At 70.8% G+C, this 115,343-nt stretch carries 94 protein-coding genes and 3 pseudogenes (2 of these 97 cut by a window edge); 52 read left to right on the forward strand and 45 right to left on the reverse strand.

The window, feature by feature from the left end:
• The 3 genes from AC1P0E_RS08600 to AC1P0E_RS08610 all read right to left on the reverse strand — a co-directional run.
• Positions 1–482, reverse strand: partial view of a sensor histidine kinase gene (locus AC1P0E_RS08600; RefSeq protein WP_482741561.1) — the 5' end (the start) only. The gene continues 775 nt to the left of window position 1, outside the view; 482 of the gene's 1,257 nt are visible here — the first part of the coding sequence; the start codon lies at positions 480–482; the stop codon falls past the left edge of the window.
• Positions 483–710: 228 nt separating this feature from the next.
• A complete protein-coding gene (gene pspAA, locus AC1P0E_RS08605) occupies positions 711–1,016 on the reverse strand; it encodes a PspA-associated protein PspAA (RefSeq protein WP_482741562.1) in 306 nt (101 codons plus the stop codon).
• A 31-nt stretch (positions 1,017–1,047) separates the two neighbouring features.
• Positions 1,048–1,836 (reverse strand): PspA/IM30 family protein, encoded by a 789-nt coding sequence (locus AC1P0E_RS08610; protein ID WP_482741563.1) that lies wholly within the window; start codon positions 1,834–1,836, stop codon positions 1,048–1,050.
• Positions 1,837–2,086: 250 nt separating this feature from the next.
• Between AC1P0E_RS08610 and AC1P0E_RS08615 the strand changes: the two genes are divergently transcribed.
• The 3 genes from AC1P0E_RS08615 (at position 2,087) to AC1P0E_RS08625 (ending at position 4,687) form a co-directional block, all read left to right on the forward strand.
• Complete coding sequence (locus AC1P0E_RS08615; protein WP_482741564.1) at positions 2,087–2,686, forward strand: DUF3043 domain-containing protein; 600 nt, start codon at positions 2,087–2,089, stop codon at positions 2,684–2,686.
• Positions 2,687–2,757: 71 nt separating this feature from the next.
• Complete coding sequence (locus AC1P0E_RS08620; protein WP_482741565.1) at positions 2,758–3,507, forward strand: class I SAM-dependent methyltransferase; 750 nt, start codon at positions 2,758–2,760, stop codon at positions 3,505–3,507.
• Positions 3,508–3,595: 88 nt separating this feature from the next.
• A complete protein-coding gene (locus AC1P0E_RS08625) occupies positions 3,596–4,687 on the forward strand; it encodes a S1C family serine protease (protein ID WP_482741566.1) in 1,092 nt (363 codons plus the stop codon).
• An 85-nt stretch (positions 4,688–4,772) separates the two neighbouring features.
• On the opposite strand, the gene AC1P0E_RS08630 is transcribed toward AC1P0E_RS08625, so the two are convergent.
• Positions 4,773–4,982 carry a hypothetical protein gene (locus AC1P0E_RS08630; protein WP_482741567.1) on the reverse strand — a complete coding sequence of 70 codons (210 nt, stop codon included), beginning with the start codon at positions 4,980–4,982 and terminating at the stop codon, positions 4,773–4,775.
• 99 nt (positions 4,983–5,081) lie between these two features.
• On the opposite strand from AC1P0E_RS08630, the gene AC1P0E_RS08635 reads away from it, so the two are divergent.
• From AC1P0E_RS08635 to AC1P0E_RS08650, 4 genes are all read left to right on the forward strand, one after another.
• Complete coding sequence (locus AC1P0E_RS08635) at positions 5,082–6,281, forward strand: bifunctional adenosylcobinamide kinase/adenosylcobinamide-phosphate guanylyltransferase (protein WP_482741568.1); 1,200 nt, start codon at positions 5,082–5,084, stop codon at positions 6,279–6,281.
• A gap of 187 nt (positions 6,282–6,468) precedes the next feature.
• Positions 6,469–7,566 (forward strand): nicotinate-nucleotide--dimethylbenzimidazole phosphoribosyltransferase, encoded by a 1,098-nt coding sequence (cobT, locus tag AC1P0E_RS08640; RefSeq protein WP_482741569.1) that lies wholly within the window; start codon positions 6,469–6,471, stop codon positions 7,564–7,566.
• Positions 7,567–7,641: 75 nt separating this feature from the next.
• On the forward strand, positions 7,642–9,429 hold the full coding sequence (locus AC1P0E_RS08645; RefSeq protein ID WP_482741570.1) for a phosphatidylglycerol lysyltransferase domain-containing protein: 1,788 nt from the start codon (positions 7,642–7,644) through the stop codon (positions 9,427–9,429).
• Positions 9,426–10,115, forward strand: a complete 690-nt coding sequence (locus AC1P0E_RS08650) for a hypothetical protein (RefSeq protein WP_482741571.1) — start codon at positions 9,426–9,428, stop codon at positions 10,113–10,115. The genes AC1P0E_RS08645 and AC1P0E_RS08650 overlap by 4 nt, the downstream gene beginning before the upstream one ends.
• Here the strand turns inward: AC1P0E_RS08650 and AC1P0E_RS08655 are convergent.
• Positions 10,055–10,819, reverse strand: a complete 765-nt coding sequence (locus AC1P0E_RS08655; protein ID WP_482741572.1) for a hypothetical protein — start codon at positions 10,817–10,819, stop codon at positions 10,055–10,057. The two genes, AC1P0E_RS08650 and AC1P0E_RS08655, sit on opposite strands and share 61 nt — an antisense overlap.
• Before the next feature lie 77 nt (positions 10,820–10,896).
• Between AC1P0E_RS08655 and AC1P0E_RS08660 the strand changes: the two genes are divergently transcribed.
• The gene (locus tag AC1P0E_RS08660; RefSeq protein WP_482741573.1) at positions 10,897–11,679 is read left to right on the forward strand and encodes an adenosylcobinamide-GDP ribazoletransferase; all 783 of its coding nucleotides are present in this window, start codon (positions 10,897–10,899) and stop codon (positions 11,677–11,679) included.
• A 90-nt stretch (positions 11,680–11,769) separates the two neighbouring features.
• Positions 11,770–14,400 (forward strand): type 1 periplasmic-binding domain-containing protein, encoded by a 2,631-nt coding sequence (locus tag AC1P0E_RS08665; protein WP_482741574.1) that lies wholly within the window; start codon positions 11,770–11,772, stop codon positions 14,398–14,400.
• 6 nt (positions 14,401–14,406) lie between these two features.
• Here the strand turns inward: AC1P0E_RS08665 and AC1P0E_RS08670 are convergent, their stop codons facing one another.
• From AC1P0E_RS08670 to AC1P0E_RS08690, 5 genes are all read right to left on the reverse strand, one after another.
• Entirely contained in the window at positions 14,407–15,204 is a 798-nt protein-coding gene (locus AC1P0E_RS08670) for an endo alpha-1,4 polygalactosaminidase (RefSeq protein WP_482741575.1), read from the reverse strand.
• Positions 15,201–15,836 carry a spherulation-specific family 4 protein gene (locus AC1P0E_RS08675; protein ID WP_482741576.1) on the reverse strand — a complete coding sequence of 212 codons (636 nt, stop codon included), beginning with the start codon at positions 15,834–15,836 and terminating at the stop codon, positions 15,201–15,203. The genes AC1P0E_RS08670 and AC1P0E_RS08675 overlap by 4 nt, the downstream gene beginning before the upstream one ends.
• A gap of 10 nt (positions 15,837–15,846) precedes the next feature.
• The gene (locus AC1P0E_RS08680) at positions 15,847–17,478 is read right to left on the reverse strand and encodes a hypothetical protein (protein ID WP_482741577.1); all 1,632 of its coding nucleotides are present in this window, start codon (positions 17,476–17,478) and stop codon (positions 15,847–15,849) included.
• Complete coding sequence (gene pelF, locus AC1P0E_RS08685) at positions 17,478–19,016, reverse strand: GT4 family glycosyltransferase PelF (RefSeq protein WP_482741578.1); 1,539 nt, start codon at positions 19,014–19,016, stop codon at positions 17,478–17,480. Before pelF ends, AC1P0E_RS08680 begins: the two co-directional genes overlap by 1 nt.
• Before the next feature lie 81 nt (positions 19,017–19,097).
• Positions 19,098–21,122: a hypothetical protein gene (locus AC1P0E_RS08690; RefSeq protein ID WP_482741579.1), complete on the reverse strand. Its 2,025-nt coding sequence runs from the start codon at positions 21,120–21,122 to the stop codon at positions 19,098–19,100.
• 343 nt (positions 21,123–21,465) lie between these two features.
• Here AC1P0E_RS08690 and AC1P0E_RS08695 point away from each other — a divergent pair, with 343 nt between their 5' ends.
• The 8 genes from AC1P0E_RS08695 to AC1P0E_RS08730 all read left to right on the forward strand — a co-directional run bounded on the left by AC1P0E_RS08695 (position 21,466) and on the right by AC1P0E_RS08730 (position 35,177).
• On the forward strand, positions 21,466–23,028 hold the full coding sequence (locus AC1P0E_RS08695) for a leucyl aminopeptidase (protein WP_482741580.1): 1,563 nt from the start codon (positions 21,466–21,468) through the stop codon (positions 23,026–23,028).
• Positions 23,029–23,363: 335 nt separating this feature from the next.
• Entirely contained in the window at positions 23,364–24,752 is a 1,389-nt protein-coding gene (gene lpdA, locus AC1P0E_RS08700) for a dihydrolipoyl dehydrogenase (RefSeq protein WP_482741581.1), read from the forward strand.
• A gap of 53 nt (positions 24,753–24,805) precedes the next feature.
• Positions 24,806–26,641: a 2-oxoglutarate dehydrogenase, E2 component, dihydrolipoamide succinyltransferase gene (sucB, locus tag AC1P0E_RS08705; protein ID WP_482741582.1), complete on the forward strand. Its 1,836-nt coding sequence runs from the start codon at positions 24,806–24,808 to the stop codon at positions 26,639–26,641.
• Between the two features lie 180 nt (positions 26,642–26,821).
• Positions 26,822–27,202 (forward strand): effector-associated constant component EACC1, encoded by a 381-nt coding sequence (locus AC1P0E_RS08710; protein WP_482741583.1) that lies wholly within the window; start codon positions 26,822–26,824, stop codon positions 27,200–27,202.
• The gene (locus tag AC1P0E_RS08715) at positions 27,199–30,348 is read left to right on the forward strand and encodes a caspase, EACC1-associated type (protein ID WP_482741584.1); all 3,150 of its coding nucleotides are present in this window, start codon (positions 27,199–27,201) and stop codon (positions 30,346–30,348) included. Before AC1P0E_RS08710 ends, AC1P0E_RS08715 begins: the two co-directional genes overlap by 4 nt.
• Positions 30,349–30,421: 73 nt before the next feature.
• Positions 30,422–31,045 carry a GntR family transcriptional regulator gene (locus AC1P0E_RS08720; RefSeq protein WP_482745695.1) on the forward strand — a complete coding sequence of 208 codons (624 nt, stop codon included), beginning with the start codon at positions 30,422–30,424 and terminating at the stop codon, positions 31,043–31,045.
• 300 nt (positions 31,046–31,345) lie between these two features.
• A complete protein-coding gene (gene aceE / locus AC1P0E_RS08725; protein WP_482741585.1) occupies positions 31,346–34,015 on the forward strand; it encodes a pyruvate dehydrogenase (acetyl-transferring), homodimeric type in 2,670 nt (889 codons plus the stop codon).
• Positions 34,016–34,208: 193 nt separating this feature from the next.
• Positions 34,209–35,177, forward strand: coding sequence for a helix-turn-helix transcriptional regulator (locus tag AC1P0E_RS08730; protein WP_482741586.1), 969 nt, complete (start codon positions 34,209–34,211; stop codon positions 35,175–35,177).
• A 24-nt stretch (positions 35,178–35,201) separates the two neighbouring features.
• On the opposite strand, the gene AC1P0E_RS08735 is transcribed toward AC1P0E_RS08730, so the two are convergent.
• A complete protein-coding gene (locus tag AC1P0E_RS08735; protein ID WP_482741587.1) occupies positions 35,202–36,128 on the reverse strand; it encodes an SDR family oxidoreductase in 927 nt (308 codons plus the stop codon).
• Positions 36,129–36,309: 181 nt separating this feature from the next.
• On the opposite strand from AC1P0E_RS08735, the gene AC1P0E_RS08740 reads away from it, so the two are divergent.
• A complete protein-coding gene (locus AC1P0E_RS08740; protein WP_482741588.1) occupies positions 36,310–36,828 on the forward strand; it encodes a DUF4240 domain-containing protein in 519 nt (172 codons plus the stop codon).
• Positions 36,829–36,837: 9 nt separating this feature from the next.
• On the opposite strand, the gene AC1P0E_RS08745 is transcribed toward AC1P0E_RS08740, so the two are convergent.
• Together AC1P0E_RS08745 and AC1P0E_RS08750 are read right to left on the reverse strand one after the other, a co-directional pair.
• On the reverse strand, positions 36,838–37,998 hold the full coding sequence (locus tag AC1P0E_RS08745) for a PP2C family protein-serine/threonine phosphatase (RefSeq protein WP_482741589.1): 1,161 nt from the start codon (positions 37,996–37,998) through the stop codon (positions 36,838–36,840).
• A 144-nt stretch (positions 37,999–38,142) separates the two neighbouring features.
• Entirely contained in the window at positions 38,143–38,667 is a 525-nt protein-coding gene (locus AC1P0E_RS08750; RefSeq protein WP_482741590.1) for a GNAT family N-acetyltransferase, read from the reverse strand.
• A 48-nt stretch (positions 38,668–38,715) separates the two neighbouring features.
• Between AC1P0E_RS08750 and AC1P0E_RS08755 the strand changes: the two genes are divergently transcribed.
• Both AC1P0E_RS08755 and AC1P0E_RS08760 read left to right on the forward strand, forming a co-directional pair.
• Complete coding sequence (locus tag AC1P0E_RS08755) at positions 38,716–39,618, forward strand: TIGR01777 family oxidoreductase (protein ID WP_482741591.1); 903 nt, start codon at positions 38,716–38,718, stop codon at positions 39,616–39,618.
• Positions 39,619–39,838: 220 nt separating this feature from the next.
• Positions 39,839–41,143 carry an NAD(P)/FAD-dependent oxidoreductase gene (locus AC1P0E_RS08760; RefSeq protein ID WP_482741592.1) on the forward strand — a complete coding sequence of 435 codons (1,305 nt, stop codon included), beginning with the start codon at positions 39,839–39,841 and terminating at the stop codon, positions 41,141–41,143.
• 41 nt (positions 41,144–41,184) lie between these two features.
• Here the strand turns inward: AC1P0E_RS08760 and AC1P0E_RS08765 are convergent, their stop codons facing one another.
• Positions 41,185–42,642 carry an NsdA family TPR-like regulatory protein gene (locus AC1P0E_RS08765; protein ID WP_482741593.1) on the reverse strand — a complete coding sequence of 486 codons (1,458 nt, stop codon included), beginning with the start codon at positions 42,640–42,642 and terminating at the stop codon, positions 41,185–41,187.
• A gap of 244 nt (positions 42,643–42,886) precedes the next feature.
• Here AC1P0E_RS08765 and lipB point away from each other — a divergent pair, with 244 nt between their 5' ends.
• From lipB to AC1P0E_RS08785, 4 genes are all read left to right on the forward strand, one after another.
• Positions 42,887–43,684 (forward strand): lipoyl(octanoyl) transferase LipB, encoded by a 798-nt coding sequence (lipB, locus tag AC1P0E_RS08770; protein ID WP_482741594.1) that lies wholly within the window; start codon positions 42,887–42,889, stop codon positions 43,682–43,684.
• 122 nt (positions 43,685–43,806) lie between these two features.
• On the forward strand, positions 43,807–44,772 hold the full coding sequence (gene lipA / locus AC1P0E_RS08775; protein WP_482741595.1) for a lipoyl synthase: 966 nt from the start codon (positions 43,807–43,809) through the stop codon (positions 44,770–44,772).
• Positions 44,773–45,030: 258 nt separating this feature from the next.
• A complete protein-coding gene (locus AC1P0E_RS08780; RefSeq protein ID WP_482741596.1) occupies positions 45,031–45,243 on the forward strand; it encodes an SCO2195 family GlnR-regulated protein in 213 nt (70 codons plus the stop codon).
• Between the two features lie 10 nt (positions 45,244–45,253).
• Positions 45,254–45,955: a DUF4191 domain-containing protein gene (locus tag AC1P0E_RS08785; RefSeq protein WP_482741597.1), complete on the forward strand. Its 702-nt coding sequence runs from the start codon at positions 45,254–45,256 to the stop codon at positions 45,953–45,955.
• Positions 45,956–46,074: 119 nt separating this feature from the next.
• Here AC1P0E_RS08785 and AC1P0E_RS08790 read toward each other — a convergent pair whose 3' ends face one another.
• On the reverse strand, positions 46,075–46,542 hold the full coding sequence (locus AC1P0E_RS08790) for an RDD family protein (protein WP_482741598.1): 468 nt from the start codon (positions 46,540–46,542) through the stop codon (positions 46,075–46,077).
• 207 nt (positions 46,543–46,749) lie between these two features.
• On the opposite strand from AC1P0E_RS08790, the gene glnA reads away from it, so the two are divergent.
• A complete protein-coding gene (gene glnA, locus AC1P0E_RS08795) occupies positions 46,750–48,159 on the forward strand; it encodes a type I glutamate--ammonia ligase (RefSeq protein ID WP_482741599.1) in 1,410 nt (469 codons plus the stop codon).
• Between the two features lie 108 nt (positions 48,160–48,267).
• Here glnA and AC1P0E_RS08800 read toward each other — a convergent pair.
• From AC1P0E_RS08800 to AC1P0E_RS08820, 5 genes and pseudogenes are all read right to left on the reverse strand, one after another.
• Positions 48,268–48,384, reverse strand: a pseudogene (locus tag AC1P0E_RS08800) (phosphotransferase); the annotation flags it as partial.
• Positions 48,385–48,623: 239 nt separating this feature from the next.
• A complete protein-coding gene (locus AC1P0E_RS08805) occupies positions 48,624–50,390 on the reverse strand; it encodes a choline/carnitine O-acyltransferase (RefSeq protein ID WP_482741600.1) in 1,767 nt (588 codons plus the stop codon).
• A 62-nt stretch (positions 50,391–50,452) separates the two neighbouring features.
• Positions 50,453–51,310 (reverse strand): class I SAM-dependent methyltransferase, encoded by an 858-nt coding sequence (locus AC1P0E_RS08810; RefSeq protein WP_482741601.1) that lies wholly within the window; start codon positions 51,308–51,310, stop codon positions 50,453–50,455.
• Between the two features lie 61 nt (positions 51,311–51,371).
• Positions 51,372–52,244 (reverse strand): HalD/BesD family halogenase, encoded by an 873-nt coding sequence (locus AC1P0E_RS08815; protein WP_482741602.1) that lies wholly within the window; start codon positions 52,242–52,244, stop codon positions 51,372–51,374.
• A 192-nt stretch (positions 52,245–52,436) separates the two neighbouring features.
• The gene (locus AC1P0E_RS08820) at positions 52,437–52,709 is read right to left on the reverse strand and encodes a hypothetical protein (protein ID WP_482741603.1); all 273 of its coding nucleotides are present in this window, start codon (positions 52,707–52,709) and stop codon (positions 52,437–52,439) included.
• 114 nt (positions 52,710–52,823) lie between these two features.
• Here AC1P0E_RS08820 and AC1P0E_RS08825 point away from each other — a divergent pair, with 114 nt between their 5' ends.
• Positions 52,824–53,183 (forward strand): arsenate reductase family protein, encoded by a 360-nt coding sequence (locus tag AC1P0E_RS08825; RefSeq protein WP_482741604.1) that lies wholly within the window; start codon positions 52,824–52,826, stop codon positions 53,181–53,183.
• Positions 53,184–53,219: 36 nt separating this feature from the next.
• Here the strand turns inward: AC1P0E_RS08825 and AC1P0E_RS08830 are convergent, their stop codons facing one another.
• Positions 53,220–53,711 carry a carboxymuconolactone decarboxylase family protein gene (locus AC1P0E_RS08830; protein ID WP_482741605.1) on the reverse strand — a complete coding sequence of 164 codons (492 nt, stop codon included), beginning with the start codon at positions 53,709–53,711 and terminating at the stop codon, positions 53,220–53,222.
• A gap of 47 nt (positions 53,712–53,758) precedes the next feature.
• Between AC1P0E_RS08830 and pdxR the strand changes: the two genes are divergently transcribed.
• Positions 53,759–55,189, forward strand: coding sequence for a MocR-like pyridoxine biosynthesis transcription factor PdxR (pdxR, locus tag AC1P0E_RS08835; RefSeq protein WP_482741606.1), 1,431 nt, complete (start codon positions 53,759–53,761; stop codon positions 55,187–55,189).
• A 111-nt stretch (positions 55,190–55,300) separates the two neighbouring features.
• Positions 55,301–55,954, forward strand: a complete 654-nt coding sequence (locus AC1P0E_RS08840) for a hypothetical protein (RefSeq protein WP_482741607.1) — start codon at positions 55,301–55,303, stop codon at positions 55,952–55,954.
• Between the two features lie 292 nt (positions 55,955–56,246).
• On the opposite strand, the gene AC1P0E_RS08845 is transcribed toward AC1P0E_RS08840, so the two are convergent.
• Positions 56,247–57,149, reverse strand: a complete 903-nt coding sequence (locus AC1P0E_RS08845) for a Gfo/Idh/MocA family protein (RefSeq protein ID WP_482745696.1) — start codon at positions 57,147–57,149, stop codon at positions 56,247–56,249.
• Between the two features lie 185 nt (positions 57,150–57,334).
• Between AC1P0E_RS08845 and glnII the strand changes: the two genes are divergently transcribed.
• The gene (gene glnII / locus AC1P0E_RS08850; RefSeq protein WP_482741608.1) at positions 57,335–58,366 is read left to right on the forward strand and encodes a glutamine synthetase; all 1,032 of its coding nucleotides are present in this window, start codon (positions 57,335–57,337) and stop codon (positions 58,364–58,366) included.
• A gap of 320 nt (positions 58,367–58,686) precedes the next feature.
• Positions 58,687–59,256 (forward strand): winged helix-turn-helix domain-containing protein, encoded by a 570-nt coding sequence (locus AC1P0E_RS08855; RefSeq protein WP_482741609.1) that lies wholly within the window; start codon positions 58,687–58,689, stop codon positions 59,254–59,256.
• Positions 59,257–59,319: 63 nt separating this feature from the next.
• Here the strand turns inward: AC1P0E_RS08855 and AC1P0E_RS08860 are convergent, their stop codons facing one another.
• Both AC1P0E_RS08860 and AC1P0E_RS08865 read right to left on the reverse strand, forming a co-directional pair.
• Positions 59,320–60,771: a PepSY-associated TM helix domain-containing protein gene (locus AC1P0E_RS08860; protein WP_482741610.1), complete on the reverse strand. Its 1,452-nt coding sequence runs from the start codon at positions 60,769–60,771 to the stop codon at positions 59,320–59,322.
• A 114-nt stretch (positions 60,772–60,885) separates the two neighbouring features.
• Entirely contained in the window at positions 60,886–61,467 is a 582-nt protein-coding gene (locus tag AC1P0E_RS08865; RefSeq protein ID WP_482741611.1) for a hypothetical protein, read from the reverse strand.
• A gap of 261 nt (positions 61,468–61,728) precedes the next feature.
• Between AC1P0E_RS08865 and AC1P0E_RS08870 the strand changes: the two genes are divergently transcribed.
• On the forward strand, positions 61,729–62,994 hold the full coding sequence (locus AC1P0E_RS08870) for a sensor histidine kinase (RefSeq protein WP_482741612.1): 1,266 nt from the start codon (positions 61,729–61,731) through the stop codon (positions 62,992–62,994).
• The gene (locus AC1P0E_RS08875) at positions 62,979–63,638 is read left to right on the forward strand and encodes a response regulator transcription factor (RefSeq protein WP_482741613.1); all 660 of its coding nucleotides are present in this window, start codon (positions 62,979–62,981) and stop codon (positions 63,636–63,638) included. Before AC1P0E_RS08870 ends, AC1P0E_RS08875 begins: the two co-directional genes overlap by 16 nt.
• A gap of 270 nt (positions 63,639–63,908) precedes the next feature.
• Here the strand turns inward: AC1P0E_RS08875 and AC1P0E_RS08880 are convergent, their stop codons facing one another.
• Positions 63,909–64,790, reverse strand: a complete 882-nt coding sequence (locus AC1P0E_RS08880; RefSeq protein ID WP_482741614.1) for a helix-turn-helix transcriptional regulator — start codon at positions 64,788–64,790, stop codon at positions 63,909–63,911.
• A gap of 162 nt (positions 64,791–64,952) precedes the next feature.
• Here AC1P0E_RS08880 and AC1P0E_RS08885 point away from each other — a divergent pair, with 162 nt between their 5' ends.
• The 4 genes from AC1P0E_RS08885 to AC1P0E_RS08900 all read left to right on the forward strand — a co-directional run bounded on the left by AC1P0E_RS08885 (position 64,953) and on the right by AC1P0E_RS08900 (position 68,332).
• Positions 64,953–65,507, forward strand: a complete 555-nt coding sequence (locus tag AC1P0E_RS08885; protein ID WP_482741615.1) for a hypothetical protein — start codon at positions 64,953–64,955, stop codon at positions 65,505–65,507.
• 32 nt (positions 65,508–65,539) lie between these two features.
• Positions 65,540–66,040 carry a hypothetical protein gene (locus AC1P0E_RS08890; RefSeq protein WP_482741616.1) on the forward strand — a complete coding sequence of 167 codons (501 nt, stop codon included), beginning with the start codon at positions 65,540–65,542 and terminating at the stop codon, positions 66,038–66,040.
• 167 nt (positions 66,041–66,207) lie between these two features.
• Entirely contained in the window at positions 66,208–66,546 is a 339-nt protein-coding gene (locus AC1P0E_RS08895; protein WP_482741617.1) for a glyoxalase superfamily protein, read from the forward strand.
• A 190-nt stretch (positions 66,547–66,736) separates the two neighbouring features.
• Positions 66,737–68,332 (forward strand): DUF1996 domain-containing protein, encoded by a 1,596-nt coding sequence (locus tag AC1P0E_RS08900; protein ID WP_482745697.1) that lies wholly within the window; start codon positions 66,737–66,739, stop codon positions 68,330–68,332.
• 52 nt (positions 68,333–68,384) lie between these two features.
• Here AC1P0E_RS08900 and AC1P0E_RS08905 read toward each other — a convergent pair whose 3' ends face one another.
• Positions 68,385–68,840: a hypothetical protein gene (locus tag AC1P0E_RS08905; protein WP_482741618.1), complete on the reverse strand. Its 456-nt coding sequence runs from the start codon at positions 68,838–68,840 to the stop codon at positions 68,385–68,387.
• 185 nt (positions 68,841–69,025) lie between these two features.
• On the opposite strand from AC1P0E_RS08905, the gene AC1P0E_RS08910 reads away from it, so the two are divergent.
• From AC1P0E_RS08910 to AC1P0E_RS08930, 5 genes are all read left to right on the forward strand, one after another.
• Positions 69,026–72,133: an alpha-N-acetylglucosaminidase gene (locus AC1P0E_RS08910; RefSeq protein ID WP_482741619.1), complete on the forward strand. Its 3,108-nt coding sequence runs from the start codon at positions 69,026–69,028 to the stop codon at positions 72,131–72,133.
• Between the two features lie 356 nt (positions 72,134–72,489).
• On the forward strand, positions 72,490–74,439 hold the full coding sequence (locus AC1P0E_RS08915) for a hypothetical protein (RefSeq protein WP_482741620.1): 1,950 nt from the start codon (positions 72,490–72,492) through the stop codon (positions 74,437–74,439).
• A gap of 327 nt (positions 74,440–74,766) precedes the next feature.
• The gene (locus AC1P0E_RS08920) at positions 74,767–75,681 is read left to right on the forward strand and encodes a metal-dependent hydrolase (RefSeq protein ID WP_482741621.1); all 915 of its coding nucleotides are present in this window, start codon (positions 74,767–74,769) and stop codon (positions 75,679–75,681) included.
• Between the two features lies 1 nt (position 75,682).
• Positions 75,683–76,759, forward strand: coding sequence for a PDR/VanB family oxidoreductase (locus tag AC1P0E_RS08925; protein ID WP_482741622.1), 1,077 nt, complete (start codon positions 75,683–75,685; stop codon positions 76,757–76,759).
• Between the two features lie 27 nt (positions 76,760–76,786).
• Complete coding sequence (locus AC1P0E_RS08930; protein WP_482741623.1) at positions 76,787–77,518, forward strand: TetR/AcrR family transcriptional regulator; 732 nt, start codon at positions 76,787–76,789, stop codon at positions 77,516–77,518.
• Here the strand turns inward: AC1P0E_RS08930 and AC1P0E_RS08935 are convergent.
• Positions 77,497–78,183: a DUF4230 domain-containing protein gene (locus AC1P0E_RS08935; protein WP_482741624.1), complete on the reverse strand. Its 687-nt coding sequence runs from the start codon at positions 78,181–78,183 to the stop codon at positions 77,497–77,499. The genes AC1P0E_RS08930 and AC1P0E_RS08935 overlap by 22 nt on opposite strands.
• A gap of 188 nt (positions 78,184–78,371) precedes the next feature.
• On the opposite strand from AC1P0E_RS08935, the gene AC1P0E_RS08940 reads away from it, so the two are divergent.
• Complete coding sequence (locus tag AC1P0E_RS08940) at positions 78,372–78,884, forward strand: hypothetical protein (RefSeq protein WP_482741625.1); 513 nt, start codon at positions 78,372–78,374, stop codon at positions 78,882–78,884.
• A 48-nt stretch (positions 78,885–78,932) separates the two neighbouring features.
• Here the strand turns inward: AC1P0E_RS08940 and AC1P0E_RS08945 are convergent, their stop codons facing one another.
• Both AC1P0E_RS08945 and AC1P0E_RS08950 read right to left on the reverse strand, forming a co-directional pair.
• Positions 78,933–79,208 (reverse strand): DUF7848 domain-containing protein, encoded by a 276-nt coding sequence (locus AC1P0E_RS08945; RefSeq protein WP_482741626.1) that lies wholly within the window; start codon positions 79,206–79,208, stop codon positions 78,933–78,935.
• Positions 79,205–79,681: a hypothetical protein gene (locus AC1P0E_RS08950; protein ID WP_482741627.1), complete on the reverse strand. Its 477-nt coding sequence runs from the start codon at positions 79,679–79,681 to the stop codon at positions 79,205–79,207. The genes AC1P0E_RS08945 and AC1P0E_RS08950 overlap by 4 nt, the downstream gene beginning before the upstream one ends.
• 194 nt (positions 79,682–79,875) lie before the next feature.
• Here AC1P0E_RS08950 and AC1P0E_RS08955 point away from each other — a divergent pair, with 194 nt between their 5' ends.
• Complete coding sequence (locus AC1P0E_RS08955; RefSeq protein WP_482741628.1) at positions 79,876–81,156, forward strand: NsdA family TPR-like regulatory protein; 1,281 nt, start codon at positions 79,876–79,878, stop codon at positions 81,154–81,156.
• Here AC1P0E_RS08955 and AC1P0E_RS08960 read toward each other — a convergent pair.
• The 10 genes and pseudogenes from AC1P0E_RS08960 to AC1P0E_RS09005 form a co-directional block, all read right to left on the reverse strand.
• Complete coding sequence (locus AC1P0E_RS08960; RefSeq protein WP_482741629.1) at positions 81,137–81,799, reverse strand: HAD family hydrolase; 663 nt, start codon at positions 81,797–81,799, stop codon at positions 81,137–81,139. The genes AC1P0E_RS08955 and AC1P0E_RS08960 overlap by 20 nt on opposite strands.
• 97 nt (positions 81,800–81,896) lie before the next feature.
• Complete coding sequence (locus tag AC1P0E_RS08965) at positions 81,897–82,292, reverse strand: DUF6188 family protein (protein WP_482741630.1); 396 nt, start codon at positions 82,290–82,292, stop codon at positions 81,897–81,899.
• A 15-nt stretch (positions 82,293–82,307) separates the two neighbouring features.
• Positions 82,308–83,413, reverse strand: a pseudogene (locus AC1P0E_RS08970) (IS30 family transposase).
• Between the two features lie 91 nt (positions 83,414–83,504).
• Positions 83,505–88,829, reverse strand: coding sequence for a pullulanase-type alpha-1,6-glucosidase (gene pulA / locus AC1P0E_RS08975; protein WP_482741631.1), 5,325 nt, complete (start codon positions 88,827–88,829; stop codon positions 83,505–83,507).
• A 303-nt stretch (positions 88,830–89,132) separates the two neighbouring features.
• Positions 89,133–90,521, reverse strand: a pseudogene (locus AC1P0E_RS08980) (alpha-amylase); the annotation flags it as partial.
• A 423-nt stretch (positions 90,522–90,944) separates the two neighbouring features.
• Positions 90,945–91,982, reverse strand: a complete 1,038-nt coding sequence (locus tag AC1P0E_RS08985) for a LacI family DNA-binding transcriptional regulator (RefSeq protein ID WP_482741632.1) — start codon at positions 91,980–91,982, stop codon at positions 90,945–90,947.
• A complete protein-coding gene (locus AC1P0E_RS08990; protein ID WP_482741633.1) occupies positions 91,967–93,655 on the reverse strand; it encodes a glycoside hydrolase family 13 protein in 1,689 nt (562 codons plus the stop codon). Before AC1P0E_RS08990 ends, AC1P0E_RS08985 begins: the two co-directional genes overlap by 16 nt.
• An 84-nt stretch (positions 93,656–93,739) precedes the next feature.
• Positions 93,740–94,618 (reverse strand): sugar ABC transporter permease, encoded by an 879-nt coding sequence (locus tag AC1P0E_RS08995; protein ID WP_482741634.1) that lies wholly within the window; start codon positions 94,616–94,618, stop codon positions 93,740–93,742.
• The gene (locus AC1P0E_RS09000; protein ID WP_482741635.1) at positions 94,615–95,625 is read right to left on the reverse strand and encodes a carbohydrate ABC transporter permease; all 1,011 of its coding nucleotides are present in this window, start codon (positions 95,623–95,625) and stop codon (positions 94,615–94,617) included. The genes AC1P0E_RS08995 and AC1P0E_RS09000 overlap by 4 nt, the downstream gene beginning before the upstream one ends.
• 19 nt (positions 95,626–95,644) lie before the next feature.
• Positions 95,645–96,919, reverse strand: coding sequence for an extracellular solute-binding protein (locus tag AC1P0E_RS09005; RefSeq protein WP_482741636.1), 1,275 nt, complete (start codon positions 96,917–96,919; stop codon positions 95,645–95,647).
• Positions 96,920–97,238: 319 nt separating this feature from the next.
• On the opposite strand from AC1P0E_RS09005, the gene AC1P0E_RS09010 reads away from it, so the two are divergent.
• From AC1P0E_RS09010 to AC1P0E_RS09020, 3 genes are all read left to right on the forward strand, one after another.
• On the forward strand, positions 97,239–98,864 hold the full coding sequence (locus AC1P0E_RS09010; protein WP_482741637.1) for a glycoside hydrolase family 13 protein: 1,626 nt from the start codon (positions 97,239–97,241) through the stop codon (positions 98,862–98,864).
• 25 nt (positions 98,865–98,889) lie between these two features.
• The gene (locus AC1P0E_RS09015; protein WP_482741638.1) at positions 98,890–99,909 is read left to right on the forward strand and encodes a LacI family DNA-binding transcriptional regulator; all 1,020 of its coding nucleotides are present in this window, start codon (positions 98,890–98,892) and stop codon (positions 99,907–99,909) included.
• A gap of 75 nt (positions 99,910–99,984) precedes the next feature.
• The gene (locus tag AC1P0E_RS09020) at positions 99,985–100,881 is read left to right on the forward strand and encodes a phosphatase PAP2 family protein (protein WP_482741639.1); all 897 of its coding nucleotides are present in this window, start codon (positions 99,985–99,987) and stop codon (positions 100,879–100,881) included.
• 82 nt (positions 100,882–100,963) lie between these two features.
• Here the strand turns inward: AC1P0E_RS09020 and AC1P0E_RS09025 are convergent, their stop codons facing one another.
• Both AC1P0E_RS09025 and AC1P0E_RS09030 read right to left on the reverse strand, forming a co-directional pair.
• Positions 100,964–102,541, reverse strand: a complete 1,578-nt coding sequence (locus tag AC1P0E_RS09025; protein ID WP_482741640.1) for an amidohydrolase — start codon at positions 102,539–102,541, stop codon at positions 100,964–100,966.
• 54 nt (positions 102,542–102,595) lie between these two features.
• Positions 102,596–104,059 (reverse strand): APC family permease, encoded by a 1,464-nt coding sequence (locus tag AC1P0E_RS09030; RefSeq protein WP_482741641.1) that lies wholly within the window; start codon positions 104,057–104,059, stop codon positions 102,596–102,598.
• Positions 104,060–104,204: 145 nt separating this feature from the next.
• On the opposite strand from AC1P0E_RS09030, the gene AC1P0E_RS09035 reads away from it, so the two are divergent.
• Positions 104,205–104,819, forward strand: coding sequence for a TetR/AcrR family transcriptional regulator (locus AC1P0E_RS09035; RefSeq protein ID WP_482741642.1), 615 nt, complete (start codon positions 104,205–104,207; stop codon positions 104,817–104,819).
• 216 nt (positions 104,820–105,035) lie between these two features.
• Here AC1P0E_RS09035 and AC1P0E_RS09040 read toward each other — a convergent pair whose 3' ends face one another.
• A complete protein-coding gene (locus AC1P0E_RS09040; protein ID WP_482741643.1) occupies positions 105,036–108,041 on the reverse strand; it encodes a bifunctional [glutamine synthetase] adenylyltransferase/[glutamine synthetase]-adenylyl-L-tyrosine phosphorylase in 3,006 nt (1,001 codons plus the stop codon).
• A 288-nt stretch (positions 108,042–108,329) separates the two neighbouring features.
• Here AC1P0E_RS09040 and AC1P0E_RS09045 point away from each other — a divergent pair, with 288 nt between their 5' ends.
• Both AC1P0E_RS09045 and AC1P0E_RS09050 read left to right on the forward strand, forming a co-directional pair.
• Positions 108,330–110,534, forward strand: coding sequence for a PIG-L family deacetylase (locus AC1P0E_RS09045; protein WP_482741644.1), 2,205 nt, complete (start codon positions 108,330–108,332; stop codon positions 110,532–110,534).
• Between the two features lie 80 nt (positions 110,535–110,614).
• Complete coding sequence (locus tag AC1P0E_RS09050) at positions 110,615–111,130, forward strand: pyridoxamine 5'-phosphate oxidase family protein (protein ID WP_482741645.1); 516 nt, start codon at positions 110,615–110,617, stop codon at positions 111,128–111,130.
• Between the two features lie 31 nt (positions 111,131–111,161).
• On the opposite strand, the gene AC1P0E_RS09055 is transcribed toward AC1P0E_RS09050, so the two are convergent.
• From AC1P0E_RS09055 to AC1P0E_RS09065, 3 genes are all read right to left on the reverse strand, one after another.
• Positions 111,162–111,611: an SRPBCC family protein gene (locus tag AC1P0E_RS09055; protein WP_482741646.1), complete on the reverse strand. Its 450-nt coding sequence runs from the start codon at positions 111,609–111,611 to the stop codon at positions 111,162–111,164.
• Between the two features lie 76 nt (positions 111,612–111,687).
• Positions 111,688–112,422, reverse strand: a complete 735-nt coding sequence (locus AC1P0E_RS09060; protein ID WP_482741647.1) for an SAM-dependent methyltransferase — start codon at positions 112,420–112,422, stop codon at positions 111,688–111,690.
• Positions 112,423–112,528: 106 nt separating this feature from the next.
• Positions 112,529–113,890: a glutamine synthetase family protein gene (locus AC1P0E_RS09065; protein WP_069929022.1), complete on the reverse strand. Its 1,362-nt coding sequence runs from the start codon at positions 113,888–113,890 to the stop codon at positions 112,529–112,531.
• Positions 113,891–114,186: 296 nt separating this feature from the next.
• On the opposite strand from AC1P0E_RS09065, the gene AC1P0E_RS09070 reads away from it, so the two are divergent.
• The 3 genes from AC1P0E_RS09070 to AC1P0E_RS09080 all read left to right on the forward strand — a co-directional run.
• The gene (locus AC1P0E_RS09070) at positions 114,187–114,513 is read left to right on the forward strand and encodes a MerR family transcriptional regulator (protein ID WP_482741648.1); all 327 of its coding nucleotides are present in this window, start codon (positions 114,187–114,189) and stop codon (positions 114,511–114,513) included.
• 273 nt (positions 114,514–114,786) lie between these two features.
• Positions 114,787–114,990, forward strand: coding sequence for a cold-shock protein (locus AC1P0E_RS09075; RefSeq protein WP_069775160.1), 204 nt, complete (start codon positions 114,787–114,789; stop codon positions 114,988–114,990).
• Positions 114,991–115,320: 330 nt separating this feature from the next.
• Positions 115,321–115,343, forward strand: partial view of a DEAD/DEAH box helicase gene (locus AC1P0E_RS09080; RefSeq protein ID WP_482741649.1) — the 5' end (the start) only. It continues 1,513 nt past the right edge of the window; only the first 23 of its 1,536 coding nucleotides appear in the window; the start codon lies at positions 115,321–115,323; its stop codon lies off the right edge, out of view.

Consider the following 115,343-nt stretch of genomic DNA (forward strand, 5'->3'; position numbering starts at 1 on the left):
GCCCCGATGCCGGTCCAGGCGAAGATCCCGAGGTTCTCCTGGGAGTACCAGGGGCCGCTGCCGAAGCACATCGCGGCGGCGGTCAGGCCGGTCATCGTCAGCAGGCCGACGCGCCAGGTGGTGGGGCGGTCGGTGCGGGAGGCGACCGTGTAGAGCGCGACGACGGCGCTCATGGCGACGGGGGACGGCGGGTCGCCCGCGACGAGCTCGACGATGGTGACCACACCGGTGAAGGCGAGTACGGCCATGGCCTTGCGGCGGCGGAAGACCAGGGCGGCGGAGGCGAGCACCATCAGGACGAGGCTGAGCGTGCCCGGGGTCCGGGTGCCGAAGGTGGGGCCGTTGGGGCCGCCGTGCGGGTCGGCGAAGGAGCCGATCACCATCGTCACCAGGACGGCCAGGGCGATCGCGGCGTCCAGGGCGAGGGGGTGTGCGGTGAGCCAGCACCGGGAGCGGGTGAATCCCGTACCGAGGGCAGTCATAGCCCGTAACGGTACGGCGTACGGGCGCGACACGGCGCCGGTACGGGGCGGGCGCGGGCCGGTGCGGGGCGAGCCGGGCGCCTGTGCGGGAGCGGCGCGGGCCGGTGCGGGAGCGGGGGCGCGGGTGCGGCCGCTGAGCGGGGCCTTCCCCGACCCGCCCCTTCCCGAACCCGGGCTCCGCCCCGGACCCCGGTCCTCAAACGCCGGACGGGCTGGAAGTGACGGGGGTCAGTCGGGAGGGCGCATCGTTCCGGGGTCTGCCGGGATCAAGCCGTCGTCGGACAGCATCTCGCGGACCTCGTCCAGCGTCGCGTCCTCGGCCGGGAGGATCAGCTCGGACGGTTCGAGGGACTCGTCCGCCAGCGGCTCCCCGAGGCGGCGTACCGCTTCGAGGAGCGCACCGAGCGTGCGCCGGAAGCCGGATTCGTCGCCGCTCTCCATTTCGGCGAGCAGTTCGTCGTCCAGCTTGTTGAGTTCGGCGAAGTGGCTGTCGGCCACCTTCACCTGGCCCTCCCCCATGATCCGTACGATCACGACGTGCTCCTTCGCCCAGTGAGCGGCCGGCCTACTGCTTGTCGAACTTGGAAGGCTGGGTCTGCGACTGCGACTGCTGCTCGCCGTCCCGCGAGCCGCCTTCGAGCGCCTGCTGCTGCGCCGACGGGCCGCCCGCCAGCTCGGCCTTCATGCGCTGCAGTTCCAGCTCTACATCTGTACCACCGGAGATGCGGTCCAGCTCGGCGGCGATGTCGTCCTTCGCCGTCCCGGACTGGTCGTCCAGGGCGCCGGAGGCCAGCAGCTCGTCGATCGCGCCCGCCCGCGCCTGCAGCTGCGCGGTCTTGTCCTCGGCCCGCTGGATCGCCAGGCCGACGTCGCCCATCTCCTCGGAGATGCCCGAGAAGGCCTCGCCGATCCGGGTCTGCGCCTGCGCGGCGGTGTACGTGGCCTTGATGGTCTCCTTCTTCGTACGGAAGGCGTCGACCTTGGCCTGGAGGCGCTGCGCGGCCAGCGTCAGCTTCTCCTCCTCGCCCTGGAGCGTCTGGTGCTGCGTCTCCAGGTCGGTGACCTGCTGCTGCAACGCGGCACGACGGGACAGCGCCTCGCGGGCGAGGTCCTCCCGGCCGAGCGCGAGCGCCTTGCGGCCCTGGTCCTCCAGCTTGGAGGACTGCCCCTGCAGCTGGTTCAGCTGCAGTTCGAGCCGCTTGCGCGACGTCGCCACGTCGGCGACACCGCGGCGTACCTTCTGAAGCAGCTCCAGCTGTTTCTGGTACGAGTAATCGAGGGTCTCGCGCGGATCCTCGGCCCGGTCAAGGGCCTTGTTTGCCTTCGCGCGGAAGATCATCCCCATACGCTTCATGACACCGCTCATGGGCTTCGCGCGCCCCCTTCTGACGGACTACGGAACCAGCTCCAGCACTTGAACCCACACTACGGGCCCTGCATCTATTACCGCACTGTTCGCGGGCCGATGCGCTCCTCCTCCAGGACGACTGACGTCCGCCGGGCTCCAGCCCAGGGAGTAGGTGACGGTCAGGGAAACCGACCGTTGCGGGATCGTTCCCCTCCGGACTGGGGTCCATGCGCCGTACCCCGTACCCTTGGGCTTTGTGTTCCGTAGCCGTTCCTCCAAGGAAGAGAAGGCCCCCACCGACAAGGTGCAGGTGGACCTCTCCAAAGCGTCCCGTGATCCGCAGGCCCCGAAGGGCCGCCCCACCCCGAAGCGCGCTGTCGCACAGTCGCAGCGCCGCAACGGGGCGGCGGCTCCGTCGAACCGCAAGGAGGCGATGAAGCGTCAGCGCGAGGCCCGCCGTGCGGACCTGGCAAGGCAGCGGCAGGCACTGGCGAGCGGAGACGAGCGCTATCTGCCGGCCCGCGACAAGGGCCCCGTCCGCCGCTTCGTGCGCGACTTCGTCGACTCCCGCTTCTGCGTGGCCGAGTTCTTCCTGCCGCTCGCGGTGGTGATCCTCGTCCTGAGCATGATCCGCATCAGCAACATCCAGAACATCGCGCTGCTGCTGTGGCTCGGCGTGATCGTGATGATCGTCATCGACTCGATCGGCCTGGTCATCCGGCTCAAGAAGCAGCTGAACGAGCGCTTCCCGAACGAGCCGAAGCGCGGCGCCGTCGCCTACGGCCTGATGCGTACGCTCCAGATGCGCCGTCTGCGCCTGCCGAAGCCCCAGGTCAAGCGCGGGGAACGGCCCTGAGCGCGGATGATCCGACGGGTATCTCCCGGTTCGACGGTGCGGCGGCCGACTGGCTGAAGGGCGTCGGCACCTTGCGCGACACCGTTCGCCAGGAACTGGTCGCGCGCCAGCTCGACGAGCAGATATCGGCCCGCTTCCCGGTGGGCCGGCGGCTCGCCGTGCTCGACGTCGGCATGGGCCAGGGCACCCAGGCCCTGCGCCTGGCCCGGGCCGGTCACAAGGTGACCGGCCTGGAGTCCGACCCCGACATGCTGGTCGCGGCACGCGACGCGCTCGCCGGTGAGCCCGAGGGCATCCGCGAGCGGGTGCGCCTGGTCGAGGGCGACGGCCTGGACACCGGGGTGCACTTCCTGCCCGGCAGCTTCGACGTGGTCCTGTGCCACGGCGTGCTGATGTACGTCGAGGAGCCCGACGCCATGGTGGCGGGCCTCGCCCGGATGCTGGCACCCGGCGGACTGCTGTCCCTGCTCGTACGGAACGCCGACGCGCTCGCGATGCGGCCCGGGCTCGGCGGGAACTGGGCCGGGGCGCTCGCCGCGTTCGACTCGGACTCGTACACCAGCCGGCTCGGTCTGCGGGTGCGCGCCGACCGTCTCTGCGCCCTGACCTCGACCCTCGCCGGGATCGCCGCGCCCCTGCACGCGTGGTACGGCGTGCGGGTGTTCACCGACAACGTCGAGGACGAGGACGAGGCCAACGACGCGTCGCGGCTTCCGGCGGAGGAGCTGGAGCGGATCCTCACCCTGGAGGACCGGGCGGGTCGGACCGACCCCTACCGGCAGGTCGCGGCCCTGCTGCACCTGTGCGGCGTGCGGGGCTGAACAGCCCACGCCACACGTCTTTCCCATCCGCTCCACCGATGGACCTTCTCCACGGGCACTGGAATTCCCCGAAAGGGACACTCCAGGCATGGATGGATCACGTTCACGTGACCACGGCCGTGCGCGCCGTCGGCTTCCGCTGCCCATGACCGCCGCGGCCTGCGCGGTCGTGCTGGCCTGTCTGAGCGGGTGCTCCGGCTCCGGAGCGGTGTCCGCGTCGCCCAGGGCCACCGCGGAGGCGGGTGCGCCGGTGGCGCGGCAGGACCTGGAGAGCGAGTACCAGCAGGTGATCCGGGACGTGCTGCCCTCGGTGGTCCAGATCGACGCGTCCGACAGCCTGGGCTCGGGCGTCGTCTACGACGACGACGGCCATGTCGTCACCAACGCCCACGTGGTCGGCAGCGAGCGCGACTTCAAGGTCACGGCGGCCACGGGCGGCGCCACGCTCGCCGGGCGGCTCGTCGCCGCCTACCTGGAGCAGGACCTCGCCGTCATCAAGCTGGACAGCGTCCCCGACGGCCTGAGGCCCGCGAGGTTCGCGGACTCCTCGCGGGTCGAGGTGGGGCAGATCGTCCTGGCCATGGGCAGCCCGCTGGGCCTTTCCAGCAGCGTCACGCAGGGCATCGTCTCGGCGGTCGGCAGGACCGTGAGCGAGGGACGTTCGGGCGGCGGTACGGGCGCGACCATCGCGAACATGGTGCAGACCTCGGCGGCGATCAACCCGGGCAACAGCGGCGGGGCGCTGGTCAACCTCGACAGCGAGGTCATCGGCATCCCGACCCTGGCGGCCACCGACCCGGAGATGGGCGGCGGCGCGGCGCCGGGAATCGGGTTCGCGATCCCGGCCTCGATGGTCAGGACGATCGCCAACCAGATCGTGCGGGACGGCCGGGTCACGGACTCCGGGCGGGCGGCGCTCGACATCACGGCCCGCACGGTCGTGGGCGACGACTTCGAACCGTCCGGCGTCGCCGTCGTCTCGGCCGAGGAGGACGGCGCGGCGGCGCGGTCCGGTGTGCGGGCCGGGGACGTCATCACGGAGCTCGACGGCGCCTCGATCACCACGATCACCTCACTGGCGGAGGCGCTGGCCTCGCACAAGCCGGGCGACAAGGTGCGGGTGACCTACCTGCGGGGCGGCGACAGGCACACGGCGGAGGTCACGCTCGGCGAGATCTAGGTTCCTTGGGCCTACTGCTGTCCTCGGCCGCCGGACGGATTCGACGCGGAGCCCGTCCGGCGGCCGAGGACACATGTTCAGACCGTCAGGCCTCTTCCGCGTGCAGGCTCATCGGGCCGTAGATCTTCGTGCCGTCGTCGGAGAGCACCACCTGGTCGGCGCCGCCCTCGACCAGGTCCTTCCAGACCTCGCCGATCCACGACTCCGCGTCGCCCTGCGTGGTGAACTCCTCCGGCACCACCGCCGGCTGGACCTCCGTACCGTCGGCCTTCTCGAACCGCCACGTCCACGCCATGTTCGCCTCCCGGGTCCCACCCGTGCTTTTGTCCAGCACAGCCTGCCCCGCAGCGTAGCCGGGCGCGCATCACCGGCGGGGACGCGGGAGGATCTCCTCGTGGAACTGACTCTCCTCGGCACCGGGGCCCCGGCCGGCCTGCCCCGCCCCGACTGCCCCTGCGCCTCGTGCGCCACCGCCCGCGGCCCTCTCGCCCGGGCGGCGACCGCGCTGCTCGTGGACGGCGCGCTGCTGCTCGATCTGACGCCGGGGGCGGCGCCGGCCGCCGCCCGCGCCGGGCACTCGCTCACCGCCGTACGGCAGGTGCTGCTGACGCATCCGCACGACGGGCCGCCGATGGAACTGCCGGCCGGACTGCCGGCGGCCGGGCGGGTGCCGGACGGGCGGGAGCTGACGCTGATCAGCGGGCACCGGGTGCGGGCCGTGCCGATGGACTCGCCCGGCACGGGGTACGAGGTGATCTCCCCGGAGGGCGAGCGGCTGCTGTATCTGCCGCCGGGCAGCGCGCCCGCCGGGGAGAGCGTCAACGGCCACACGTACGACATGGTCGTCGCCGACATCACGGGCCGGCCGGACACGCTGGCACGGCTGCGGGCGGCGGGAGCGGTCGGTGCGACCACGGACGTCATCGCCGTACACCTCGATCACGACGTGCCGCAGGGGCCCGAACTGGAGCGGCGGCTGGCGGCGGCGGGCGCGCGGGCGGTGCCGGACGGGACGACGGTGATCGTCGGCGAGTACCACGCGGTGCCGGACGTGCCGCGCAGGACGCTGGTGCTGGGCGGGGCGCGGTCGGGCAAGTCGGTGGAGGCCGAGCGACGGCTGGAGACGTTTCCGGAGGTGGTGTACGTCGCCACGAGCGGCACCCGGGACGACGACGCGGAGTGGGCGCAGCGGGTGGGCCTGCACCGGGAGCGCAGGCCGGGCGCGTGGCGTACGGAGGAAACGTGCGAGCTGGCTCCGCTGCTGGCCCAGGACGGGCCGCCGGTGCTGATCGACTGCCTGGCGCTGTGGCTGACCGACGCGATGGACCGGGTCGGGGCGTGGGACGACGCGAAGTGGGCGTCGGACGGGCGGCGGGCGCTGGGGGAACGGACGGCGGAGCTGATCGCGGCGGTGCGGGCGACGCGGCGGACGGTGGTGGCGGTGAGCAACGAGGTCGGCTCGGGGGTGGTACCGGCCACGGCGAGCGGGCGCCGGTTCCGGGACGAGCTGGGGCGGCTGAACGCGGCGTTCGCGGGCGAGTGCGAGCAGGTGCTGATGGTGGTGGCGGGGCAGGTGATGGTGCTGCGGGGCTGAGCGGGAGCCGCCCGCCCTTCCCGCTGTGGCACTTTGCGCCTCCACCGCATGGGGGCAGGCCTCAGCCCCCGGACGCCCTCCGGCCGTGGTCCTCAAACGCCGGACGGGCTGGACGGTAGGGGAACAGCCCCGCAGGGAGCCCCACCGCTGACTGGGCGTCAGTCGCCGTGCCGGTACTGTTCGGCGAATGAGCTCGCTTAACCTCGACGACTTCTCCGACCTGATCGAACGCCCCGACGGCGGCGTCCGGCGCGACGCCGAAGAACGCCGGGAGCGGCTGATCGTGCCGCCCGGCGCCCTCGGCCGGCTCGACGAGCTGGGTGAGTGGCTGTCGGCCGCGCAGGCGTCCGTACGGGTCAAGCCCATCGAGCGGCCCCGCGTGGTCCTCTTCGCCGGTGATCACGGCGTGGCCGAGCTGGGCGTCTCCGCACGGCCCGCCGGTGGCGCCCACCGGCTTGTGCGTTCCGTGCTGGACGGCGAGAGCCCCGTCGCCGTGCTCGCCCGCCGTGCCGGCGCGACCGTACGGATCGTCGACGCGGGGCTCGACTGCGACCCGGAGCTGCTCCCCGAGGACGTCGTACGCCATCGCGTGCGCCGCGGCTGCGGGCGCATCGACGTCGAAGACGCGCTCACGCTCGACGAGGCCGAGCAGGCCGTGCGGCTCGGCATGGCGGTCGCGGACGAAGAGGCCGACTCCGGGACCGACCTCGTCGTACTCGGCGATCTGAGCGTCGGCGGTACTACCGCCGCCGCCACCCTCATCGCCGCCCTGTGCGGCACGGACGCCTCCGTCGTCACCGGCCGCGGCGGGGCCCACATCGACGACCTGGCGTGGATGCACAAGTGCGCCGCCATCCGCGACGCCCTGCGGCGGGCCCGGCCGGTCCTCGGCGACCAGCTGGAGCTGCTGGCGACCGTCGGCGGCGCCGACCTCGCCGCGATGACCGGATTCCTCCTCCAGTGCGCTGTCCGGCGTACGCCGGTGATCCTCGACGGCGTGGTGTCCGCCGCCTGCGCCCTGGTGGGCCAGCGCGCCGCTTTCCGGGCGCCCGACTGGTGGCTCGCGGGCCAGGTGAGCGGCGAGCCGGGGCAGGCGAAGGCGCTGGACCGGATGGCACTCAACCCTCTGCTCGATCACGGCGTCACTGTCGGGGAAGGAACGGGGGCATTGCTCGCGCTTCCCCTCGTACAGGCTGCCGCCGCACTCGCGGCGGACCTGCCCGAGCGGACGTCGGACGAGGGCGAGAAGGCGGCCGACGCGGCCGTCGGCAGCGCGACGGACTGACCGCGTGTGCGGCCGGCGACCACCGGCCGCGGACGCGCACTCCCCGCGCCGCGATGCCCCATATGATCGCTTTTCATGGGAGAAGTCCGCTTGGCCACCGAAGGAACGAACCGAACGAGCCCGACGAACAGGCGCAGCACCCCCCGCGCGCGCCGCAGCGCGGCGTTCGCCGTCTGGTATCTGCGCCTCGTCACGTTCGTCAACTTCCTGAGCGCCGTCTGGGTTTCGCTCGGCCAGGACCTGCGTCGCCACAACACCGACGACTACTTCACGCCCTACCTGCTGACCGCGGGCTTCGCATCCGGCGCCTTCACGCTCTTCCTGGCGATCACCATGCGCCGCCGCAAACGCGCCGCCTGGATCCTCAACTTCGTACTGGGCGGGCTCTTCCTGCTCCTCTTCGCCCTCGCGATGCTCTTCCCCGACGTCCGCCAGTACTGGCAGAACTGGGTCTCCCTGATCCTGACCGCCGCCTTCGTCCTGGCCCTGCTGCTCGGCCGGCGCGAGTTCTACGCCAAGGGTGACCGCTCGAATCCCGCGCTGGCCGCCGTCGTCGCCCTCGGCGGGCTGCTCGTCACCTCGCTGATCGCCGCGCTCCTCGTCACGGTCAGCAACACCGCGCCCGACGACGACCGGTCCTCGTTCCTGGACCGCTGGCGTCACGGCGTGATGCGGCTGGTGTCACTGGCCCCCGAGGACGCCCGCTTCCAGGGCATCACCACGCCCGGCTGGGTCAACGTCACCATCAACGTCATGAGCACGCTGCTGCTCCTCGGTGTGCTGTACGCCGCCTTCCGCTCCCGCAGGACCGTCGACCCGATCACCGAGGAGGACGAGACCGGACTCCGCGCCCTCCTCGAGAAGTTCGGCGAGCGCGACTCCCTCGGTTACTTCGCGCTGCGCCGCGAGAAGAGCGCCGTCTGGTCCCCCACCGGCAAGGCCGCCGTCACCTACCGCGTCGTCGGCGGCGTATCGCTCGCGTCCGGAGACCCGATCGGCGACCCGGAGGCCTGGCCGGGCGCGATCGAGCCGTGGCTGGCACAAGCGCGCGAGCACGGCTGGATTCCCGCTGTGATGGGCGCGAGCGAGGAAGGCGGCACGGTCTACGCCCGGCACGGCCTCGACGCGCTGGAACTGGGCGACGAGGCGATCGTCGAGATCGACGAGTTCACGCTGGAGGGGCGCGCGATGCGGACCGTGCGCCAGGCCTACAACCGGGTGAAGCGGGCCGGCTATACGGTCCGTATCCGCCGCCACGAGGACATCCCAGACGGCGAGATGGCGGAGCTGCTGCGCAAGGCGGACGACTGGCGCGACGGGGAGACCGAGCGCGGCTTCTCGATGGCGCTCGGACGCCTCGGTGACCCGGCGGACGGGCGGTGCGTCATGCTCGAATGCACGGACGGGGAGGGGGAGCTCAGGGCCGTACTGAGCTTCGTGCCGTGGGGGCCGCACGGCCTGTCGCTGGATCTGATGCGGCGGGACCGCGACTCCGAGAACGGCCTGATGGAGTTCATGGTCATCGAGCTGCTCCAGTCCGCCAAGGAGATCGGGATCACGCAGGTCTCACTGAACTTCGCGATGTTCAGGTCGGTCTTCGAACGTGGCTCGAAGCTCGGCGCGGGGCCGGTACTGAGGATGTGGCGTTCACTGCTCAGCTTCTTCTCGCGCTGGTGGCAGATCGAGTCGCTGTACCGCGCCAACGCCAAGTACCGGCCGATCTGGGAGCCCCGGTTCATGTTGTTCGAGAAGAGCTCCGACCTGCTGCGCATCGGCCTCGCGTCGGCCCGCGCCGAGGGCTTCCTCGAAGCGCCCGGCCTGCCCGGGTGGATGCACCGCAAGCACCTGGAGACGAGACGGTGACGGCCCTGCGGCGCTTCGCGCGCCGCGAGTGGGGTCCGCTGTACGCCGACGTACGGACCGCACTCGTCACCCGGAAGTGGCGGGCCGTCCCGCTGACGCTCGGGGCGGTCTGCCTCACGGCGCTCCTCCACGCCGTACAGAACCAGTCCTGGGGCTACGGCCCCGTCCACGACCTCGGCTTCGTGCGCGCCGACGACCCGCTGTGGCTCGCGCTGCTGCGCACGCCGCTGTCGCTGTTCGTGCCCGCGCTCGACCTGCCGGTGTGGGGCGCGCTCGCGCAGGTCCTGATCGTCTTCGGCATCGCCGAGATCTGTCTCGGGCGGCCGCGCACGCTGGTCGTCGCGTACGTCGCGACGCTCGCCGGGACGCTCTACGCGCGGGCCGGCATCGCGCTCGGCCCCGGCAGCCCGCTCGGGCTGCCCGCCTCCGACGCGCAGGTCGTCGACACCGGGCCCTCGGCGGCGGTCGTCGGCCTCGCCGTCTATGTGTGCCGGCGGTACGGGGCGTACTGGACGGGGGGCCTGGTGATCGTCGCGATGGTCGTCGAGGTGTGCGTCAAGAACAACCTCGCGGGCAAGGAGCACCTGGCGGCGATCGCCGCGGTGCTGGTGCTCTGCGTGCTCGCTCACTTCTCGTCGCGCGACGGCGCCAGTTCGGGCGTGGGCGTCCCGCCGATCAGGTCCTGAATCCGTCGGTTGAGCCCCGACCAGCGGCGGTCGTGGTGCCAGATGCGCAGCGCTGCCCGGGCGCGGGTCTTCGGGCGCCGGCGGTAGAGGTGCCTGGCCCACGGGGAGCCGGGCTTGGCCAGCCGGATCGCGCCGACGAGCGCGACGACGGGTACGACCGTGCCGAAGAGCGCGGTGAGAAGTTTCCCCTTGCTGACCGCCACCAGCGCCAGGAAGAAGTTGAGGAACACGTTCAGGATGAGTGCGGCGCGGCTCTGCCGCTCCTCCGGCGACAGCTGGTCGACTCCGAACGGGACGGATCCGATGAGGACCAGTACCACCAGGGTGGCGGTCACGACCACGATCTCCACGCTCTGGCGGCCCTGTTCGCTCCAGTAGACGTCGTCGAGATGCAGGACCAGTGCGAACTCGTCGAGGACCAGCCCCGCACCGGTTCCGAAGATCACCGCGCACAGCGCCGAACTGACGCTGTGCGCGCCGGTGGCCACCGCCCCGAAACCGCCGATCGTCATCAGGATCACGCCGGGGACCACGTGGTGAATGTGCAGACCGCCGGGTGAGATGTTCCTGAAGGGGCCGCGGCCCGCCCGGATCAGCCTTGTGATGGTGCGGGTGATGGCGAACGTGAAGATGAAGGAGAGCAGGGCCAGGAGCAGGGGGAGCTTTCCCGGCTCGAGGATGTTGCGATACCACCAGTGACCCATGCCACTCGGTCCCCTCTGTATGCTTTTGGGCGTTGTGCGCAACTTACCGGCCGCCGTCGGCGACTAGCGTGCGCGCCGTGACCTCTCTCCTCAGCGACGGCATACGTTTCGCCTTCGGCACGCTCACCGTGCTTCCCGTACGCGTGACCCGGTGGGACCGCGAGGCGGCGCGCGCCGGGATGCTCTGCGCTCCCCTCGCCGGGCTCGCGGTGGGCCTGTGCGCGGCAGCCGCCGGCGGCGTACTCCTGCTGCTCGGCTCGGGGCCGCTGCTCGCCGCCGTGGCGAGCGCGGCCGTGCCCGCCGCCCTCACCCGGGGCCTGCACCTGGACGGTCTCGCCGACACGGCGGACGGCCTGGGCAGCGGCAAACCGGCCGAAGAGGCGCTGCGCATCATGAAGCAGTCGGACATCGGCCCGTTCGGCGTCATCACACTGCTGTTCGTGCTGCTCACCCAGGTCGCCGCTCTCCATGAGCTGTACGCCGCCGGGTGGGCGCACGGTGCGGCCGGCGCCGCCGTCTCGGCCGTCGCCGCCCGCCTCGCCCTGACCCTCGCTTCCCGTACGGGCGTCCCCCCGGCCCGTCCCGAGGGGCTCGGCGCTGCGGTCGCGGGCACGGTGCCGATACGGATCGCGGTGGCTGTCACGGTCCTGGCGGCCGGCGCCGGCGCGGGCGTGGCGGGTGCGCTTTTCGGTCCGTACGCCGCCCTGCGTTACGCCGCTTCGGTACTGGCCGCACTCGCCGCCGCGCAGGTGCTGCTGCGCCACTGTGTGCGCCGCTTCGGCGGTGTCACGGGCGACGTCTTCGGCGGGCTGGCGGAGACCGCGGCGACGGCCGCGCTGGTGGTACTGGTGCTCGGGTGACGGAATAACGGCACTGTGAGTCAAAGTAGTTGACTGCCCGTCACCGCAAGGTGCACGCTCTTCCCCCACGGCTGTCGGGGGAGACAGAAGATGCCGGAGTTTCCTGGCTGGGACCACAGCAGCGAATTCACTGAGGCCTACCGCAAGGCGGTGCGCTGCCGGTCACGGCTGTCGAAACGCGGCCCCAAGCATCCGCCCGTCGTGCTGCGCACCGGCGTGGAGGAGGCGCAGCAAGCCCTGGGCGCCCTGGAGCTGGGCCTCCAGCGCTCGTCGAGGGCGCGGGGCACGGTGCCGTGCACGCCGTACGCCCATGTCGACTGGCGCGGCGGCTCCAGGACCGAGCTGATCGCGAGAATCGCCGAGGAACTGAAGAAGAACGCTCCCGACGAGGCGGGCAGACTGCGGCTGCCCGCGTACGACCTGCTCCAGCACGTAGCCGGCAACGGGGCGGGAACCGACGCGCAGCTGGCGGACCGGGTGTTCGCCAGGCACCGGGGCCGGGTGACCGCCGTACTGCCGGCCAGGGACACCACGGGCCCGACGATCAATGCGGGGTTCATGACCGTCCCGCTCCGCTCCGTCTGGTCGGTGGCGGAACGGGTCTACCTGAAGCTCTGGGAGCGCCGCTGGGAATGGCGTCTCGCGCGGCGCAGGCGCTACCGCCTGCTGTGGCCGGAGAACTACCGCGGCAAGCGTACGTACGCCGCGGCGCTCGACGAGTTCAACCGGACATGGGAGGCGGCAGCCCGGGACGGCAGCGGCCCCGGAGACACCGATCGGTGGGACGGGCTGCTCCTCGCGGCCCTGATGACCGACCTGTACGGCCACGCGCGCCAGGGCCTGTTCCACCCGGGCCGCAGGCGCCGCCGCCCGCGCCACGCGCTGCTGCTCAACGGCACGCGGCCCGGGGCAGGCGGCGGCGACGGAGGCAGCGCGGCCGTCGCCGGCTTCGTCGAGCTGTACGGCGCCCTGCAGCGGCCGAGTCCCAACGCCGCCACGGTGGTGATCGCCGCGCTGCCGGACACGGACGACGCGGCGGCGGGCGGCGGCACCCTGGAGGAGGCGGCGCGCCGGCTCGACCCCGCCAAGGGTGCGATCCCGACGCCCTACGAGGTACGGCTCACGCGCCCGGAGCCGGGCAGCCGCAGCGTCACCGTGCTGCCCGTCTGGACGCCGTGGGTGCGGCTGCGGCCCGGCGGGGAGCTGGCCCTCGAAGCGGGGGCGCTCGCCGTCGCCCTATGGCTCACCGGGCAGTTCGGGTTCCTGCCCAGCCCCATACGCGACTCCTACACGCAGTGCCTCACCGGGTCGGACTATGTACGGCAGTCCAGGGCGGAGCGGCCCGCGCTTCCCGCCCAGTACGCCGGCGCGCTCGAAATGATCGCCGAGCAGAACAAGATCGCCGAAACCGAGGGGAAGCCGGAGCGGACCGTGACCATCGCCCACGTCCGGGCCTCCATGGCGCCGAACGAGGCCGAGCGGCGGTCCGGCGGGGCCATCCCCGAGCTGCGCGGGCTGGCCCTGGCCCAGCAGTCGCTGCACCGGCTGGCGCCCGCGAACGACAACGGGATCTGGGTGCGGATCAAGACGTACGACGCCGGAGTGCAGTTCAAGAACGCCCGCGAGGTGGCGGCCGAGATCGTCCGCGAGGCGCAAAAGGACCAGCACCTCATCGGCGTCACGGGATTCACCGAGAGCCGTAAGGAAACGGTCGCCGCACTGCGTGTCCTCAATTCGGCCCGTATTCCCATTGTGAGCTCCACGGCCACGGCGAAAGCCATGGAGGTCGGGCGTTATTACCACGGCGCCGCGCCGAACAACAGGCGGGAAGCGCGGGTCGTGGCGGAGTTCGTGAAGAGGGCCAACACGGTGCGTACGGGAGAGGATTCCTGCGCGCCCGCCGAGAGCGTCGCCGTGGTGACCGATCCGACCGATGTGTACAGCGACGAACTGGGCAAGGAGTTCGCCAAGGACTTCCGCTCGGCCGGCAGCCGTATCGGCTACATCCCCGGCGGAAACAGCGGAGTCGTCGTACCGACCGAGTCCGACCTCGACATGAAGTTCAGCATGTCCGAGGTGGCCGAGGCCGTGTGCAGCAGGGTCGCGGGAAAGAAGAAGACACTGGTCTACTGGACCTCGCGGGTAAGGGAATTCGACAATTTCCTGGAGACGTACCAGAGCCTGAGCAAGTGCGCCAACAAGGACCTCACCGTGATGGGCGGAAACGAACTCACCAATGCCGCGCTCTCCGGCGGATTCGTCGGGAAGTCGTGGCTGCACCTCTATCACACGGCTCATATGCTGCCCGCCGGTCATCCGGACCGCAGCGCGACGGCCAAGGCGTTCAACGACGCGTACACGGAGAAATTCACCGGGTCCGATCTGTGGCTGAACGACGGGCACGCCGCGCTCGCCCACGACGCGGTGCAGGTGCTCGCCCAGGCCACGAGTCAGGCGAACGCGGCGGGTGTGGAACTGACGCGGCCCAACGTCCAGCAGATCGTCAACAGCGGTTCGTTCGACCTGGAGGGGGCCAGCGGCCGGCTGCGGTTCGCGGCGGGCTCGCTCCAGCGGCCGCTCAACAAGCTGCTGACCGTCCTGCATCACGGGAAGGACGGCTCGGCGCCGGTGCTGATGTGCGGGGACTCCGGGAAGAACATCGACGCCGGGAAGGAGTGGCAGCAGGGCGGTACGTCGTACGACTGCCCACAGGACGAGTAGGCGCGGTCACTCGCAGGGTTCGCGCCACACCCCCAGCTCGTACTTCTTCAGCATCGAGCTGAGCCGCAGCTTGCGCGCCTCGGGGCAGAAGCGGCTCGTCGCAAGCTCGTACTCCACATGGAAGACCGCCTTGCCGGCCTCGATGAACGGCGTGAGCTTCGCGCACTCGTCGAACTCCGCGCACTGCTCGTTGACCGCGAAGTCGAAGTCCCCCACGAGCTCCGGGATCTGGTCGAGGTCGTTCTTGAGGCCGACGGCCAGACCCCGGTCGTGGGCGAGGCGGGCGATCAGGCGGTTGTAGCGGAGCTGGTGGGCGGCGGTGAGCGGGAAGCCGGTGCGGTTGCGGTAGCCGTCCATGTTGTCGGGCTCGACCGCGTCGAAGCCCTTGTCGCGGCACATGTCCATGCGGTGGGCCATCAGGGGCTCCAGGACGTCGGTACGGCGGATGTCGAGCCAGCGCTCGCCCTTCCAGCCGTTGCCCCGGCCCAGTACGGATTTCGGGAACTCGCCTGCGTCCGGCCTGAAGTCCTCCCACGCGCCGGTCGAGAGGTAGCAGATGACCTTGCGGCCGCGGCGGTGCAGGCCGGCGACGGCGGAGGCGGGATGGTCGAAGCCGTCGATGTCGTACACCGGTACGTCGACGGCCGGGTCGAGCCTGCCGCTGAGCTGCCACTGCCAGGCGAGGCCGGGCTCCGGCTGCCAGCGGGCGCTCGGCTCGGGATCGTCCGGTGCGGGAGGGCCGCCCGTGCAGCCCGCGAGCAGCAGCAGCGGAAGCAGCAGGAGGAGTGCGCTCTTATGCTTCACCGGGCCGGCTCCAGGTCGTGCGGCAAGGTCCCCCACGGGTGCGGTGCTTCGCCCGGTACGGCGCAACCGACGGCGGCGGTGAACGCGGCGGCGGGCGGCGCGGCGTACACGAGATGGCAGAAACGGCAGTGGGCGTACGCCGCTGTCCAGGGCGGGGCGTCCGGGGCGCCGCGGTAGGTGTCCCAGGTGCCCTCGAACGTGACGAGGACGTCGGCCAGCTCGATGTAGCCGGGGTCGGGGTGGACGCCGTGGTTGAGCACGAGCGTGGCCGCGCCCGCCGTGCGCGCGGAGACGGCGAGACGCCGGTAGTGGGGCAGCGCGTCCGGTCCTGCCGCCACCTGGTCCAGGAACGCCCCGTCCGCGCCGTACCAGTCGCGGTGGCGCAGCAGGTCCCGCACCACCGCGGCGTGCGGGCGCTGCGCGTAGTCCGTGTCGGCGTAACCGAGGACGCGTACGCCCGCCGCGCGCAGGCGCGACGAAACGGCGGCGAAGGCGGGGTCGGGCGCGGCGCCCGGGCCGCTGTCGGGGTTGAGGACGACGCCGTACAGCCGGGGGGCCGCCCGGATGACGGCCTCCCAGGCGTCCGGGCGTTCGGCGGGGTGCTCGTAGAAGGGCACGAGCAGGTTCTTCACGTGTGCATCCTCAATGACGGTGGGCCGTCGCGCGACCGAGCAGTACGCAGACGAGGGCGGCCAGCGTGGCGGACGCGAGGCAGGGGACGGCGAGCGCGGCGGTGCCGGCGACGGCCGGGCCCGCGAAGAGGGCCGCCGTCTGGAGGAGCGCGGCCACCGCGCAGACGGTCGCCGCGACGGCCACCGCGCCGAACGCCTGGAGCAGCAGCCCCGTCCACAGCATGACACCGGTGAGCAGCAGGCCGGTCGCCCGGCTCGCGTCGGGTACGGGCGCGCCGAGCCACAGCAGGGTCGTCGCGGCAAGAAGGGCGAGCAGTACGGCGAGGTACGCGCCGAGGCACTGGGCGAGGGTGACGGTGGCGGCACGCCGGAATGCCTGGGGGGTGGTGCTGCCCCGCAGCCCGGCGTCGCACCGGCGGCGGAACCGGTACAGGAGCCACTCGGCGGGCCCCATGCTGAGCGTGAGGGCGACGGCGCCGGGGGCCGCGACGACGCCGGAGGCGGCTGAGGCGAGCGCGTTCTGGAGCACGGCGTGCAGCACGAGCACACCGGTCGCGAGCCCGAAGACCCCGTACGGCACGGATCGCAGCAGGGACGGCCCGCACGGCACGCCTGACGGTTCGCCACCTGCCCGGCCGGGGGCCCGGGATCCCGAGCCGGGCGCGGCGCGGACGGCTTCTTTCCCCGGCCCGCCCCTTCCCGCGGTGACACTTCGCGGCTCCGCCGCGTGGGGGCTCCGCCCCGGTCCCCGCACTCCGAACGCCCGAGGGGCCGAAGTGGCCCGGGGGTTCGAACAGAAAGTCCCGGCCCGCAGCACCTCGCGGGTCGCCAGCGTCAGGACCGCCGGCCCCGACGCGAGCAGCAGCGCCGCCCGTGCCGGGGAGGGGACCTCGTGCGCCAGCGTCAGCAGCGCGCCCAGTGCCATCGGGGCCAGGGCGTACAGCAGCAGGCGTTCGCGGGCCAGGACCAGCAGTGCCGTCGCCGCGCCCTGGTACAGCGCCTGGGCCGCGGCGAACGCCACCGCCCCGCCCTCCCCCGGCCCCGCGACGGTGAACGCGACCGCCGTGCCCAGCAGGGCGCCCGCCGGGGCCCCGACGAGCAGGGCGCGGGCCGCCGACGGGCGGTCGCCGAGGCCGAGCCAGGCGTACGCGCGGTGGGCCAGCGCCTGGTTCCACGCCCAGCCGGTGAGCGTGCCCGCGAGCAGGACCTCCGTCCCTGGGGGCAGGCCGCGCCCGTCCCCAGCGGCGCCTGCCAGGAACGGCGCCCCCAGGACGTAGGCGAGTCCCGGCAGCGCGAACACCAGGCCGCGCAGCAGGCATCCGGCGAGACCGATGCGCCAGGGGCCGCCGGACGCGGGCGGCGCCTCCGGTTCCGGGTAGGCCCGGGGCACGCGCGCGAACAGGTCCTCGGCCAGGGCGAAGGAGTTGTCGCGGCCGTACGTCAGCCGGATGTGGTCGTCCGTCATGCCGTCGGATTCGAGGATCGCGGCGATCTCGTCGGGGTGTACGGCCGCCGATATCAACTCCCCGAGCCGGTCCGCCAGTTCGTGCAGCGGGTCCGCCGCCCAGCTCGGCCGCTGCCTCGGTATGCGCGGCAGCGTGTCGCGCCGTGCCGTCGCGTCCGTCCACAGCGGGCCGCTCATCACGCCGCGCCGTGCGTCGACAGGTCACTCCACCAGGGGTCCCTGAGTTCCGTCGTCCAGTCGGCAGGAGGAACAGCGGCCGTCAGGAAGGCCGGCTCCGGTTCGCCGCCCAGTTCCCCGTAGATCTCACGGAAGCCTTCGACCGAGCGGCGCAGCGTGAAGAGGTCGATCACCCGCTGCCGTGCGAGCCGGCCCAGTTCGGTCCGCCGGGCGTCGTCCGCCATCAGCGCCAGCACCGCCCGCGCCATCGCCCCGGGTTCGCGCGGCGGCACCACGACCCCCGTGTCGCCGACGGCTTCCCGTACGCCGCCCACGTCCGTCGACACCGTCGTCCGGCCGCACGACATCGCTTCGAGGATGCTGAAGGGGAAGCCTTCGCTGATGCTGGAGAGCATCACGATGTGCCCCGCCCCATAGGCGCGCGCCACATCCGATATGCGCCCTTCGTAGGTGATGCCGTCGGTGACGCCGAGCTCGGCCGCCAGCTTCTCCAGCTTCGTGCGGTACTCCTCGCCGCCGTCCGGCACGCCGCCGAAGAGCCGCAGCCGCAGCTCCGGCAACTGGGCGCGGGCGAGCGCGTAGGCCCGTACCAGCGTCTCCAGGTCCTTGATCGGGTCGATGCGGCCCGCCCAGGTGAGGGTGGGGGTCGCCGGTTCGGGGCCCGCGTGCGGGAAGAGGTGCGGGTCGACGCCGTTGTAGACGGTGCGGATGCGCTCGGCCGGGGCGCCGCCCCGCTCCTCCCAGCGGCGGTTGTACTGGTTGCAGGGCGTGATCAGGTCGGCCTCCCGGTAGCCGAGCGAGTTGAGCTCGCGGTAGAAGCCGAGCAGCAGTGCCTTGACCGGCCAGCGCTGGGCGGCCGTGCGGTAGCCGAGGTAGCGCTCGCGCAGGTAGATGCCGTGTTCGGTGAGGAGGAAGGGCGCGCCGTCGAAGTGCTTGGCGGTGAGCGCGGGGAGGGTGGCGAGCCCGCTGCTGACGGCGTGCGCGATGCTGTCGGCGGGTATGCGGGCGGCCAGCGGCCGCAGCAGGTGTTCCAGCAGGTCGGTGGCGGTGAGCGCGTCGTGGAGCGTCGGTCCGGCGGGGGCCGTCGCCAGGTGCCGCATGGTCCAGACCCTGGTCAGGGTCCGCAGGGCCGCCTCCGAGCGCAGGGCGGGGGTCAGCCGCCCCGCGCGGGAGAGCGTTGCCAGCTCGTACAGCTCATGGCCGAAGTCGCAGCCGGCCTCCGGGTCGAGTACGGCGAGCAGGAAGCGTTCGTACGAGGCGAGAAAGCGGCGGCGTTCGCGGCCGAAGAGGGGGCGCGGGCCACGTCGTACACCTCGTAACGCCGCGTCCCCTCCCCACAGTGGGACCGTCGTGTGCCGGTAGACGTTGCCCGGCAGCTCCCAGGTGACGGGCTCGCGGTCGCCGCCGGTGAGCGAGACGACGTGGAAGTCGACGTCGGGCATGCCCCGGACGAGCTGGTCGCACCAGGTGCTGACGCCCCCCTGGACGTGCGGATAGGTGCCTTCGGTGAGCATGCTGACGTGGAGCCCGCGGCTCATGTTCGTGTCCCCCCAGGACGAGTGCGGTGCCAGGTTCGCTGCTGGTCGGGCAGGCCTGGCGGGTCGGGCGGGCCGGGCCCGTCAGGCCGGAAGCCGCAGCGTGACCGCTCGCTGGAGCGATTCGGGCGCTGTCCAGGCCGAGCGCTGCCCCGCGTAGGACGTGCCGAACACGCTGGTGCCCAGGAGCAGTTGCTTGCGGGTACCCTCCGGCGCGGTGACCGGCGCCACGACCCCCGACGGCGCCTTGACGGTGACGGTCGTACCGATGCGGTACGCGGTGACCTTGCCTTCCGCGAGCGCATTGTCCCACGCGGCGCGGCGGGCGAGCTCGGAACCGACCTCGCGGTGGCGCGGGTTGACGACCGGAGTGTTGTCCGCGAAGAGGGAGCGGTAGTCGCCGAGGACCTTGTCCAGGACGGGGTAGAGGATCCGCTCCTCCGCCATGTTGGACTGGTGGACGTAGTGCGGGCGCGGGTCGTTGGCGACGACATGGCCGAGCGCGGTGCGTGCCTCCTGCGGCGCGATGTACGCCGCGTAGCCGGTGGCCGGGTCGAGCGGGGCGTCGAGGCAGGTGGAGCCGGGGTTGGTCTCGCAGACGCCGCTGCCCCCGTCGCCCTTGCTGCTGTAGATCCAGTTGTACTCGTCGGTCATCTCGGCGGCGGTGCCGACGTTGTAGTACACGTTCATCGGGTGGCGCGGCACGGTGAGCGCGCCGCCGACGGGCCGCTGGCGCGGCTCGCGCGAGTTGTCGCTCGCGATCCACTTCACACCGTTGTCGGCGAGCGCGCCCGCCAGGTTGGGGTTGTCCACCGGCTGCTGCGGGAGTGCCTTCAGACCCGAGTGCTCACCGGTGACGAGTTCGGTCCTGTCGACGGTGATGCCCTTGGCCACGGCCCAGTCGCGGTTTTTCTTGATCTGGGCGGCGATCTCGGCGCGGCTCATCCACAGCGTGTTGCCCGCCGGGTCCTTGGCGCACTGCCACGGCACGGTCGAGGTGTCCTGGACGCAGCCGAGGTAGGGGTGCGTGTAGGTGTGGTTCACCCAGCGGTACTTCGCCCGGTCGGCCAGCAGCTGCGCGGCGAGCGGGTCGCTGCCGCCGTTCTCGGTCTTCCACGCCTCGCCGGAGCCCGCGTTGTAGACCATGTCGAGGGTGAAGCCGGCGCTCTGCTGCCACTGCGCGGCGTACTGCGCGTCCGACGCGGTCATCCGGATCGGGGTGGTGCCCTCGCCCTCGCCGTCCCCGCAGTCGAAGTCGCCGGGGGTGCAGTTGAGCTCGGTGTCCCAGCGGCTGTCGGGCGCGAAGACGTCGTCGACGTGCACGGAGAAGTAGTTGCGGCTCTGCCCGAGGTGGACGCCCTGGGTGAGCCATTCGACGATGCCCCGGGCGAGCAGCCGGAACTGCCGCTGGTGCTGGTTGTAGGCGAAGGTGACGACGAGTTCGCGGCGTCCGTCGTGGGCGTACTCGCCGACGAGGCTGGCCCGCCCGCCGCCGGCGCCCTCTCCGCCGACCGGCATGTCGAGGTAGCTGGTGTAGCCCTCGCGGGGCCGGCCCGCGTACCCGTAGCTCTCGTCGACGGACGGCGAGTTGTCCTCGAACTCGACGGCGCCGTCCAGGTAGCCGAAGGGACCCGCCTTCCCGGCCGGGGTCACGGCCGCGTCCACGCCGTCGAGCGGTCCGGCGTACCCGCCCTCGTTCGTGTAGTCGAGCCCGACGCCGGGATGCGCCCAGCTGTACGCGTCGACCTGCCGGACGCCGAAGGTCTTCTCGTACGCGGCCAGGGCGTCCGCCTCCGCGGAGCCGGCGCCGAACGGGTCGGCGCTGGGCAGGACGACCCCCTGGTACTTGGCGCGGGGCCGCCCGTCCACGGTGTCGGCGAGGAAGGCGGCGTTGATCACCGGACGGCCCGGCTGGTCGAGCCGCACCACGGTGTACGGGACACCGGTGCCGCGCAGCTCGGACTCGACCGCGTCCACGGCGTTGCCGCCGTCGTCGACGACCAGCACCCTCAGGTCGATACGCGGCGCGGTGGCCGCCCCCGCCCCCGTCGGCGGCACCGCCACCGCCAGCAGACCGGCCGCCAGCACAGCCGCACCGGTTCGGCCCATACGCATCCTGTACGCCACGGCGCATCTCCCCCTAGTCGATCACCTCGCGGAGTATTCGCGGATGATCTGTGGAAATCATGCAAAGCAAGGTCATGGTCACTTGCCGGATTGCCACGAGTGTGACGCAGGCCTCATCCTGCGCACGGTAAACGCGAAAAGGACACCTCTGATGAGTGAACTGCTCGCTGCTGTGATCGAACGGGGCAACCGCGCGTAGGCTCGTTCCCGGCGCTCATCCGGACCGGGCCCCCGGGCCGCTGGGCCACCGGGATACTGTCGCGCCGGGCGCGGCCGGCCCCACCCCATCGGCCGAAGAACTCAACGGAAGCGAGATTTCACCACCGTGACTGCTCTCACTCTCAGCACTTCCGGCGCGGCGGCGCTGCGCGCCGACGCCATCGTCGTCGGCGTGGCGAAGGGCGCCGGGTCCAAGTCCGGGGACCTGGTCGTCGCACCGGGCGCCGAGGCCGTGGACAAGGCGTTCGACGGAAAGCTCGCCACCGTCCTGCAGACCCTCGGCGCCACGGGCGGCGAGGGCGAGGTGACCAAGCTGCCCGCGCCGTCGGGCCTCAAGTCCCCCGTCGTACTGGCTGTCGGCCTGGGCGCGGCCCTGGCCAAGGACGACGCTTACAGCGCCGAGACGCTGCGCCGCGCGGCCGGTACCGCCGCCCGCGCGCTGAGCGGCTTCAAGAAGGCCGGCTTCGCACTGCCCGTCGAGGCCGTCGAGGACGCCGCCGCCATCGCCGAGGGCGCACTGCTCGGCGCGTACGCCTTCACCGCGTACCAGGGCGGCGAGAAGGACGGCAAGGGCGAGAAGGCAGCGAAGTCCGGGGGCAACGGCGCGAAGCAGCCGCTCGCCGAGATCGCGGTGCTCGGCGGGAAGCCGCGCGACAAGGCGTTCAAGGCCGCCGTGGAGCGCGCCCTCGCGCTGACCGAGGAGATCAACCGCGCCCGCGACCTGGTGAACACCCCGCCGAACGACCTGTACCCCGAGTCCTTCGCCGCCGTGGCCGCCGCCGCCGGCAAGGAGCACGGCATCAAGGTACAGGTGCTCGACGAGAAGTCGCTCGCCAAGGGCGGCTACGGGGGCATCCTCGGCGTCGGCCAGGGCTCGGAGCACGGTCCGCGCCTGGTGAAGCTCGGCTACACGCACCCCAAGGCGGAGAAGACCCTCGCCTTCGTCGGCAAGGGCATCACGTACGACTCGGGCGGCATCTCGCTGAAGCCGGCCGGCCACAACGAGACGATGAAGTGCGACATGGCCGGTGCCGCCGCCGTGTTCGCCGCCGTCATCACGGCCGCCCGCCTGGGCCTGAAGGTCAACGTCACCGGCTGGCTGGCGCTCGCCGAGAACATGCCGTCCGGCGGCGCCGTCCGCCCGGGCGACGTACTGCGCATGTACAGCGGCAAGACCGTCGAGGTGCTCAACACCGACGCCGAGGGCCGGCTCGTTCTGGGCGACGCCCTGACGCGCGCCTCGGAGGAGCGTCCGGACGCGATCGTCGACGTGGCGACGCTGACCGGCGCGATGGTGCTGGCGCTCGGCAACCGCACCTTCGGCATCATGGGCAACGACGAGTCGTTCCGTACCGCCATCCACGAGATCGCGGAGGAGGCCGGCGAGCAGTCCTGGCCGATGCCGATGCCGGTCGAGCTGCGCAAGGGCATGGAGTCCTCCACCGCCGACATCGCCAACATGGGCGAGCGGATGGGCGGCGGTCTGGTCGCCGGTCTGTTCCTCCAGGAGTTCGTCGGCGAGGACATCGCCTGGGCGCACCTGGACATCGCGGGTCCGGCCTTCAACGACGGCGGTCCGTTCGGCTACACCCCCAAGGGCGGCACCGGTTCCGCCGTCCGCACCCTGGTGGCGCTGGCCGAGCACACCGCCGCGGGCGACCTCGGCTGATCCGCGCGATTTCGTCGTAGGTACGGTCGTACGGTCCCGGGCACGCGTCCGGGACCGTACGCACGCGGGGAGGCACGTCGGAACGCACGTCGGAATACCCGCGCCCGATTCCGCCTTCAACGAAATCCGTACATCCGTACGCCCCAGTAACCCGTGACGAGCGCTCCCACGACCGTCTCGGACCCCGGCCCCGCGTCCCGCCGTCCGTCAACAAGTGCGAAGATGGGTTCTCGGCAGGACAGGGCCCCCACCACAGGGCCGAATAAAAGCGGCCGAACACCAGCCGCCGCCCGGTCGAAGACCGGCGACCGGCGCACATGCATGGAGGACGTGACGTGGCGAACGACGCCAGCACCGTTTTCGACCTAGTGATCCTCGGCGGTGGCAGCGGCGGTTACGCCGCGGCTCTGCGCGGAGCGCAGCTGGGCCTGGACGTCGCCCTGATCGAGAAGAACAAGCTCGGCGGCACCTGCCTGCACAACGGCTGCATCCCGACGAAGGCTCTGCTGCACGCGGGCGAGATCGCCGACCAGGCGCGCGAGTCCGAGCAGTTCGGCATCAAGGCCACCTTCGACGGTGTCGACATGGCGGGCGTCCACAAGTACAAGGACGACGTCATCGCCGGCCTGTACAAGGGCCTGCAGGGCCTGGTCGCCTCGCGCAAGGTGACGTACATCGAGGGCGAGGGCAAGCTCTCCTCCCCGACCTCCGTCGACGTCAACGGCCAGCGCGTCCAGGGCCGCCACGTCCTGCTGGCGACCGGCTCCGTGCCGAAGTCGCTGCCGGGCCTGGAGATCGACGGCAACCGCATCATCTCTTCCGACCACGCGCTGACGCTGGACCGCGTGCCGAAGTCCGCGATCGTGCTGGGCGGCGGCGTCATCGGCGTCGAGTTCGCCTCCGCGTGGAAGTCCTTCGGCACCGACGTCACCATCGTCGAGGGCCTCAAGCACCTCGTGCCGGTCGAGGACGAGAACAGCTCGAAGCTGCTGGAGCGCGCGTTCCGCAAGCGCGGCATCAGCTTCTCGCTCGGCGCCTTCTTCGAGAAGGCCGAGTACACCGCCGACGGCGTCAAGGTCACCCTCGCCAACGGCAAGGAGTTCGAGGCCGAGCTGCTGCTCGTCGCGATCGGCCGCGGCCCGGTCTCGCAGGGCCTCGGTTACGAGGAGCAGGGCGTCGCGATGGACCGCGGCTACGTCCTCGTCGACGAGTACATGCAGACCAACGTGCCCACCATCTCCGCCGTCGGTGACCTCGTCCCGACGCTCCAGCTCGCGCACGTCGGCTTCGCCGAGGGCATGCTGGTCGCGGAGCGTCTGGCCGGCCTGAAGACCGTGCCGGTCGACTACGACGGTGTGCCGCGCGTGACGTACTGCCACCCCGAGGTCGCTTCCGTCGGCATCACCGAGGCCAAGGCCAAGGAGATCTACGGCGCGGACAAGGTCGTCGCTCTCAAGTACAACCTCGCGGGCAACGGCAAGAGCAAGATCCTCAAGACCGCGGGCGAGATCAAGCTCGTCCAGGTCAAGGACGGTGCCGTGGTCGGCGTCCACATGGTCGGTGACCGTATGGGCGAGCAGGTCGGCGAGGCTCAGCTGATCTACAACTGGGAGGCGCTGCCGGCCGAGGTCGCGCAGCTCATCCACGCCCACCCGACGCAGAACGAGGCGATGGGCGAAGCCCACCTGGCCCTGGCCGGCAAGCCTCTTCACTCCCACGACTGACCCAGTCCGGGCGCGACGACCACTTCCGCAATTCGTAAGGAGCAACAGAAACCATGCCGGTTTCCGTAACCCTTCCGGCGCTCGGCGAGAGCGTCACCGAGGGCACCGTCACCCGTTGGCTCAAGGCCGAGGGCGAGCGCGTCGAGGCTGACGAGCCGCTGCTCGAGGTCTCGACCGACAAGGTCGACACAGAGATCCCGGCCCCCGCCGCCGGCATCCTCGCGTCCATCAAGGTCGCCGAGGACGAGACGGTGGAGGTCGGCGCAGAGCTGGCCGTCATCGACGACGGCACGGGTTCGCCCGCTGCCGAGCCCGCCCCGGCTGCCGCCGAGGCCCCTGCGGCGGAGGCCCCGGCCCCCGCCGCCGAGACTCCGGCCCCCGCTGCCGAGGCTCCGGCCCCTGCCCAGCCGCAGCCCGAGGCCGCCCCGGCCCCGGCTCCGGCCGAAGAGGCTCCTGCCGCCGCTCCGGCCGGTGGCGCCTCCGGTACTGACGTCGTACTGCCCGCACTGGGCGAGTCGGTCACCGAGGGCACCGTCACCCGTTGGCTGAAGGAGGTCGGCGAGGAGGTAGCGGAGGACGAGCCGCTGCTCGAGGTCTCGACCGACAAGGTCGACACCGAGATCCCCTCCCCGGCCGCGGGCACGCTGCTGGAGATCCTGGTCGGCGAGGACGAGACCGCCGAGGTCGGCGCGAAGCTCGCCGTCATCGGTGACAAGGGCGCGGCCCCGGCCGCCGCCCCGGCCCAGGAGGCCCCGGCCCCCGCCGCCGCCCCGGCTCCCGAGCCGGCTGCCGCCCCGGCACCGGCCGCTGCTCCGGCTCCCGCTGCTGCTCCGGCTCCCGCCGAGGCCGCTGTCGAGGCTCCGGCTCCGGTCCAGGCCGCCCCGGCCGCTGCCGCCCCGGCTCCGGCCGCTCCGGCCGCAGCCGCCCCCGCCGCGCCTTCCACGGGCGACGCGGACGGTGCGTACGTGACCCCGCTGGTCCGTAAGCTCGCCGCCGAGAACAGCGTCGACCTGGGCTCGGTCAAGGGCACCGGCGTCGGTGGCCGTATCCGCAAGCAGGACGTCGTAGCCGCCGCGGAGGCCGCCAAGGCCGCCGCCGCTGCCCCGGCTCCGGCCGCCGTCGCCCCGGCCGCCGCTTCGAAGGCTCCGTCCCTCGAGGTGTCCCCGCTGCGCGGTCAGACGGTCAAGATGACGCGCATGCGCAAGGTCATCGGCGACAACATGATGAAGGCCCTGCACACGCAGGCCCAGCTGACCTCGGTCGTCGAGGTCGACATCACGAAGCTGATGAAGCTGCGCAACAAGGCGAAGGACGCGTTCGCCGCCCGCGAGGGCGTCAAGCTGTCCCCGATGCCGTTCTTCGTCAAGGCCGCGGCCCAGGCGCTGAAGGCCTACCCGGTCGTCAACGCCCGGATCAACGAGGACGAGGGCACGATCACCTACTTCGACACCGAGAACATCGGTATCGCGGTGGACGCCGAAAAGGGTCTGATGACCCCGGTCATCAAGGGCGCGGGCGACCTCAACCTCGCCGGTATCTCCAAGAAGACCGCCGAGCTGGCCGGCAAGGCCCGCTCCGGCAAGATCAGCCCGGACGAGATGTCCGGCGCGACCTTCACCATCAGCAACACCGGTTCGCGCGGTGCGCTGTTCGACACGGTCATCGTGCCGCCGAACCAGGTCGCCATCCTGGGCATCGGTGCCACCGTCAAGCGCCCGGTGGTCATCAACCACCCGGACCTGGGCGAGACCATCGCGATCCGTGACATGACCTACCTGGCTCTCTCCTACGACCACCGCCTGGTGGACGGCGCCGACGCGGCCCGTTACCTGACGGCCGTCAAGGCGATCCTGGAGGCCGGCGAGTTCGAGGTCGAGCTCGGCCTGTAAGAGGCGTTCCAGCAGTAAAGAACAGGTTGGCGCCCCCGTCCGGATCACTCCGGGCGGGGGCGCCAACCTATATCCGGGTGCACATCGCGAAAAGCTGGCGAATCAGGACACCGGCGGTGCACAGTGATGGGCACGTCAAGCTCAGGTGCCCGGGAAGCGGGTGGCAGGGGGTTCCCGCACGTGGAGGTACAGATCCAAGTCGAGGGCGACGATCTCGCCCTCGTACAACTCCATTCCTGGCTGCGCCGCCATCCCGACACCCGCCGCATCCCGCTCACCGTGACGGCAAAGGCCCCGGGCGACGGCACCATGAGCGCCTTCGACGTAGTCAGCGCCCTGTTGGGAAGCAGTGTCGAGATCGCCGCCCTGGCGGTGGCAATTGCCGCCTGGCGCGACTCGCGCCGTGCGCTGGTGAACGGGCGCACGGTCCAGGTCACCCGCGGTGGCACCACCGTCAGCATCAGTCACTCCTCCGCCGATGAGATCGAACAAATCCTGCGCTCGCTGGCCCGCGAACCGGGCGACGAGTCCCCCGAGGACGGTTCGAGGGCCCCCGAGTGAGGAAGCCTCCGGCCGCAGCCACGTCCCGGGCCGTACTGATCGGCGTACACACATTCCGCGAGCTCGGGCCGCTGAACGCCGTCAGGAACAATGTCCCCACGCTCAGGCAGCTGCTGACCGAACCTGGTATCGGCGGCCTGCCACCCGAGCACTGTCTCGGTCTGTTGCAGCCCGAAAGCCCGGTGGAACTGCTCGACTGTCTGCACCGCGCGGCCGCGGAAGCCACGGACACCTTGATCGTGTACTACTCCGGCCACGGCCTCGTGGACGCCTGCGACGAGAGTCAGTTCTACCTGGCGCTTCCGGACTCGTCGAGCACCGGGCAGTGGTACAGAACGCTTCGCTATACGGATGTCCGTGAGGCCCTGCAGAACTCGCCCGCGGCCCACAAAGTGGTCATCCTCGACTGCTGCTACAGCGCCCGGGCCCTGGCCGGTGGGATGGGCGCGCAATCCGCGGTTCCCGTACACGCACTCGCCGCTCTGGCCGATATCGAGAACACGTGTGTCCTCACTGCGGCCGCCGAGAACGTTGCGGCACTCTGCCCACCCGGCGCGGAGTACAGCGTCTTCACCGGAGAACTCATCGCTCTGCTGCGAAACGGTCTCACTGGTCCGCTTCCGGGAGCCGAGGACGACCCACCGGGAGAGCACCGCGCCCTGCTCGACCTGGGCCTCGTCTACCGCGTACTGCGAGCCTCGCTCGCCGACAAGCACGGACCCCTGCCTCAACTCGGCACCCGCAATCTCGGCAGCGATGTCGTGCTCGCCCGCAACAGGGCGTACACCGGGCCCTCCCCGGAGCGAGTGGAAGAGGTATACGCCGTGCCGGACACTCTCGTATCGCCGGACGATGTCTTCGTCGGCCGCGAGGACGAACTGGCGGAACTCACCGAAGCTGCCCGGCAGGTCTCGCAGGGCGGCGGGGCGGCGGTCCGCATAGTGCACGGCATGGGCGGGCTGGGCAAGACAGCGCTGCTCCGCCAGGCCGCGTCGAGGGTTGCGGCCGACTTTCCGGATGCGCGGTTCGAGATCGACCTCGAAGGCTTCACCCCCGGCCGGTCTCCGCGCAACCCGGATCACATCATCACCGAGCACCTCCAACGCGTCGGCTACCGGCCGGCCGACATCCCCGGGACCCCCGCGGCCCGCCAGGAGGAGTGGCGTGCCTGGCTGTCCGGCCGCCGCGTGGTGCTGCTGCTGGACAACGCCCACGACGCCCGACAGATCCGGCCGCTTCTCCCGGGCGCCGGGTCCCGCTCGCTGGCGCTGGTGTCCAGTCGGAGCCGGTTCGACGGTGTCGAGGCGCACCGGAGCTCCCTCGTGGGCAAGCTGCCTCGCCCCGACTCGGTAGACCTGCTGCTCAAGGTCGGTAACAGCGCCGGTGCGGGAGGGACCGACGACGAGCTCGATGAGATCGCCGCGCGCTGCTGTGATATCCCGGTCGCGCTACGCGCGGTGGGCGCTCTGCTGCGGGACACACCCGCTTCGACCGTATTGGCCGGCATGTGCCCGGGAGATCCGCTACGGCATGTGCCGGATGGCTACGAAGCTGTGGAGCTGGCGTTCAGCACGTCCTACAACCATCTGCCGGAGGAGCTGAGGACCCTGCTCTGGTACTGCGCCTGGCATCCCGGCCCGGATTTCGGCCGGGACTCGATAGCCGCGATGGCTGACCGTCAGGGTGCCGGGATCGGCCTGTCTCTGCTGGTACGGCGCAGTCTCCTGCTCGCTGAGGCCGATCGCCTCGCCTTCCACGACCTCTTCCTCCAGCACGCTCTGGATGCGGCGGCGCCACGCGCGGCGGAACTGCGCGACGAAGCGCGCCGACGACTGTACGGCTTCGTACTCGGCCGACTGTCCGCCGCTCTGGTCACGGTCTACGGGCCGGGTCCGGACGGTCCGAAGGCAGCGGGAACAATGGAGTTCCTCGGCCCCGAGGCTGCCCGGGAGTGGCTTGTTTCGCGTTCAGCGGAACTGGAATCTGTTGCTGCGGAGGCGCTCGACGACCAGTGGGAGGGAGCCGTACGGCTGGCGGGCGAGACCGCGCGATGGCTGCGCTTCGACGACCGGGTTGAGCAGGCACGCGCCCTGTCCGAGTCCATGCACGCGGCTGCGGACATCGGCGGCGACACCGCGGGCCGAATCTCCGCGCTCAACTGCACCGCCGAGACCCATCGGTTGCAGAGCGACCACCAGCAAGCGCACACCTTCCACCAGCAGGCGCTCCGGCTCGCCCGCGCCACCGGCAACCAGGTGGGCGAGACCAGTGCGCTCAACGGCATCGGCTACACACACCAGGCGCAGGACGCCTACACCCAGGCGCGGACCTTTCACGAACAGGCCCTGGAACTCGCACGCGCCACCGGCGACCGTGTCGGCGAGACCGACGCCCTCTACGGCATCGGCTACAGACATCAGATGCTGGACGAGTATGCCCAGGCCAGGACCTTCCACGAGCAGGTACTCGAACTCGCCCGCGCCACTGGCAGCCGCCGCGACCAGACCAATGTGCTCAACTCTCTCGGCGACATCCTCCGCATGCAGGGCGACCACGAACCGGCCAGGGCCTTCCACCAGCAGGCACTCGAACTCGCCCGCCGTACAGGCAGCCGCCGCGACCAGACGTACGCCCTCAACGGCATCGGCTACACCCACCGCATGCAGGGCAACCACGAACAAGCCCGCACCACCCACCAACAAGCACTCGACATCGCCCGCGCCACCGGCCACCACATCGGCCAGGCCAACGCCCTCAACGGCATAGCCCACACCCACCGCATGCAGGACAACCACGAACAAGCCCGCACCACCCACCAACAAGCACTCGACATCGCCCGCGCCACCGACAACTTCATCAGCCAGGCCAACGCCCTCAACGGCATAGCCCACACCCACCGCATGCAGGACAACCACGAACAAGCCCGCACCACCCACCAACAAGCACTCGACATCGCCCGCGGCATCGGCGACCACATCGGCCAGACCAACGCCCTGACTGGCATCGCCCATACTCACGCCGCCCAGCACGACTACGTCCGGGCCCGGGACCACTACCGCAGGGCCGAGCAACTCTTCGAGGCCATCGGCCTCACCGAATCGGCCGAGCGCTGCCGTGAGTGGTATCACGGCCTCGGCGGCGAGTAGGCGGTCCATGGCGGCCGACATAATGGGCACCGTCCCAGCCATGTCAGGCACATCTCCGTCCGAGGAGCGCTTCATGACCCCGCCCGTCGTCCACTCGCTGCGCGAGCAGATCCGCGAGCACATCGTGGAGGGGATCGTCAGCGGGCGCTGGAAGCCGGGCGAGCGGATCGTGGAGCGCCGGATCGCGACGGAGCTTGAGGTCAGCCAGACCCCGGTGCGGGAGGCGTTGCGTGAGCTGGAGTCCCTGCGCCTGATCGAGTCGGCCCCCAACAAGGGCGTACGGGTACGGAACCTCACGGCGGCCGACCTGGAGGAGAGCTACCCCGTACGGGCCGGCCTGGAGCAGATCGCGGCCGAGCTGGCGGCGTCCGCCCTGGCGGACGACTGCTCGGCCCTGGAGCCCCATGTAGCGGCCCTGTACGAGGCGGACCGCACGGCGGACGGCACGGCGCAGGTCCGCCACACGGTGGCCTTCCACCGCGAGCTGGTGCGCGCCGCGAACAACAGCGTCCTGCTCCACACGTGGGAGGGCCTGGGCATCGAGGTGTTCACGGCCCTGTCCATCCGCTGGCTGGGCACGGTCCAGAAGTCGTACGCGGAGGAACACGAGGCACTGGTGCAAGCCTTCCGCCGCCGCGATCCGGCGATCGGCACCCTGGTCAAGGCACACGTCCTGGGCTGCGCGCCCCGCGCGTAAGGCGTACCGCTGCGCGGAGCCTGCGAGTCTGCGGAGCCCGAGTGCACCCCCGGCCACTACAGCCCGTCCGGCGTTTGAGGACCGGGGTCGCCCGAAATGCCGGAAACGCCTCGGCACCGCGTGCCCTATTTCGCGGCACGGAATGCCAATTTCGTTGTACGGAGAAGTTTTTCGGCTCCAGGCTTTGATCGATCATCGATCAGGGACTTACAGTCGACGACGGGTCCACCGACCCCCGCCCTGTCCTGCCAGGCAAGGCCCCCCTTTCTCCACCCCCCTCCTGTCCGGAAGGCGGCCATCATGACCGACCCCGTAGGCATTTCTCCGAGCGAGCTCGACCAGCTCCCGGACCGTGACACCGAGGAGACCGCCGAGTGGGCGGCCTCCCTCGACGCCGTCACCAAGGCCGCAGGCCCCCAGCGGGCGGCCTACCTGATGCGCCGCACGCTCCAGCACGCCGAAGGCGCCGGCATCGCGCTGCCGAAGCTGCTGGAGACGGACTACGTCAACACCATCCCGACTTCCGCCGAGCCCGCCTTCGACGGCGACGAGGCGATGGAATCCCGCATCACCGCCTGGAACCGCTGGAACGCCGCCGCCATGGTCACCCGCGGCTCCCGCTTCGGCGTCGGCGGCCACATAGCCACCTTCGCGTCCGCCGCGTGGCTGTACGAGACCGGCTTCAACCACTTCTTCCGCGGCAAGGAGGGCGACGGTTCCGGCGACCAGCTCTACATCCAGGGCCACGCCTCCCCCGGCATCTACGCCCGCGCCTTCCTCGACGGCCGCCTGAACGAGGGCCAGCTCGACCGCTTCCGCCAGGAGGCCGGCGGCGACGGACTGCCGTCGTACCCGCACCCGCGGCGCCTGCCCTGGCTCTGGGAGTTCCCGACCGTGTCGATGGGCCTCGGCCCGCTCTCCGCGATCTACCAGGCGCGCTTCAACCGCTACCTCACCAACCGCAACATCAAGGACACGTCCAACTCTCACGTCTGGGCGTTCCTCGGTGACGGCGAGATGGACGAGCCCGAGGCCACCGCGGCCCTCGCGCTCGCCGCCCGTGAGCAGCTCGACAACCTGACCTTCGTCATCAACTGCAACCTGCAGCGCCTCGACGGTCCGGTCCGCGCCAACTTCCGCGTCGTACAGGAGCTGGAGGCCCAGTTCCGCGGCGCCGGCTGGAACGTCGTCAAGTCCATGTGGGGCACCGCCTGGGACGAGCTGTTCCAGCTCGACACCAAGGGCGCGCTGCTGCGCCGCCTGCGCGACGTACCCGACGCCCAGTTCCAGACGTACGCGACCCGCGACGTCGCCTACATCCGCGAGCACTTCTTCGGCTCCGAGCCCGCCCTCGCCGAGCTCGGCAAACTGCTCACCGACGCGAAGATCGCCGAGTGTTTCTACACCTCGCGCGGCGGCCACGAGGCCCGCAAGGTCTACGCGGCGTACAAGGCGGCCGTCGAGTTCAAGGGCGCGCCGACCGTGATCCTCGCGCAGACGGTGAAGGGCTACACACTCGGCCCGACCTTCGAGTCGCGCAACGCCAACCACCAGATGAAGAAGCTCACCGGCAAGGAGTTCCGCGCGATGCGGGACCTGCTGGAGCTGCCGATTCCGGACGCCAAGCTGGACGAGGGGCTGGTCCCCTACGGCCACCCCGGCGCCGACTCCCCCGAGGTCCGCTACCTCCAGGAGCGCCGCGCCGCGCTCGGCGGCCCCGCCCCGGCCCGTCGCGTCCACGCCGTAGCGCTTCCCCAGCCCGAAGACCGCGCCTACAAGGCGCTGCTCAAGGGCTCGGGCAGCCAGGAGATGGCCACCACCATGGCCTTCGTACGCCTGGCGAAGGAGCTGATGCGGGACAAGGAGACCGGCAAGCGCTGGGTCCCGATCGTCCCGGACGAGGCGCGCACCTTCGGCATGGAGTCGCTGTTCCCGTCGGCCGGCATCTACTCGCCGCTGGGCCAGACGTACGAGCCGGTCGACCGCGACCAGCTCATGTACTACAAGGAAGCCAAGGACGGCCAGATCCTCAACGAGGGGATCACCGAGGCCGGCGCCATGGCCGACTTCATCGCCGCCTCGACGTCGTACGCGACGCACGGCGAGCCGATGATCCCGTTCTACATCTTCTATTCGATGTTCGGCTGGCAGCGCACCGCCGACCAGATGTGGCAGCTCGGCGACCAGCTCGGCCGCGGCTTCATCGTGGGCGCCACGGCCGGCCGTACGACCCTGACGGGTGAGGGCCTCCAGCACGCGGACGGCCACTCCCACCTGATCGCGTCCACGAACCCGGCGTCGCTCAACTACGACCCGGCGTTCGGGTACGAGGTGGCCGTCATCGTCAAGGACGGTCTGCGCAGGATGTACGGCCCCGAGGCCGAGAACGTCTTCTACTACCTGACCGTCTACAACGAGCCGAAGCCGCAGCCCGCGATGCCGGAGGGTGTCGAGGAAGGCATCGTCAAGGGCCTCTACCGCTTCAAGGAGGCGGCAGCACCGACGGCCGATTCCCCTCGCGCCCAGCTCCTCGCGTCCGGCACCGCGATCCACTGGGCCCTGGAGGCGCAGGAACTCCTCGCCGCCGACTGGGGCGTGGCGGCCGACGTCTGGTCCGCCACGTCGTGGGGCGAGCTGCGCCGTGACGCGCTGGAGTGCGACGAGGCGCTGCTGCGCGGCGAGGTGCGCACGCCGTACGTCACGCAGGCGCTGGAGGGCACGCCCGGCCCGGTCCTCGCGGTGAGCGACTGGATGCGTCAGGTCCCCGACCAGATCAGCCAGTGGGTCGAGCAGGACTACTCCTCGCTCGGTACGGACGGCTTCGGCCTCTCGGACACCCGGGAGGCGGCGCGCCGCCACTTCGGCGTGGACGCGCAGTCCGTGGTCGTGGCGACCCTGGCCCAGCTCGCCCGCCGCGGCGAGGTACCGGCGTCGGCGGTGAAGGAAGCGCGCGAGCGCTACGGCTTCTGAGTGGTCGTGCCTGCTGGAGGGGTTCCTTTGGGCACCTCCAGCAGGCACATCCATCCCCTCCGGCGTTTGAGGAGCGGGGTCCGGGGCGGAACCCCGGTTGTGGGAAGGGGCGGGTAGGGGAAAGCCCCGCGCAGCGGCCCACCGGCCGGCACCCGCTCCCGCACCCGCCCCACCACCCGGCACAATGGCCGGCATGCGCGCAGCCCGCCTGATCAAGATGGTGCTACTCCTCCAGTCCCGCCCCTCCATGACCGCAGCCGAACTGGCCCGCGAACTGGAGGTCTCCGAGCGCACCATCACGCGCGACGCACAGGCACTGTCAGAGGCCGGCGTTCCGGTGTACGCCGACCGGGGCCGGACCGGCGGTTACCGCCTCATCGGCGGCTACCGCACCCGCCTGACCGGCCTCGCCCGCAGCGAGGCCGAAGCGCTCTTCCTCTCCGGACTCCCGGGCGCCCTGCGCGAGATGGGGCTCGACGACGCCGCGTCGGCCGCCCGGCTCAAAGTGTCGGCCGCGCTGCTCCCGTCCCTCCGGGACGCTTCCGACACGGCCGCGCAACGGTTCCACCTCGACGCGCCCGGCTGGTACCAGGAGCCCAAGACGCCCGAGCTGCTGCCGACGATCGCCGAGGCGGTGTGGGACGACCGCATGCTCACAGGCCGCTACCGGCGCGGCCACGACCGTGAGGTCGAACGCGAACTGGCGCCGTACGGACTCGTACTCAAAGCAGGCGTCTGGTACCTGTGCGCCCGCTCGGGCACGGACTTCCGGGTGTACCGGATCGACCGCTTCGCCGCGGTGGTCGTCTCGGAGGAACGTTTCGTGCGGGACGAGAGCTTCGTACTGCCGGAGTTCTGGGAGGAGCGGGCAGCGGATTTCGCGCGCTCGATCCTGCGTTCCGAGGTGGTGGTGCGGCTGTCGCAGGACGGTGCGCGGCGGCTGCCGTACGCCGTGGACCGCGCGGCGGCGACCGAGGCGCTGGCCGTGGCCGGGCCGCCGGACGAGCTGGGCCGTACCACGGTGACCCTGCCGGTCGAGTCGTACGACGTCGCCTTCAGTCAGCTCTTCTCCATCGGACCGGAGCTGGAGGTTCTCGGGCCCCCCGACCTCCGCGAACGCTTCGCGGAGGCGGCGGCCCGTACGGCACGGCTCTACGACTAGGAGGGGGCGACTAGGAGGGGGCGCTCACCGGTAGTCGCTCACCGGGGCGTCCTTGCCGCCCTCCACGACCTCCGTCATGTACGGCCAGGCGTCCGGCCGGCTGCCGTCGGCGTCCGTGAAGCCGTACTCCTTCGCGAGCTGCCCGCTGGACAGCGACTGCCTGTTCCAGCGCGCCCGCTCCGGGTCGGCGGCGATGGCCGCGACCGCCCGCCCGACGTACACCGGCGATTCGGCGACCTCGAAGCCGGGGACCTCGGCGATCGCGTCGCGCCAGTTCTCCTCGGTGACCCCGAAGGCGTCCAGCATCTCCTCCGAGCGGAGGAACCCCGGGGTGACCGCGACCGCCGTACAGCCGACGTCCGCCAGATCGTGACCGAGGTTGAACGCCATCCGGATCGGCGCGTTCTTGGCCAGGTCGAAGTAGAAGTTCTCGCGGAAGTGGGTCCGGTTGTACTCGTTTGTCCCGTCGGTCATTTCCACCACCAGGCCACCCCGGTTCCGCACCAGCAGGGGCAGCACGATGCTGAGGGTGATGGCGTGGGTCTTCGCGCCGAGTTCCAGCATCCGCAGTCCGCGCGCGAGTTCGATGTCCCACATCTTCTTGCCGAATTCGAGCAGGTGGTCGCCGCCCCAGAGACTGTTGACCAGGATGTCCAGCCGCCCGTGGTCGCGGTCGATCCGCTCGACGAGCGCCTTGACCCGGTCCACTTCGAGGTGATCGGTCGGTACGGCGATGGCTTCGCCACCCGCGTCGGTGATGAGTTCCGCCGTCTGCTCGATGGTCTCCCCGGGCCGTCCGACCTCGCTGGCGTGCTCGCGGGTGGTGCGCCCCGTCACGTACACGGTCGCTCCGGCCGCCCCCAGTTGCACGGCGATCGCCCGCCCCGCGCCCCTGGTCGCTCCGGCCACGAGCGCGATCCTGCCTTTGAGTGGTGCGTGCCGCTCGCTCATACCTGCTCCTCGCGTGTAGCTGGTCCGTGCCGTACGGATCAACACTGGCAGCCAAAGCCGACACCTTCTGTCGTGATTACCGCGCCACGCCGCACGCCCGGACGCAGCCCGGTAACGACACAGCCGCATCCGGGGTACTCCGCGTGCGTGCGCCCGCGGCAAGGCCGATGCTTGTCCCGTGATGGACGAGACGGAATTCTGGGAGATCATCGACCACACCCGCGAGGCCGCCGAGGGCGACCCCGAGGATCATGCCGACCTGCTGGTCGACGCATTGCTGCAACTCGACCCCGACTCCGTGCTCGACTTCGCCCGACACTTCGAGGTCCGCTACAACCGCGCGTACCGCTGGGACCTGTGGGGCGCGGCGGCCGTGCTGCTCGCCGGTGCGAGCGACGACGCGTTCGACTACTTCCGCTGTTGGCTGATCGGCCAGGGCCGGGAGGTCTTCGAGGGAGCGCTGCACGACCCGGACAATCTGGCCGACCTCCTCGACGAGTTCGACGAGGAGGTCGACGGCGACGGCGAGGAGCTGGGGTACGCGGCGGACGAGGCGTACGAGCAGCTCACCGGCGCGGTCGCACCGGACCTGGGGGTCCCGGCGCAGGCGCCGGAGCCGGAGGGCTCGACGTTCGACTTCGAGGACGACGAGGCCCTGGCCGACCGCTTCCCCCGGTTGTGGCAGCGGTTCGGCAAGTGAGCCGCGCCCTCACGGGACGAAGTCACGGGCGGGCGCGGCCGCCGGCTCCCGGCCGCTGTCCACTCCGGGCCCGAGCGCGAGCAGCGCCACGTCGTCGTGCACGTTCTCGGCCTTGCCCGCGAAGCGCACGAGATCCGCGCGTACGGCCTCGTTGAGGGCCATCAGGTCCTCCTCCGGGACGGAAGCGGCCAGCTCGGGCAGCCGCCGTACGAGCGGATAGAAAGTGCCCTCGGCGTCCCGCGCCTCCGTCACCCCGTCCGTGTGGGCCAGGACGCGGTCGCCGGGCTCCAGCGGTACGGAGGCCACCGCGACCGGCACCGTCTGGGCCAGCCCGAGCCCCAGTGGCGGCGCGGGATCCACCGCGATCTCGCTCGCCGTCCCGCCCCGCAGCAGCAGTGGCGGCGGGTGGCCGCAGCTGACCACCCGTACAACGGCTTCCCCGGTGGGGAACTCCAGCACCACCGCGGTGGCGAAGAGTTCCGCGTGCTCCACGGCGACGGAGTCGACCACCAGCCGCCGGTCCAGCCGTGCCGTGACCCGTGCCAGGTCCCCTTCGTCCAGTACGGCTTCGCGGAAGGCACCCAGCAGCGCGGCGACCGTCGCGACGGCCTCCAGTCCGTGCCCCTGTACGTCGGCCACCAGGGCCCGTACGCCGTGGGGGCCCTCACGTACGTCGTACAGGTCCCCGCCCACCAGCAGCCCGCGCTCCGCGGACCGGTACAGCCCCGCGCACCGCACCCGGCCCACGGTGGCGGGCAGCGGCGGCAGTACGGCGAGCTGTGCGGCCTCCGCCACCGTGCGGACCGTCACCAGCTGCTGGTCGCGGCGGGTGCGCACCAGCGCGATGACCACGCTGAGCGCGACGACGACCAGTACCGCGAGCAGGTCGGGCGCGTCGACGTCCCAGGTCCGGCGGCCGTACGGCAGGGCCAGCGCCAGGAGGGTCAGGCCGCCGAGCACCGCGACGCTCACCGGGCGGTAGACGAGGGCCGAGACCGGCGTCACGGCGACGACGAAGAAGCCGAGCTCGATGGTCTCGGGGGTGACGATCTGGGCGAAGGTGAGGAACGCGAGGATCACCACGGGCAGGGCCCTGAGCCAGCGCGGCTGCGGAGTTCCGCGCAGCCAGCCGGGGGCCTCTTCGGCGCCCCTGGCCCGCGCCGAACTCATCGGACGAAGGGCCCGCGGCTCATCGCGCGGGTCGCTGGCGTCGGCGGCGTACGGAGGTTCTTCATACCCCTCCCACTATGGCCCAGGGAGTTACCGCCCGCCCGTCAGCTCGCGTCGTCAGGCCCGCCCGTCAGCGCTCGTCCGTCAGTGCTCGTCCGTCAGCGCTCGCCCCATGAGCACATCGTCGACGTACTCGCCGTGGAGGTGGAACTCGCCCGGCAGTACGCCCTCGACGACGAACCCCTCGGACTCGTACAGCGCACGCGCGGGCGCGTTGTGGCCGAGCACCCGCAGCGTCATCCGCACCGCCCCCTGCCGCCGCGCCGCCTCGAAGGACGCGCGCAGCAGGGCGCGCCCGATCCCGCGCCCACGTGCCCGGTCCGAAACGGCGAGGCCCTGGATCTGCCGTACGTGCGCGTTGGCGGCGAGCGGGGTGGGCGGGACCAGCCGGATGTATCCGACGATCGCGCCGTCCTGCTCGGCCACCAGGATGTCCTCGGGCCGGTGTCCTTCGTCGAAGAACGGGCCGTACGGCGGCTGCGGCCTCTCCTGCACGGCGTGCACCGGCGACCAGGTCTCCCGGTCGAGCTCGGCCAGCTCCTTCTCGTCGGCCGTCGTGGCGGGACGTACGGCGGGACGTATGACGCGGGCGAGTGTGGGCTCCGACATGGCTGCCACTGTGCCATCCGGTGCCGGGGCACCGTAATGCGGGGCAGGATGGGCCGCATGCGGATTGCGGTCACCGGCTCGACCGGTCTCATCGGTACGGCGCTCGTGCGCTCACTGCGCGCGGACGGACACGAGGTGTCCCGCCTGGTGCGGCGCGCGGCGAGCAGCCGGGAGGAGGTGACGTGGGACCCCAAGCGGCAGTACGTCGATACCCAGGCGCTCGCCGGGTGTGAGGCGGTCGTCCACCTCGCGGGGGCGGGCGTCGGCGATCACCGCTGGACACAGACGTACAAGAGGGAGATCCGCGAAAGCAGGGTCCTGGGAACGGCCGCGATCGCCGAAGCCGTCGCTTCCCTGGACGTGCCGCCGAAGGTTCTCGTGTGCGGTTCGGCGATCGGGTTCTACGGCGACACCGGGGAACGCGCGGTGGACGAGGCAGCGCCGCCCGGCGACGGTTTCCTGCCGTCCGTGTGTGTGGAGTGGGAGGAGGCCGCCGCTCCGGCACAGGATGCGGGAGTACGGACGGTGTTCGCCCGGACGGGGCTTGTGGTGGCACGCGAGGGCGGGGCCTGGGGGCGGCTGTTCCCGCTCTTCAAGGCGGGGCTCGGCGGGCGGCTCGGCTCGGGCCGCCAGTACATGAGCTACATCGCGATGCACGACCAGATCGCGGCGCTGCGCCACCTGATCGACACCGAGTCGCTCTCGGGTCCGGTGAACCTCACTGCGCCGCAGCCGGTCACCAACCGGGCGCTCACCGAGGCGATGGGGCGGGTGCTGAGGCGGCCCACGCTCTTCACGGTCCCCGCGCCGGCGCTCCGGCTCGCGCTCGGCGAGTTGTCCACGGACGTGCTGGGCAGCCAGCGGGTGCTGCCGCGGCAGTTGGAGGAGTCGGGCTTCTCGTTCGCGTTCCCGGGGATCGACGACACTCTGCGGGCGGCGCTTCGCTGCTGATTGCGCTGCCGACCGGTGCCACACAGCACCGATTGACCGATTCCGATCGCTTTCTGTCCGTCGTACGACCATTGTGCTCCGGTTGTGCTCCGATGCTCCGGTCGATGCGCGACTGTGCCCACCCACATCCGCTTCTACGCTTCAACCCGAACTCGGGCATTCCGTGAACCTGTTGAGGGCATGAGACCCCCACAGTCGCGCCGACCTCGGGGAGGGGCACGTGCTCACCACCGCACACCACGCGGACGTCGTCATAGTGGGGGCCGGGGTCGCCGGTCTCTCCGCAGCCCATCAGCTGACCAGCGCCGGAGTAACAGTCGGCGTCCTGGAGGCAGCCCCTTACGTCGGTGGAAGGATGGCCACCGAAGAGGTCGACGGATTCCGGCTCGACCGCATCGGCCAAGTCCTCAGCACGGCGTATCCGGAACTGCTCCGTACACCGGGCCTCGAAGGGATCGCGCTGCGCACCTTCTCGCCCGGTGTCCTCGTGCACAGCGAAGGCCGGCACTACCGCGCGGGAGAAGCCGGGAGCGCGCGCGGCGCGCTCAGCGCCGCACGCGCCCTGGCCGGCGCTCCCCGCCCGCCCTTCGGGGGCGCGCTCGACCAGGCGCGGCTCGGGGCGGCGCTCGGGCGGTTCGCGGCCACACCGGTGCACCGGCTGATGGCCCGCCCCGAACGGTCCGCCGCCGAAGCCCTGTCCGGGCGCGGACTGCCGTCCCGTACGGTCAACGGTTTTCTGCGTCCACTGCTCTCGGCGCTGCTCAGCGACCCGGAGCTCACCACCTCCAGCCGGTGCGCCGATCTCGCGCTGCGCGGCTTCGCCCGGGGCAGGCTGTGCGTTCCCGAGGGCGGGGCCTCCGCGCTGCCCGAGCTGCTGGCGGCCACGCTGCCGCCAGGGACGGTGCGTACGGGAGTACGGGTGACGGCCGCTTCCACCAGCTCGGTCACCACCGAGGAACACGGCGAGTTCGGCTGTCGCTCCCTCCTGCTGGCCACCGGCGCCCGGGCCGCCGCCACCTTGCTGCCGGGGCTGCGGGTGCCGCCCTTCCACCCGGTGACGGTTCTTCACCATGCCGTGCCCGCTTCCCCGCTGGCGGACCCCGCCCTCCTGCTGGACGCGGACCGGAGCGGCCCCGTCTCCCACACCGCCGTACTCAGCGAGGTCGACCCGTCGCGCGCGCCGCGCGGCCGGTCGCTGATCTCCTCCACGGTCCTGGGCACGCCCCCGCCGGACACCGACCGCGCGGTACGCGCCCACCTGGCCAGGCTCTACGGCGTCTCCACGGACGACTGGGAACTCCTCGCGGTCCATCACGACCGGGAGGCGGTCCCGGCCATGCCGGCGCCGCACGATCTGCGGCGTCCGGTGCGGTTGCTCGCGGGCCTGTACGTGTGCGGGGACCACCGCGGGACGAGCACGGTGCAGGGCGCGCTCCACTCGGGCCGCCGGGCGGCGCACGAGATCCTCATGGACTTCGGCATCCAGCCGGGCTACGCGGCGGGCGCGCTGCGCGAGGCGGCCTGACGGACCCCTGCGGGGGGCTTCCCCCGCTCCCCGCCGCGCCGTCACCCCATCGCCGCAACCCGCTCCCGGTAGTTCCGCACCGCCGCCGCGTCCCGGTACGGCTCCAGCCGCTTCTCGAACTCCCGTACATACTCCAGCGCCCGCGCCGACCGCATCTCCGAAGCCTGCTGCGCGGCCTCCGCCCCCAGCGCGCACGCCTGGTCCAGCTCCCCCAGCCCGAGCCGCGCGGTCGCCAGTACCACCCGGCAGAACAGCCGGCTCCGCGCATAGCCGGGCGCCCGCAGCTGCAGCGAGCGTTCCGCGTGCTGCGCGGCCGCGCGGTACTGCTGAAGGTCCCGGTGGCAGTGCCCGAACTCGTCCGCCAGCTGCGCCTCGTCGAAGAAGCGCGCCCAGTACGGCAGCTCGTCCCCCGGCCGCGCCGACTCCATCGCCCGTTCCGCCCGTACCAGCGAGGCCGTGCACGCCCTGACCTCACCCAGCACCCCGTGCCCACGCGCCTCGACCGAATGCAGCAGCGCCTGCACGACGGCCGGCGCCGCGCTCCCGACGCCCTGCTGCGCGACCCGCGCGAGCTGCACCGCCTCCCGGCCGTGCCCCAGGTGGACGGCCTGCCGGCTCATGGTGGCCAGCACGTACGAGCCGTAGGGCCGGTCGCCCGCCGCCTGCGCGAGGCGCAGGGCCTGGACGAAGTACCGCTGGGCCAGGCCGTGCGCCGCGATGTCGTACGACGTCCAGCCCGCCAGCCGGGTCAGATCGGCGGCGGCCGCGAAGAGCCGCCGCCCCGTCGCCTCCCCGTACGTACCGCGCAGCATCGGCTCCGTCTCGTGTTCCAGATAGCGCACCAGCGCCTGCCGGGCGTGGCCGCCGCCGTACGCGTCGTCCAGCGTCCGGAACAGCTCGCCGACCGAGCGCAGCGCCGCGATGTCGCCCGTCGAGACGCGCTGCCCCGGACCTCGGTCGGTCTGCCGCTGGCGGGGCACGGAGGGAGCGCGGCCCTGGACGGGCACTCGTGCGCCGTTCACCGGGTTCACCGGCGGCGGATCGCCACGCGCGACCCGGTCGTCGGCGCGCCCGATCAGCCAGTCGCGGCTCGGAACGACGAGGCCTGCCGGGGTGAACGCGATCTTGCGCAGCTCGGCGTGGCTGCCGGAGTCCTTGCGCCACAGCCCGCTGACGATGTCGACGGCCTCTTCGGGGGTGGCCGCGAATTCCAGTCCCGCGTAGACGGGCGCGCAGGCGTCGAGTCCCAGGTCCTGGGCGGTCAGCCGCCGGCCGAGGCGCCGGGTGAAGACCTCGGCGATCAGCGCGGGCGTGGTGCCGCGCGGCTGCTGGCCGCGCAGCCACCGGGTCACCGACGTCTTGTCGTACCGCAGATCCAGGCCGTGTTCCAGACCGAGCTGGTCCACCCGTCGGGCAAGGCCCGCGTTGGAGAATCCCGCTTCCGCGATGAGCGCGGCGAGCTGGCGGTTGGGCGTGCGCTGCGGGGGTCGTTCCGTCATCAGCTGTGCGGTCTCCTGCCTTCTGGGCGCCCGGGCAGCAGCCCTCATGGAACGGCGCGAATTTAGCGGCACCCGCCGTCCGTCCCGGTCCCTTCGGCCCGCATTCATCCGATCGTGTGAGGATTTATGGGGTCGCTGACGAACATGGGCGAAAACAACCTGCCCGGTGACCCCGCCCGTCGCGGTCGTACAGTGGCTGAGGCGCGCGAAACGTGCCGGGTGTTGGTTCTAGGGAGGCGTTGCCGTGAGTGAGCTGCGGTTTGTCCGACTGGGGTTCGGTGAGCAAGCGGTCGAATACCAGGAGGCGTGGCAGAAGCAGCGCGAGGTGCACGCGGCGCGGTTCGCGGACGAGGTCCCGGACACCTGCCTGCTTCTCGAGCACCCGCCGGTCTACACGGCCGGACGGCGTACGCAGGACAGTGAGCGCCCGCTGGACGGCACCCCCGTCGTGGACGTGGACCGCGGCGGCAAGATCACCTGGCACGGCCCCGGCCAGCTCGTCGGCTACCCGATCATGAAGCTGCCGCGCCCGGTCGACGTGGTGGCGCACGTACGCCGCCTCGAGGACGCCCTGATCCGTACGTGCGCCGACTTCGGCGTGGAGACGAGCCGGGTCGAGGGCCGAAGCGGCGTGTGGGTTCTGGGCGACCCGGTGGAGCAGCGGCCGTCGGTCGGCGGGCTCTCCCTGGACTTCGACCCGCGACTCCAGGACGAGGAGTTCGACCCGAGGCTGAACGGCCCGGAATACGCCCCGTCGAACGCCGGCCAGCGCCGCGAGGACCGCAAGCTCGCCGCCATCGGCATCCGCGTCGCCAAGGGCGTCACGATGCACGGCTTCGCGCTGAACGTGAACCCGGACAACACCTGGTTCGACCGGATCGTGCCGTGCGGCATCCGCGACGCGGGCGTCGCCTCGCTCGCGGGCGAGCTGGGCCGCGATGTCACCATCGACGAGGTGCTGCCGGTCGTGGAGAAGCACTTGCGGGACGTACTGGAGAACGCGGACCCGGCCCCTCGCCCCGTCGAGACGGCCACCGTGTAGCCCCTCGTCCGGCGCCCGGGGAATGCGGACCGCTGGCCATGGGTTGGCGAGACGTAATCGCCATACAAATATCGGGCGTACCCTGGTGGGCGCCGAAGAATCGAAGTCGTAGGGAGCCGGACGTGTCCGCAGTCGCACCCGACGGACGCAAGATGCTGCGCCTGGAGGTCCGGAACAGCCAGACGCCCATCGAGCGCAAGCCCGAGTGGATCAAGACCCGGGCGAAGATGGGCCCCGAGTACACCAAGATGCAGGCGCTCGTGAAGAGCGAAGGACTGCACACGGTGTGCCAGGAGGCCGGCTGTCCGAACATCTACGAATGCTGGGAGGACCGCGAGGCCACCTTCCTCATCGGCGGCGACCAGTGCACCCGGCGCTGTGACTTCTGCCAGATCGACACCGGCAAGCCCGCCGCGCTCGACCTGGACGAGCCGCGCCGCGTGGGTGAGTCCGTCGTCACGATGGACCTGAACTACGCCACCATCACGGGCGTCGCGCGCGACGACCTGGAGGACGGCGGCGCCTGGCTGTACGCGGAGACCGTGCGCCAGATCCACGCGATGACCGCGGAGCGCGAGGCCGGCCGTACCAAGGTCGAGCTCCTCATCCCCGACTTCAACGCGGTCCCCGAGCAGCTGGCCGAGGTCTTCTCGTCCCGCCCGGAGGTGCTCGCGCACAACGTCGAGACGGTGCCGCGCATCTTCAAGCGCATCCGCCCCGGCTTCCGCTACGAGCGTTCGCTGGAAGTGATCACGCGCGCCCGCGAGGCCGGGCTTGTCACCAAGTCGAACCTCATCCTCGGCATGGGCGAGGAGCGCGAAGAGGTCACCCAGGCGCTCCAGGACCTGTACGACGCGGGTTGCGAGCTCATCACGATCACGCAGTACCTGCGCCCCTCGCCGCGTCACCACCCGGTCGAGCGCTGGGTGAAGCCGCACGAGTTCGTGGAGCTTCAGAAGGAGGCCGAGGAGATCGGCTACTCCGGTGTGATGTCCGGGCCGCTGGTCCGTTCGTCGTACCGCGCGGGCCGGCTGTTCGGCCAGGCGATGGAGCGGCGCGAGAAAGTGGCGGCCGCCCAGGCCGTGTGAATCCCGGCACAAGTGATTACTGGCCAGTAATGGCCGAGACGGCGCGGCCCGTACCGTCCCCGCAGGTGGGGGGACCGTACGGGCCGCGCCGTTGTTTCAGCCGTACGTGTCAAGGGTTCATGGGTGTTTGACCGCCCGGTCATGCGCTGGTAACACCAATCAGTGACCCTAGGTTTACGCACAGCTGCAATCGCCGCACTCGCCGCTCCCGCGCACCCGCCCGTTCCCGAGTCACCGCTCCGAGGGGGGACCCACACCATGCAGGCCGCGACACCCGTCCGCGCTACCGCCATCCCGTCCGTCACCGACGCTCTGCGCGCCGTCGAGTCCCTGCTCATGGGCGGCGGACAGCGCACCGCGCGCCGCAACGCCTGGACGTCGGTGCTCGAAGACCGGCGCAGGGCCAAGGACAGGGTCGAGGCTCAGCACGTACTGGAGGCCGTGGCGGGCCGGACTTCCCAGGCAACGTAAACTTCACAGCATGGCGAGGAAGGAACGCGCAGACAACGCGGACACTGCGAACCCCGGGCGACTCAAGCAGATTGCCCTGACCTACAAGATGACCCGGCGGGCCGACTCGAAGATCGGTCTCGTTCTCGCGGGCGTGGGCATCGTCACCTTCGGTGTCTTCCTCGCGATCGGCTTCTTGATCGATCACCCGGTCTATCTGGGCATTCTGGGCTTCCTGCTGGCCTTCCTCGCGATGGCGATCGTCTTCGGACGCCGCGCCGAGCGAGCGGCTTTCGGACAGATGGAGGGACAGCCGGGCGCTGCGGCCTCCGTCCTGCAGAACGTCGGCCGCGGCTGGTCGACGACTCCGGCGGTGGCGATGAACCGCAACCAGGACGTCGTGCACCGGGCGGTCGGCAAGGCCGGCATCGTCCTGGTGGCCGAGGGCAACCCGAACCGGCTGAAGACCCTGCTGGCAGCCGAGAAGAGGAAGATGGCGCGGATCGTGGTCGACGTACCCGTCCACGACATCATGATCGGCAACGACGAGGGTCAGGTGCCGCTGAAGAAGCTGCGCACCACGATGCTCAAGCTGCCGCGCGTCCTCACGGGCCCCCAGGTGACGACCACCAACGACCGCCTGCGCGCGATGGGCGACCTGATGTCGAACATGCCGCTACCGAAGGGTCCGATGCCCAAGGGCGGCCGGATGCCGCGCGGAAAGATGCGCTGACTTTCCTCTCCCGTACGACATACGAATACGACTTACGAATACGACATACGCCGAAGGGCGGTCCGGAACCGAGAGGTTCCGGACCGCCCTTTCTTTCTGGTCTTTCCGTCGCTTCTCGTTCAGATCCTGACCTGGACGGCGCGGGCGAGGCGGTCGTGCAGGCCGCGGCCGTCGCGGTCCCAGACCAGGGCCGGGATGGCGAGGCACAGCAGGACGCTGCGGACGAGGACGCGGAAGAGGCCGAGGCGGCCGCCGTTCTCCGCGACCACGCGCAGGCCGAAGAGGCGCTTGCCGGGGGTGGAGCCGACCGTTCCGACGGTGAGCACGCTCAGGACGAGCAGGACGCCCAGCGCCCAGTTGCCCGCCGCCTGGCCGTTACCACCCGTGAGCAGCCCGTATGCGATGAGCATGCACAGGGTCCAGTCGACGAAGAGGGCGCCGAAACGCCGGCCGAGCGGGGCGATGGCCCCCGGCCCCTGCTCCGGGAGTCCGAGCCGCTCGCCCCGGTACTCGGTGACGGCACCCATCTCCTTGGCGGCTTCGCCCGGCCCGGAGAGCCACGATCCGATTGCTTGCCTGTTGTCCACCCGTACAAGGTACTGCGACCGCTTTCGTACCCTGGAGGTCGGGCCCTTCTCAGCGGGTCCGGAGCCGGTCCGGTTAACTTGCGCGAAACAAATGGGTCATGCTTGAGAAATCCGGTCTGCCTATGGTCGGGTCCAGCGTGTGCCACCGCACTGGCCGCACGGAGAGCTGCAACCCCATCCCCACCGGGTGGGAGTAGGAGGAGTTGGATGTTCCAGAACGCCGACGACGCGAAGAAGTTCATCGCCGACGAAGACGTCAAGTTCGTCGACGTCCGGTTCTGCGACCTGCCCGGAGTGATGCAGCACTTCACGATCCCGGCCGCGGCGTTCGACCCGAACGAGGAGCTGGCCTTCGACGGATCGTCGATCCGCGGCTTCCAGGCCATCCACGAGTCCGACATGGCGCTCCGCGCGGACCTGTCGACCGCCCGTGTGGACGCGTTCCGCAAGGACAAGACGGTCAACATCAACTTCTTCATCCACGACCCGATCACGGGCGAGCAGTACAGCCGTGACCCGCGGAACGTGGCGAAGAAGGCCGAGGCGTACCTGACGTCCACCGGCATCGCCGACACGGCGTACTTCGGCCCCGAGGCCGAGTTCTACGTGTTCGACAACGTGCGCTTCCAGACCTCCGCGAACGAGTCCTTCTACCACATCGACTCCGAGGCCGGCGCCTGGAACACCGGTGCGGTCGAGAACAACCGCGGCTACAAGGTCCGCTACAAGGGTGGCTACTTCCCCACTCCGCCGGTCGACCACTTCGCCGACCTGCGTGCCGAGATCTCCATGGAGCTGGACCGCAACGGCCTCCAGGTCGAGCGCCAGCACCACGAGGTCGGCACGGCCGGCCAGGCCGAGATCAACTACAAGTTCAACACGCTGCTCGCCGCGGCCGACGACCTGATGCTCTTCAAGTACGTCGTGAAGAACGTCGCGTGGCGCAACGGCAAGACCGCGACCTTCATGCCGAAGCCGATCTTCGGTGACAACGGCTCGGGCATGCACGTCCACCAGTCCCTGTGGTCCGGCGGCAACCCGCTGTTCTACGACGAGCAGGGTTACGCGGGCCTCTCGGACATGGCGCGCTACTACATCGGCGGCATCCTGAAGCACGCCCCCTCCCTCCTCGCCTTCACGAACCCGACGGTGAACTCGTACCACCGCCTGGTGCCCGGCTTCGAGGCCCCGGTCAACATGGTCTACTCGCAGCGCAACCGCTCGGCTGCCATGCGTATCCCGATCACGGGCTCGAACCCGAAGGCCAAGCGCGTCGAGTTCCGCGCCCCGGACCCGTCCTCGAACCCGTACCTCGCGTTCTCGGCGCTCCTGATGGCGGGCCTGGACGGCGTGAAGAACAAGATCGAGCCGGCCGAGCCGATCGACAAGGACCTGTACGAGCTGGCTCCCGAGGAGCACGCGAACGTCCAGCAGGTCCCGACCTCGCTCCCGGCCGTCCTCGACGCCCTCGAGGCGGACCACGACTACCTGCTGGCCGGCGGTGTCTTCACCCCCGACCTGATCGAGACGTGGATCGACTACAAGCGCGTGCACGAGATCGCCCCGATCCAGCTCCGCCCGCACCCGCACGAGTTCGAGCTCTACTTCGACCTCTAGGACTGCCGCGGGCAGAGCGGCTTTCCGCTCGCCTGAGCCGTCCGTGGGCCGTCGGCCGTGCCTTCCCTCACCGGAAGGCACGGCCGACGGCCATTTTCGTGCCGGGCCTCAGGACTCTCCCAGCACCGTCCGGATCACGTGCCGGGCGTTGTGCGCCCTTGCCGGGTTCGTCCTCCGGTAGTACGGCAGCGCGATCAGCGCCTGCGAGAGCGTCCGGCCCCGGCCGACGGATACCCCTCGGCCGGCTGCCCGGCGCCGGGCACTTCGGGGACGGCCGTGGGCAGCCGGGGCGCGAGCCGGGGCGCGAGGCGGGGCAGCCAGTCCTGCTCCAGCGATACGTCGCCGGCTCCGCCCCGGGGTGCCGGCCGGGATGCATCTGCCCTGTGCTCATGGGGCGCCATCCGATCGCCGGACGCTCTGGTGGGGTGGAGCGTTGGATGCTGTCGAGCGCAGCGCGGAGCGACTCAGACCGACCGCCTCTCGGACGCGAGCAGTTCGCGCAGTTCGGTGACGGCGCGGCGGAGTTCGGTGGCGAAGGTGTGCATTTGGGGGGCCACCGGGCGTGGGGTGCTCAGGTAGAGGTTGAAGCGGTGGGGCAGCAGGACGTAGGCGACGCCGATGCAGCGGGGGCTCGTGGAGCCGAAGCCGAAGTACTGGATGTTGGCCGAGGGGGCCGAGCTGGTGCTGAGGTAGTCGTCGCGCATCTTCAGCCAGCCCGGGGTGCGGTAGAGGGCCGGTTGTTCGGTTACGCCCAGGGCCGGGCCTCGGCGGCGCTGGATCAGTTCCAGTTCCCACAGGTGCTGCTCGGGGGCCTGGCCGGCCTGGCATTCCTTCGCGCGTGCGACGTGCTGCGCGGCCGCGGCGCGGAACGCGGTGCGTCTCGTTCCGGCGTCCGCCGACGGGTCGTTCATCGCTGTTACGAAGGTCTGCATCTCGCGGGTGACCACGCGCATCGCCTCGGTGCGGCCGTGCCGGTACTGCCGGGTGGCGATCGACTCGTACGTGGCGCCCAGGTGGCCCTTCGCGCGCTGGTGGGCCAGTTGGTAGGCGACCTGGACGAACGCGTCGGGTGAGACGCGCAGCGCCTTGGCCGTGTCGGCGCCGAAGTCCTCGAAGGAGACGGTGCTGGTGGCGGTGTTCTTCCCGTACGCCGTGAAGGCCTCGGCGGCGGAGCGTACCTGGGCGCGGAGGGTGTCGTTCAGGTCGAACGTGATGGGGGCGGGGGCGGGCGGGCCCTGGGTGCGGGCCCCGGACCGGCGGGAGTGCTCGTCGGCGGGGGTGCTCAGGAGGGCGTCGGTGAAGCTGAGGATGGTGGTGCCGTCCAGCTCGCAGTGCTCGACGTTGATGCCCGCGCGGCCGTCGGCGAAGACGATGAAGGTCAGGGCCTTGTCGAACCAGCGGTTGCCCCGGTCGCCGTAGAGCAGCTCGTCGCAGGCCTCTTGCGTCGACTCCGGTGCGAAGTCTTCGAGGGAGAGGCAGAACAGGGCGGTCTCGACGGTGTTCAGCGCCTCCGCGTTGCGGGGGTGGCGGGCGAGCAGCGACTGCCGGGCGGCCGCCCACTCCGCTCGGGCCATGGTGGTGAGGTGGCCGACCGCCGTGTCGGGGGCGGGCGGTTCGGCGCCCGCCTTCATGACGGCGCGCAGGCCCGAGCGCAGGTCGTCCAGGCTGTGCGGCACACCGTCCTCGCCGATTACGTCGAGCCGGAACATGCCGCCCCGGTGGAACACCACGATGTGCCGGGCGTCGGACGGGCCGGGCGACGCCTCGGAATAGGGGCTGCGGACGGTGTCCTGTTCCGCCCCGGGGATGCGTGTGGCGGAGAACAGGTATTTGTTCTGCACCATCGACTGGGGCCGATCGCGCTGCGTTACCGGCGGGATCATTTCCTGGTCCAGTCGGCTCTTGAAGTTGAGGGCACCCGCGATGAGTCCGGCCGCCCGCTCCGTCTGCTCCTCGTCCGAGTCCTGGAAGAGGAAGAAGAAGTTGGCGTTGAGGGCGATCCGGTCCCGGCGGCCCAGATAGCGGTACGGCCAGAAGGTGTCGAGCCAGCTGTGTACGCCGTCGGTGGCGTCGTACTCCTCCAGAGCCCTGTGCAGAACCCGGCCGGGGCCGTCGGGGCGGAGGAAGGCGGCCACCTCCGCCTCGGTCGCCGCCCGCTCCTCGGTGGTCAGCAGAGGCCCGCACCAGGCGAGGAACCTCTCGCAGCTCGCCTCCACTGCGGGGAGTGGCACGCGGGGCAGGCTGTACTCCTGGGAGAAGGTCGCCGGGGTTACTGCCGTTTCCTGGCTGGTGTTCAAATCCGCTCTCGATTCGGGTTGTGGGGGCCTGTCGGGTCCTCGTCGGCGGGCCGGGAGAGGTAGAGCTGTGCGTACAGCCAGCCTTCCGCCTCCAGACCCCGGGCATCCACGCCGACGGCCGACATCTTGTCGAGTACGAGCGCCTGTTCCTGCGGGGAGGCGAAGCGCCGCTGTTTGAACAGCTCCGCTGCTCGGACGGTCCGGTAGCCCAGCCCCGCCAGCGCGCGCTCGACGGGGTCGAACGGGAACATCCGCAGCACGAAGTGCACCATCCAGGGCCGGCGGTCGCCCTGCGCCCGGACGACGCGGGTGAGGGTCCGCTCGGTTACGTAGCCGAGGCAGCCGGTCGAGATCACCAGGTCCGTACCGGCGAGCTGGGCGTGCTGGCGTGGCGTGGGGTCGCGCTCCTCCAGGTCCGCGTTCACCGCGTCGTCGAGGAATCCGGCGTCGAGGGCGTAGGACAGCGCGCTGGAGGAGGCGTCCAGGCCGACGAAGCGGATGCCGCGTGCGGGGTGGCGCGAGCGGGACAGTTCGCGGTCGTTCGCCAGCAGGTCCTCGCGGCTCGCGGCTCCGGTGCCGGCTCCGGTGCCGGCGTAGCGTTCGTACAGCTCGTCCATGGTCGCGTCGTACTTCAGCAGGGCGGCGTTGATTCCGTACGAGCAGCCGATGTCCAGCACGCTCGGGACCTCGACCTGCCGGGCCTCCCGGTACTCCTTGATGAGCTTCGCGAAGTAGGGCTTGGCCAGTTGTGGAACGCAGTAACCGAGGGGGCGCAGCACGCTGAAGTAGGTGCGCGGATCGGGCTGCGTGTAGATGTGGTCGAGCGAGACTTTTCCGGTCGCGTCGAAACGCACAGGGCTTACTCCTCCGTGGATCGGCAGACGTGCGGAGAGTGGCGCGTGGTACGCGGAGTCGCTAGTCCAGTAGTCGGTCGCCCCGGACGGCCCGGCCTTCGGACGCCAGGTGTTCGGGCAGTACCCGGCCGAAGAGCTGGCGGGTGCGGGCCACGCTTCCGATGACGCCGGGGCGCTCGCTGTAGGCGAATATCGCGGAGTGGCGGGCGGCTTCGCCGCGTACGGGGCTCACGCGGTGCAACGAGTAGCGGCCCTTGAACAGCTGCAGGTCGCCCGGCCGCAGGGGGAGGCTCCGGGTCAGGCGCTCGCCACGGCCGTCCAGTACGTCCCGGACGTCGTCGAAGCTCTCGTCGTGTGCGGATCTGATGTTCGGGCAGTACTCGAAGTCCCCGCCGGACCGGGGCTCCTGGGTGAGCATGCTGACCGTGAACTCGTTGGTGTCGAAGTGCCAGGGGTGCTCCATGCCGGGCGCCACGACGTTGAGAACCAGACCGGAGAGCGGGTCCGCCAGCTCGTGGAGCTTCGGCAGGCCGAAGCATCGCGCGACGAACTGCTGGAACGCCGTGTCGGAGTAGAGCCGGCTGATCAGGGCATTCGCGGGGATGCGGTCCCGCGCGACGAACGCGTTGCCCCGCTGGAAGGTCCTGCGGCCGGGGTGGTCCTGCGGCAGGTCCGCCGAGTCCACCGCGATGTTGTAGACGTTGACCGTTTCGACGTCTGAGTACGCGCGGGGGGCGATGGCAGCGCACTCCTGGCACAGAACGTCGCGGAGCGACGGGCGGACGAAGTCGGGCAGCACGGTGCAGCCAATAGCCGACAGTTCGCGCCGGGCACGGGAGACCACTTCCTGCCCCTCCGCGCTGTCGGGCCGGGACAGGGGATATCGGGCTGTGTCGACCACCTGGTCAAGGGTTGTGGCTTCCAGAATGCTCATTCGATCCCTCTCCACATGCGGGCAGACCGTGCTGGCGGAGCAACTCTACTGATCAGTAGCGGAGTTGAAGGGCTCTGTGATCCGTCACACTGCGCCCACGCGGCACACGCGAGCCGGTACCAGGGTCGGAGCGCCGGTGAGGGGCGGGCCGTCGGTCGTATGTACCGAAGGCCCGCCCCCACCGGCCCCGGTCTAGCGGCCGTAGCGGATCAGGGTGCGCACCATCCGGCAGGTCGTGTCCGACGGCGGGTGAATGCCGATGCGCTCCGCGGTGCTGCGTATCTTGCGGTTGGGCGCCTGCGCCGGGTGGTACACACCCGTGTCGAGCAGTGCGATGGTCAGGCGCATGGCCTTGAGGCGACGGTTGTGCGTCTCGTACCACGCGCGCGGCCGGCCGGCCGGCAGTGGGGTCTTCGACAGGGGCTGCGGTGCGATCGAGAACAGTGCGGCTGCGGCCATGGGCATCCTCCTGAGGCGGGTCGGGAACCCTCTCTGACTACCTCGATTTTACTGCCCACCACTGACAATCGGCCCTGGCCAGGCGGTGTTTGACAGGAGCCTGGAGGTACCGTTGTGGTCATGGAGATCTGGATCAATCCCGCGTGTTCGAAGTGCCGCAGCGCGCTGCATCTGCTGGACGAGGAAGGTGCCGATTACACCGTGCGCCGCTACCTCGAGGACGTACCGACCGAGGACGAGATCCGTGCGGTGCTGGAGCGGCTCGGGCTCGAGCCGTGGGACATCACGCGCACGCAGGAGGCGGCGGCAAAGGAGCTGGGGCTCAAGGACTGGGCGCGGGACGCCGGTTCGCGGGACCGGTGGATCGCTGCGCTGTCCGAGCACCCGAAGCTGATCCAGCGGCCGATCATCACGGCGCAGGACGGTACGGCCGTGGTGGCACGTACGGACGAGGCGGTGCGGGACGCCATGGCGCGCTGAGGGTCATGGCGTGCTGAGGGTCATGGCGCTTCCTGGTCAGGACGTTCGTTCGTCCTCGCCTGCCGTCTTCGCGGTGGCCAGAGCAATGCGGTTCCACGTGTTGATCGTGAAGATCAGGGCCAGGAGCTGAGCCAGTTCCTGGTCCTCGAAGTGGGCCGACGCCCGTGCGTACACGTCGTCCGGAAGACCGCCGTCCGCGATCAGTGTGACCGCGTCCGTGAGGGCCAGCGCCGCCTGCTCCTTCTCGGTGAAGAAGTGCTTGGCCTCCTTCCACACCGCGACCATGTGCAGCCGCTCCTCGCTCTCGCCCGCCTTGCGCGCGTCGGAGGTGTGCATGTGCAGGCAGTACGCGCAGTGGTTGAGGTGCGAGGAACGGATCTGGACCAGTTCCACCAGCGTCGGGTCGAGTCCCTCGCGGGCGGCGGCGTCGAGGCCGATCACGGCCCGGAACGCCTTGGGGGCGGACTTGGCGAAGTTGAGGCGGGGAGAGGTGGTGGCGGGCGTCTGCTTGATCTCTGTCGTCGTCATGTGTACGACTCTATTGGCGCAGGCGACCGGAGCAGAGGTGCATTCGAATGGCAGAATCCTGGGTCAATTCCGCGGAGGGGCTCGGCAGCGATCTGCATCTGGAGCTGGAGACCGCCGGTCCCGGCAGCCGGCGCGCCGTGCTCATGCGGGCGCTGCGTGAGGCGATTCGCGGCGGGCGGCTCGCCCCGGGGACGCGGTTGCCCCCGTACCGTTCGCTCGCCGCCGACCTCGGGCTCGCCCGCAACACGGTCGCCGACGCGTACGCCGAACTGGTCGCCGAGGGCTGGCTGACGGCCAGGCAGGGGTCCGGGACCCGCGTCGCACAGCGCGCGGTGCCGGCCGCGCCCGCCCGGCGGGCCCGCACGCCCGCGCGGGCCTCCCTTCCGACGTACGACCTGGTCCAGGGCAGACCGGACCCCTCCGCCTTCCCGCGCAGCGCCTGGCTCGCCTCGGCCCGCCGGGCGCTGACCGCCGCGCCCAACGACGCTTTCGGGGCCGGTGATCCGCGGGGCAGGGCGGAGCTGCGGCAGGCACTGGCGGAGTATCTGGCGCGGGTGCGCGGGGTACGGGCGGACGCCGGGCGGATCGTGCTGTGCTCGGGGGCCGCGCACGCGCTGCGGCTGCTGGCCCGGGTGGTGGGCGGGCCGTGGGCGGTGGAGGCGTACGGGCTGCCGTTCCATCGGGCGCTGCTGGCGGACGAAGGCGTACGTACCGTGCCGGTGGGGGTCGACGCGGACGGGGCGCGGGTGGGTGAGCTGGACGGGCCCGGGACCGTACTGCTCACTCCCGCCCACCAGTTCCCGACCGGCGGGCCGCTGGGGCCGGAGCGGCGCGCGGCCGTCGTGGACTGGGCGCGGGCGACGGGCGGGCTGGTACTGGAGGACGACTACGACGGCGAGTTCCGTTACGACCGGCAGCCCGTGGGCGCCGTGCAGGGGCTCGACCCGGACCATGTGGTGCTGATCGGGTCGGTCAGCAAGAGCCTGTCGCCGACGCTGCGGATCGGCTGGATGGTGCTGCCCGAGCGGCTCATGGACGGGGTCGTGGCGGCGAAGGGCGAGCGTGAGCAGTGGTCGAGCGCGACGGAGCAGCTGACGCTGGCGGACTTCGTCGAGTGTGGGGCGTACGACCGTCATGTGCGGCGGATGAGGCTGCGCCACCGGCGCAGGCGCGACCAGTTGGTCGCGGTACTGGCCGAGCGTGCTCCGCACGTGCGGGTGACGGGGATCGCGGCCGGTCTGCACGCCGTGCTGGAGCTGCCGCCCGGTACCGAACGGGCGGTGGTGAAGGCGGCGGCATGGCAGGGGCTGGCGGTGGAGGGGCTGTCCGGCTACCGGCATCCGGACAGTGGGGTCTCGGGCGCGGGGAGCGGCGGCGACGGTGGGCGCGACGGGCTGGTCGTGGGGTATTCGACGCCGGCCGAGCACGCGTACACGGGGGCGCTCGACGCGCTGTGCCGGGCGTTGCCGCCTGCCTGATACGGAAGTTGTTGCTGGGGTTGATGAGACGGATGGGGTTGCTACTCGTACGTAACGGCACACGGAAACCCATGCGGGCGTGGTGCACACGGCCGCGGACAGGAGTCGCACGTGTCGCGCAAGAAGTCCCTCAGCCGTAAGAAGAAGATCGCCCTGCTGGCGGGCGCCGCCGCGCTGGTGGCGGGTACCGCCGTGGTGATGACCGGTACGAGCCAGGCCTCGGTGGCCTGTGACGGGCTGGCCACCGCGCTGAGCAACAACGAGCAGTTCATCGCCGGGCAGCGGGCCAATCCGGATGCGCAGTCGGAGGCGCGGATCGCCAACCGGGAGGCCGTCATCGAGCAGATCGGGCGTCAGCAGGAGGCGGCCGGGTGTGACGCGGCGGCCCCGCCGGACGATGCGGCCGCGCCGCCCGCTCCGCCGGCGGACGAGACTGCCCCGCCTGGCGAAGAGCCGGCGCCGCCGGCCGAGGAGACCGCTCCGCCGGCGGAGGGCGCCGCGGGTGAGGGAGCGGTCGGCGAAGTGGTCTGTGCGGGGTCCACCGTCACGCTGTCCGGTGAGGGCGGGGCTCCTGCTGCCTCCAGCGGGGAGTTCCCGGTCGGAACCCAGCTGAAGGTCACCAACCTCGACAACGCCAAGTCGACGACGGTGGAGGTTACTTCGGCTTCGGGCAGCTGCGCGCTGCTCAACAACGCGGCGTTCGAACAGGTGCGGGAGCCGGGCAAGTTCCTGATCCGGAACGCGCGGATCGAGCGTGTGGGCTAGAAGCGCGCTGGGCGGGGCGGGTGTTCGGGGCGGGCGTTTCCCTTTCCCCACCCCGCCCCCTCCCGCTGTGACCGCTGTGACCTTGTGCGGCTCCGCCGCGTGAGGGGCTGCGCCCCAGACGCACGAGCCGCCCGCAGAAGTGAACCCGGCCAGACGCACGGGCCGGTGCGGAAGGCGGGCCCGGGCGGGACATCGAGGGGCAGGCCCGTTTGCCAGGCCGGGGCCGTCGGAGAGTCACGTTCGCGTCCTGCGATCGAGGACAGCGCACAGGTACGGGTAGGCACAACTGCGCTCAGCGGTGGGTCAGTTGGGTTTCCGCGTCGGCGAGGATCTCCGTGAGGCGCAGGCCGAACCCCGCGTCGCACGGGTGCGGTTCTCCGGTACGTACGGCGTGCAGCAGCGCGTCGACTGCTGCGCCGAAGGACGTGACCCCGTCCCCCCACGACGGCAGCTCGGCCACACCCGTCGTGCCCCGCAGCTCCACCGTCGCGCCTACCGCACCCACCGGTGCGCTCAGGCTCAGCGTGACCGTGCTCGATGCCTCCGTGGTGTGGCGCAGTACGAGGTGGACCGTGTCCCCGGGGCCCCGCGCCGCGGTCGTCGACGTAACGTCGCCGAGGACCGGCAGGAGTACGGACAGGGCGTGCGGTCCGACGTCCCACAGCGCGCCCTTCTCGCCCCGCCACGGCGACGCGGCGTACGGACTGTCCGCGCCCGGCGAGTACAGCGCGCCGAGCCACCGCGCGTGCGCCGTGAACCAGCCGCCCGCCGCCGCCTGCCCGGCGATCCACTCCGTCGTGCCGGTCGCGAAGCGCAGCGTGCAGAAGATCACCGACGTCACGTCCGCCTTCTCGGTCGCCTCGACGACCTCCCGCGCCCCCGCCACGGTCGTCGCCAGCGGCTTGTCCAGCAGCAAGTGACACCCGGCCGCCGCGGCCCGAACCGCCAGCGGGGCCTGGACGTCCGGCGGCAGGGCGATCGCGACCGCGTCGCACGCCGCGAAGAGGGCGTCGACGTCGACGTACGGGATGGTGCCGTGGGCGGTGGCGAGCGCGGCGGCCGCCTCGGGCCTGCGGCCCCACACCCCCGCGAAGTCGACATCGGGATGCGCTGCGAGCGCCGGTGCGTGGGTGCCGGCCGCCCAGGGGCCGGTGCCGAGAAGCCCGATGCGCGGCCTGATCAACGATTCGCTCATGCCCGCCAGTGTGCCGGGCTCGACGAAGCGGATCCACGCTCGTGCCACGCGCTCGTGTTACGCAGGAAACCTGAGTAACACGGGGTTCACAATCGGGCAACGGACGGGAAATCAGCGCTTGCGAAGCTGCCCTCACAAGCCGCAGTACCGCAGCAGCAGCCGCAGCACCACAAAGGATGGCGTCCGTGACCTTCAAGGCCGAGTACATCTGGATCGACGGCACCGAGCCGACCGCCAAGCTTCGCTCGAAGACGAAGATAATGCCCGGCTCTGCCGCGGACCTCGCCGAGCTGCCTATCTGGGGTTTCGACGGATCCAGCACCAACCAGGCCGTGGGCCACGCGTCCGACCGTGTGCTGAACCCGGTGTTCTCCTGCCCGGACCCGATCCGCGGCGGTGACGACGTACTCGTCATGTGCGAGGTACTGAACATCGACATGACGCCGCACGAGTCCAACACGCGCGCTCTGCTGCGTCCGGTCGCCGAGCAGTTCGCCGGCCAGGAGCCGATCTTCGGCATCGAGCAGGAGTACACCTTCTTCGACGGCTCGCGCCCGCTCGGCTTCCCGGTCAACGGCTTCCCGGCCGCCCAGGGCGGTTACTACTGCGGCGTCGGCGCCGACGAGATCTTCGGCCGCGAGATCGTCGAGAAGCACCTCGACCACTGCCTCGCCGCCGGCCTCGGCATCTCCGGCATCAACGCCGAGGTCATGCCCGGCCAGTGGGAGTTCCAGGTCGGACCGCTGGCGCCGCTGGAGGTCGCGGACCAGCTGTGGGTCGCCCGCTGGCTGCTCTACCGCACCGCCGAGGACTTCAACGTCTCCGCGACCCTCGACCCGAAGCCGGTCAAGGGCGACTGGAACGGCGCGGGCGCGCACACCAACTTCTCGACGAAGGCGATGCGCGAGGGTTACGACGCGATCATCACCGCGTGCGAGTCGCTGGGCGAGGGCTCGAAGCCGATGGACCACGTCAAGAACTACGGCGCGGGCATCGACGACCGCCTCACCGGTCTGCACGAGACCGCCCCGTGGAACGAGTACAGCTACGGCGTCTCCGACCGCGGCGCCTCGGTCCGTATCCCGTGGCAGGTCGGGCAGGAGAAGAAGGGCTACATCGAGGACCGCCGCCCGAACGCCAACGTCGACCCGTACGTCGTCACGCGTCTGATCGTCGACACCTGCTGCACCGCGCTGGAGAAGGCCGGCCAGGTCTGATCCGCACAGCAAGCGGCAAGCAAAGAACAGCAAGCAAAAATGGGGGCATCCGCCGGTCCGGCGGGTGCCCCCTTCGCGTGCCGTCGTGGGCGGGCGTCTGCTTCAATAGGCTCATGGCCAGCCACCAGGACCACACCGCCACGGGTCGTAGCGACCTCGAGCCGTTCTGGCCTTCCCGTCAGCATCACGACTTCGACCGGGTGTGTTGTCGCGCGACGAACGCGCGGGCCCTCTAAAGCCGTTCACCCCGGTCTTCGGTCCAGCGCGCACGACGCAGTACGTCCCTCGACGACTCCCTCGCGCGAAAGAGCTGACCTCTCATGGCGAACACCCGTACTTTCTCCGCCGTACCTGCCCAGCCCCTCTCCCCCACCATCGGCCGGCACCGCCTGCGGGCCGTCGACCGGGACGACGAGGTGGTGCGTACCGGCAGGCCTCTCGACGTGGGTGACTTCCTTCCGCCGGGCGCCACTTGGCTGCCCGCGCCCCAGCACGCGCTGCCCACCCTCCCGGGGCAGCCGCCGATGATCGGCTACCTGGTGCTCGTACCGGCCGATCAGCAGCCCGCCGTCGTGCCGGCTGCGGCCGGGGAGGACGACTCCCCGGCCGGCGGTCCGGTGCGGATCGACGCGGCCCGGCGCACCGCCGACGTGGACGGGCGGACGCTGGATCTCACGTACCTCGAATTCGAACTGCTCGCGCATCTGGTGGCGCACCCCGACCGGGTGCACACCCGCGACCAGCTGGTCACGACCGTGTGGGGTTACGGGCATGTGGGCGACGGCAGGACCGTCGACGTGCACATCGCCCGGCTGCGCCGCAAGCTCGGCGCCGAGCACCGCGCCACGATCCAGACGGTGCGGCGGGTGGGGTACAAGTACGCCCCCTGAGCCCGAGAGGTACGGCGAAGGGGCGGCCCGCGGCGAGAGTGCCGCGGGCCGCCCCCGCCGCCGTCAGGCCGCCGTACCCGTACGGGCGCGGACCCTGGCCACCAGCCCGAGCAGCAGGTCCACCGCCAGGAACACCAGCAGGCTGATGCCCAGCAGCGGTACGAACCAGCCCGCCAGCGCGGTGAGCGCCGCCAGCGGGAGCAGGGCCGTGACCGGCGCCTTCCGCCAGCCACCGCGCGGCATCGGGCGGCCCGCGCTCAGCCTGCGCTCCTTCGTCGGCCTGCGCAGCCACCACATGCGGTAGCCCCAGACGATCAGCATGATCAGGGCGAACGCGAGGGCTGCCAGGGCGAGTTGGTTGGCGAGGCCGAGGAAGACGCCGGTGTGGGCGTCGATGCCGAAGCGGGTGAGCTTGGCGAGCAGCGGGTAGTCGGCGAAGCGCAGTTCGTCGATGACCGTGCCGTCGGCGGGGTCGACGGCGACCGAGTCCAGGTGGACGGGGAACTGGGTGTCGGTCTCCTTGACGACGTAACCGCTGCCCTCGCTCGGCAGGATCACCGACATCCTGCCGTCGATCCCGGCCTGGCGGGCGGCCGCGAGCGCGTTGTCGATGCCGACGTCCATGCCGGCCATGCCCTCGTGGGAGCCTGTGCCGCTGTCGCCGTGGCCCTCGTGTTCGCCGCCGTCACCGGCGCCCTCGGTCAGCGCGGCGGAGACCACGGGGGTGGCGCCACCGAGCTGGTCCTGTACGGCGCCGATGTTCTCGCCGGCGTACCGGGACCAGGTGAGGCCGGTCGCCGAGAGGAGCACGAGTCCGAGTACCGCCCACATGCCGACGGTGCCGTGCCAGGAGAGCGTCTTGCGGCGGCCCCTGGCCCCGCGTTCGGGGACGATCAGGTCGCGCTTGGCCGTGCGCCTGCGTCCGAGCCACAGCAGCAGGCCGCCGAGTGCGACGACCCACAGCCAGCTGGCGGCGAGTTCGCTGTAGTGGCGGCCGAGGTCGCCGAGGTGCAGGTCGCGGTGGAGTTCGTCGAGCCAGGTACGCAGCGGCAGGGCGCCCGAGCTGCCGTAGCTGGGCAGGTCTCCCCGTACCTCGGCGGTGTACGGGTCGACGAAGACGGCGAGCGACTTGCCCTCCTCGACCTCGGGTGACGTCATGAGCACCCTGGTCGTCGCGCCGTCCTCGGCGGAGGGCCAGACGGCGGTCACTGTGCCCTCGGGGTGGGCCTTGCGGGCGGCAGCGAGCTGGTCGCCGAGTGGGAGGGAGCGGTCGCCGACCGGGACTTCGAGTTCGTTGCTGTAGAGGAACTTCTCCGCCTGGAAGGAGAGGGCGTAGAGCAGTCCGCTGGCGGCGGCGACGAGCAGGAGCGGGGCTATCAGCAGGCCCGCGTAGAAGTGGACGCGCAGGACGAGGGGGCGCAGGGCGCTCCAGGTGGTGGCGCGTTCGCCGGCGGCTGTGGGCGCCGCCGGGCCGGGATCCGTTTGTGCGGGCTGTACGGGGTCGTCAATGGCCATGACTGTCCTCGGAGTTGTCGACTGGTGACGTGGGGCATGCACGGGGCATGGGGAGCGGCCCCCTGGTCACGCGGTCGAACGCCGTCAGACGCGATCAGACGCAGTCAGACGCGGTCAGACAGTGGCAAGTGCGGGGGCCGTGGCGCGGGTGGTCCGGTCCCGCGGCGGCCCGCGCCGCGACAGTGTGTGCGCGAGGACGAGGCCGTGGCCGTGACGGCGTGTGGTGCGGGGGCCCCGTGGGCGTACCGGCTCCGGCAGTCCGGGGGCCCGTACGACGGCGAGCAGCAGCCGCAGCGGAGTGAAGGCCAGCGCGCCGACGGCAGACGCGAGCCGGAAGAAGGCCGTCTCGCCGCGCGCGAGCCACAGAGCGCAGACGAGGGCCGCGGCGAGGTGTGCGGCGGTCATCGCGAGCGACGACGAACCCTGGCCGGCGGCGGAGGCGGATGCGGAGACCGCAGCCGCCATGGCTTCGGGGTCCATGGCCGCCTGGTGGGCGACGGGCGTGTGGTGGTGGCCCACGCCCGGGCCCTGCGCCGTCGCCGTACCGAAGATGAGGTGCAGCACGCCCTGTACGGCGAGGAGCCCGCCGCCGACGGCGAAGACCCCGTGCCGCCGGTGACCCGCGGTCCAGGCGAGGCCGCCCGTCACCGCGAACGCCGCGAGCAGTCCCGAAACCGGAACTTCATGCCCGGACATGGACGAATGCCCCACGGCTGCCGCAATGACGCACACCGCCGCGAAAAGTGCGGCTCGCAGTGCGCGCAGGGGCGACCGGGCGTCCGTCATGGTCAGCACATGCTGCCATCCCCGGGACGCTCATGGGGACGTAGGTGCAGGGCGCAGGTGGTGGTAGGTACACCACGACTCGGGTGCCGGGCCCAATGACCTTGGCCGGCGGCACGGGCAAGACTGTGCACATGCCCGGCGGACGGGCCGCCGAGGAGAGGGTTGGACACCATGATGGCGACCAAAATACGCACCGCGTTCCTTGCCGGAGTACGAGGACTGGCGCTGATGATCGTGTCGCTCACGGCGTCGGTCGTCCTGTTCACGTTCACGGTCGTCTCCCTCGCGCTCATTCCGATCGGGATCGGCCTCTTCACCACCCCCGTGGTCCTGAGCGCGCTGCGCGCCTACGCCGGCAAGCGGCGGCTGATCGCGGCCAAGTGGTCGGACGTACGCATCCTCACCCCGTACCGCCGGATGCCCTCCGACCTGCGCGGCGGCCTCGTCGGACAGGTCGAGCGATGCGCGCTGATGCTGAAGGACCCGGCGACCTGGCGGGACCTTCTGTGGCTGCTGGTCGACATGACGGCCGGCTGCGTCAGCGCGCTGCTGCCCGCCGCGCTGTTCGCGTACCCGTTCGAGAGCCTGGTGCTGGTGGGGGGACTGTGGCGGCTGTTCACGGAGGGCGGGGCGTACTGGTACGGCCCCGTCGCCGTACACAGCCAGGGGACGGCGTTCGTCGCGGTCGCCTTCGGCCTGGTGGTCTTCCATGTGGCCGTGCGCTACAACACACCTTTGCTGCGCGCCCACTTCACCCTCACCAAGTCGCTGCTCGGCCCGACCAACGAGATGACGCTCGCGCAGCGCGTCGACCACCTCACCGAGACGCGGCACGACGCTGTCGACTCGTCGGCCGCCGAACTGCGCCGTATCGAACGGGACTTGCACGACGGCGCGCAGGCCAGGCTGGTCGCCATGGGCATGAACCTCGGCACCATCGAGGCGCTCGTCGAGAAGGACCCGGCCCAGGCGAAGAAGCTCCTCGCGATGGCCCGCGAGTCCTCCGCCGAGGCCCTGACGGAACTGCGTGACCTGGTGCGCGGGATCCACCCGCCGGTGCTCGCCGAGCGCGGACTCGGGGATGCGGTACGGGCGTTGGCGCTGCGCCTGCCCGTCGAGACCGAGGTGACGGTGGACCTGGCGGGCCGGGCCGGCGCTCCGGTCGAGTCGGCGGCGTACTTCGCGGTCAGCGAGGTCCTCACGAACGCGGTCAAGCACTCGGGAGCGGACCGGATCTACGCCGACATGCACCACGCCGACGGCATGCTGCGGATCTCCGTGACCGACAACGGGCAGGGCGGGGCGACCGTCGGAACGGGGTCGGGCCTGAGCGGCGTCGAACGCCGACTCGGTACATTCGACGGCGTCCTGGCCGTCAGCAGTCCCGCGGGCGGCCCCACCATGGTGACCATGGAGATCCCTTGCGAGTTGTTCTAGCCGAAGATCTCTTCCTGCTCCGCGACGGCCTGGTCCGGATGCTCGAAGCCTTCGACTTCGAGATCCTGGCCGCCGTGGAGAGCGGTCCCGAACTCTCCCGGGCGCTCGCCGAGTTGAAGCCGGACGTCGCGGTCGTCGACGTCCGGCTTCCGCCGTCCCACACCGACGAGGGCCTCCAGTGCGCGCTGGAGGCCCGCCGCGCGCGGCCCGGCCTGCCGGTGCTGGTGCTCTCCCAGCATGTGGAGCAGCTGTACGCCCGCGAGCTGCTGGCCGACGGCAACGGCGGCATCGGCTACCTGCTCAAGGACCGGGTCTTCGACGCCGAGCAGTTCGTCGACGCGGTACGGCGGGTGGCGGCCGGCGGCACGGCGATGGACCCGCAGGTGATCTCCCAGCTCCTGTCGCGGCGCGCCCAGGACAAGCCGATGGGCGGCCTGACGCCGCGCGAGCGGGAGGTCATGGAGCTGATGGCGCAGGGCAGGTCGAACGCGGCCATCGCGGGCCAGCTCTTCGTCACCGAGCGCGCGGTGGCCAAGCACACGTCGAACATCTTCGGCAAGCTCGGCCTGCCGGTGTCGGACGACGACAACCGACGGGTGCTGGCGGTACTGGCGTACCTGGACCGGGGGCAGGGCGGCCACTGAGGCAGAACCTCGGTGCGGCGCGCCGTGTCACGGGGACCGGCCCGGGCCCCGGCCCTCGAACGCCGGACGGGCTGCGGTGGGGCGGGGAAAGGCCGCGGCGCCCTTGCCGGCCCCCCAAAGTCTGTCGCGGCCGGCCGGCGAGCCGAGGGGAGGCGGGCCGAGTCCTGCGGGGGTGCTGGACCGTACCCGGTGCCCGGAGGCCGCCGGCGCGGGGCGCGGCGGACCGGCATCGGCGCAAGACCGGTGAGCGGGAACCCGGGCTCTTTCCCGTCACGCGCCCGGGGACGTACGGGGCGGCCGACTCCTGGCTGAAGGCCGCCGGGGAGGCGACGGAGAAGACAGGGGCCTGCCGTTCGGGTCACGCGGCCCCGCCGCCTCGGCGAGCAGGCCGGCGTCCTGAGCACGCAGCACCGCGCTGAGCCGGTCCGCGGCCCCCAGTTTCCGGTAGAGCGCGTGCAGGTGCTTGTGCACGGTGCGCGGCGAGATGCCCAGGCGGCGTGCCATGGCGTCGGCCGGCAGCCCGGTGGCGAGCAGGTGCAGGACGTTCAGCTCACGAGGGGTCAGCGGCACCGCCAGGGACCGGTTGGCCTGCTGCCTCCGGTCGCTGCCCGACGCCCCCCGCAGTGCGATCAGAAGGGACCGGTGGGTCGCCGCTGCCTTGAGCAGCGGCTGCACGCGTGCGGCGTACCGCATGTCGTGCGGGGAGAAGTCCTTGCCCGAGCGGTGCACCACGAACCCGCTGACGTGCGGGCCCGTACCGGGGAACGGTATGCCGAGCATGTGCCGCGTCCCGAACGCCTCGCGCAGGGCGTCGGCCGCCGCACTGTCCTGCCAGACCCGTGCCCCCGTGATGCGCGCGGCGCTCTGCGGCGTCCAGTCGTCGCCGGACCCGTAGCGGCCGGCGAAGGGATAGCCCTCCCGGATGTGGCGCTGGACCGACTCGTCGTGGTGGCGGTCCTCCAGACGCGGCTGGGGCGACCAGAGCGCGACGCTGCCCCGCTCACGCGTCCAGGGCTCCTTCTTGACCACGATCAGCGCCGCGTCGAGCGCCGTGAGCAGTTCCTCGGTGAACAACGGCCAGACACGATCCGGGTCTTCGGTGTTCATCACCTCGACCGCCAGATCCAGCGTCCGCGCGTGCCGATCCCGCATGACAGCTTCCCCCGAAAGCCCCAGTGGACGTAGGGGATCCACGGTAACCCGCCGCCGTCCATACGTGCTTCTCCCCATGGCCCGGCTGCCCCGGCCCGCGCCATGCTCGGTCACCGAGGGACCAACGACCTGAGGTCCACCGGTCAAGGGGGAAAACCGCACATGTTCTGGAGAACAGCGTCCGCAAGATCTGTGCCCGGCGGCGCCATGTCGTCGCATCGCCGTCGCGGCGGTGCGGTACTCGCCGGTGCACTCGCCGCCACCGGTTGCCTCAGTGCCGTCGCGCCCGCCGCGACGGCCGCTGAGCAGCACCGGGGCGCGACGCACTGCGTCACCGTGCTGAACGGGGTTGAGCACGGCGAGCAGGAGTCGACGGTCCGCTCGCGTACCTGCTTCACGGGGCAGGACGCGGGCGACCGTGCCGAGAGGGCGGCACCGTCCGCCGCCACCGAACTCATGATCTGGTCCGAGCACCGCGACTGGGGCGGTGTGTACGACCGCATCTACGGCTACGACGGCCCGTGCGACTCCGCCGGCTACACCTTCAACCCGAGTACGTGGTGGTCGAACAACCTGACGTCCCTCCAGGTGATGGGTGGTTGCACCAAGACCTTCCTGAGCGGTCCGCGCGGGAACGGCTCCTTCACCGGACACGTGCGGTACGTCGGCGACACGCTCAACGACGCGGTCACCTACGTCAAGGTCTGGCGCGGCTGACGCCGCTCCCGTCAACCACCGGAAAGGTCATCATGCGTCCACTGCGTTCCGTACTCGCGTCCCTCACCGCGGTCTGCGCCCTCGCGGCCGGCGTCACCGTGGCCGGCACCGCCGAGCCCGCCCAGGCCGCCGCGTCAGACTGCACGGGCGGCGCCCGCGGGTTCACCGACCACCCCGACAACGCCTCCGGCGACACGTACAAGCCCCGCCGCATCGAGATGGGCGGCGGCATCGTCATCACCCTGGAGAAGGGGGTGAACGTGGGGCAGCAGATCGCCTTCGGCAAGATCAGCGGTCCCACGTTCCCGGGTGACAAGGTCTGGATGGACTGGAAGGCCGACGGCTGGGACCAGGGAGGCCCTCCCGGCACCGCGATCCGCCCGTGGCTGCAGTGCGGCCCGTTCACCGTCCAGCGGATCGGGCAGAGCCTGACGACCCCGTTCAAGCGCACCAGCACCGACCCGGCCTACCAGTTCCGGGTGTGCGGTTCGCTCAACTCCAACAACATCATCCGCTGCTCCGACTGGTGGTAACCCGCCCGCTCCCGTAGCGCACGGCACACCGTACGGGGGCCACCGCGGGTCGCTGACCGAGCCCATCGGTCCTCGACCCGCGGTGGCCCTCACGGGCATGCCCGCACCCGTGACGACCGCCGGCCGCGCCGTTCGCCTGGGAGAATTGAGAGCATCGAGAAGTGACCATGAACGAGGAAGTCATTCCGATCCTGTACGTCGAGGACGCCGGGGCGGCCGCCGCCTGGTACGCCCGCCTCGGCTTCGCCACCCAGTGGGAGCACCGCTTCGAGCCGGGTTTCCCCGCCTTCGTGGAGGTGGCGCGCGGCTCCCTGCGGTTGTTCCTCTCCGAACACCGGGGGGACGCGCGCCCCGGCACGCTGGTGTATCTGCGGGTGCGTGACGTGGACGCCGTGGCCACGGAGTTCGGCGTAACGGTGGAGGACCAGCCGTGGGCGCGCGAGGCCGAGTTGCGGGACCCCGACGGCAACCGGCTCCGGGTGGGTACGCCGGCCGAGTCCGGCTGAGGACGGCGGACCCCTTCCCGGACGAGGCTCATCCCGTACGTCGCGGTCCGTCCCTGTTTGCGAATGGAGATAACTACGAATCGGGAACAGGTTTGAACAGGCCGCGAACCACGCCCGTATGGAACGGAGCGCTTCTCCCCTGCCGGGACCCCCCTTACCTTCACCCGGCAACGAAGCTAAGAGGAGTTCCATGCGACGCGCATCAAGAAAACGTTCCACGCTGGCGAACCGGGCGATTGCAGCATCGGCCGCTCTGATCCTGGGCGGGGGTGGACTGCTCGCGGTGAATGTCTACGCATCCGCAGGTGAAGGCTGGTCCAGCCCGGACTCGGGTCAGTCCGCGCAGATCAAGAACGCCGGTCAGCAGATGTCGACCATTGACTGTCCGGAGGTGGCGAACGACCTGCCCAACGAAATTCCCGATGCCGCGCGCCAGGAGGTCGACCGGGAGCTCGCGGCCCTCGACACCCAGATCACGGACGCGTACAAGCGATTCGCCGATTCCCAGGAGCAGATCGCCCAGGACCCGAACTTCGCGGAAAACGCCATTCTCCGACCGCTGAAGGACAAGCGGGCGGCTTCTGTCGACCGCATCGCCATCGCGGTCGACCGCGAGGCCGAACGCCCTCAGGGCCTCGAAAACCTCGCACCTTGCACACTGCGCGCCGACGACAACGGAGGGGACGGCGCGAACGGCGGGGACGGCCAGGGAGACGGGCAGAACGGTGGCGATCAGGGTGACAACGACGGCAACGCTGGTCAGGATGGCGACCAGAATGGTGGTCAGGGCGATGGTCAGGGCGACGGACAAGGCGACGGGCAAGCCGACGGCGGCCAGGACAATGGCAACCAGGACGGGAACGGAAACGAGAACGGGAATGGAAACGGTGGGCAGGCCGGCAACGGCCCCAACGCCGCCGACTTCGTCGACATCCAGTCCGTCCAGCCGAACGTCCAGCAGCCGCCCCAGCAGCGCGGCGCCTCCCGGGGCGAGTTCACCACCAATTGCGGGACGAACGAGAACGGAAAGTTCAACCCGGACAATGTCATCGTCGCCCCGGGTGTGAGCAACGGCGCGCACCACATGCACGATTACGTCGGCAACCAGGCCAATGACGCCTTCGCGAGCGACGACGACCTGGCCCGCGGTCAGACCACCTGCCAGAACCAGGGCGACAAGTCGACGTACTACTGGCCCGTCCTGCGCCTGCAGAACGGCCAGAACGAGAACGACGCGAATGCCGACGGCGGAGGCAAGGACAGCAACGTGGGCGAGATTCAGACGCCCACCGAGGTCTCGCTGAAATTCGTCGGAAGTCCCGTCAGCAAGGTCACCGCGATGCCGCGCTTCCTGCGGATCATCACCGGTGACGCCAAGGCATTCACCAATGGTGACGCCAACGCCAACGCGTCCTGGAGCTGTACCGGGTTCGAGGACCGCCAGCTCAAGGACAAATACCCGATCTGCCCGGAAGGCAGCCAGGTCGTGCGTACGTTCAATTTCCAGAGCTGCTGGGACGGACAGAACACCGACAGCGCCAATCACCGCACGCACGTGGCGTTCGCACAGGAAAACGGTGCGTGCCCGAACGGATTCCGTGCCATCCCGCAGCTCGTACAGCGGATCGTGTACGACGTCCCGCCCGGCCCCGGGTTCGCGGTCGACTCCTTCCCCGAGCAGCTCCACAAGCCGGGTACCGACCACGGCGACTTCATCAACGTCTTCAACAGCCGGCTGATGCAGAAGGTGGTGTCCTGCGTGAACGACGGACGACGCTGCACCTGACCCCCCACCCAGGGCGGCCGTCCCCCACCGGCCGCCCTCCCCACCTGCGCGGTCAGCTCCCGTGACCGGAGTGCTTCTCCTCGTTCCCCCCACTGCCACTGTCCCCGGAGTGGTGCGAGGAAGTCTCCACCGTCCCGCCGAGCTGGCCGCGCAGCGCTGTGACCACCTTCTGGTCGCCCACCGCGACCCACTTCCTGCCGACCAGGTACGCCCCGCCGTAGTCCTTGGCCTCGTTGATCCACTCGCGCTGTCCGCGGTCGGTCGCGAAGGTGGCGAGCACATAGCGGCCGTCGGCGGTCTTGCAGTTCGCCTGACGCAGCTCCTCCGCGTCCGTCTGGATGTTCGGCTCGCACTCCACCTTCTCGGCGAGCTGCTCCAGGCTGCCCTTCGCCGTCTCCGGTACCGGCTTCTCTTCGTTCCCGCCCGCACCGCACCCCGTGACGATCAGGGCAGCGAGAACGGCTGTGGCTGAGGCGGCATTTGCTGTACGTCGACGTTGGTTGCGCATCCGCCCATCGTGCCCCGTTGGGCCACACGGTGGGGCGGATACGAACACATCGCACGCCCCATTGCTGCGCCCCCGCGCCGTCATTAACGTGCGCCCGGTACGCCCCTGTCGACCCGGCCCGGTCGACTCCCCAGTTCCCCGCCCGTCACCCACCGTCCCACCGTCCCCACCGAGGAGCGCCCCCGATGACCGACCGTCTGTCGCGCCGTACGCTGCTGGGCACCGCCGGAGCCATCGGCGTCGGAGCCGCGGTCGGCGGGCACACCCCAGCCATGTCCGCACCGGATCCACGCCCCGACCCCGCGCGCGCCGCCCTGGAACGGCTGCTGCCCGACCACGCCGCCCAGTTCCACCTCACCACGCTCGAAAGCAACAGCAGGAGCAGCAACAGCGGCGACAACCGTTTCCGTGTCGACGGCGCCGCCGGTCGCGTCGAAGTCGCGGCCACCGGCCCCGCCGCCGCGCTCACCGGCGTCCACTGGTACCTCAAGTACGTCTGCGGGGCGCACATCTCCTGGTCGGGCACCCAGCTCGATCTCCCGCGCCGGCTGCCCGCGCCCCGCGCGCCCCTGGAGCGGACGGCCACCGTCCCGCACCGCTTCGCGTTCAACGACACCCACGACGGCTACACCGCGCCGTACGCCGACTGGCCGCGCTGGGAGCGGATGATCGACGTACTGGCCCTCCACGGCTGCAACGAGGTACTGGTCACGACGGGCCAGGAGGCCGTCTACCACCGCCTCCTCAAGGACTTCGGTTACTCCGACACCGAGGCCCGCACCTGGCTGCCCGCCCCCTCCCACCAGCCGTGGTGGCTCCTGCAGAACATGAGCGCGTACGGCGGCCCCCTCTCCCCCGAGCTCATCGCGACCCGCGCCGACCTCGGCCGGCGCATCGCCGACCGCATGCGCGAGCTCGGCATGGAACCGGTCCTCCCCGGCTACTTCGGCACCGTCCCCGACGGCTTCGCGACCCGCAACCCCGGCGCCCGCACCGTCCCGCAGGGCACCTGGGCCGGCCTGCGCCGCCCCGACTGGCTCGACCCGCGCACCACCGCCTTCCGCGAGGTCGCCGCCGCCTTCTACCGCCACCAGTACGAACTCTTCGGCCCGGTCCGCCACTTCAAGATGGACCTCCTCCACGAGGGTGGCTCGGCGGGCGGCGTGCCCGTTCCCGAGGCGGCCCGAGCTGTCGAGACGGCCCTGCGGACCGCCCGTCCCCGCGCCACCTGGATGATCCTCGGCTGGCAGGGGAACCCGCGCCGCGACCTGCTCGACGCGCTCGACAAGAACCACCTCCTGGTCGTCGACGGCCTGTCCGACCTGGACACCGTGACCGACCGCGAGAAGGACTGGGGCGGCGCGCCGTACGCGTTCGGCACGATCCCCAACTTCGGCGGACGTACGACGATCGGTGCCAAGACGCACCGGTGGACGGAACGCTTCACCGCCTGGCGCGACCGCCCCGGCTCCGCCCTCGTCGGCACCGCCTACATGCCGGAGGCCGCCGAGCGCGACCCGGCCGCGCTGGAGCTGTTCTCCGAGCTGGCGTGGCGAAGGGAGCCGGTGGACCGGGAGGAGTGGTTCGGGGCGTACGCCGATCTGCGGTACGGGGGCCGGGACGCGGACGCCCGCGCCGCGTTCGCCGCGCTGCGCGAGACGGCGTACCGCATCACCAGCCGCGACGGCCGCCCGCACGACTCGGTCTTCGCGTCCCGTCCGAGCCTGTCCGCCGCGTCGGGCACGCACTACGCGACGCATGCGCCCGCCTTCGACCCGGCGGACTTCGACAAGGCGTTCGGCGCGCTGCTCGGCGTACGCGAACCACTGCGCCGGAGCGACGCGTACCGCTACGACCTGACCGACCTGGGCCGCCAGGCACTCGCCAACCGCTCCTGGCAGCTGCTGCCGCAGCTGAAGTCGGCGTACGACCGGGGCGACCTGGCAACCTTCCGCACTCTCTGCGCCCTCTGGCTGAAGCTGATGCGGCTGAGTGAGGACACGGCGGGGGCGCACCGGGCCTTCCTGCTGGGCCCGTGGATCGAGGACGCGAAGCGCATGGCGTCCTCGCCCGCCGAGTCGGAGCAGCTGGAGCGGACGGCGCGCGTACTCGTCACCACCTGGGGCGACCGGCCCACGGCGGACGGCGGGCGCCTCGCCAACTACGCCAACCGCGACTGGCAGGGCCTCATCGGTGACTTCCATCTCCCGCAGTGGCAGGCGTACCTGGACGAGCTGGAGGACGCGCTGGCCGCGAACCGCGCCCCTAAGCCCTTCGACTGGTACGCGGTCGAGGAGCCGTGGACGCGCGAGCGCAAGACGTATCCGCTGCGGCCGCCGAACGACGCGTACCGCACGGCCCGGCGCGTCCACGACGTGCTGGCCCGCGCGCCCTACCAGGGCACGGTCACGGTCACCGCCGACCCGGCTGCCTTCCCGCCCGGCGGCTCGGCGCTCGTCACGGCCGCGTTCCGCAACGTCAACGGGCTGCGGGCGACCGGCCGCGTCGACTTCGCGCTCGCGGGCGTCGACGCACGGCCCGAGGGCCCGGTGTCGCTGGCATCGGTGCCGGCGGCGGGCAGGGGCGCCGCGTCCTGGCGCGCGAAGGCGCCGGCCGGCCCGCTCACCGTCCCGCTGAAGCCGATGCCGTACGAACTGAGCACGTCGTACGGTCCGCAGGGCGAGGCGCCGGTCACCACGGTCCAGCACGGCTTGCTGTACGTCGCGGGGCCGCTGGGGGCGGGCTGGCGGACGTACACGAACAATGACGCGGTCTTCGGGCGGTTGGAAGACCGGTACGGGATCAACGGTGGCGGCCAGGACCTGTGGAAGGCGACGGCCGAGTTCGGCGTGCTGTACCGGGAGGGGGCGCTGCGGGACGGGGGCGGCGTCACTGTGCGGGTGGACACGCAGGAGGTGACGGGCGGCTGGGCGCGCGCCGGCATCGCGGTCCGCGACAGCCTCGCGGCGCCGGGTTCGCCCGGCTTCCTCAACCTCGCGGTGACTCCGGCGAACGGCGTGGTGATGTCGTACGACACGAACGGCGACGGCACGCTGGACACCTACCAGCGCATCACGGGGGTGAAGGCACCGGTGCTGCTGCGGATTTCGCGGGCGGGAGAGTCGTATACGGGGGCGTGCTCGACGGACGCCGGGGCGACGTGGCGGACGGCGGGGAGGGTGACGGTGGCGGGGGTGGCGCCGGCCCAGGACGCGGGGATGTTCATGAGTGCGGCGCATGGGGGGAGTGGGGGGCGGGGGACGGTTGAGTTCAGCGGGTGGCGGACGCGCTGAGGCGTGAGCGGTTGGGGGGCGTGCGGGTGCAGGTACGGGTGCGGGTCTGCCTGCGGCGCTTTCCCCTACCCGCCCCTTCCCGCAGTGACACTTTGCGGCTCCGCCGCGTGGGGGCAAGCCCCCAGCCCCCGGACGGGCTGGATTTGCCCGCTGAGCGGGAACATTCCCGCTCAGCGGCACCATCCAGCCCCTCCGGCGTTTGAGGAGCGGGGTCTGGGGCGGAGCCCCTCCCGCGGCGGAGCCGCATAGTGTCACAAGCGGGAAGGGGCGGGTAGGGGAAAGCGCCGCAGGCAACTCGCACCACAGACGCACCGCCCCCGAGGTGACCATCCGACGATTCGCTCGTTTTGCTGAACGTGCGCCCACAGGATGTTGTCACCAGCCGCCCTGCCCCCGATCCCGTCGACCCCATCGACGTCGAGCAGGCCGAGGCCGCGCTCGTCGAGCACTATCCGAGGCTCGTGCGGCTGGCGTATCTCGTGCTGCCGCCGCACCTCGGCCGCAACCGCCGCGTCCTGACCGCCCATTCGCTCGCCCAGCGTTCGCTGCCGCGCAGCCGCACGCCAGGGATCCCCGTGCCCCTGCCGCGCCGTCCTGGCGGCGCATCCACCGATCCGGGGTACGCGTACGTACGGCAGCGGGTGCTGCGCCAGGCCCTGGAGGCCGGGCTGCCGCTGCGCCGCAGGGCCTGGCCCAAGCGGGCGCAGCTGCCGCCGCTGCTGCCGCAGGTGTGGGGGCTCCGGCTGTTCCCGCGCTCCGGCGGCGCCGACGAACTCGCCCTGGACCAGCGGCTTTCGGCGCTCAGCGGCCCCGGCCGGGCGGCGTACGTACTGCGCGGCCTGGAGCGCATGCAGGACGCGGAGGTGGCGCGGGCGCTCACCGACGCCGGGGCCGCCGACCCGCACGCGGCACTCGCCGAGGCGGACACGGTCGAGTCGCCGGGGGGCGCGAGCGTGGCGGCGCTGCTGGGGTCCGGGGAGTTCGACCCGTGTTCCCTCCAGGCCAGGCCGACGGATTTGATGCGGCGGCGGCAGCACGCGAAGGCCGCACTCGCCGCGGCGGCCGCCGTGGTGGTGTGCGGGGCGCTGCTCGGGCTGCCGGGCGAGGGGTGGGGGCCCGACGGTGCGGCCGCGCCGACGTATGCCCGTAACCCGGCGTCCGAGCGGGCCCTCGACCCGTCGAAGACGGCCCGGGTCGCCGCCGGGGTGTGGAAGCGGTCCTCCCGTACCGACTTCTCCGTCTGGCCGGCCCGCGGCAACCTCACCGACGACAACGCCCTGCTGCGCCGCGCCCTCGCCGTCTGGGCCAGACCGGGCCCCTCCGTCCAGACCTCCGCGACCCCCGCCACCCCGGTCGGCCCCCCGATGGGCCCGCCGCAGCTGCTCTTCGCGGGCGATGTGGACCAGGCGCGGGTGGTGCTGTTGTACGACGGCCTGCGCGTCGTCCGGTACGCCGAGCCGCGCGACGGCACGGCGGGCGCGGCGCTCGACTTCGCGCGCGTGGACGGCGCGGACGCGGCGGCGGCGAACGCGCTGGTGGTGGGGCGCACCGACGGCAACGTCCGTTACTTGACGGCCCCCTGGGTGCGGAAGGCGTCCGTACGGGACCTGCTCGACCCGGCCGGCGTGCCGGTGGCACTGAAGCGCACCCCGGACGGTGTGACGGACCCCTTGTCGAGCCCCGCACAGGCGCGCGAGTGCCGCTCCTGGGACGCGCTCGAACTGCGCGACGACGCGGGCCCGCGCCTGATGACCGACCTCGGCGAGCTGGCCCCGGCCCGGCTGACGTCCGGCCCGCCGTCGGCGCCGCGCGATGTGAGCGGCCCGGAGGAGCGGGCGCGCTGGGCTCGTACGGCGTGCCTGCTGCCGGCGGTGCGTTCGCACGGCGTGCGCAGCGTGAACTCGTGGGGGTACGCCCAGCAGCCCCTCCCCGAGGGCAACGGCACCGCCGCCTGGCTCTGCACCCGCGCGGAGACGTGGCGGGGCACGGGCAGCAGAGTGCTGGCCCAGTTCCAGGCGCCGTCCGCGAAGAAGGGGGCGCCCGGCGCGATCGCGGCGCGCGCCGAGCACTCGCCGTCGTGCGGGGCGCGGGACCCGCGGGTGCTGGCAGGCGTGCTGTGGAAGTCGCGGGGCGGGAACTGGTACGTACTCGCCGCCGGGAGCGGCCAGTTCACGTCGGTCACCACGTCGGGCGGCGTGGAAGGCACCGCGCGCGGCAATCTGCTGGCGGTACGGGCGAAGGCGGGCGCGCAGGCGGATCTGGAGGGACGGGTGGAGAGCGGGGAGCGGGTGGGGGCGTTGCGGTAGGCAGTGCGTCTGCGCGGGCGGGTCCCGGTGCGGGTCCTGGCCCTGCGGGGCTTTCCCCTACCCGCCCCTTCCCGAAACTGGGGGCAAGCCCCCAGCCCCCAGCCCCCAGCCCCCAGCCCCCAGACAACACAGACGCCCCTGTCGGCCTCTTCTCAAGCGCCGGACGGGCTGGATTTGCCGCGCTGGAGCCCCCTGCGCAAGTCCAGCCCGTCCGGCGTTTGAGGAGAGGGGTCCGGGGCGGAGGCCTCCTGCGGAAAGGAGGGTGGGGAAAAGAAAACCCGCCGCACGACCCTGTTGCAGACTCGTACCCGTCAGTACATTGACGCCATGTCTAATACGCAGCAGGGGCCCGCACCGGCCGCGATCGCGTCCGAGCGGACGCCGCTCAAGGCCCGCAAGGTCTCCTTCGAGTGGGACGGCACACCTCTCCACTGGGTCCCGGGCGACCCGTTCACCACGCACACCATCAACGTGCTGCACCTGCTGCTCCCGGCGGGCGAGCGCTGGTTCGTGCACGTCTACAAGCAAGTGCTCCCGTACATCCACGACGACCGCCTGCGCGAGGACGTCATCGGCTTCATCGGCCAGGAGGCCATGCACTCCCAGGCCCACGACGACGTACTGCCGCACCTGAAGAAGCTCGGGCTCGACCCCACGCCGTACACCGCCCAGGTCGACTGGCTCTTCGAGAAGCTCCTCGGCGACCGCACCCTGCCCCCGGGCAAGGCCCGCACGTGGTGGCTGATGGAGCGGGTCGCCATCATCGCGGCCATCGAGCACTACACCGCGTTCCTCGGCGACTGGGTGCTCAACGCCGACGAACTCGACCGGCGCGGCGCCGACCCCACCATGCTCGACCTGCTGCGCTGGCACGGCGCGGAGGAGGTCGAGCACCGCTCCGTCGCCTTCGAGCTCTTCATGCACGTCGACGGCAGCTACCGGCGGCGGGTCAGGACCTGGGCGACCGCCTTCACCGCGCTGGTCTTCCTCTGGCAGCGCGGCTCCCGGTTCTTCATGGAGAACGACCCCACCCTTCTCGAAGGCAAGGCCACCTTCACGGACCTCGTACGACGCGGCCGGCAGGGCGTGCTGCCCGCGACCGGGGACATCATCCGCTCCGTCCCGCGCTACCTCAGCCGTACGTACCACCCCTCGCAGGAGGCCAGCACGGCGCAGGCCGTGGCCTACCTCGCGAACTCACCGGCCGCCACCGGCCTGCCCGCCACCACCGGAGGTTCCTGACATGCCCCGCGTACGCACGATCGCCCTCGCCGCGGGCGCCGCCCTGCTGGCGCAGCGGGCCATGCGCCGCCGCATCAGGCGCTCCCCGCTGTGGCCGATGCCTGCCTTGGAGAGCCCCACCTCCGGCACCCGAGCGGCCGCCTGCGCCCCCGCGCCCCTCCGCCTCCTCGTCACCGGCCGCACCGCCCCGGCCGACGGCGTCGTCGAACTCCACCTGGAGGCACTCGACACGGCCGACCTCCCCGCCTGGACCCCCGGCGCGCACGTCGACCTGGTCCTCCCCTCCGGCCAGGTACGTCAGTACTCGCTGTGCGGCGATCCGGCCGACCGCAGTACGTACACGCTCGCCACCCGTCTCATCGAGGACGGCAGGGGCGGCTCCCGCGAGGTCCACGAACAGCTGCACGAGGGCTCGGAGGTGGAGATCCGCGGCCCCCGCAACCGCTTCCCCCTCACCGACGCGCCCTCCTACGTCTTCGTCGCCGGCGGCATCGGCATCACGCCCGTCCTGCCCATGCTGCGCGCCGCCGAGGCCGCGGGCGCCGACTGGACGCTGCTCTACGGGGGCCGCAGCCGCGCCTCGATGCCGTACATCGAGGAGATCGAGAAGCTGGCGGCTCCCGAGCGCGTAACGATCGTCGCCGAGGACGAGGACGGCCTCCCCGACGTGCGGGCCGCCCTCGCGGACGCCGCCGAGGGCACGGCGGTCTACTGCTGCGGCCCCGAGGCCCTGATGGAAGCCGTCACCGAGTCCCTCCCCACCACCTGCACCCTCCACCTGGAGCGCTTCACCCCGGGCGCCCCCTCCGGCGGCGGTGGCACCTTCGAGGTCGAACTCCGGCGCACCGGCCGCACCGTGACCGTCCCCGCCGACGGCACGATCCTGGCGGCGGTCCGCCCCGAGGTCCCGAACGTCTCGTACTCCTGCGAGCAGGGCTTCTGCGGTACGTGCCAACAGCGCGTCCTGGAAGGACGGATCGATCACCGCGACGAGCTGCTGACCGACTCGGAGCGCGACGACTCCATGCTGATCTGCGTCTCGCGGGCGCTCGGTGACCGGCTGGTACTGGATCTGTAGTGCGCGGCGGCGGTTACGCTGCTCGGTATGACGACCGGGGTGCGCCGAAGAATGGGCGTCGAGGAACGCAGGCAGCAGCTGATCAGCGTCGCGCTGGAGCTGTTCAGCCATCGCTCGCCCGAAGACGTGTCGATCGACGAGATAGCGGCCGCCGCAGGAATCTCGCGGCCGCTCGTCTATCACTACTTCCCCGGCAAGCAGAGCCTGTACGAGGCCGCGCTGCGGCGGGCGGCCGACGAGCTGGCCGGGCGGTTCGTCGAGCCGCGCGAAGGCCCTTTGGGCGTACGCCTGTTGCGCGTGATGGGTCGCTTCTTCGACTTCGTCGACGACCACGGCCCCGGCTTCTCCGCGCTGATGCGCGGCGGCCCGGCGGTCGGTTCCTCGACGACGAACGCCATGATCGACGAGGTGCGCCAGGCGGCGTACGAGCAGATCCTCGCGCACCTCGGGATCAGCGACCCCCCGGCCCGGCTGGCGATGGTCGTACGGTCGTGGGTGTCGCTCGCCGAGTCCACGGCGCTGATCTGGCTGGACGGGCGGGAAATCCCGCGCGCCGAGCTGGAGCTCCAGCTCGTGCACGACTTCGCGGCGCTGGCGGCGGTGAGTGCGGCGTACGACGAGGAGATGGCGCGGATCCTGCTGGACATCCTCGCGCTGGAGCCCGCCGACGGGCTGTTCGGCGACCTCATCACGCGGCTCGGCGCGCTGGCTGCGGGGGCGTCGGAGACGGTCCCCGGTCAGCGACCGCCGTCGCCGTAGTGAACAGTGACTTGCTCGAAGCCGAGTGAGTGCAGCAGGCCCTGGAGCATGCTGGTGGTGTTCTTCTCGGCGCGTACGGTCAGTTCGCTCTTCTCGGCGGCCTCACCGATGTGACGGGCGGCGAGGCGGTTGACGGCGCGCTCGTCGGCCGGGTTGTCGGAGAAGAGGTCCCCGAGCCGGTCGAGCAGCCCGCGCTCCTTGGACACGGCGTACGAACGGTCCGCGTCCAGGGCCGGCTTCCCGAGCCGCGCGTGCGGCAGGCGCAGGGTGGCGGCGGTGCGGTCCTCGTTGACGGTGACCTGCCCCTCCCCCACCTTGCCGAGGTCGACGTACGCACCGACGGTGCCGGCGCCGACGTACAGCGTGCGGGTGCCGCGGACGGCGTCGGGAAGGAACTTGGCGTCCTTCTCCAGGTCCACGACGACCTGGAAGTTGCCCGACGCCGCCTCGTAACGGCTCATGTCCTGGATGGACCTCAGGAGCGCCGGGCCCGACCGGTCGTGGGTCTCCTCGCCGAAGAAGTCGTCGAAGCTCGGCAGAAGACTGACCCTGCCGGCCACGAGCAACACCACCACCAGCACCCCGACCACGCCCGCCACCTTGCCCCACCAGGGGAGGCGGGTGCGGGGCGGAACCTTGTCGACCTGCTGCTCGGTGCGAGTCATACGGTACGGATTCCCCCGGAACCTGCGTTGACGCTTGGCGCTGCTTCTTCGGGGGGAACTACTGGGCCCCTACCGGCGAGCCGCAATTGCCGTTCCGCACAGGCGACTTGACGAGTGACGGGACGGAACAGATCATTCCGAAGTAATCGAACACTAAACCGATCAAATGCCGCCCAGAGGAGCGCTCCGTGTGCCACAGTCCCCCAACAGGGCGCCTCACGCCCGGAATCAGGGGGAAGCAAGGAGTTCCTTCCGCACCTGACCCGGTACGCCGGGTTTCCCGCCTCGGCGCGCTGTGCGCGGCCGTGCTGTGCGCGGGACTGCTCTCCGCGTGCGGCGGGTGGGAGAAGAAGGCGGACCTGGCGGACCAGGACCGCTTTCTCAGGGAGTACGTGAACCTCCTCAACAAGACGGACGAGGACGGCTTGGCCGGCCTCCTCGACGACCATCCGCACGGAAGAGACGACGCACAAGCCCGGATCGAGGCATACGGCGGCCAGGAGTGGGACGTCACCTGGAACCGCACCTCCGACTTCCCGGACGTCTGGCAGGTCCGGCTGACCGGAACCGCCGGAGCGGACGGGCGTCCCGTCAAGGTCGTGGAGACCGTGAGCTGGGAGGACGAGCACTGGTTGCTGACCCCCCTGGACGGTGTGGTTACGAAGCCGCCCAATGCGGCGGACACGACCCCGCCGGAGTGACCGCCACGGGCCCGCGCTTCATGAGGGAGCGCGGGTCTTCACTCACCGTTACCCGGAGGCCTGCCTCTCGTGCAGCGGGTTGCCGGGGGTGGGAACGACGCGCCAGAACGACGTCTGCACGGCCCGGTAGCCGCGATGGTCCGGATTCAGGCCGGTGTGCTTGAGTGCCCAGATCTCGGCAGGTAGCCGATTCCCAACGGCGCAATCGGCGCTCTTCCCGCACGTCGTGCACTCCACGTCGTACAGCGGCTGCTCGGGTGCGCCCTCATGGGTGTCGGCGCCGAGCGTCCATTCCGCCGCTCGGATGATCGCTTTGACGGTCATCGGGCCCCTCCGGTGAGCTGCTCATGGCCGCGAGCGATCAGTCCGGCGACGTCATCCGGGTCGCACAACTGGCCCGCCCGGTCCATCGCCACGGCCCAGTACAGGCCGCACGGCGTGCTGCGGTCTGTGCGCGGTACGCCGAGCCAGGACCCGCGGCCCACACAGCGGACCAGGGGCGAGCGCCATGACTCTGTCGACCTGGGCGGCACCAGCGCGTAGTACCAGGTGCACGGGTCGTGGATCACCGGACCGTCGAGGGCCTTGACGAGGACGTCGGCCACCGCCTGCCATTCGTCGCTGTCGGCCGCAGCGTGCACGATCTCAGCGGGGACTCGTACGGCGTCGAAGCGACTGCCGAGCGGCAGCATCGCGACACTGTTCTCCGCCCATTCGGTCCATGCTGTCGCAGGTACGGGATGGGTACGCGCGAGCCAGTTGGCGATCGCTGTATCGGAATCGGTCCTGATGTGCACGGAGGGCCCCTCGCTGCGAGAGGTGCCAGGCGCGAAGGCACCTTCTGTACAGGCTGTTCGGTCGCTACCCATCCTGGACCTGTCCAGAGTCCCACTGAAGGCCGAAATAGGGACTCCCACAGGCCTCCAAAGGGACTTCCTGTCACCAGGGTTGAGGCATACCTTGGACTGGCACACACCGCCGGAGGTAAGAGATGCCCCGTCCCAACGGCAACACCAAGCTGAAGGCCGCTCGTGTCGCGGCCGGATACGCGACCCAGCAGGCGCTGGTCGACGCGCTCAACGACGCCGGCCCCCGACTCGGCCTTGGAATGCTGCAGGTCAGCCTGCGGCAGGTACGCCGCTGGGAATCCGAGAAACCACCTTGGCCGCAGGCGCATTACCAGCGCGCCCTCCGCCACGTCCTCGGCAACATGCCGATGACGGAACTCGGGTTCAGCCCCGCTTGGGGCACGGCCGGTGACCTTCTCGAAGACTCTTCTCAAGTGCTGACGCCGGGTGGCGCCGGTGCGATCGCCCCCGCTGCCCTTCCCTTGCCGAGCAGCGATGGCGGGTTTCAACCCGACAGCGTCGCCGCCGACTATGCCGTCGTCACGGCTGCGCATCGGCGGCTCTACTGGACGCTGCAACCGGCGCAGATGCACCCTACGGTCGTCGGACACATGCGGCTGGGCACAGCATTGATGTCTGAGACGGCCGGCCGGCCGCGGGCCGCCCTCGCGCGTGCGCTGGCCGAGTCCGCCCTGATGGCCGGGCGCATCGAGTTCTTCGACCTCCAGGCCCCGGACGCTGCCGCGGACACCTACATCCGCGCGCTCCAGGCTGCGGGCGAAGCCGATGACACCCTTCTCGGCGCTGCCGTTTTGGCACACGCCGCCTTCATCCCTGGATGGGCTGGTGAACGCAGCCTCGCGCAGGAGCGGATGAGGGCGGCCCGCTCCTACGCGCGACGAGGTCAGGCCAGCGCTGAGTTCCTCGCGTGGCTCGACGCGGTCGAGGCGGAATGTGAGACCCGTTGCGGACATCCGCGTACAGCACTCACCCTGATCAGGCATGCAGAGGACGTCCTCGCAGCGGGCAATCAGTACGTATCCCCGGAATGGATGGACTGGTTCAGTCCGACTCGGCTCGCAGCTTTCAAAGGGAACACCCAGTTGAAAGCCGGCCACCACGCCCAGGCCTCCGCGACCCTCCGGGAAGTCTTGAACGATCTGCCCGCTGCCGCGGGGAAACAGCGCGCGGTGGTGCTCGGTGATCTGGCGGCGGTGGCAGCTGCCGAGCACAAGGCGGAAGACGCCTGTAAGTGGGCGCAGCAAGCACTCGATCAACTCTCCGTGACCTGGTACGCCACGGGCATGGACCGCATTCGCGACGTCCGGCGAGCCCTCCAGCCGTGGCACGACCATCCGTCGGTCGTCGCCCTGGACGACGCCATGTTCGGGTGGCGCGCGACGGTCAGCGCGCTCCAGCGCTGAATTTCAGGATTGCTTCGGGCAGTTCGAGAAGCGACTCGATACGGAAGGCCGGCAGCTGCCTCGCCTCGTCGGTGTTCCACTGGATGGTGGCCCACGGCCCTCGGTGCACGAGGGCTGTGGGCATCCCCGCGGCCACGGCGGGCCTCAAGTCGTTGTCGACGCGGTCCCCGACGTAGAGGATCTCGTGAGCCTCGAAGGGCACGACCTCAGCGACTCGCTGGAAGAAGAGCGGATCGGGCTTGCTGGCACCCCAGTCGTCCGATGTGCCGATGAGGTCGACGTCCTTGGCGAAGAGGCTGCGCAGGATGCCTCCGGCGCGGACGGTCTGGTTGCCTGCGATGCCAAGCCACAGACCGGCCTCGCGCAGCGCGGCGAGGGCAGGGCGGACGTCGGGGTAGAGATCGCTCTCGTCGAAGTGCTCCGGCTGCCCGGCGGCGGCGCGAGCTTCGCGCTGCTCGTACAGGTCGAAGCCGGGCCGGAACTCCTGGAAGGTGTCCCGGTAGTCGCGACCCTGGGCAATGATCGCGCCGAACATGGCGGCAAAGGTATGGCGGGGTACGCCGAGCCAGTCGGCCCAGGTGCCGTACTCCCGCGTCTCGTCAACCAGGCACTCACCGACGTCGAAAACCACTGCGCGAATCATGATCGGCAGCGTAGGCGGATTTCGGGTACGACGAAAAGGCCCCCCTGCCCGGCGGACGGGACGGATTCCAGGGATCGTTGCAACACAGGTGAAGCGGTCAGTGCTGCCAGTCGGTTTCGCCGTCTGGGCCTACCAGGACTGGTTCGAGTCCTGAGCCGGTGAGGCTCCAGGACTCGTAGTCGGGATCTGGATCGACGCTGAGTCGAGTGCCGTCGTCAAAGCCGAGGGACAGGGTGCCGCGCCCGATGACCTCGGCTTTGGTGACGGCCTTGGTGAACAGACCGAGGAGCGGTGCCAGAGCCGTTCCCGTCCGAGGCAAGAGGATGGCCTGGGTGCCGGCGGCATCGGTGACGGTGATCGGCGTCTCGATGACGAGTTCGCCATCGAGGCGGATACGGCCGTCGGGCTCGTGATCAGTGAAGCTGATCCGGACCTGGTAGTCGAAGGCGGTGCGTGTGACACGGGCACCGACCAGCTCTGCGGGGACTTTCACCACACCTCCAGCGGCTCAGTGCGTCGTGAGCAGTGTAGACAGGCGTTCAGCTGGGGTTTCCCAGTCGAGTGTCTTGCGTGGGCGGCTGTTGAGCTCGGCGGCCACGGCGGCAAGGTGCTCGGGGCTGTGAACCGAGAGGTCCGTGCCCTTGGAAAGTACTGACGCAGCAGGCCGTTGGTGTTCTTGTTGGAACCGCGCTGCCAGGGGCTGGCCGGGTCGCAGAAGTAGACCGGCACGTCGGTGGCGACGGTGAACTCGTGGTGACGGCCCATTTCCCTGCCCTGGTCCCAGGGCAGGGAGCGCTTCAGGTGGGCGGGAAGGGCCTTGACAGTGTCCACCAGAGCGACGCGCACGGGCTCGGTGGCACGGCCGTGAGGCAGGTGGACCAGCAGCAGGTAACGGGTACTGCGTTCGACCAGGGTGCCGATGGCGGAGCCGTTCTCCCTGCCCATGATCAGGTCTCCCTCCCAGTGGCCGGGGACCGCACGGTCGTCCGCCTCGGCGGGACGCTCGCTGATCATGACCATGGGGTGGCGGTAGCGGGGCTGGCGCTGCTGGGCTTGTCGTCGGGGCTTGCGCCGGACACGTCCGGTGCGCAGGGCGCGGGCCAGCTCGCGGCGGAGTTCACCGCGGCCCTGGACGTAGAGGGCCTGGTAGATCGTCTCGTGGACCACGTGGATCTCCGGCCGGTCGGCGAGGTGGTCCTGGACGAAGTCGCGCAGCTGCGGGTTCGCACCGATCTTGCCGGGCTTGGGGCGGGGCCGGCGAGACTCGGCACGGGCCTCGGCGGCGTGCGGGCGGTACTGGCCGTTCGTTGGGTGCCGGTTGTGGCGTATCTCGCGGACCCGGTCGGCGATATGGATCCGCCCCTCAAGCGCGAGGTACCGAGACGACGAAACGACCCGCTCAGCGCGCACTCTTTATGCGGGCTGAGCGGGTCTGTTTTTCGTTGCGGCAGTGCCGTTGCGCCACCGCTTGCGAGTACGCCGGTTGATGCCGACGATCCGGCACGCCTCCCGGCTGCTCACACCTTGATCCATGAGCCGGAAGCATTCCTCCCGCTCACGGGCCAGCTTCCCGGCGCCGTGAGGCGAGCGGATCTTGCGGATCTCGAAGGCCATTGCGTCCCCGAAGTTCGGGTGTTGCAACGACCTCTAGAACCCAAGCGGCCGGGCAGGGGGCGCGATGCTGCTGATCAATGGACAGGAAAGGTTACTGCTGGGTGAAGACGGCGACCGTGCGGGCCGGGATCGTGAAGGTGGCTGTGGTCGGGTCGTACGCCGACTTCTTGACCGTCGTGTCCTTGCCTGCCGCCTGCACCGGGTGCAAGGCGTACGGCGTGTTCGTGAGGTCGGTCAGCCGCTGCTTCTGCTCGGCCGGGGTCGCGTTGAAGACCACGATCAGGTCGCCCGCGCGCATGGTGATCACTCCGGGTGTTTCCTCCTTGCCGGAGAGGGGGAAGGAGACCGCCGCCTGTACCTCGTCCGCCGAGGCGAGGCTGAGGGTCTTCTCCGTCGTACGGATCTTCAGCAGGTCCTCGTACGCCGCCGACGCGCCCTCGATGTCCCCGCAGTCCGGGGTCAGTGTGCCCGTCGTCAGCAGGGGCTTCGCGTAAGGCCACTTGGTCTTGTTGTCGGCCGCGAGCGGCAGGCCCCGGCCGAAGCCGTTGCCGTCGCGGCAGTCCCAGTGGATCGCGTTGTACCAGTCACCGCTGTCGTAGGAATTGCGGTCCAGGGACTTGGAGCGCAGGAGGTCCGTCCCCGACTGGGACAGCGCCGGACCCTGCGACAGCGCTGCCGTGGCCATCGCCAGTACCTGCATGCGCGAGCGGTCGGCTGCGGATGTCGTGCGTGGCAGCTTGAAGGCCAGGGCGTCGTAGAGGGTTTCGTTGTCGTGGGCGTCGGCGTAGGCCAGGGCGTCGCCGGGGGCGGCGGCGTATCCGGCGGGTGCGCCGTTGTAGTCGACCTCGGAGCCCTTGACCTTGCGGCCGGTCGTGTCGGTGAAGGTGTACGCCGCCAGGTTGCCGGTCAGGCCCACCTTGATCAGGTCCTGGTAGTGGAGGAGGCGCGCCTTCTGCTCGGACGGGGTGCCGTTGGCCGGGGAGGAGTTGGGGTCGGTGTAGAGGCCGGACGCGAAACCCTGCACGCCCGGGTCCTCGTCGAAGGGGCCTCCCCCGCGCACCGCGTCGCGCGCGCGGTCGGAGAAGGTCGCGATGCCCGTGCCGGCCATGTTCTTCTGGGTGGCCTGTTCGAAGCGGGCGTCGTCGGCGATCTCGCCGAAGTTCCAGCCTTCGCCGTACAGGACGATCTTCTTGCCGTCGACGCCGTCACGGGCGAGGGTCAGCTCGTCGAGCGCCTTGCGGACCGCCAGGATGTTCGCCTTCGGGTGGTGGCCCATGAGGTCGAAGCGGAAGCCGTCGACCTTGTAGTCCTTGGCCCAGGTGACGACGGAGTCCACGACCAGCTTGCCCATCATGGCGTTCTCGGGCGCGGTGTTCGCGCAGCAGGTGGACGTGGCCACCGTGCCGTCGGCCAGCAGCCGCTGGTAGTAGCCCGGGACGATCTTGTCGAGTACGGACTTGTCCGCCTGGCCCGACGCCACCGTGTGGTTGTAGACGACGTCCATGACCGTGCGCAGGCCGGAGTCGTTCAGGCCCTGGACCATCCGGCGGAACTCCACCGTGCGACGGGTGCCGTCGGGATCACTGGCGTACGAGCCCTCGGGGACCGTGTAGTGCAGCGGGTCGTAACCCCAGTTGTACGCGTCCTTCGCCGCCGCCTTCGCCACGCACGCCTGCTGCTCGTCCGAGTCGGGAGCGTAGGCGGAGAGGTCACAGGCGGGGCGCTGCTGGTCGGTCTTCTTCTCGGGGATGGTGCCGATGTCGAAGACGGGGAGCAGGTGGACGTAGGAGGTGCCGGCCTTGGCGAGCTTGTCGAGGTGCTTCATGCCCTTCGAGCCGCGGTCGGTGAAGGCGAGGTACTCCCCGGGGTGCTTCGCCGTGCGGTCGGCGACCGAGAAGTCCCTGACGTGCAGCTCCTGGATCTGCGCGTCGCGCAGCGGGGCCGCGGCCGGCTTCTTCAGCGTCGACCAGCCCTTGGGTGCCAGCTTCGGGTCGGTGAGGTCTACGACGAGGCTGCGGGCCGAGTCGGCGGTGAGCGCGGTCGAGTAGGGGTCGGTGACCTTGTTGGAGACGGCCTTCTGGACGCTGGGCGCCCAGACCTTCACGACGTAGCGGTACGGCTTGCCCGTCCACTTCTTGGTGCCGGTGACGGACCAGACGCCGCTGCGGTCGTCGCGCCGCATCGGGACGGTCCTGCCGTCGAGTTCGAGGGAGACGTGCCGGGCGGTCGGAGCCCAGAGGGAGAGGGACGGGCGGCCCTTGCGGAAGACGGGGCCGAGTGACGCCTTTGTGGCCGACGGGCTGTACGTGTCGTCGAGTACGCCCGGCAGCTGGACGCCGGTGGCGGCGAGCAGAGCGCCGTTGGCCGCGCGCTGGGTGGCGATGACCTGGCCGCGGAGGGACTCGCGGATCCTGTCCCGGTCGCGCGGGTCGACCGTGAAGGCCGGGTAGTCCTTGAGGTGCGGGTATTTCTGCTTCTGCGCGTCGGTCAGGGTGGCGGAAGACAGGCGCAGCCAGCGGCCCTCGTCGGAGAGCGCGCCGTCCACGACCGAGATGCCGCCCCCTCGGGCGTACACGAGCTGCTGGCTGGTGGCCTCGGTCGCCTTGACCTTCCAGACGACCGTTTCGGAGTCGATCCACTGGGCCTCGGCCTTGGTCAGGTCGAGCGAGGCCGCGCCGGCGGCCTGCGGCAGCAGGTACTTCGGCTGACCGGCCAGCATCCACACCTCGTTGCCGTGGGTGGCTACGTCGAGGGACTGGTCGCTCGGGAGGTCCTTCTCGTCTCCCTTGTGGAGGATGTACGAGAGGGACGTGGCGCCTGCGGCGAGCGGGACCTCGAAGGTCACGCCGTACGCGTCCTTCCTCACCGGCATCAGCGGCTTGGACCAGTCCGTCGGGTCCTTGGCGCCGGTCCAGGTGTGCAGACCCCAGCCGTCGTAGTCGCCGTCGGCCCGCTGGTAGTGGAGTACGGCCTTGGTCTTGTCCTGGGGCGGGTACGCGCCGTCGGGGGCGGTGGTGGCCTGGGCGTCCTTGCCCTGCTCGATCCAGACCTCGCCGGTCCTGCCGAGGTCGACTGTGCGCTGAGGGCCGTCTGCCGTGCCGTTCTTCTCGACGGTGTACGGGAGGGACGACGTGCCCTGGGCGAGCTTGACCCACGCGAAGGCGCCGTACGCGTCGCGCCCGGTGAAGGCGGCGGATTTGTCGCCCGTCTTGAGCTGCCAGCCGTCGTAGTCGCCGTCGGGGCGCTTGTAGTGGACTACCGCGTAGTCGCGCTCGACGGCCGTCGGCTTGCCGGGCGCGGGGGCCTGGCCCGCCGTCGTCGACGCGAGGGCGCTTGCGGTGCGTCCCGCGCTGTCCACTGCGACCGCCTTGTAGCGGAGGGCGGTTCCGGCCTTCACGTCACGGCCCAGGTACTGCGTGACCTTGTACGGGGCGTGGTCGGCGGAGCCGAGCGTGCGCCACTTGCCGTTGCCGGTCTGGGCGGCGAAGACGACACGGTTCAGCTGCCCGCCGTCGACGTCCGCGCTGATCTCGACGGTGCCGGTGGCGCCGGCCGCCGGTGCCTTGAGGGTGATGGCCGGCTTGGCCGCCGGGGCGGGGAGGGGCTTGGCGGCCCGGAGTGCGACGGACGACAGGGCGGGCACGGTGACGGTCAGCTTCCGGCCGGCGTCGCTGCGTACCGCTTCGGAAGCGCCGTACAGAGCACGGAAGTCGGTGCTCGGCGTGCCCACCGTCAGCTCGACGGTCTTCGGCTCGGCGCCGTTGTTGGTGGCGACGACGTACTCGGTCTTGCGGTTGGCATCGGTGCGGGAGAAGGCGTAGACGGAGCCTTGCGCGTGCAGCTCCTGCTGCACGCCGTCGCGCAGGGCGGGGTGGTTTTTCGTCAGTTTCGCGAGTTCGGCGATGGATTTGTAGATGGGGTGCGTGGTGTCGTACGCGTCGGAGGCGTGCGTACGGTCCGTGCCGAGCTGGTCGTCGTCGAGGTAGTCCGCGGTCTTCGACTCGAACAAGGTCTGGCGGGCGTCCTTGTCGCCGCCCGCACCCGTGAAGCCCTGCTCGTCGCCGTAGTAGACGACGGGGTTGCCACGCGAGAGGAACATCAGCTCGTTGGCGAGGCGGGCGCGCTTCAGCAGCTCGGCGTCGTCGGCCTTCGGGTTGTCCTGCTTGAGGAAGGTTCCGACGCGGCCCATGTCGTGGTTGCCGGTGAAGGAGACCTGCTCGTAGGCATTGGCCTTGTCGGTGGTGTAGCGGAAGTCCTCGGCGAAGACGTCGGCGAGCTTGGCCGCCGACGCGCCCTGGGAGGCGTACGCGCGGGTCGCGTCCTGGAGCGGGAAGTCGAGGGTGGAGTCGAGGCGGCCGCGCGTCACGTAGGGCGAGGTGACCTCGGTGTCGGCGGAGTAGACCTCACCGAACATGAAGAAGTCGTCCCGGCCCTGCTTCTCGGCGTACGCGTCGAGTGCGGTCGCCCACTGGGTCCAGAAGTCCAGGTCGACGTGCTTGACGGTGTCGATGCGGAAGCCGTCGATGTCGAAGTCGCGGACCCACTTCTGGTAGATCTCCGCCATGCCGTCGACGACCTCGGGGCGTTCCGTCCACAGGTCGTCGAGGCCAGCGAAGTCGCCGTACTCGGAGCTTTCGCCGGCGAAGGTGGAGTCGCCGCGGTTGTGGTACATCGTCGGGTCGTTGAGCCAGGACGGGACCTTTTTGTCGGCGTCGGCGTCCGGCTGCTGCTTGGGGGTGTACGGGAAGGCGTCGGCGTCGGTCCTGGGGATGCCCTCGCGGTCGTCGAAGGGCCTGCCCGACTTGTCGAGGTAGGGGTACGCGCCCTTGGGGCGGTAGCCGTACTTCTTCTCGGCGTAGTCGACGGTGTCGGCGGTGTGGTTGGTGATGACGTCGAAGAAGACCTTCATGCCCTTGTCGTGGGCTTTGTCGATCAGCTTCTCCAGGTCGGCGTTGGTGCCGAAGTGGGGGTCGACCTGGGTGAAGTCGGTGATCCAGTAGCCGTGGTAGCCGGCGCTGGCGTTCTGGCCCTCGCCCTGTACAGGTTTGTTCTTGAAGATCGGTGCCATCCAGATGGAGGTGGTACCGAGGTTCTTGATGTAGTCGAGCTTCTGGGTGAGGCCCTTGAGGTCGCCGCCCTGGTAGAAACCCTTGTCGGTGGGGTCGTAGCCGGTTTGGAGGCGTGAACCGGTGAGTCCGCCGCGGTCGTTGGCGGGGTCACCGTTGGCGAACCGGTCGGGCAGTACGAAGTAGAACTGCTCCCGGGTCAGGTCGTGCCGCGCGGGTTCGGCGGCGAGCGCCTTGTCCGAGGGCGGCGCGGGGGGTTTCGCCGCGGCGGCGCTTGCGCTTGCGGGTGGTGCGGGTATCAGTGCCGCGAACAGTGCGGCCGCGAGGGCTGCGCCGGCTCTGCTGGACATGGAGGTGCGCTCCTTCATTGGACGGGGAATCGGTGCGGTGCGTGGTGTGGGGGTGAGTCCTGGCGGGGAGGCGGGGTGCGGCGCGGCTGGGGGCAAGCCCCAAGACCCCCGGACGCCCTACGGGCGTGTCCTCAAACGCCGGACGGGCTGGATTTGCCCACTCAGCGGCACCATCCAGCCCCTCCGGCGTTTGAGGAGCGGGGTCTGGGGCGGAGCCCCAGTTCGGGAAGGGGCGGGTCGGGGAAGGCGCCGTTGGCAACCCGCACCTGCCCGGCGCCCGCACCCCACCCGCACCCGCCCTCAGCCGCCGCAGCTGCGCGCGTTCGCGTGCAGTGCCACCGCCGTGTTCGCGCCGAGCGTGGCCGTGAACTGGCCGGAGCCGTTCACCGTCACCGTCGTGTTGTTCTGCACGTTGCAGTACGAGCCGGCCGCCAGTGAAGTCTGGAAGGTGCGGGTCAGCGACCAGCTCTCGTGGTTGATGGCGACGTACGCCTTGTCACCCCGGCCGAACGCGATCTGATCGCCGCCGTTGTCCCACCAGTTCGTGACGCCCTGCCCCCGCGCCACGTTCCGGAAGCCGACCATGCTCTTGATCTCGGGCCAGTTGTGCTGGCACTTCCATCCGTCGCTCCAGCACGCGTTCACCGTGCCCCCGTTGGGCGGGCCCGCGTCGTGGCTGGAGAACTCGTAGCCGGAGTGCACGTCCGGCGCGCCGTACGGCCACGCCAGCATGAAGACATTGGCCAGCGTGTAGTTCGCGCCGTCCTTGTAGTTGAGGGTGTCGCCGCCGCGCTCCGTGTCGTGGTTGTCCACGAAGACCGCGGACTTGCCGCTCTCCATGTACCCCCAGCCCTCCCCGTAGTTCTTCAGGTAGGCCAGGTTCTCGTTGTTGAAGACCCGCTTGAGGTCACGGGCGTACCGGAACTCCTGCACATCCCCCGAGCCGAGGTACTCGCCCGGCGACACCGCCTCGCCCGCGCCGTGGATCGCCTCGTGCTTCCAGTACACGCCCGGGTTGCTCAGCCGCGACTTGATGTTGGCGAGGTCCGCGGCCGGCATGTGCTTGGCGGCGTCGATCCGGAAACCGTCGACGCCCAGCGACAGCAGGTCGTTCAGGTACGCCGCGATCCGGCCGCGCACGTAGTCCTCACCCGTGTCGAGGTCGGCGAGGCCGACCAGCTCGCAGTTCTGTACGTTCCACCGGTCGCCGTAGTTGTTGATCTGGGAGCGGCAGTCGTCCATGTCCGCGCCCGAGTACGTGCCGGGGTAGGTGTACTTCTCGTACGACGAGCCGCCCGTACCGGTCCCGTTGCCGGCCGCCATGTGGTTGATGACGCTGTCGGCGATGACCTTCACGCCGGCCGCGTGGCACGCGTTGACCATGTTCGCGAACGCGGTCCGGTCACCGAGCCGCCCCGCGATCTTGTAACTCACGGGCTGGTACGAGGTCCACCACTGGCCGCCCTGGATGTGCTCCTGCGGAGGGGATACCTGGACGAAGCCGTAGCCGGCCGGGCCCAGGGTCCGCGAGCACTCCTTGGCGACCGAGTCGAACTTCCACTCGAAGAGGACCGCCGTGACGTCTTTTGTGCCCGGCGGGGCCGCCTGCGCGGTCCCGGCGGGGGCCGTCAGGACGGCCGTACCGGCCGTAAGGGCGAGGGCGAGCGCGACAGAGAAGGGTCTGCGAGCCATTCTTTCCTCCTGCATGGGGGGAGGTGCGGGTGCGACGGTGCAGCCTCGCGCGGCAACGCGCCTTGCCCTCAAGGCCTGAATGTTCTTGCAGCAATAGTTGAAAACTAGCCGCGGGGCAGACCGTACGAGCCCCCACCTGCGCGGTCAACCCTTGCGACACAGTCCGCTAACCTGCGGGAAATCTGCCAGATTTCTTCTTGCAAGCTCTTTCGCAAGTACTTGCGAAGCTGTTACGTTCTCCTCGACTCCGGCCCGGCCGGCCGGGGGTCCGGCACGTCCGGGCCCCACGCGCCCGACCGGCCGGGTCGGGTACGGCAGGGAGATCCCCGGACCGTCGAATCCCCGCCGGCCCTACCTGGGCAGGCCCGGGGCTCCCCCTGCCCACCCGCCCCCGCCCCCACCCCCGGCGGCGCGTCGCGCCGGCTACCCCCGCGCCTGCGCCGTGGAGCTGCGCACCACCAGCTCCGGCTGGAAGACGTACTCCGTACGCTGCACCGGGTTGCCGCCGATCTCCTCCAGCAGCGCGCCCACAGCCGCCGTCGCCATCGCCTGCACCGGCTGGCGCACGGTGGTCAGCGGCGGGTTGGTGAAAGCGATCAGCTGCGAGTCGTCGAAGCCCACCACCGAGACGTCGTCGGGAACCTCCAGGCCGCGCTCGCGCGCCGCGCGCACCACGCCCAGCGCCATCATGTCGCTGCCGCACACGATGCCCGTACACCCCTTGTCGAGCAGCGCGCCGGCCGCGACCTGGCCGCCCTCGACGCTGAAGAGGGTGTGCCGGACCAGGGATTCGGCCTCGTCCCGCGGCATCCGCAGCGCGTCGGCCAGCGCGTCGACGAAGCCCTCCCTCTTGCGGCGCGAAGGGACGTACCGCTGTGGGCCGACCGCCAGGCCGATCCGTTCGTGGCCGAGTTCGGCGAGGTGACCGACGGCCATCCGCATCGCCGCGTGGTCGTCAGGTGACACGAACGGCGCGCTGATCGCCTCGTTGTAGCCGTTGATGAGGACGTACGGGACCCCACGCGCCGCCAGCCGCCCGTAACGCGCGGGGTCCGCCGACAGGTCGGCGTGCAGGCCGGACAGGAAGACGATGCCGCCGACGCCCCGCTCCACCAGCTGCTCGACGAGTTCGTCCTCGGTGACCCCGCCGGGCAGCTGGGTGCAGAGCACCGGCGTGTAGCCGTGCCCTGCCAGGACCTGCTCGACGACCTGGGCGAACGCCGGGAAGATCGGGTTGGTCAACTCGGGCGTGACCAGCCCGATCAGGCCCGCGCTGCGCCGCCGCAGCCGCACGGGGCGCTCGTATCCGAGGACATCGAGCGCCGCGAGCACCCGCTGGCGCGTGGTGTCCGCGACGCCCGGTTTGCCGTTCAGGACCCGGCTCACGGTGGCCTCACTGACGGAGGCGTGCTCCGCGATGTGCGCCAGCCGTGGCGCGGGAACGGTCACACCGTCCACCACACCGTGGTGTCCGCCGGAAGGTCGAACAGGTCGAAGTCGCCCTCGGGCAGCCGCACTTCGCCGCTGGCGAGCAGCACGCGGCCGGGTGCGGGGACGCGTATCGCCGCGCCCGTCGTGTTGACCGTGCAGACGAAGCCCTCGCGGGCGAAGGCCACCACGCCCTCGGGGGCGTCCAGCCACGCCACGTCCGTGCCCGCACCCAGGCCGGGGTGTTCGCGGCGTACAGCGAGCGCCGAGCGGTACAGCTCCAGGGTGGAGCCGGGGTCGCCGGTCTGTGTCTCGACGCTCAGCTCGCCCCAGCCGGCCGGCTGCGGCAGCCAGCTGCCGCCCGCGCCGAAACCGTGGGACGGCCCCCCGGCCGTCCACGGAATCGGCACCCTGCACCCGTCGCGGAAGCCGTCCTGGCCCTCCGCGCGGAAGAACGACGGGTCCTGGCGGGCCGCGTCGGGCAGGTCGGTGACGTCGGGCAGGCCCAGCTCCTCGCCCTGGTAGACGTACGCCGAACCGGGCAGCGCCAGCATCAGCAGCGTCGCCGCGCGGGCCCGGCGCAGGCCGAGCTCGCGGTCGCCGGGGGTGCGGATCTGCGTACCCATGCCCGGCGGGTTGGCGAACCGGGTGGCGTGCCGCGTGACGTCGTGGTTGGACAGCACCCAGGTCGCGGGCGCGTCGACCGGCCGCATCGCGGCGAGCGACACGTCGATGACTTCGCGCAGGGCGGCCGCGTCCCAGTCCGTGCCCAGGTACTGGAAGTTGAAAGCCTGGTGCAGCTCGTCGGGGCGCACATAGTTCGCCGTACGCTCAACCGTCGGCGTCCACGCCTCCGCCACGCCGATGCGCTCGCCCGGGTACTCGTCGAGGATCCGCCGCCAGGAGCGGTAGATCTGGTGGACGCCGTCCTGGTCGAAGAAGGGCATCACGTCATTGCCGAGCAGCTTCAGCTGGTCGTGGCTGCCGAGGTCGGGCAGGCCGTCCGCCTTGACCAGGCCGTGCGCGACGTCGATGCGGAAGCCGTCGACGCCCATGTCGAGCCAGAAGCGGAGGATCGAGCGGAACTCGTCGGCGACGGCCGGGTGTTCCCAGTTGAAGTCGGGCTGCTCGGGCGCGAAGAGGTGCAGGTACCAGTCGCCGGGCGTGCCGTCGGGGTTGGTGGCGCGCGTCCAGGCGGGGCCGCCGAAGATGGACTCCCAGTCGTTCGGGGGGAGTTCGCCGTCATCGCCCTTGCCCGGCTTGAAGTGGTAGCGGTCGCGCAGTGCGGAGCCGGGGCCCTCCTTGAGTGCGCGCTTGAACCACTCGTGCTGGTCGGAGGAGTGGTTGGGCACCAGGTCGACGATGATGCGCAGGCCCAGGTCGTGGGCGTCGCGGATCAGGGCGTCGGCGTCTAGGAGGGTGCCGAACATGGGGTCGATGGCCCGGTAGTCGGCCACGTCGTAGCCGGCGTCGGCCTGCGGGGACGCGTAGAAGGGGCTGAGCCAGACGGCGTCCACGCCGAGGTCCCTGAGGTACGGGAGGCGGCGGCGTACTCCTTCGAGGTCGCCCATGCCGTCGCCGTTGCCGTCGGCGAAACTGCGCGGATAGACCTGGTAGATCACCGCGTCACGCCACCAGCCGGTGCGCCGGTCTCCATGAGTGGGCACGCCGGTGGGGGTGGTGGGAGCAGCGAGGTGCTGGGTCATGTCGTCCCTGGAAGTCATGGGGGTGGGAGCGGCGCAGGGTCCTGTGTGCGGGGCCGGCGCCGCCGACGTACAAGAAGAGGGCGGTCAGCCCTTGACGGCTCCGGCGGACACGCCGGTCACCAGGTGGCGCTGGGCGAAGAGGAAGACCAGCGCGGCCGGGATGGCGATGAGGACCGAGGCCGCTGCCATCGGGCCCCATTGGGCGCCGTACTGGTTGACGAACTTCTGGAGGCCGCCCGCGAGGGTCATGTTCTCGTCGCCGACCATGAAGGCGGAGGCGTACGCGACTTCGCCCCAGGCCGTGACGAAGGAGTAGAACGCGGTCACCGCGATGCCGGGCTTGGCCAGCGGCAGGATCAGCCGCCAGAAGGTGCCGAACGGGGTGAGGCCGTCGACCTGGCCCGATTCGTCGATCTCGCGCGGGATGGTGTCGAAGAAGCCCTTCATCATCCAGGCGCAGAACGGCACGGCGATGGTGAGGTAGGTGATCACCAGGCCGGCCGGCTGGTTGAGCAGGCCCATGCTCGACATGATGTTGTAGATCGGCACGATCAGGACCGCGACCGGGAACATCTGGGTGATCAGCAGGGTCCACATGATGCCGCGCTTGCCGGGGAAGCGGAAACGGCTCACGGCGTAGCCGGTGGTGGCGGCGATGAAGACGCCGAGGACCGTGGTCAGGCCGGCGACGAGCAGCGAGTTCGCGAACCAGGTGAGGAACGGGGTGTCGTTCACCAGGTTCGTGTAATTGGTGAGCGTCGTGTCCTTGAAGAAGTCGGTGGTCGTCGCGTACGCCGGCGGCTTGAGCGAGGTCAGCAGGACCCACAGCACCGGGAACACGGCGATCACGGACGCCACGACGAGCGTGGCGTGCAGGCCGGCCGAGGCCAGCGGGGAACGCCGGCCGCGGAGCGGGGCGTTCAGCGTGGCGGGGGCGGCGGGGGTGGTGGGGGCAGTGGTCACCAGACATCTCCCTGCTTACGGAGCACTCGCCGGTAGACCGCGGCGAAGAGCATCAGAAGGATCAGGATCAGTACGCCCCAGGTGGAGGACTGCGCGAAGTCGCGGGGGCTGATCTCGAAGGAGAACTTGAACGCCTGGGTGACCAGGATCTGGGTGGCGTCACCGGGCCCGCCGCGCGTCAGCAGGAAGATCACCGGGAACATGTTGAAGGTCCAGATCGTGGACAGCAGGATCACGGTGGCGCTGACGGGGCGCAGTCCGGGCAGGGTGATGTGCCGGAAGCGCTGCCAGGCGTTGGCGCCGTCCATCTCGGCCGCTTCGTACTGGGCGCTGTCGATGGACTGGAGGCCGCCGAGAAGGGCGACCATCATGAACGGCACGCCGAGCCACACGTTGACGGCGATCACCGAGATCTTCGCCATGGTCGGGTCGTTGAGCCACGGCACCGCGTCGATGCCGCCGCCGGCCAGGATCCGGTTCAGGAAGCCGCGGTCCTCGTTGTAGAGGAAGCGCCAGGCGAAGACGGAGACGAAGCCGGGGATGGCCCACGGCAGGATCAGCATCATCCGGTAGAAGGACCGGCCCGCGATCCGGCGGTTGAGGATGTTCGCGAGGCCCAGGCCCAGCAGGAACGTGACGCTGACGCAGGAGACCGTCCACACCAGTGTCCAGCCGAGGGTGTCGAGGAACTGGTCGCCGGTGAGCGCGTCGGCGTAGTTGTCGAGACCCACGAACTCGTACGTAGCGGGCAGTTGGTTGACGCCGATGCTGCGCTCGACATTGCGCTCGTTGGCGTCGGTCATCGACAGGTAGATGCCGCGGAAGAGCGGATACCCGATGATCACGCCGATCACGATCGCCACGGGGGCGACCATGGTCCAGGCGTACCAGTAGGTGGAGAGCGACCGCCGGATCTTCCCCGGGGTCTTGCCAGCACCGCGGCTGGGGCCGCGGGCGACGTCGTCGCCCGCGGCCTTCGCCACCGACTGGCTGGTGTGGACAGCCATCAGTCGGCCTGCCTTCCTGTTACTTCCAGCCCTTGAGGAGCTTGCGGTACTGGTCGCCGGTGGTCTTGGCGCCCTTCTCCGGGGTGGTCTGGCCGGTGAGGACCTTGGTGTACTCGGTCACCAGCGGCGCGAAGAGGCTGCCGGTCTCCGGGATCCAGGGGCGCTCGACGGCCTTGTCGACGACGGGCTTGAAGAAGCCGACGATCTGGTTGTCCGAGACGCCCGGCTGGGAGTAGACCGACGTACGGGTCGGGAGCAGGCTGAGCTCCTTGGCGACCAGCGCCTGGCTCTCGGCGGAGGTCATGTACTCGCTGAAGGCGTACGAGGCTTCCAGGTTCTTGGAGCCCGCGTAGACGGCGAGGTTGTGGCCGCCCTGCGGGGCGCCCTGGCCCTTGCTGCCGGCCGGGACCGTGGTGATGCCCAGGTTGGCCTTGTCCTTGAACTCCTTGCCGGCGTACGTGTCGGCGACGGCCCACGGGCCGTTGATCATCATGGCGACCTTGCCGTCCTTGAACGCCGCCTGCATGTTCTCCCAGCCGTCGGTGGCGTCCGTCTTGGCGGCGCCCGAGTCGACGAGCTCCTTGACGACCTTCAGCGCCTTGACGCCGGGCTCCTGGTCGACCGTGACGCTCTTGCTCTTCGCGTCGACCAGATCGCCGCCCTCGCCGTAGAGGAAGGACAGGAACCAGTACGCGTCGTCGCCGCGCAGGTAGAGGCCTGTCTTGCCGGTCTTGTCCTTGATCTTCTTCGAGACGGTCTTCAGCTCGTCGATGCTCTTGGGCACCTCGACGCCGGCGTCCTTGAAGATCTTCTCGTTGTAGAAGAGGCCCATCGAGTCGATGACCTGCGGCACCGCGTACGTCTTGCCGTCGTACTTGGTACTGGCCGCGGCCTGCGCCAGGAAGTCCTTGTCGTTCTTCAGCGCGGCGGTGCCGTCCAGCGGCGCCAGGAGGCCGAGGTCCGCGAACTCCGGGGTCCAGGCGACCTCGGAGCGGATGACGTCGGGCGCGTCGGAACCGGACGAGGCGGCGTTCTTGAACTTGTTCTGCGCCTCACCGAAGGGGACGTTGACGTACTTCACGTCGACGTCGGGGTGCTTCTTCTCGAAGCCTTCCGCCAGCTTCTTGAAGACCTTGTCCTCACTGCCGACGGTCGAGGTGTCCCACCAGGTGACGGTGCCGGACAGCTTGCCCGAGGCCTTCTTGTCACCGGTGTCCTCACTGTCTCCGCCGCATGCGGTCGCCGCGAGCGCCAGGGTCGCGACCAGGGCGGTGGCCGTTATGCCACGTCGCATCTGAACTCCTTCAACTGCCGAACCGCTCCGTCGCGGCGCCGGGTCGTCGAGGAACGTAACAAGGATGAAAGAAGACCGAAAGAGCTTGCGAAGATTTTCCGCAAGCGCGGCCGATCGTTACATCGGCGTGTCCTCACGGTTGCCGTCGAACCCCTTGTCAGGCGGGGCGCGCACGGGTTAACGGGCTTGCGGGCCACCCTGCAAGCACTACCGCAAGGACTTGCAGGACTGTTACTTTCGAGGTGCGCCAGCGTTGATCTCGTAGACCGGCCCAGGACCGGCCCGGCCCGTACCCGCCCCGTATACGAGAGGGATCTTCATGACGCAGGAGCTCGCACCCACCCGGACGGCCCCGGAGCGGGGCTGGTGGCGCGACGCCGTCATCTATCAGGTGTACGTGCGCTCCTTCGCCGACAGCGACGGCGACGGCATCGGCGATCTGCGCGGCATCCGCGAGCGCCTGCCACATGTGGCGGCCCTGGGCGCCGACGCGGTCTGGCTGACCCCCTTCTACGCCTCGCCGCAGGCCGACGGCGGCTACGACGTGGCCGACTACCGCACCGTCGACCCGCTCTTCGGCACCCTCGACGACGCCGCGGAACTGATCAACACCGCGCACGGCCTGAACCTGCGCGTGATCGTCGACGTCGTCCCGAACCACACCTCCGACCAGCACGCGTGGTTCCGGGCCGCACTGGCCGACCAGCAGGGCGGCCCGGCGCGCGAGCGCTACCACTTCCACCCCGGCAGAGGCACCAACGGCGAGCTGCCACCCAACGACTGGGAGTCGGTCTTCGGCGGCCCGGCCTGGACCCGCACCCCCGACGGCGACTGGTACCTGCACCTCTTCGCGCCCGAGCAGCCCGACCTCAACTGGCACAACCCCGAGGTCCACGAGGAGTTCGAGTCGATCCTGCGCTTCTGGCTGGGCCTGGGCGTGGACGGCTTCCGCGTCGACGTCGCCCACGGCATGGTCAAGGCGGAGGGCCTGCCCGACATCGGCGCCCGCGAGCAGGCCAAGATGATCGGCTCGCAGGTCCTGCCGTTCTTCGACCAGGACGGCGTCCACGACATCCACCGCTCCTGGCGCAGGCTGCTGGACTCGTACGACGGCAAGCGCATCGGCGTCGCCGAGGCGTGGGCCCCCTCCCCCGAGCGGCTCGCCCTGTACGTACGCCCCGACGAGCTGCACCAGGCGTTCAACTTCCAGTTCCTGAACTGTCCCTGGGACGCGCAGGCGATGCGCGCCGTGATCGAGACGTCGCTGGCAGCGACCACGCTCGTCGGCGCCCCCACCACCTGGGTCCTGTCCAACCACGACGTGGTCCGCCACCTCACCCGTTACGGCGGCGGGGACGACGCGCTGGGGCTGCGCCGGGCCCGCGCCGCCGCGCTGCTCATGCTGGCGCTGCCCGGTTCGGCGTACCTCTACCAGGGCGAGGAGCTGGGCCTGCCGGAGGTCACCGACCTGCCCGACGAGGTCCGCCAGGACCCGTCCTTCTTCCGCACCGACGGCCAGGACGGCCTGCGCGACGGATCGAGGGTGCCGATGCCCTGGTCGGGCGACGCGCCGCCGTACGGCTTCTCCCCCGAGGGCGCCGCGCCGTCCTGGCTGCCGCAGCCCGACGCCTGGAAGACCCTGACCGTCGAGGCCCAGACCGGCGCCCCGTACTCCACCCTGGAGCTCTACCGCTCCGCGCTCGCCCTGCGCCGCGAACTCCCCGGCCTGGGCGACGGCCCGATGACGTGGGAGCAGGCCCCCGGCGGGTACCCCGACGGTCTGCTGATCTTCAGCCGCCCGGGCTTCGTCTGCACCCTCAACACCACACCCCGTCCCACCGAACTCCCCACCCCGGGCCGCCTGCTGATCGCCTCCGAAGCACCTTCCGAAGACGCGGGTACGGTCACCCTCCCGCCCGATTCCTGCGCTTGGTGGGCAATCTGACATGCGCCCGGTACAGTCCACTCCCATGACCGCACGGCTTGCCGACATCGCAGCCCAGGCGGGGGTCAGTGAAGCGACGGTCAGCCGCGTGCTCAACGGCAAACCCGGGGTTGCCGCGGCCACCCGCGAATCCGTACTCGCCGCGCTCGACGTCCTCGGATACGAGCGCCCGGTACGGCTGCGCAGGCGCAGCGCGGGACTGGTCGGACTCATAACCCCCGAGCTCGAGAACCCGATCTTCCCGGCCCTGGCCCAGGTCATCGGCCAGGGCCTGACCCGCCAGGGCTACACGCCCGTCCTGGCCACCCAGACCCCCGGCGGCTCCACCGAGGACGAGCTCACCGAGATGCTCGTGGACCGAGGGGTCTCCGGCATCATCTTCGTCTCCGGCCTCCACGCCGACACCACGGCCGACATGCAGCGATACGAGCAGCTGCGCGCCCAGGGTGTCCCCTTCGTGCTGGTCAACGGCTTCTCGCCGAAGGTGCAGGCGCCCTTCATCTCTCCGGACGACCGGGCGGCGATGCGGCTGGCGGTGACGCACCTGGCGTCGCTGGGTCACACCGGGATCGGTCTGGCCGTCGGCCCGAAGCGGTTCGTTCCCGTACTCCGCAAGATCGAGGGTTTCCGCGCCGCCATGCAGGAGCGGCTCGGCCTGACCCCCGAGGAGACGGAGGAGCTGATCCAGCACTCCCTCTACACCCTGGAGGGCGGCCAGGCCGCCGCCTCCGCGCTGATCGAGCGCGGGTGTACGGCGATCGTGTGCGCCAGCGACATGATGGCGCTCGGCGCGATCCGCGCGGCCCGCCGGCTGGGCCTGGACGTACCGCGTGACATCTCGGTGGTCGGCTTCGACGATTCGCCGCTCATAGCGTTCACCGACCCGCCTCTGACGACCATCAGGCAGCCGGTGACGGCGATGGGCCAGGCGGCGGTCCGTACGCTCCTCGAAGAGGTCGGCGGCACACCCGCACCGCACAGCGAATTCGTCTTCATGCCCGAGCTGGTAGTACGCGGTTCAACCGCATCCGGGCCTCGCTCATAGCGCTCAGCACGTGCATACGTCACCCGACCGGAGGATGATCGGAGGGGTGGTGAGCATCTGGCAGACTCTCTCCCCATGGGTGACTCGACCGTGAAGACTCTGGCAGGCCGGACGGCCACCGACCCGTCACCCGTCGTGGAGGACGAGGAGCAGCAGCAGCCGTCTTCGCGGTCCGCTGCTCTGAAGAGGCTGCGCTCACCGCGCCATCCGCGCATCTGGTTCGAAATCCTGCTGATCGCGGTCAGTTACTGGACGTACTCGCTGATCCGCAATGCCGTGCCCGAGCAGAAGGCCGCCGCCCTGCGCAACGCGGACTGGATCTGGCGGGCGGAGCAGGACCTGGGGATCGCGGTCGAGGAGACGGTCAATCGCGCCGTGAACTCGGTGACATGGCTGATCGTGTCGATGAACTACTACTACGCGACGCTGCACTTCATCGTGACGATCGGTGTGCTGGTCTGGCTCTTCCGCCGCCATCCCGGGCGTTACGCCGCCACCCGCCTCGTCCTCTTCGCGACCACGGGCATCGCCCTGCTCGGCTACTACCTGTACCCTCTGGCGCCGCCCCGGCTGATGAACGGGCACGGCTTCATCGACACGGTCCTGGTGCACCAGACCTGGGGTTCGATGGCTTCCGGCAACTTCAAGAACATGTCGAACCAGTACGCCGCGATGCCCTCCATGCACATCGGCTGGTCCCTGTGGTGCGGCGTGACGATCTTCGCGCTGGCCTCCGTCCCCTGGGCCAAGATCCTCGGCCTGCTCTACCCGACGGTGACCCTGGTCGTGATCGTCGCCACCGCCAACCACTTCTGGCTGGACGCGGTCGGCGGCCTGCTCTGCCTCGCCTTCGGCTACACCCTCAGCCGCACCTGGTACGGCGCGCTGCCGCACCACCTGCCGAAGGTGGTCGCCGAGGACGCGTCCCGGCCCCGTACGGGCCGCCGCCGGGTGTGGCCGGTACGGGCGTAGGCGGAGCCCCAGCAGCCCACCCCGGCACATCCAGCCCGTCCGGCGTTTGAGGACTTCGGGAAGGGGCGGGTGGGGGAATACCTCAGCCCCGGTGCGTGATCCTGCCCCCGGTGACGGTCAGGCGTACGGGCGCCTCAGCCACCTCGTCAGCCGGCGCCTCGACCGGGTCCAGCCCGAAGGCCGTGAGGTCGGCGCGCAGACCGGGCGCGATACGACCCGACACGGCCTGCTCACCCGCCGCCACCGCCGCGTGCGTCGTACAGCCCTCCAGGGACATCAGACCGGTCAGCGAGCGCCCAGCCTCAGCCGCGCCACGCGGCGCACGGGCGGTGGCCAGGACCTGACGGGCGTCGTAGTGGGCGATGGGCCAGTCGGAGCCGAGGGCCAGCACGGCGCCCGCGTCCCGCAGATCGCGGCAGCGCCACGCGCGGGCCGCCCGCTCGTCTCCGAGCCGCTTCGACCACTCGTCGGTGTGGTCGGCGCGGGTGTACGCCGTGTGGGGCGGCTGCATCGAGGCGATCACGCCGAGCTCCCAGAAGCGGACGATCTGGTCCTCGGGGACGGTCTCGATGTGCTCGATGCGGTGGCGCAGCCGCCCGCTCGCGCCGAGCGATTCGACGGTGTCCAGGACATGACGCACGGCGGCGTCACCGATGGCGTGGGTGGCCGTGCGTACCCCTGCCCTGTGGAGGTGGCGAACCGCATTGGTGTACGCCGCCGGGTCCGGCCAGAACGCCTCCGTTCCCTGGCCGTGGCAGTCGGCGTGCTCCAGCCAGGCGGTGCCGCCCTCGACCGTGCCGTCCATGAAGAACTTGACGCCGCCGACGCGCCAGAGGCGGCCCGATTCCTTCTGGAGGGCGACGAGCTCGTCGAGGTCGGCGCTGTCCGCGCCGGGCATGCACCACGGGGCGAGGAGGAGCCGTACGGGAAGGTCGTCGGTCTCCTCGACCGCGGCGAGGAGCTCCAGGGAGTCGCCGCCGAGGTCCATCACATGGGCGCCGGTCAGACCGGTGGCGGCCATCGCGGTGAGCAGCTCGCCGAGGCGGGCGCGGCGCTCGGTGTACGAGGGCCTGGGCACGACGGCGTCGACGAGGTCCATGGCGGCGTGCTCGACGAGGTGCCCGGTGGGACGGCCGTCGGCGTCGCAGACGATCTCCGAGCGCTGCGCGAAGGTGCGGGGCCCGGTGATGCCCGCGGCCTGGAGTGCGGCGCCGTTGACGAGGGCCGAGTGTCCGTCGTACAGGCGGATGAAGGCCGGCGCGCCGGCCACGGCGTCCTCGATGAGCGCGCGGTCGACAGGGCGGCCGCCGAAGGCGTTGTGGTCGAGGCCGAAGGCGACGATCCAGCCGTCCTCTCTGCGCTCGGCGGCGGCGAGGGCGGCGCGGAGGGAGTCGAGGTCGCGTACGGCGGAGAGGTCGAGCCCGGTGGACATCTCCAGGCCCCACACGGGGTGGCTGTGGCTGTCGACCAGGCCGGGGGTGAGGGTGGCTCCCGAGAGGCCGACGGTCTCGGTGCCGGGACCCCGCCAGTCCCGTACGTCGGACGCGTCGCCGACAGCGGTGATCAGTCCGTCCCGTACGGCGACGGCGGTGACTTCGGGGAGGGCGGGGTCGAGGGTGCGGACGTGGGCGCCGGTGAGGATGAGATCGGCTTCAGACACGTTCTTCTGCTTCCTTGCTACTGCTTGCTCGTCTACTGATTGCTCGACTACTGGTTACTCGCTGGGCTCTGCGGCGAAGTCGGCGTACACCTGCGGTCTGCTGCGGCGCAGGCGCAGGGCGATGGCGATGCCGAGGAGGAAGACGGCGGGCACGATCGCGACGAGAGTGACGTTGATGGCCGGGGTCGCTCCCGTGAACAGCTCGACGTTCGTCGCCACCAGGTAGAGCGCGGCGGCGAGCAGCACGGCGGCCAGGGCGGGGGTGATGGTGGTGCGCCAGATGCTCTCGGTGTGGCTGATGCGCCGGAAGAAGAACGGCACGGCGATGGCGGCCAGCAGTTGCAGCGCCATCAGGCCGATCATGCCGGGGGTGTTCACCCACAACAGCAGCTGGGTGTACGGGTCCGCCCCGGCCAGGGCGAAGCCGAGGACGACGACCAGGCCCAGCGCTGTCTGCGCGGCGCCGGCGAGGTAGGGCGAGCGGTGACGGTGGTGGACCTTGCCGAGCGCGGCGGGCAGGACGCCTTCCTCCGCGAGGGAGAGCCCGTACCGGTTGATGGCGTTGTGGAAGGCGAGCAGGGACGCGATGACGCTGGAGACGATGAGGATGTGCATCAGGTCGGCGGCCCAGCTGCCGACGTACGTGGTGATGGCGGTGAAGAAGAGCCCGCCCGCGTCGTCGGTGGCGGCCTGGACGACCTTGTCGGAGCCGTACGCCTGGATGACCGTCCAGACGATGAAGGCGTAGAAGAGGCCGAGGAAGGCGACGGCCGTGTAGGTGGCGCGCGGGATCGTACGGGCGGGATCGCGGGCCTCGCGGCGGTAGATGGCCGTGGACTCGAAGCCGGTGAACGCGGCGAAGGCCATGGCCAGTACGGCGACCATGCCGGGCCCGACCATGTTGCCGGGGGTGAAGGAGTCGGCGGACAGCCCGTCCGCGCCACCATCCAGGAGAACGCCTCCTGCCAGCAGCACCAGAATCCCGGTCTCGGCGAGCAGCAGTACGCCGAGGATCTTGGCGCCGAAGTCGATGGACCGGTAGCCGAGGTACCAGACCAGCAGGAGCCCGGCGACGGACACCGGGAGCCACGGTATGTCGATGCCCCAGAGGGACTTGGCGGTGTCCTGGGTGGCACTGCCGAGGAGGCCGTAGACGCCGATCTCCATGCCGTTGTAGCCGATCATGGCGAGCAGCGCGGCGCCCATACCGACGGGGCGGCCCAGACCCCGGGTGATGTACGCGTAGAACCCGCCGCCGTGGCGGACGTACCGGGTCATGGCGGTGAAGCCGACGGCGAAGACGGCGAGCGTGATGCCTGCCATGAGGTAGCCGGCCGGGGCGCCGATGCCGCCGAGCATGATGGCGAGCGGGGCGACGCCGGCCATGACGGTGAGCGGGGCGGCGGCCGAGACGACGAAGAAGACGATGTCCGAGGTGCCGAGGGTGGCGCGGCGGAGGGTGGGCGGCCGGGTGGCCGGTCCGGTTCTCTCCGGGGAGGTCTTGGGGATCGCTGACATGCGGGCACAGGCCCTTCTGCGGCAGGCGGGGAGGCAGGGGCGACACGACCGTTGCACCGAAAACCTAAAGGCTTTCGGTTTCTGGTTTCGGGCAATGTAGCCTCCGGACGGAGATCCGGGAAGAGCTGAGAACGAGGGGACCGACATGGGCCGGCCGCGCACACCGCTCCTGGACAGGGAGCGCATCGCCACGACGGCGCTGGAGCTCGTCGACCGGCAGGGCGAGTTCAGCGTTCCGCAGATCGCGCGGCGGCTCGGGGTGCAGACCGGGTCGGTGTACCACCATGTGGACGGGCGGGACGGGATCGTCGAGCTGCTGCGGATACGCGTCGCCTCGGCCATCGACACCTCGACGCTGGAACTGAAGCCCTGGGACGCGGCGATGACCGCCTGGGCCCGCTCGTACCGCGCCGCGTTCGCCGCTCACCCGCGGGCGATCCCGCTGCTCATGACGTCACCGGTGCGCGCGCCGAAGGTTCTCGACCAGTACGAGCGGGCGGTACGGCTGCTGCTGGACGCGGGCTTCGCGACGGCGGACGTGATGGTCGTGATCAGCGCGCTGGAGAACCTGGTGCTGGGCTCGGCGCTGGACATGGCGGCGCCGGAGACGATGTGGGAACTCCCGGACGCGACGACGACGCCGGGGCTGGCCCTTGCCTTGGCGGCGGCGGGCCCGGACCGCACGCACGCGGCGTTCGATCTGGCCCTGGAGGGGTTCATGGCGCACTGCCGCGCGTTGCTGGCGGGGGCGTCGTCGTAACGGATGGAGCGGGGCGGCTGCGCGGGGCTTTCCCCTACCCGCCCCTTCCCTGCTGACATTGCGGCTCAGCGGCGCCACCCAGCCTCTCCGGCGTTTTGAGGAGCGGGGCCTGGGGCAGCGCCCCAGGCCGGGAAGGGGCGGGGTGGGGTGGGGAAAGGCTCCGCGCAGCGGCACCCCCGCGCCCCAACACCACTCGCCGCACCGACGCACGCACGCCTACCCCCCGTAGAACAACTCCTCAGCCACCGCCCGAGCCCGCCGCGTCGTACGCCGGTAGTCGTCCAGCATGTCCCCCACATGCCCCGCCTCGTACCCCAAGTACCGTGCCACCGCGCCCAGTTCACGCCCGTCCGAGGGGAACGTGTCGCCCGGCCTCCCCCGTACCAGCATCACCGCGTTGCGCACCCGCGTCGCCAGTACCCACGCCTCTTCGAGGACCGACGCGTCGTCCGGGGCGATAAGTTCCGCCGCCCGGGCCGCCGCGAGCGCCTCGCGCGTGCGGGTCGTCCGCAGGCCCGGCACCGCCGAACCGTGCCGCATCTGCAGCAGCTGGACCGTCCACTCCACGTCGCTCAGCCCGCCCCGCCCCAGCTTCGCGTGCAGCGTCGGGTCCGCGCCGCGCGGCATCCGCTCCGACTCCATGCGAGCCTTGAGCCGCCGGATATCGCGCACCGCGTCGTCGTCGAGCCCCGCCCGCGGATACCGCAGCGGATCGACGAGTTCGACGAACCGCCGCCCGAGGTCCGCGTCCCCCGCCATCGGCTCCGCGCGCAGCAGCGCCTGGCTCTCCCAGACCAGCGACCAACGCCGGTAGTACGCCGCGTAGGAGGCGAGCGTACGCACCATCGGACCGCTCTTGCCCTCCGGCCGCAGGTCCGCGTCGATCAGCAACGGCGGGTCCGAGGTCGGCAGTTGGAGCAGTCGGCGCATCTCCGCGACGACCGTGTTCGCCGCCCGCGCCGCCTCCTGCTCGTCCGCTCCCTCGCGCGGCTCGTGCACGAAAAGTACGTCGGCGTCGGACCCGTAACCCAGCTCGTGGCCGCCGAAGCGCCCCATCCCGATCACCGCGAACCGCGTCGGCAGCGTGTCCCCCCACTGCTGACGCACGGCGGCCCGCAGCGCACCGGCCAGCGTGGCGGCGTTCAGGTCGGTCAGGGCGTTGCCGACCCGGTCGACGAGCGCGCCGGGGTCCTGCTCCGCCGGGCTCTCCTCGGTTCCGTACGATCCGATGAGGTCACCCGCGGCGGTACGGAACATCTCCCGCCGCCGCACCCCGCGCGCCGCCGCCACCGCCGCCTCCGCGCCGCCCGAGCGCCCGACCGCCGCCAGCACCTCCTGCTCCAGATGCGCCCGGCCGCGCGGCTTCAGCCCCTCGGGGTCGCCGAGCAACGCCACCGCTTCCGGCGCCCGCAGCAGCAGGTCGGGAGCGAGCCGCCCGGCCGACAGAACCCGCGCCAGGTTCTCCGCCGCCGCCCCCTCGTCCCGCAGCAGCCGCAGGTACCACGGCGTCTTGCCCAGCGCGTCGGACACCTTCCGGAAGCCCAGCAGCCCGGCGTCCGGGTCCGCGGAATCGGCGAACCACCCCAACAGCACCGGCAGCAGCGTCCGTTGGATGGCCGCCTTGCGCGTGACGCCGGACGACAGTGCCTCCAGATGCCGCAGCGCCGCGGCCGGATCGGCGTACCCGAGAGCTTCGAGCCGCTGTCCCGCCGCCTTCGGGCTGAGCCGGATCTCGCCGGGCGCGAGCTGCGCGACCGCGTCGAGCAGCGGCCGGTAGAAGATCTTCTCGTGCAGCCGCCGCACCACCCCGGCGTGCCGCCGCCACGCCCGGTTGAGCTGCGCGACGGGCTCCGTGCGCAGCCCGAGCGAGCGCCCGAGCCGCCGCAGACCCGCCTCGTCCTGCGGCACCAGGTGCGTGCGGCGCAGCCGGTACAGCTGGATGCGGTGCTCCATGGCGCGCAGGAAGCGGTACGCCTCCTCCAGCTGCACGGCGTCCGCCCGCCCCACGTACCCGCCGGCCGAAAGCGCCTCCAGCGCCCCCAGCGTCGACCCCTGGTGCAGCGTCGCGTCGCTGCGACCGTGCACCAACTGCAGCAGCTGTACGGCGAATTCGACGTCCCGCAGCCCACCGGGACCCAGCTTGAGCTCGCGCTCCACCTGCGCGGCCGGGATGTTGTCGACGACGCGGCGGCGCATCTTCTGTACGTCGGACACGAAGTTCTCGCGCTCGGCGGCCTGCCACACGAGCGGCGACACGGCCTCGACGTACGCCTCGCCCAGCGCCAGGTCACCGGCGACCGCCCGCGCCTTGAGCAGCGCCTGGAACTCCCACGTCTTGGCCCACCGCTGGTAGTACGCGAGGTGGCTGGAGAGCGTCCGTACCAGCGGCCCGTTGCGCCCCTCGGGCCGCAGATTCGCGTCGACCGGCCAGATCGTGCCCTCGATGTTCGTCTCGGAGCAGATCCGCATCAGGTGGGAGGCGAGGCGGGTCGCGGCGCGGATCGCCTGCTCCTCGTCGGCGCCCTGAGCGCCCCGCGCGCCCTCAACCGCCTCCGCCACGAAGATCACGTCCACGTCGGAGACGTAGTTCAGCTCGTGACCGCCGCACTTGCCCATCGCGACGACCGCCAGCCGGCACACGGCGGCGTCCTCCGGAGCGGCCTTGCGGGCGATGGCGAGCGCGGCCCGCAGCGTCGCCGTCGCCAGGTCGGCCAGTTCGGCCGCCGCCTGAGCGACGTCCGTCGTACCGCACACATCGCGGGCGGCGATCGACAGCAGGCAGCGCCGGTACGCGACCCGCAGCGACACGGGGTCGGCGGCGTCGGCGAGACACCGCTCGAATTCGGCGATCCCGGGGTGGAGATCCGCCGCCTCGTACGTGACGAGCGCCTGCCAGTCGCGGTGGTGCCGCGCCAGGTGGTCACCGAGCGCCTCGGACGCGCCGAGCACCCCGAGCAGCCGGTCGCGCAGGGGCTTGGCGGTGACGAGGGTGTCGAGAAAGACCCGCCGCTCGGCGTCGTCCTGGGCCTCCGCCAGCCGTACGAGCCCGAGGAGCGCCAGGTCCGGGTCGGCGGTCGCGCCGAGCGCGTCGAGGAGCACCGGGTCGCCCCGTACCGCGGCCAGCTCAGGAGCGCCCAGGAGCCGCTCGGCGGCGGACGGATCCGTGAAACCGCGCCGCAGCAGCCGCGTGAAGGTACTGCTCCTGCGCCCCGGCGCCGACATTCTGCCTCCCGCTCCGGCCGTCCCGCGGTCCGTACGGCCGTCGGGTCAAGGTCCGGCTCACGAGCCTATCCGCAGGATCGGCGGGACGGCCTGCGGCCCGGGCGCGGCACGGGCTGTGACGGAGAAGGCCAGTGACATCCGCAACATCACCGGTTCCCGGCGCCGATGAACCGGATCCCGCATGAAACCCTCTTCACTTCTGCTCCACAGTCTGCGCGATGATCAGCGCCGTCCTGGGCGCACCCCATCCCGTACGCCGCACCACCGCACACCGAAAGCACCATTCCTATGCCGCCCAGGGCCCGTAGTACCTTCCGCCTGCCGCGCCGCGCTCTGCCCAGCGTCGTCCTGGCGAGTCTGCTGCTGGCGGTGACGGGCATCCAGCTCGCCCGCCCGGCCGTTCCGCTCGCGGCCTCCGGCCCGAAGGCGGCCCGGACGGTGACCGCCGGTACGACGGACACAGCAGGCAAGGACGGCGGAGCCGGCCAGGCCGAGCCGGTGCGGGCCGCGGCGGAGTCGGTGATGCAGATCGTCTCCCACCCGGACGACGACCTGTTCTTCATGAACCCCGACCTCAGCCAGTCCATACGCACCGGCCACAGCCTGACCTCGGTCTACCTGACGGCGGGCGAGGCGGACGGCGTCAACTCCTTCCGCGGCGGTGCGAACGAGGGTGTCCCGCTGCCCGCGCCCGACAAGGTGCGGTACGCCGAGGCCCGGCAGAACGGCATACGTGCCGCGTACGCCGAGATGGCCACCGGCGACCGGACCAGCCCCTGGCAGCGCTCCGCGATCCGCACCGACGGCGGCGGCTGGGCCGAGCTCGACACGCTGAAGGCGCGCCCCGAGGTCAGCCTGGTCTGGGTCCAGCTGCACGAGGCGGGCGCCAGCGCCGCGGACCGGCCGCACAGCCTGCACGGCCTGTGGGACGGCCGGGTGGAGACCCTGGAGTCGGAGCTGTCGTACGGCACGCCGGTCACGGAGAACTTCTCGTACTCCAGGGACCAGGTCGTCCAGACGATCACCGGGCTGCTGAAGCGCTTCCAGCCGACGCATGTGCGGATGCTCGACCCGACGAACGGCCGCGAGGCCACGCCGCACATGCTCCCCGACCACCAGGACCACATGTACGGCGCCAGGTTCGCCCAGCTGGCGCTCACCGAGTACGGCAAGAGCGGCGGCCACCCGCACTTCACCGTCCAGAACTACCTCGGCTACCTCAACGGCAGCCTGCCGCACGTCCTGGGCCCGGATGCCGTGCGGGAGAAGCTGCACACCCTCAAGACGTACGCCTGGACCGACTACCCCGACAACTACTGCCACGCCGAGGCCGGGTGCGGCGACCGCAAGGTGGCGGGGCGGCCCACGGGCCCCGGCTGGGTGTACGGCATCCGCCACTCGCGCAACACCAGCACCTCCTGGCTCCAGAGCGGCGCCCGCGAGGGCGAGCTGTGGGCGTTCTCCGTACTGGACACGCGCCTCGCGGTCTGGCACCGCGGGCCCGCCACGGAGGCCGGCTCCCCGCCCGCGTGGACCGGCCCGACGCTGCTCGGCGGCACCGGCCTGGACAGCGGCATCACCTCCGAGAAGCTGCCCGACGGCCGAATAGCCCTCTTCGGCACCCGTACCTCTTTTGACGGCCCGGCCGGTTACCGCCGTGACGTCGTCACCGCCGTACAGAGCGCCGTGGGAGGGGCCTTCGGCCCCTGGCAGTCCCTCGGCATGCCGCACTCGGCCCAGGCGCCCGATTCCCTGGACATCAGCGCCCCGGCGGTGACCGTGGACCGCGCGGGCCGAGCGACGGTCTACGTCCGTGACGGCGGCCACGCCCTCGGCTCCCGTACGCAGCTCGCCGACGGAACCTGGGCCCCCTGGCAGGCGCTGGGCGGCCGGCAGGTGTTCGGCGACCCGGCGGCGGCCGTGGACGGCGCGGGTCGCGGTTACGTCTTCGCGCAGACCCTCACGTCGACCGTCGCCTGGACCCAGGACGCATCCGGCGCCCCGATGCGCGGCCCCCTTCCCACCGCCCTGCCCGCGACGCCGCTGCCGCCGACGGTCCGCCCGGAAGGCGACGGCGTACGCCTGTACTTCCGCAAGCCGGGCTCCGGCGCCGTGCTCGCCGCCCGCTTCGCCGCCGGAGCGTCCCCGGGCGCGGTGACCGCCGCGGCCCCGACGGACGCGGTCACCGACCTCGGCGGCCGGGCCGGGTTCGGCCAGGTGAGCGCCACGGACGGCCTGCTGGCCGCCCGCGACGGCTCAGGACACCTCGGTACGGCCGAGCTTCCCCCGGGATCGACCGGCGTGCCCCGCTGGAACCGGGGCGACTTCCTCTTCGGCGGAGCCCCCGCGTCCACCACGGACGCGGCGGGCAACACCTCGGTCGCGGCGGTGGCGCTGGACGGCCGCCTCTACTGGACCGGCCGGGGCGCCCCCACCTGGCAGCCGGTGGGCCCGGCGCCGGTCACGACCAGGCCGACGGGATACGACCGCTGAGTTTCGCTTCCGCTCACGGTCTGTCTTTCTGAGAGGTAATGGGAAGACAGACCGCGAGCGAGAGGTGAGAGGCAAGCACCATGGACCACGACACTCCGCAGCCGCGAACCAACCTGGACAGCCGCTACAGCGAGACGAACGCGACCGCCACCCCGTGGTCCGACGCGGTGGAGCGCCTGGAACAGGCCGAGCTGTTCTGGCTGACGACCGTACGCCCCGACGGCCGCCCGCACGTCACCCCGCTGCTGGCCGTCTGGCAGGACGAGGCCTTGCACTTCTGTACGGGCCCGGCGGAACGCAAGGCGAAGAACCTCGCCACCAACCCGCACGTCGTCCTCACCACCGGCGCCAACACCCTGCACGAGGGCTTCGACCTGGTGGTCGAGGGCAAGGCGGTGGCGGAGCGGGACGAGCCGCGCCTGCGGCGCCTGGCAGCGGCGTACGAGGCGAAGTACGGCCCGGACTGGCACTTCGACGTACGCGACGGGGCGTTCTACGGCGAGGGCGACCGGGCTGTGGTCTTCCGCGTCGCACCCGTCGCGGCCTTCGGCTTCGGCAAGCGCGTCTACAGCCAGACGCGCTGGCTGTTCGGCTGAGCGGTCCCGGTGGGCTCACGCGCGGTGAAGCTCACGCCCCCGCCCCTTCGAGCACGCTCTTCAGCCTCTCCTCGTTCCTCGGCATCTCCTTTTGCGCTTGCGGACGGGCGACGAGCGGCACGAGCAACTTGCCGACCCCGTGCGCCTCGAAGTCCAGGGACAGCGTCAGGCGTGAGCGTTCGCCGTCGCCGAGTGGCTCGATCGTGCCCCGCACATCCCCTCTGACGGGGCCGTCGATTCCGTGCATGTGCCAGCTCCGCGGAGCTTCCAGCTCGTCCACCTCCATGGTCATCGGGATCTCCCGACGACCGACCCTGCGAGTCACCACAACGCGCGAGCCCACCCTCATCGGGGCGTCGTCCACCTGGTGTGCCGACACCGCGCTCTCCTGCCATTCGGGGAGGTGCGAGGCGTCGGTCACGTAGGAGAAGACGTCTTCGGGGCGGCGCGCTATGTCGATGGTTTCCTTGATTGCGGACATGTCGCACCCTTTCTGGTGCCATCACCCAAATGGTCCCACTCGGTGGACCGCGCCACCAGGTCCACCGACCCGATGGCTACGGAGCGGACCGCAGCACCAGCACGAGAAACCCGAAACAGTCGCGATACCCGTGCAGCCACTCGGACCGATGCAGGTCCGCCGCCGCGAGAGCCTCCTGGCTGCCGGGGTCGCCAGGGTGGTCGAGGGCCCATTCGGCCAGAGCCCCCGTCCAGTGCCACTCGTAGTCGTCCAGCTCCTCGCGGGTGCTGACGTGCCCGAAAACCGGCGTCCAGCCGTCCGCCGTCACCCGGTCCACGGTCGCGGCCAGATCCTCGTACTCGCCGAGCATCCGCCGCGTCCCGGCGCTGGGTTCGGCCGCCCAGTACGCGTCACCGACGAGCACCCGTCCGCCCGGCGCCAGATGCCTGCGGGCCGTGGCCAGGGTGCCCGTCAGCCCGCCGAAGGCATGCGTGGCCCCCACGCTCAGCACCACGTCGAAGCCCCGCTCGGACCCGAAGGCCCCGGCATCCTCCTCCCTCAGCTCCAGCCGCTCCCCGACCCCGCGCCCGTCGGCCTGCTTCCGCGCCTCCGCCAGGGCGTCCGCCGATACGTCGACCCCCACGGCCGTCGCCTCCGGATGCGCCTCCAGCGCCCGTACGAGCCATTCGGCCTGCCCGCACCCGAGATCGAGCAGCCGCTCGTCCCCCCGGACCACGGCCCGCCCGAGAAGGCGGCGTACGGAATCGTCGTCGAGCGGGGCGGCGACGGGATGGCTGACATGGGCAAGCCGCGAGATCACTGATCGCTTCATCCGCGCACCCTCCCACCGCCACCGGGAGCGCCGCACCGGCTTTTCAGCAAACACGAATCGGGGCCGGCAGCACGCGCCGCCGGCCCCGCTCGTCGTAAACCCGCCGCTACAGCACCGGCAGGTTCTTCCGCAGCTCGAAGGCGGTGACCTCGCTGCGGTACTCCTCCCACTCCTGCTTTTTGTTGCGCAGGAAGAAGTCGAAGACGTGCTCGCCCAGCGTCTCGGCGACCAGTTCGCTGCGCTCCATCAGGGCGATCGCCTCGCCGAGGTTCTGCGGCAGCGGTTCGATGCCCATCGCGCGGCGTTCGGCGTCGGAGAGGGCCCAGACGTCGTCGTCGGCGCCCGGCGGCAGCTCGTAGCCCTCCTCGATGCCCTTGAGGCCGGCGGCGAGCAGGACGGCGTAGGTGAGGTACGGGTTCGCGCCCGAGTCGATCGAGCGGACCTCGACGCGCGCCGAGCCGGTCTTGCCCGGCTTGTACATGGGGACGCGGATCAGCGCGGAGCGGTTGTTGTGTCCCCAGCAGATGTACGACGGGGCCTCGCCGCCGGAGCCGGCCGTGCGGGTGGAGCCGCCCCAGATGCGCTTGTACGAGTTGACCCACTGGTTGGTGACCGCGGAGATCTCCGCGGCGTGCTTGAGCAGGCCCGCGATGAAGGAGCGGCCGACCTTCGAGAGCTGGTACTCCGAGCCCGACTCGTAGAAGGCGTTGCGGTCGCCCTCGAAGAGGGAGAGGTGGGTGTGCATGCCCGAGCCGGGGAACTCGGAGAACGGTTTCGGCATGAAGGTCGCCTGGACGCCCTGCTCCAGCGCCACCTGCTTCATGACCAGGCGGAACGTCATGATGTTGTCGGCCGTCGAGAGGGCGTCGGCGTAACGGAGGTCGATCTCCTGCTGGCCGGGGGCGCCCTCGTGGTGGCTGAACTCGACCGAGATGCCCATCGACTCCAGCATGGTGATCGCCTGGCGGCGGAAATCCATGCCGACGTTCTGCGGGGTGTGGTCGAAGTAGCCCGAGTTGTCGGCGGGGGTGGGCCGGGTGCCGTCCAGCGGCTTGTTCTTCAGCAGGAAGAACTCGATCTCGGGGTGGGTGTAGAAGGTGAAGCCCAGGTCCGAGGTCTTGGCGAGGATCCGCTTCAGTACGTACCGGGGATCCGCGAAGGACGGCGAGCCGTCCGGCATCAGGATGTCGCAGAACATCCGGGCCGTGCCGGGGGCCTCCGCCCGCCACGGAAGGATCTGGAAAGTGCTCGGGTCCGGCTTGGCGATCATGTCCGACTCGTACACGCGGGCGAAGCCCTCGATCGCGGAGCCGTCGAAGCCGATGCCCTCGTCGAACGCCTGCTCAAGCTCGGCCGGGGCCACCGCGACCGACTTCAGGAAGCCGAGTACGTCGGTGAACCACAGGCGCACGAACCGGATGTCGCGCTCCTCCAGCGTACGGAGCACAAATTCCTGCTGCTTATCCATCTGGTCTTCCTACCCATCCTCGCTGGTCGAGCCGCCTGCTCCCCACGCCTCGGGCGCACGTCGGGCACCTGAGCATCCCACCACACGGTTTCCAACACATTGCGGCCCCGGGAACCGACATCCGGCGCCGTGCGGGTGAACGTCCGGATCCCGCTTCCCCGCGGCTGCCCCCATAGTGCCCACGGCACGCCGGGGCGGCCCCATGCTGAGGCGCCGGTGGAGGAAAATCTGCCACGGCCGGAGCAGACATGCCACACTCGTAGTGTCCGCCCCGCGCGCTACAGAAGATGGTGCAAGTGACCGCCCCAACCCATCGGACCACCAAGGCCGACCGCTTCGACGACGACGACTTCCCCGCCTACACCATGGGCCGGGCCGCCGAGATGATCGGCACCACCCCCGCGTTCCTGCGGGCCATCGGCGAAGCACGGCTGATCACCCCGTTGCGCTCGGAGGGCGGCCACCGCCGTTACTCCCGCTACCAGCTGCGTGTCGCCGCCCGGGCCCGCGAACTGGTCGACCAGGGCACCCCCATCGACGCCGCCTGCCGGATCGTCATCCTCGAGGACCAGCTGGAAGACGCCCTGCGCATGAACGAGCAACTGCGCGAGCAAAATATCTAGTGCGGCAGCTGCAGAATTTAAAGCGGCCTGCGTGGAGAATTCAAGGCGCCACGGCGCATGTGACGAAGGACCCCTGGCACGTCCGCCGCACCGTGCTACTGTTGATCTCAGTTGCAGTTGTGGTTCCCAAAACTTCAAGTGCTCCCGCGGCTCACATGCTGCGGGCGCACTTTCGTATTTCCGGCGCTTTGTTCCGGACGGGGCAATCATCGCGGCAACGCGACTCGGAGTCCGCACAGGGCGGGCCCCGGCACTGCTCCAAAGGAGAATGACATGGCTACTGGCACCGTAAAGTGGTTCAACGCGGAAAAGGGTTTCGGCTTCATCGAGCAGGACGGTGGCGGCGCTGACGTCTTCGCCCACTACTCGAACATCGCCGCCCAGGGCTTCCGCGAGCTCCAGGAGGGCCAGAAGGTGAACTTCGACGTCACGCAGGGCCAGAAGGGCCCGCAGGCCGAGAACATCGTTCCCGCCTGACGCTGACGCGTACTACACGGTCGGGGCCCGCACCTGAGGGTGCGGGCCCCGTCTCGTTGCTTTGAATCGTTGCCCCGACTCGGTCGCCCCTATCGCGCGGCCGACTCATGAGCGGTCGGCCACGATTCTCGTCGCCCCGCCCGTCCTCGCTTTCTTGGCGCGGACTGCAGCCACTTCGAAGCTCCCGGCCAAAAGGCTTTCAAACCTTTTCGGCCGACTTCATTTCGGCTTTTTAATTACCGGCTCGTTCTTGCGATTCCTTGCGGCAGTAACCCACGCGGTCACTGCTGCCCGGAATTCCTCGATACGTGCCCATCGAGGAAGGTTCAGATGAACCGCGCAGCACGTTCGAA

Source organism: Streptomyces sp. TRD_SC_5 (assembly GCF_056836825.1).

Bases quoted from the DNA above. Each gene is read 5' to 3' on its own strand.
- AC1P0E_RS08860 (WP_482741610.1), bottom strand. From the start codon at position 60,771: ATGGCCATTGACGACCCCGTACAGCCCGCACAAACGGATCCCGGCCCG.
- AC1P0E_RS08990 (WP_482741633.1), bottom strand. From the start codon at position 93,655: ATGACCCAGCACCTCGCTGCTCCCACCACCCCCACCGGCGTGCCCACT.
- AC1P0E_RS08720 (WP_482745695.1), top strand. From the start codon at position 30,422: ATGACCCCGCCCGTCGTCCACTCGCTGCGCGAGCAGATCCGCGAGCAC.
- AC1P0E_RS09040 (WP_482741643.1), bottom strand. From the start codon at position 108,041: ATGTCGGCGCCGGGGCGCAGGAGCAGTACCTTCACGCGGCTGCTGCGG.
- AC1P0E_RS08855 (WP_482741609.1), top strand. From the start codon at position 58,687: ATGGCGAACACCCGTACTTTCTCCGCCGTACCTGCCCAGCCCCTCTCC.
- AC1P0E_RS08755 (WP_482741591.1), top strand. From the start codon at position 38,716: ATGGGCCGCATGCGGATTGCGGTCACCGGCTCGACCGGTCTCATCGGT.
- AC1P0E_RS08845 (WP_482745696.1), bottom strand. From the start codon at position 57,149: ATGAGCGAATCGTTGATCAGGCCGCGCATCGGGCTTCTCGGCACCGGC.
- AC1P0E_RS09000 (WP_482741635.1), bottom strand. From the start codon at position 95,625: ATGGCTGTCCACACCAGCCAGTCGGTGGCGAAGGCCGCGGGCGACGAC.
- AC1P0E_RS08765 (WP_482741593.1), bottom strand. From the start codon at position 42,642: ATGACGGAACGACCCCCGCAGCGCACGCCCAACCGCCAGCTCGCCGCG.
- AC1P0E_RS09045 (WP_482741644.1), top strand. From the start codon at position 108,330: ATGCCGCCCAGGGCCCGTAGTACCTTCCGCCTGCCGCGCCGCGCTCTG.
- AC1P0E_RS08960 (WP_482741629.1), bottom strand. From the start codon at position 81,799: ATGATTCGCGCAGTGGTTTTCGACGTCGGTGAGTGCCTGGTTGACGAG.
- AC1P0E_RS08745 (WP_482741589.1), bottom strand. From the start codon at position 37,998: ATGAGTTCGGCGCGGGCCAGGGGCGCCGAAGAGGCCCCCGGCTGGCTG.
- AC1P0E_RS08730 (WP_482741586.1), top strand. From the start codon at position 34,209: ATGCGCGCAGCCCGCCTGATCAAGATGGTGCTACTCCTCCAGTCCCGC.
- AC1P0E_RS08785 (WP_482741597.1), top strand. From the start codon at position 45,254: ATGGCGAGGAAGGAACGCGCAGACAACGCGGACACTGCGAACCCCGGG.
- pulA (WP_482741631.1), bottom strand. From the start codon at position 88,829: ATGTCCAGCAGAGCCGGCGCAGCCCTCGCGGCCGCACTGTTCGCGGCA.
- AC1P0E_RS08935 (WP_482741624.1), bottom strand. From the start codon at position 78,183: ATGACTCGCACCGAGCAGCAGGTCGACAAGGTTCCGCCCCGCACCCGC.
- pdxR (WP_482741606.1), top strand. From the start codon at position 53,759: ATGGCAGAATCCTGGGTCAATTCCGCGGAGGGGCTCGGCAGCGATCTG.
- AC1P0E_RS08655 (WP_482741572.1), bottom strand. From the start codon at position 10,819: ATGGGTCACTGGTGGTATCGCAACATCCTCGAGCCGGGAAAGCTCCCC.
- sucB (WP_482741582.1), top strand. From the start codon at position 24,806: ATGCCGGTTTCCGTAACCCTTCCGGCGCTCGGCGAGAGCGTCACCGAG.
- cobT (WP_482741569.1), top strand. From the start codon at position 6,469: ATGAGCTCGCTTAACCTCGACGACTTCTCCGACCTGATCGAACGCCCC.
- AC1P0E_RS08625 (WP_482741566.1), top strand. From the start codon at position 3,596: ATGGATGGATCACGTTCACGTGACCACGGCCGTGCGCGCCGTCGGCTT.
- AC1P0E_RS08820 (WP_482741603.1), bottom strand. From the start codon at position 52,709: ATGCCCATGGCCGCAGCCGCACTGTTCTCGATCGCACCGCAGCCCCTG.
- AC1P0E_RS08665 (WP_482741574.1), top strand. From the start codon at position 11,770: ATGCCGGAGTTTCCTGGCTGGGACCACAGCAGCGAATTCACTGAGGCC.
- AC1P0E_RS08920 (WP_482741621.1), top strand. From the start codon at position 74,767: ATGTCTAATACGCAGCAGGGGCCCGCACCGGCCGCGATCGCGTCCGAG.
- AC1P0E_RS08870 (WP_482741612.1), top strand. From the start codon at position 61,729: ATGATGGCGACCAAAATACGCACCGCGTTCCTTGCCGGAGTACGAGGA.
- AC1P0E_RS09060 (WP_482741647.1), bottom strand. From the start codon at position 112,422: ATGAAGCGATCAGTGATCTCGCGGCTTGCCCATGTCAGCCATCCCGTC.
- AC1P0E_RS08955 (WP_482741628.1), top strand. From the start codon at position 79,876: ATGCCCCGTCCCAACGGCAACACCAAGCTGAAGGCCGCTCGTGTCGCG.
- AC1P0E_RS08890 (WP_482741616.1), top strand. From the start codon at position 65,540: ATGCGTCCACTGCGTTCCGTACTCGCGTCCCTCACCGCGGTCTGCGCC.
- AC1P0E_RS09075 (WP_069775160.1), top strand. From the start codon at position 114,787: ATGGCTACTGGCACCGTAAAGTGGTTCAACGCGGAAAAGGGTTTCGGC.
- glnA (WP_482741599.1), top strand. From the start codon at position 46,750: ATGTTCCAGAACGCCGACGACGCGAAGAAGTTCATCGCCGACGAAGAC.
- AC1P0E_RS08780 (WP_482741596.1), top strand. From the start codon at position 45,031: ATGCAGGCCGCGACACCCGTCCGCGCTACCGCCATCCCGTCCGTCACC.
- AC1P0E_RS08930 (WP_482741623.1), top strand. From the start codon at position 76,787: ATGACGACCGGGGTGCGCCGAAGAATGGGCGTCGAGGAACGCAGGCAG.
- AC1P0E_RS09010 (WP_482741637.1), top strand. From the start codon at position 97,239: ATGACGCAGGAGCTCGCACCCACCCGGACGGCCCCGGAGCGGGGCTGG.
- pelF (WP_482741578.1), bottom strand. From the start codon at position 19,016: ATGAGCCGCGGGCTCCACGTCAGCATGCTCACCGAAGGCACCTATCCG.
- AC1P0E_RS08905 (WP_482741618.1), bottom strand. From the start codon at position 68,840: ATGCGCAACCAACGTCGACGTACAGCAAATGCCGCCTCAGCCACAGCC.
- AC1P0E_RS08880 (WP_482741614.1), bottom strand. From the start codon at position 64,790: ATGCGGGATCGGCACGCGCGGACGCTGGATCTGGCGGTCGAGGTGATG.
- AC1P0E_RS08945 (WP_482741626.1), bottom strand. From the start codon at position 79,208: ATGACCGTCAAAGCGATCATCCGAGCGGCGGAATGGACGCTCGGCGCC.
- AC1P0E_RS08610 (WP_482741563.1), bottom strand. From the start codon at position 1,836: ATGAAGCGTATGGGGATGATCTTCCGCGCGAAGGCAAACAAGGCCCTT.
- AC1P0E_RS08690 (WP_482741579.1), bottom strand. From the start codon at position 21,122: ATGGGCCGAACCGGTGCGGCTGTGCTGGCGGCCGGTCTGCTGGCGGTG.
- AC1P0E_RS08865 (WP_482741611.1), bottom strand. From the start codon at position 61,467: ATGTCCGGGCATGAAGTTCCGGTTTCGGGACTGCTCGCGGCGTTCGCG.
- AC1P0E_RS09055 (WP_482741646.1), bottom strand. From the start codon at position 111,611: ATGTCCGCAATCAAGGAAACCATCGACATAGCGCGCCGCCCCGAAGAC.
- AC1P0E_RS09050 (WP_482741645.1), top strand. From the start codon at position 110,615: ATGGACCACGACACTCCGCAGCCGCGAACCAACCTGGACAGCCGCTAC.
- aceE (WP_482741585.1), top strand. From the start codon at position 31,346: ATGACCGACCCCGTAGGCATTTCTCCGAGCGAGCTCGACCAGCTCCCG.
- AC1P0E_RS08680 (WP_482741577.1), bottom strand. From the start codon at position 17,478: ATGAGCGGCCCGCTGTGGACGGACGCGACGGCACGGCGCGACACGCTG.
- AC1P0E_RS08925 (WP_482741622.1), top strand. From the start codon at position 75,683: ATGCCCCGCGTACGCACGATCGCCCTCGCCGCGGGCGCCGCCCTGCTG.
- AC1P0E_RS08735 (WP_482741587.1), bottom strand. From the start codon at position 36,128: ATGAGCGAGCGGCACGCACCACTCAAAGGCAGGATCGCGCTCGTGGCC.
- AC1P0E_RS08630 (WP_482741567.1), bottom strand. From the start codon at position 4,982: ATGGCGTGGACGTGGCGGTTCGAGAAGGCCGACGGTACGGAGGTCCAG.
- AC1P0E_RS09065 (WP_069929022.1), bottom strand. From the start codon at position 113,890: ATGGATAAGCAGCAGGAATTTGTGCTCCGTACGCTGGAGGAGCGCGAC.
- AC1P0E_RS09020 (WP_482741639.1), top strand. From the start codon at position 99,985: ATGGGTGACTCGACCGTGAAGACTCTGGCAGGCCGGACGGCCACCGAC.
- AC1P0E_RS08815 (WP_482741602.1), bottom strand. From the start codon at position 52,244: ATGAGCATTCTGGAAGCCACAACCCTTGACCAGGTGGTCGACACAGCC.
- AC1P0E_RS08885 (WP_482741615.1), top strand. From the start codon at position 64,953: ATGTTCTGGAGAACAGCGTCCGCAAGATCTGTGCCCGGCGGCGCCATG.
- AC1P0E_RS08750 (WP_482741590.1), bottom strand. From the start codon at position 38,667: ATGTCGGAGCCCACACTCGCCCGCGTCATACGTCCCGCCGTACGTCCC.
- AC1P0E_RS08910 (WP_482741619.1), top strand. From the start codon at position 69,026: ATGACCGACCGTCTGTCGCGCCGTACGCTGCTGGGCACCGCCGGAGCC.
- AC1P0E_RS09035 (WP_482741642.1), top strand. From the start codon at position 104,205: ATGGGCCGGCCGCGCACACCGCTCCTGGACAGGGAGCGCATCGCCACG.
- AC1P0E_RS08830 (WP_482741605.1), bottom strand. From the start codon at position 53,711: ATGACGACGACAGAGATCAAGCAGACGCCCGCCACCACCTCTCCCCGC.
- AC1P0E_RS09015 (WP_482741638.1), top strand. From the start codon at position 98,890: ATGACCGCACGGCTTGCCGACATCGCAGCCCAGGCGGGGGTCAGTGAA.
- AC1P0E_RS08740 (WP_482741588.1), top strand. From the start codon at position 36,310: ATGGACGAGACGGAATTCTGGGAGATCATCGACCACACCCGCGAGGCC.
- AC1P0E_RS08900 (WP_482745697.1), top strand. From the start codon at position 66,737: ATGCGACGCGCATCAAGAAAACGTTCCACGCTGGCGAACCGGGCGATT.
- AC1P0E_RS08645 (WP_482741570.1), top strand. From the start codon at position 7,642: ATGGGAGAAGTCCGCTTGGCCACCGAAGGAACGAACCGAACGAGCCCG.
- AC1P0E_RS08895 (WP_482741617.1), top strand. From the start codon at position 66,208: ATGAACGAGGAAGTCATTCCGATCCTGTACGTCGAGGACGCCGGGGCG.
- AC1P0E_RS08825 (WP_482741604.1), top strand. From the start codon at position 52,824: ATGGAGATCTGGATCAATCCCGCGTGTTCGAAGTGCCGCAGCGCGCTG.
- AC1P0E_RS09005 (WP_482741636.1), bottom strand. From the start codon at position 96,919: ATGCGACGTGGCATAACGGCCACCGCCCTGGTCGCGACCCTGGCGCTC.
- AC1P0E_RS09030 (WP_482741641.1), bottom strand. From the start codon at position 104,059: ATGTCAGCGATCCCCAAGACCTCCCCGGAGAGAACCGGACCGGCCACC.